Genomic DNA, 109,472 nt, shown 5'->3' with positions numbered 1-109,472 from the left:
TCGGTCGCCGAAGGCCGCCGTCGCCTCCTCGCTTATCGCCGTCGGGAGGAGCACGTTCGCCTCCGGGTCGTACAGCCGGACGCCGCTGTTCGGAAACTCGAGGATGTCGATGGCGGCGCGCGCGGCCACCGCGGCGATCTCCTCGCGGTCGTCGCCGCCGAACATCTCGCGGGTCGTCGCGTGGAGCCGGCGCAGCGTCCGCTCGACGTGTTTCTGATCGTCGATGTCGGCGTAGACGCTGTAGATGACGGTCTCGTCCGACTGCTTGACGGGGATCACGTGGAGGATGAAGTCGCGCATCCCGTCGGGGGTCCGGCGGCGCACTTCGAGCCGCGAGGGCTCGCCGCGGTCGAGCACCGCTTGCCGGTCGGGCGTGTCGGCGTCGTCCGGAATGATCGCCTCGCGGACCTCCTCGTACCCGCTGTCGGCGCCGTACCCGAACGTGTCTTCGAACGCGTCGTTCGCGGCGTCGAGGCGGCGCTCGCCCTCCCCGAGCGCGACGGTGCGCACCGCGGGGAGCGGGAGGTCGTGGAACAGCGCCGTCAGTCGGTCGCGCTCCCGGCGGAGCGCGGTCTCCGTCTCGATCTGCTCGATGGCGTTGGCCGCGTGGGACGCGAGCAGCTCCGCGAACTCCACGTCGCGGTCGTCGAACGCGGCGTAGCCGTTCGAGACCGCCTGTAACACCCCGTGGGAACCGATCGGGACGCTGATCGCCGACCGGATGTCGTCGGCGACCGGGTCCGCGACGTCCGAGCCCTCCCGCCGGTCGGCCCCGCCGGCGGTCCGCCCCGGGGAGGCGGGGTCCTCCAGTTCGTCCGGGTCGGCGGGGTCGACGCTGAGATTGTCGACCACCATCGTCTCCTGCTCGGCGACCGTGGTCCCGACGACGCCCTCGCCGACGTCGAACGTCCGGACCTCGTCCTCGGTGACGCTGTCGGAGAGGACGGCGGGGACGACCCGGTCGCCGCGGCGGCGGGCGGTGACGCAGCGGTCGAACTCCAAGATGTCCTCGGCCGCGTCGACCGTGCGGTCGAACACCGTCGCCACGTCGGTCACGGACGCCAGTTCGGCCGCGAACTCGTGGATCGCCGTGACCTTCGCGTTCACGTCGCGGAGGTCGCGCTCCGCGCGCCGCCGGCCGAGCGCGTTCGCGACGCTGTTGGCGAGCATCTCGTAGCGGTCCTTGCCGGCGCCCTTCTGAAGGTAGTCGGTGACGCCGGCGGAGATGGCCTCGCTCGCTATCTCCTCGCTCCCCTTCCCCGTGAACAGCACGAACGGGAGGCCGGGGTCGACCTCGCGGACCGCCTCGAGGAACGCCAGTCCGTCCTTGCCCGGCATGTCGAAGTCGCTGACGACGCAGTCGACGCGCTCGCTTCGGACCACGTCGAGCGCGGCCTCGGGGGACATCCTGGTGACCGTCTCGACGCCGTCTAAGAGGCGCTCCACGTGCGTGGCGGCGAGGTCCGCCACGCCCGGCTCGTCGTCCACGAACAGGACGCGGCTGTCGGCGGCCGTCGGTCCCGACGCGCCCGTGGCGGCCGCGTCGGCGTCCGTCGCCGGGTCGTCGGGACCGGAATCCATGTACATGTGTTACCCCACCGGTAATTTTAGCTTTCGCTCCGGCTACCGCTCCTGAAAATCGGAGGATACCCGTCTCGAACGGAGAGAAACGAGGGAGAGAGGGTGGAGGCGTCCTTACAGGAAGTCCTCGACGTGGTCGGCGACCTCCTCGGGGGTGTCGCCGACGGGGACGCCCGCGTCGTTGAGCGCGTCGATCTTCGACTGCGCCGTGCCCGTCCCGGAGCCGGAGACGATGGCGCCGGCGTGGCCCATGCGCTTGCCCGGCGGAGCGGTGCGACCGGCGATGAAGCCGGCGACCGGCGTGTCCATGTGCTCGCCGATGAACTTCGCCGCCTGCTCCTCGTCCTCCCCGCCGATCTCGCCGCACATCACGACGGCGTCGGTGTCGGGGTCGGCCTCGAACGCCTCGAGGGCGTCGACGAAGGAGGTGCCGATGATCGGGTCGCCGCCGATGCCGATGGCGGTCGACTGGCCGAGCCCGCGCTCGGTGAGGTTGTCGACGACCTGGTAGGTGAGCGTGCCCGAGCGGGAGACGAGCCCGACGTTGCCCTCGGAGAAGATGTTTCCGGGGAGGATGCCGAGTTTCGCCTCGCCGGGCGTGATGATCCCCGGACAGTTCGGGCCGATGAGGCGGGTGTCGGTCTCGCCGAGGCGCTTGTTCACCTTCGCCATGTCCTGGGTCGGGATGCCCTCGGTGATCGCGACCGCGAGGTCGAGGTCGGTGTCGAGCGACTCGAAGACCGCGTCCGCGGCGAACGCGGGCGGCACGAAGATCACGGAGGCGTCCGCGTCCTCGGCCTCGACGGCCTCGTCCACGGTGTCGTAAACCGGGACGCCGTGGACCTCCTGGCCGCCCTTGCCGGGCACCGCGCCGGCGACGACGTTGGTGCCGTACTCGATCATCTGTCCGGCGTGGAACTTGCCCTCCCCGCCGGTGATCCCCTGGACCACCACTCTGGTGTCGTCGTCGACGAAAATGCTCATTGGGTCACCTCCTCGGCGTTCGCGACAGCGCGCTGGACCGCGTCCTCCAGCGTCTTCTCGACCTCGACGAGGTCGGTGTTCAGAATCTCCATCCCCTCCTCGGCGTTCGTCCCGGCGAGCCGGACGACCACCTTCTTCGGGATCTCGTCGAACTGTTCGAGGGCCTCGTTGATCCCCTTCGCGACCTCGTCGCCGCGGGTGATCCCGCCGAAGATGTTGAACACGACCGCGTCGACGTTGTCGTCGGAGAACACCATGTCGAGCGCGTTCGCGACGCGCTCGGCCTTGGCGCCGCCGCCGATGTCGAGGAAGTTGGCGGGCGCGCCGCCGTAGTAGTCGACCAGGTCGAGTGTCGTCATCACGAGTCCGGCGCCGTTACCGATGATCCCGACGTTTCCGGAGAGGCGGACGTAGTCGAAGCCGTACTCGCCGGCCTTGCGTTCGAGGTCGTCCTCGTAGGACTCCTCGGCCATGTCGGCGAGGTCGGGCTGGCGGAACAGCGCGTCCTCGTCGATGTTCATCACGGCGTCGGCCGCGATCACGTCGCGGTCGCTCGTGATCATGACGGGGTTGACCTCGATCTCGGAGGCGTCGTTCTCCTCGTAGAGCTCGTACAGCGTCGAGAGGATCGACGCCACGTCGAGCGCCACGTCGGCGTCGACGCCGGCCTCGTAGACGACCTTCCGGGCCTGGTAGGGGTGGAGCCCGAACGCGGGGTCGACGTGCTCGCGCGCGATGGCGTCGGGGTTCTCCTCGGCGACCTCCTCGATGTTGACGCCGCCCTCGGTCGACACCATCAGGACCGGCTTGCCCTCGCCGCGGTCCATCGTGACGCCGACGTACAGCTCGTCGACGAAGTCGACGCCCGCCTCGACGAGGACCCGGTCGACCGTGTACCCCTTGAGGTCCATCCCGAGGATCTCGTCGGCGTACTGCTCGGCCTCCTCGCGGTCGGTCGCGATCTTGATCCCGCCGGCCTTGCCGCGGCCGCCCACGTGGACCTGCGCCTTGATCGCGGCCGGGTAGCCGATCTCGTCGACGGCGTCGAGCGCGTCCTCGACGCTCGTCGCGAGCCGGGAGTCCGGAACCGGGATCCCGGCGTCCGCGAAGAGAGACTTCGCTTGATACTCGTGAAGTTTCATCCGTGTGGGATCGGTACCGACACCGGCTTAAATGGTTCCGATTCGGCGCGAACCGCGGCGACCGCGGGACCGAGCGGACCGGTCGCGGCGGGGTCGGCGGACGACGCGCCTTTTTGCCTCGCGGGCGCCTGCGGTCCGCATGGACCCGGCCGAGTTCCTCGACGGCGGCGCGGTCAGCGTGTCGGACGAGACGTACGCGGTCTGCCGGACCGACCGGGGACACCCGGACGCGTTCGCGACGGTCCGCGCGGACGGCGAGACGACGGTCGTCATTGAAGAGGACGATGTCGACGCGGTCGACGCCGCTGCGGTCGAGCCCGGCTGGAGGCGCCTGACCTTCGAGATGGAGCTCCCCTTCGAGCTCGTCGGGTTCCTCGCGGCGGTCGCGACGGCGCTCGCCGAGGTCGACGTCTCGGTGTTCGTCGTCTCGTCGTACGCGACGGACCACGTGTTCGTCGGAGACGAGGACCTGCCGGCCGCCGTGCGGCGGCTGGAGGCCCTGGGCTGCGAAATCGTCGACTGACGGGGAGGAAACGGAGGGGCCTCTCGGGGGACGCTCGACCCGGTCAGTCCTCGTCGCCGAGGATGACGCGGTGGGTCATCGCCTCGGGGTCGAGGACCTCGTCGGCCTCCTCCTCGGTGAGGTAGCCGGCCTCGACGGCGGCCTCGCGGACGCTCTTGCCCTCCTTCAGGGCCGTCTTCGCGACCTTACTGGCCTTGTCGTAGCCGATCGCGGGGTTGAGCGCCGTCGCCAGCGCCATCGACTGCTCGACGCGCTCGCGGGCGAACTCCTCGTTGGCCTCCAGCTTCCCGACGAAGCGCTCGCCGAACGTCTCGGCGACGTTCGAAAGCAGCTCCGCGGATTCGAGGAAGTTGTGCGCGATGACGGGCTTGTAGAGGTTCAAGTCGATCTCGCCGCGCGCGGCGCCCGCGGAGACGGCGGCGTCGTTGCCGACGACCTGCTTGTGAACCTGGTTGACCGACTCGGCGACGACCGGGTTGATCTTCCCGGGCATGATCGAGGAGCCGGGCTGGTTCTCGGGCTGCTCGATCTCGCCCAGGCCGTTCCGCGGCCCGGAGGCGAGGAGCCGGAGGTCGTTGGCCATCTTGTTGAGGCTGCCGGCGATCGTCTTGAGCGCGCCGTGACCCTCCGCCATCGCGTCGTGGGCCGCCTGCGCCTCGAAGTGGTTCGCGGCCTCGCGGAACTCGGTCCCGGTCTCGTCGGAGATGTACTCCGCGGCGAGCTCCGGGAAGTCGGGGTGGGTGTTGAGCCCGGTGCCGACCGCCGTGCCGCCGAGGGCGAGCTCGCGGAGGTTCGACTGGACGCCCTCGGCGCGCTCGATGCCCTTCGCGACCTGCGTGCGGTAGCCGCCGAACTCCTGCCCGAGCCGGATCGGGGTGGCGTCCTGGAGGTGCGTCCGGCCGGTCTTGACGACGCCGTCGAACTCGGCCTCCTTCGACTCCAGCTCGGCGTGGAGCGTCTCCAGCGCCGGAACGAGGTCCTTCTCGACCGCCTCCAGGGCGGCGACGTGCATCGCCGTGGGGATCACGTCGTTCGACGACTGGCCGTAGTTGACGTGGTCGTTGGGGTGGACGACGCGGTCGCCGATCTCCGCGCCCGCGATCTCTGCGGCGCGGTTGGCGATCACCTCGTTGGCGTTCATGTTCGAGGAGGTGCCCGAGCCGGTCTGGAACACGTCGACCGGGAACTGGTCGTCGTGCTCGCCCGCGATCACCTCGTCGGCGGCGGCGACGATCGCCTCCGCGGTGTCGTCCTCGATGAGCCCGAGGTCGCGGTTGGCCTGCGCGGCCGCCTTCTTCACGACGCCGAGCGCGCGGATGAACCGTCGGCTCATGCCGATTCCCGAGACGGGGAAGTTCTCGACGGCGCGCTGGGTCTGTGCGCCCCAGTAGGCGTCCGCCGGCACCTGCATCTCGCCGAGGCTGTCCTCTTCCGTGCGGTAGTCGTCACCCATGCGCCGACCTTCCCGCGAGACGCTGTAAAAGGTACTGGAAGCCGGCAGCGCGCGGTATCGTGCGGGCTGCTACCGAGACAATTGCTACCGAGACACGGTGACGGAGCGAGGCGTTAACCCGAGCGAAAACGGCCGAAAATCGGCGCAAACGCTTCCGGCTTATATGTCGGTCCGTCCGCAACCGCCGGGCGCACATGAGCTCGAACGACTCAGCGATCGGAACGGCGCTCGACCGCGACACGGTCCGGTCGACGAGCAGGCTCCTGATCGGGGCGCTGGCGATAGTCGGCGTCCTCGCGGTCGTCACCCTGCTGCCCGGGGTCGACCGGCTCGTCCCGTTCGCGCCCGTGACGTTCGCCGCGGTCGCGACGGGGGCCGTCTCGCTCGCGGTCGCGGGCATCCTCCTGTACGCGGCGCCGAAGTTCGCGCTGCTGACGCGGCTGGCGCTGGGCGAACCGGAGTCGGAAGGTGACGCCCGGTCCGACCGGATCGTCGAGAACGCGGGCGGCGTCGTCCACTGGCTCGTCGTCTTCGGGGCCGTCCTCGTCGCGTACCGCGGGCTCGCGGGCGTCGCGGTCCCCGTCCTGGACGGCGCCGCGTGGGCGTACGACGCCGCGTTCCTGTTCGTCGCGCTCGTCCCCGTGGTGTTCCTCGTCGCCCGCCTGACGGTCACGGTCGACCCGCTGGCCGAACTGGTCGCCGACCGCGTCGCGGGGGAGGCGGACGCCGACGCCGAGTCGGGCGCGTCGGACGCGGCGTCGACCCCGACGACGGGCGGCGACGACGCGGAGGGCGGCGACGGCGGTCAGTAGGCGATGAGGACGACGGCGAGGACCGCGGCGCCGATGCCGGCGACGTCGCTGAGCGCCAGCGACTCGCCGAGTACGACGACCCCGAGGACCGCCGCGACGACGAAGTACAGCGCGGTGACCGTGGTCGCGATCCCCGCGGCGCCGGCCTGGAGCGCGGCGTAGTACGCGACCGCACCGACGCCGGAGGCGACGCCGGCGAGCGCCGCGATGCCCAGCGCGGTCGGGTCATTCCCCAGGACGGTCGACCCGCGGTAGAGGACGTACAGGGAGGCGACGCCGATCCCGACGGCGTAAGAGACGATCATCGCCGCCTCCGGCGCCATCGACCGCGTGGCGACGTCCGCGAGCACCGCCCAGCACCCCCACGCGACGGCGCCGATGAGGGCGAGGCCGACGACGGCGTTCACGGGTCCGCCCTCACTCGCTCCCGGCCGGGAGCAGCCCGGCCTCGGTGAGCTCGTCGTCGAGGGTCCCGTCGCCGTGTTCCGCGTACGCCTCGGGGGTGTACGTCTTGATCTCCAGGGCGTGGACGGACCGGGTCATGTGGTCGCCGACCGCGTCGTACACCAGCTGGTGCTGGTCGACGAGCGACTCGCCCTCGAAGGCGGGCGAGACGACGACGGCCGCGAAGTGGGCGTCCTCGTCCTCGTCGTCGTGGACCCGGGGCGCGGTCACGCTGGCGACCGCGTCCGGGAGGTGCTCCTCGATGAGGTCCGCGACGTCGTCGGGTGCGATGGTCATGGTCCCGCTCTGACGCGAACGGGCAAAAGTCGACCGGCCCGGTCCGACTACATCTGGGGCGAGAGAACGGCGTCGGGGCGGCGTCGGTCCCGGTCGAGGCGTCAGGCCCGGTCGAGCCTGGAGAGCCCGTGCCAGATGGCGTCCACGAGTCGCGTCTCGGGGTCGCCGCCGTCGTCGGCGGCCGCCCAGCCGCGCGAGACCGCGTCCTCCAGCACCGCGAGCGAGTGGTTCTCGAAGTTGTTCATGCCGCGGAACGACTCCAGGGCCTCGCGGGCGTCGTCGCCGAACTCCGCGCTCGGCTCGCCGTCGTAGAAGCCGAGGTCGGCGAGCGCCGACTGGACCGCGACCGCGGTCTCCCCGGAGAGCTCGCGGGTCTCGTCGGGGGCCTCGCGTTCGAGGAGGGTCACGTCGTATATCTTGAACACGCGCTCCAACTCGTCGATCGGTCGCTCGTGGTCGTCGACGCGCACGTCGACCCAGCGGTCGTTCTTCCCGTCGTAGCCCCCCTCGGGCTTGGCGACGTACAGCGCCGCGGACTGCTCGCCGCGCTTGTCGCCGCCGGCCTCGTTGCCCGCGTGGAGCGCGGCGATGAGCCGCTCCGGGAGGCCGCCGTCGGTCTCCTCGAACGCCTCCGCCATCGCGTCGAGGGTGTCGGCGTTCTCTAAGATGTTCCCCTGGACCGTGTAGTGGTCGCCCTGCCGGTCGCCGGCGTGGTCGTGACACTCGTCGCCGGTGAACGCGGCGGGCTCGTCGTCGGGGTCGACGCCGACGACGCCGACCTGTCGCGAGGGCGCCTCGTCGTCGGCGGCCGTGAGCCGGTCGATCGCTTCGGCCGGAGTGCGGCCCTCGCGGAGGAGGTCGAGCCCGTCGGGGCCGTAGGCGACGTTCGCGAAGCTCTGGGTGGCCACCGCGCCAGCGTCCGCGCTGACGAACGGGACGACGGCGCCGACGCCGACGAACTTCGACTGGACCGCGACGCCGACCGCGTCGGTCTCGGGGTCGCGGGCGGCGATCGAGAAGGTCGAGGGTCGAGGTGACATGCGGGACCGATCGACGGGCGCCGCCAGCATAAATCCGCCCGCCGCGCGGCAGGGTGCGACTGCGGCCGCCCCGATCGACCTCACTCCGCCGGTTCGGCCCCGCTCACCGGCGCGGCCCCGGTCACGCGGATCCGGTCGGCCTCCACGTCCTCGTAGGTCGCGCCCCACCCGCCGACGGTCCAGCGCGTTTCGCCGTCGTCGACGACCATGGAGGCGGTGCCCGTCAGCGCCATCACCGTGGGGGCGCTGTCCGCGTCTCCGTCGGCGTCAGAGAGGTGCTCGGCCTCGACGACCTCGCCGGAGAGGGTCACCGACCGGTCGCCGTCGGTCTCGCGCCCCTCGACCTCGACGTGGAGCGGCTCGTCGCCGCGGATCCGGTCGCGGTTCTCCAGCAGGAACTGCCGAATGTCGGCGTACCGCTTCGGGCCCGCCTCGTCGGCCTCGTACGCCACGGGCGAGGGGAGCCACATGAACAGCAGGGAGTGCCAGAAGAAGACGTAGGTGAACGAGCGGTTGCGGAGGATCAGCCCGTAGTCCTCGACCGCCGCGGGGTTGGGCGCGAACGCCGTGCGCCGGAGGTCGGAGGTGAGGACGAACGGGGCGGGCCGGGAGAGCCGGTGGGCGACGGTCACGGCGCCCTCGTAGTCGCCGTCGTCGAGCGGCTCGTCCCCGTCGCGGGCGAGGATCGTGACGTTGACCGTGACGCCGCGGTCGCGGGCGTCGGAGAGGTCGCCCCGGAGCGCCTCGAACTGGTCGCGGGTGAGCGTCGCGTGGACCTGCGTGTCGGCGTCGCGGACGAACGTGCGGGCCGCCTCCAGCACCGTGTCGAACCGCTTGACGATGCTGACCGTCTGGGTGTCGAGGGTCGGTCGCTCGTAGCGCTCCTCGATCTCCTCGGCCGCCGACTCGAACGCGCTCGCCCGGTCCGTGAGCCCGGCGACGATGGTCTCGGGGTCTGTCGCGCGCGCCTGGAACGTCTCCTGTTCGTACAGCTCCACGTACCCGAGGTCGTCGAGGTCGCGGAGCACGTCGTAGATCCGCGCGTCCGGCACGTCGCTGGCCTGCGCGACCTCGGTCGCGGACGCGGTGCCCAGCTCCAGCAGCGTGACGTACGCGTTCGCCTGATAATAAGAGAGATCGGCGGCCTGGAGCGTCTCCAGGAGTTCCTCGGTGTCCATGACGATCAATTAACTACTTCGGTGTATAAAAATCACCGAGTCCGAGACGCACGGGCCGCGAGGCCCCAGCGCCGACGCCCGACCGGCGGCGAGCCGCTCACGCCACGTCGGGGTACGGGACGGGGCCGTCGAGGAGGGGGTCGTCGGTCGCCTCCATCCACGACTCCAGCTCGTCGCGAAGCCGGTCGAGGGCGTCGGCGTGGTCGGGGTCCGGGTCGCTCGCCTCGGCCGCCGCCTCGAACGGCTTCTTGTCCGACGCGAGGTTCTCCGACTCCGCGGGGTCGGCTTCGAGGTCGTACAGCTCCTCCGTCGGGCGCTGCGGGACGTGGAACTCCTCGTGGACCTCGCGTCCCGAGGCCGTCGGCGCCACGTCCATCGGGACGAACACCCGCGGGAGCACGGAGAAGTTGCGGACGTACTTGTACCGCTCCGTCCGGACGACGCGGATCGGGTTGTACCGGTCGTGCCACGTCATCTCGGCGAAGACGCGGTCCCGGCCGTCGTGCGACTCTCCGCGGAGCAGCGGCGCGAACGACTCGCCGGAGACGTCCGTCGGCGGGTCGACGCCGAGCAGGTCCAGCATCGTCGGCGCGAAGTCGACGTTGGTGACGAGCGCGTCGTGGACCGCGCCGCCCTCGACGACGCCCGGCTGGTGGACGAGGAGCGCGGTCTCGATGCCGGGGTCGTAACAGGTGCCCTTCGCCCGCGGCATCGCGAGCCCGTGGTCCGTCGTGAAGACGAACACCGTCTCCTCGGCCAGCCCGTGGTCGGCGAGCGACTCGCGGTACCGCCCCACCGCGGGATCGAGCACCTCCGAGATCACCGAGCGGAGGTCGGCGACGTCCTCGCGGACGCCGGGCGCGTCCGGGAGGTACGGGAAGTCGTCGAGCGGGACCTCGTCGGGGTCGTACGCGTCGTACGTCTCGTCGGAGAGGTACTCCCGGCGGAAGGGGCGGTGCGGCTCCTCGATGCCGACGGAGACGAAGAAGGGCTCGTCGGCGTCCGCGCGCTCGGCGAGGAAGTCGTCGACGACATCGACGAGCCCGAGGGCGCGCTTGGTCCCGCTGTCGACGTACTCGTAGCCGAGCCGCTCGGGGTCGTCCGGGACCTCGTGCTGGAAGCCGAGCAGCGCCGTCTCGTAGCCCGCCTTTCGGAGGCGCTTCGGCAGCGTCTCCCACTCGTCGCCGAGCGCCCAGCCCATGTGCGCGAGCCCCATGACGCCGTTCTCGTGGGGGTAGTAGCCCGTCATCATGCTGGACCGGCTCGGCGAGCACTGCGGGGCCGAACAGAAGCTGTTCGCCAGCCGCGCGCCGTCGGCCGCGATCCGGTCGATGTTCGGCGTGTCGACGTCGGCCCCGTAGCAGCCGAGGTGTTGCCCCAGGTCGTGACAGTGAACGAGGACGAGATTCAGGCGGTTCGACGCGGCGGAAGCGGGGTCGGCTCCGTCCGTCATATCCCCCACTACCCCGCGATACGCCCATAAATAGCCGTGATCGCGTTCCGGGCCCGTTCAATTTCGGTTAGTAACTATACCGGTAATTAATAAGCAAATTTGAAGTAAGTGGGACCAAAGAATCCGGACGACATGTCCGATGATCGATCCTGTACTACGCGGCGGGACGTACTGAAGACGACCGGCACCGCGTCGGTGCTCGGGAGCGTTGCGCTCGCGGGCTGTTCGGGCGGTGGTGGCGGCGGCGACGGCGGCGACGGCTCCGACGGGTCGGACGGCTCCGACGGGGGCGACGGCGGGAGCGGGAGCGGCCTCGAGATCACGGGCGTCTGGTCGGGCGGCGAGCAGGAGTCGTTCAGCAAGGTGATGAGCTTCGTGGAGGAGGACACCGGGATGAGCATGGAGTACTTCCCGCGCGACACCGACAGCCTGCTCACCGGGACCCTCATGGACTACGAGTCCGGCGTCGCCTCCGCGGACATCGTCGTGATGCCCTCGCCGGCGCGGATCATCTCCGACGCGCAGAACGGCCACCTGGCGCCGGTCGGCGACGCCTGGAACGCGGACGACTTCGCGGTCGACCCCTCGCGGGTCACCGTCGACGGCGACGTGTACGCCGCGCCGTTCAAGATGGACCTCAAGCCGGGCTTCTGGTACCGGAAGTCGTTCTTCGAGGAGCACGGCCTCTCCGAGCCCGAGAGCTGGGACGAGTTCATGACGCTGCTCGACGACATCGCCGCCATCGACGGCGTCGACGCGCCCATCGCCTCCGGGAACGGCACCGGGTGGCCGCTCAGCGACATCACCGAGGGCTTCTTCATGCGGCAGGAGGACGGCGCCTCCCTCCAGCAGGGGCTCATCAGCGGAGACGCCTCCTTCACGGACGACCGGGTCGCGGCGGCGTTCGACGAGATCAAGATGCTCCACGACGAGGGGTACTTCAGTCAGACCCGCGACTTCGGCGTCCAGTACGAGTACTTCTGGGACAACAGCCTCCCGCTGTACTTCATGGGCTCGTTCACGCCGGCGCAGGACGCGGTCGAGGACCCCTCGGACCTCGGCGTGTTCCGGCTGCCCGGCGTCGACGGCATCTCCTCGTCGGTCAACTGGTTCACGGTACCGAAGTACTCGGACAACGTCGACGCCGCGCGCGACGCGCTGAGCTCGTTCGTCTCCGCCGAGGGCCAGCAGGTCTGGGTCGAGGAGGGCGGGTTCATCGCGTCCAACACGCAGGTCCCGGACGACGCCTACGAGATCCAGGTGATGGCGAACCTGCCCGACCTCGCCGACGAGGTGACGGTCGTGCCGGACCTCGACGACGCGCTCGGGAACCCGTTCCAGCAGGAGTTCTGGTCGGTCCTCAAGGGCCTGTGGGCCACGCCCGACACGCCGACCGAAGACATCGTCGGGCCGCTCGACGACGCCCACGAGGAGACCCTTAGCAACTGACGATGGAGTCGCCCTCGACCGCGGACGACCGAGGCGACCGGCGCGGGTCGCTGGCGCGGATGTTCGACCCCGAGGAGCTCCGCCGACGGAACCTCGTCTCGCTCGGCATGGACGTGCTCATCCTCGCGACGACCGGCCTCCTCGCGATCCTGTTCACGATGGGCCTCTGGCCGGCGGTCATCGGCGCGGTCCCGATGGCTGCGCTGCTGTACTTCGGCTGGGCCTCCTCGAAGGCCTTCTTCGTCGCGCAGGCGCTCGCCGTCGCGGTCGCGCTGCTCGGCACCGTGACCGGCGTGCTGCCGTACTGAAGCGCCCCCGCCTCGCGGCCGGCGCGTCTCGACGCGGACTCGGGTCGCCGCCGGGGCGACCGTATTTCTCGACCGTTCGTCAGAAGAGCGCCTCGCTCTCGTCGAGGACGCGCGCCGGGCCGCCGACCTCCCAGACGTCGGTGTCGATCCCGACCTCCGCGATCCGGCTCTCCACCTCGTCGGCGTGGTCCGCGGGCGTGTTGACGTACACCGACGCGCCGGTGTCCGTCGAGAAGTAGACGGGGACGCCCGACTCGCGCAGCTCGCGGACCGCGTTGAACACGGCGATCGTCTCGGGCTGCCAGTACACCCACCCCGCGGGGCCGGTCATCGTCGTGGCCGTCAGCGAGAGCGAGTCGTGCTCGGCGGTCTCGAAGATCCGCTCGAAGGAGCCAGCGCGGAGCGCGTCGGTCATCTCGACGAGCTGGTCCTGGACGTGCGCGGTCCGCGCCTGCATCATGTGGCTCGCGGCGGCCTCGCGGTGCGCCTCCTCCGTCTCCTTGTACGCGGGGACGTGGGCGGCGACGATCCGGAGGTCCTCCTCGGGGTCGAAGCCGTCGTCGCTCACGCCCACGTCGAGCCGGTGCGAGCGGCAGTCCTCGTCGTTGAGCCCGGCGTCGAGCCGCGAGTACGCGCCCGTCACCGAGCGCGCCGCCGAGGAGGAGCCGCGGCGGGCGACCGTCGAGACCTCGGGGAGCGTCATGTCGAGCCCGGCGGCCTCGGTCAGGGCGAGCGCGGCGGCCGCGAACCCGGACGACGAGGAGCCGAAGCCGATGTTCGACGGGAAGGAGTTCTCGCTCTCCAGCCGGACCGCGGCGTCGACCCCGGCCAGGTCGCGGACGTGGTCGACGACCATGTCGATGCGCTCGGCGGCGCGCCCGTCGACCGCCTCGCCGCCGATGACGTAGGTGTCCTCGCTCGCGTCGGGCTGCCACTCGACGGTGGTGGTCGTCGCGGTCGGGGCGGTACAGAGGCTGATGCTGTCGTGGTACGGGAGCCGCAGTTCCTCGTCGCGCATCCCGTGGTACTTGACGAGCCCCTGGATCGGGTGGGCTCGCGCGGTGGCCTTGCCGGTCATACCTCGGGAAGCGTCCGGCGGGGGATTAGTCGTTGCGATGGTCGCGTCGGAGCGTCGCCGCCCGCGTCTTTCGTCCCCGCGACGGCGACGAGATAGAGGGAACCCTTTTTGACGGGGCGGCGGGTACTCGGCGCCATGACCGAGTACACCGTCGAGTTCGTCGGCACCGGCGAGACGATCGAGGTGGCCGACACGGAGACGATCCTCAGCGCGTGCTTCGACGAGGGGATCGCTCAGGAGTACTCCTGCCGCGTCGGGATGTGTCTCGCCTGCTCGGCGGAGATCGTCGAGGGCGAGGTGACCCAGCCCGCGGCCCGCGGCCTCACCGACGAGGAGGCCGAGGAGTACGCGCTCACCTGTATGGCCCGCCCGCAGTCGGACCTGAAGCTCGACCGCGGGAAGTACCCGCCGAGCATCGAGGACGACGCGGCGACCGCCGCGGGAGAGGGCGACGGCGCGGCCGCGGACGACGACTGAGCCGGCTCGGCGGCGCCGGTCGCCGTCCGGTGATCGGTCCGCTACTTGTCGGTCAGCTACTCGTCGACGCGCTCGAAGCGGTGTCGCACCACGTCCGCGTCGTCGTCCCACTCGAAGCTGCCGCCGTGCGCGCGGACCATCCGCTCTTTGTACGCCTCAAGCGAGGGCGACCCCTCGCGCTTCGCGTCTTCGTCGGTCATGTCGCCGAGCGTGCGCTCGGTGACCTCCGTGAGTTCGAACGTCGCGCCGTCGACCTCGAAGGTGTCGCCCTCGTCGCCGTAGCGGTTCCCGCGGTGGAGCTGCGTCACGTCGCCGTCGAGCGCGCTCTGCTTCACGCGGTCGTTCGGCAGCAGGTCGGCCGGGTCGTTCTCGGACATGCGGATCGGTTCGGGCCGCGGCGGCTTATGATCGGCGGCGGTCGGCGCTCGACCCGCTCTCCGGGCCCGTGCGATCGGGGCGGCGTTACGGATATCGAAACGGTCGTCTCGGCGGTGCCCACGTCCGTGAATACCCGCGCTGCGGCCGGAGCCGAGGGATTCAAGATACTGCCGAGTCCCATCTCAGACGATGCGACAGGACCACCTCATCACCGCGACCCAGCTCTCGCGGGATGACATCGAGGCCGTGCTCGACCGGGCCCGAGCGGTCGCCGACGACCCCGCCGCCTACGCGGACCGGCACGCCGGTCGCGTGCTCGCGCTCTGCTTCTTCGAGCCCAGCACGCGGACGCGGATGAGCTTCGACAGCGCGGCGAAGCGCCTCGGGATGAACACCATCGACATGGGCGACGTCGACTCCTCGTCCGTCTCGAAGGGCGAGTCGCTGTCCGACACCGTCCGCGTCATCGAGGGGTACGCGGACGCACTCGTCCTGCGCCACCCCAGCGAGGGCGCCGCGACGCTGGCCGGCGAGCGCGTGGACGTGCCCGTCGTCAACGCCGGCGACGGCGCGGGTCAGCACCCCTCCCAGACGCTGCTCGATCTCCACACGATCCGCGAGGACCACGGGCTCGACGACCTCACCATCGGGATCATGGGCGACCTGAAGTACGGGCGGACGGTCCACTCGCTGGCGGCCGCGCTCACCGAGTTCGACGCCAACCAGCACTTCATCAGCCCCGAGTCGCTGCGGCTCCCGCGGTCGGTCCGGTTCGACCTCCACGAGACTGGCGCGCAGATCCGCGAGCACGAGGACTTAGCGCCCGTCCTCGACGAGCTGGACGTGCTGTACGTCACTCGGATCCAGAAGGAGCGGTTCCCGGACGAGAACGAGTACCACCGCGTCGCCGGCGAGTATCAGATCGACGCCGAGACGCTCGACGCGGCCGACGACGACCTCACCGTCATGCACCCGCTCCCGCGCGTCGACGAGATCGCGCCCGACGTCGACGAGACCGAGCACGCGCGCTACTTCGAGCAGGCGCACAACGGCATTCCCGTGCGGATGGCGCTGCTCGACACCCTCTTAGAGAACGCGAACCATGACGGTGACGAAGGACTGGAGGTGGACCGATGAGCGAGCACGAGCTCCGCGTCTCGAAGATCCGCGACGGCACCGTCATCGACCACGTCGAGGCCGGGCAGGCGCTGAACGTCCTCGCCATCCTCGGCATCGACGGCGCCGAGGGGTTCGGCGTCTCCGTCGGGATGAACGTTCCCTCCGACCGGCTCGGCCGCAAGGACATCGTGAAGGTCGAAGACCGGGAGCTGTCGCAGTCCGAGGTCGACGTCCTCTCGCTCATCGCGCCGGAGGCGACGATCAACATCGTCCGCGACTTCGAGGTGGTCGAGAAGAACCGCGTCACCCGTCCCGACGGCGTGACCGGGGTGCTCTCCTGTCCGAACCGCAACTGTATCACGAACGCCGGCGAACCGGTCGAGACGCGCTTCGACGTGGTCGCCGACGGCGTGCGCTGCGACTACTGCGCGACGATCCTGCGGTCCGACATCGCCGAGCACATCGACGTCTGAGACGCCGACGGGGGGTCGGCGTGCGGCCGTCTCTCACGCGCGCCCTCCGGTAAGTTTTAGCGCCCGCCGCACGAATCGTGTGACATGAGCAAGAAAGCCAAGCTCGTCCTCGTGCTGTCGCTCGTCGCGCTCGCGTACTTCCTCTTCGCCGGCGACAAGCAGCCCGTCGAAGTCGAGTAACGCCGCGGCGCCGCGCCCGCGCCCTCCGCGGACCGCATCGCCCCCGAACCGCACCGCTCGGCGGTCCGCCTCGCGCGTCGGCCGCCTCCCCGGCCGACCGCAGCGAGACCGTCCGTTTTTACCGACCAGCCACGTAGCCGCGGCCATGTACGGGGTCGTCACGCGCAACGCCGACGAGGTCGAGATGGAGCCATTCGACCTCGGGTTCTACGAGGTCAAAGACGTCACGGGCCGGGCGGCCGAGCCGCTGCCGAACGCCGTGAACATGGTGTCGTGTTTCGGCGACAACGCCGCCGCGAGCGAGAACGAGGACCTCGTCCCGGTGGACGAGCGCGGCGAGCCGGCGACCCGCGACCGCGAGTACTTCGACTGGGCGTACATCTGCCCAACGCACCCCGAGTACCGCGAGGGGCTGTTCGAAATAATCGCGGACTGCGCGGACGCGAACGGGGACGTGCGCCTCGACGACGTCGGGTTCCCCCGCGAGGGGTTCTGTCACTGCGACCGCTGCGAGCGCCTGTTCGCCGAGAGCGACCGCGACGACTTCGCCGACTGGCGCGCCGACGTGATCACCGAGTTCGTCGCCGAGGCGGCCGACCTCGTCCCCGGGCGGCTCCTGCTCACGCTGTACCCCGACCCCTACCCCGATCACCTCTACGAGCGCGCCGGCCTCGACCTCGACCGGCTCGCCGACCACGTCGACGAGTTCGTCGTCCCGCTGTACGACACCGAGTACGCGACGACCTACTGGCTGGAGACCATCGCCCGGGGGTTCCGCTCGCGGCTCGGCGGCGACTACGACCTCCACGGCGCGCCGCCGGAGACGCCGTTCTCGCTGGAGCTGTACGCCGTCGAGGTCGACGTCGACGACCTGATCCACGCCGCCGAGGTGGCCGAGACGTACGCGAAGGACGTGTTCTTCGGCTACGACGCGAACAACGCCGCCGCCGCGCTCCGACGGAAGGACGCCGACTCGCGCGACGGCGAGGTCCACCGGCCCGACTGACGGGGCGCGCCGGTCCGTCCGTCGCGGTCACGTAAGCGTGGGTTTAACTGCGCCCGCGGTCGACGGCTACTCGACCGGCCGCCGGCGTGCGACACATCCGGTCGTCTCGCGTTCGCGCGAGGCGGTCGCCTTTCAACGTCCGCGCCGTAGCGGCGGTCGCCCTACACCGCCGAGCCGCCGGCTCGTCGCTCGGACGGCCTCACCGGTCGACCTCGCCCATGATCGTGTCTAAGCTCCCCAGCGACGCGATCAGGTCCGGGATCGATTCGCCCTCGGCCATCTCGGGGAGCGCCTGGAGGTTCGAGAACGACGGGCCGCGGATCTTGAACCGGGCGGGCTCGTCCGTCCCGTCGGCGCGGATGTAGATCCCGAGTTCCCCCTTCGCGGCCTCGACCGCGCGGTAGACCTCCGTGTCGTCGTCCGGGCGGATCGTCCGCGGGACGTTCGCCTGGACGGTCCGTTCGCCCTCGGGCCAGTCTTCGAGCAGGTCGACGCACTGCTCGACGATCTTCGCGGACTCCTCGACCTCTCGCATCCGGACGAGCAGGCGGCTGTAGTTGTCGCAGCCGTCCTCGGTCACCACGTCCCAGTCGAGTTCGTCGTAGTAGCCGTACGGGTCGTCGCGGCGCAGGTCGTAGTCGACGCCCGAGCCCCGGAGGACTGGCCCGGTCGTCCCGTACTCCTTCGCGACCTCGGGCGGGAGCGTCCCGGTGTCGACCGTGCGGAGCTGGAGAATCTCGTTCCGCGTCAGGAGGTCGTGGTACTCCTCGATGCGGCGCGGGAGCCCGTCGAGGTACTCGCGGACGCCCCGGAGGAACTCCTCGCGGGGCTCGGGGAGGTCCCACGCGACGCCGCCGAGCCGGAAGTAGTTGAACATCAGCCGCTGGCCCGTCAGATCTTCGAGGATGTCTTGGACGCGCTCGCGCTCCTGAATGGCGTACATGAACGTCGCCGTGAAGTCGCCGATCACGTCGAGCGCGTACGCCCCCATCGCCAGCATGTGCGAGAGGACGCGACTGAGCTCCGCGGCCATGGTGCGGATCACCAGCGCGTACTCGGGCACCTCGATGTCCGCGAGGTCCTCGGCGACGCGCGCGTAGGCCCACTCGTTGAGCAGGCCGCCGCCGCCCCAGTCCCAGCGGTCCGGGTACGGCATGATCTGGTGGCGGTACGTGCCGGACTGCGCCATCTGTTCCTCACAGCGGTGGATGTAGCCGATGTCCGGCTCCACGCCGACCACGTCCTCGCCGTCCAGCGTCACCTGGAGGTGGAGCACGCCGTGGGTCGCCGGGTGATGCGGCCCGATGTTGAGGAGCATCGTGTCGCTCCCGGCCGCCGTCGAGGAGCCGGGCTCGATCGGCTCGTTCTCGGAGAGCGAGACGATCTGCGGCCGGTCCCTGTCGTAGTCCGCAGAGAGCGGGTGGCCCTGCCACGTCTCCGGCAGGAGGATCCGGCGCAGGTCGGGGTGGTCGTCGTACTCGACGCCGACGAGGTCGTACGCCTCGCGCTCGTGCCAGTCCGCCGTGCGGAACACCGGCGCCGCCGACTCCGAGACCGGCTCGTCGCCGTCGGCGGGGACCACGACGCTGAGCTCCCGCGTGGGGTCGTCGTACGACCGCAGGTGGTAGACCGACTCGTAGCGGCCCTCGTACTCCTGTGCCGTGACGCAGGCGAGGTGGTCGTACCCCGCCTCGGACCGCAGCGCGGAGAGGGCCTCCTGAACGTCGTCGGGCCGGATCCTCGCGGCGGGGGCGTTCAGGTGCTCCTCTCGCGCCGTAACCAGTTCGCGGATCGGCCCGAACGGGTCGTCCGTCCCGTCCTCGCCGTCGCGCAGCAGCTCAGTCGACATACCCGAAGTGAGGCGGGCGCGCGACCCGAGGCTTCTGCCGGCTCCATGCGGGTATTTATAAGATCGGCGGGGGCAGTGTCCCGCGTGAAGTACCTGCGCCTCGAACTCCGGTACCCGCCGGCCCTCATCCATCCGATACACCGGCTGGTCGACGAGTCGGACGCCGTCGAGCGGGACGTGCTCCTCCACGGCAGCCTCTTCGACGAGACGGCCGACACGTTCCTGTTCTACGTCGAGGGCGACATCGACGTGTACGCCGACGCGCTGCGGTCCGTCGACCGCATCCGGGAGTTCGAGATCACCCGGATCGACGAGGCGGGCTACTACGTCTTCCTCACGCAGCGACGCGACGCGGTCGACGAGGCGATGTTCGGGTCGCTCCGGCGGACCGGCGTCGTCGTCGTCCCGCCGATCGACTTCCGTCCGGACGGGGTCGCGAGGCTGACCGTCCTCGGGGACCAAGAGCCGCTTCGGGACGCGCTCGCCGGCCTCCCGGACCAGATCGACAGCGAGGTGCTCCGGATCGGGGAGTACGACTGGCGACAGCACCTCTTCGACCCGGAGCTGACGGACCGGCAGTTCGACGCGCTCGCGGCCGCCGTCGAGTGCGGCTACTACGAGTCACCGCGCGCGGCGTCCGTCGAGGACGTGGCCGACCGGATCGACGCCGCCCCGAGCACCGCGTCCGAGCACCTCCGGAAGGCCGAATCGGCGATGATGAAGTCGTTCATCGACCTCCGCGACGTGGCCTGACCGGCGGCGACGGCGAGGCGAGCGAGAGAGGGCGGGCGGGCGGACCCGAGTCGCGCCCGGTCGGCGCCGACTCAGTGGACGGTCCGATCGTCGCTCGTGTCGATCGATTCGACCGGGTCGGCGTTGCCGAACTCGGGCGCGGGGCCGTCGCCCGGCGCCGCCCACTCCACCGCGTTCCGAAGGACCTGCCGAACGTCCTCGTCGTGGTATATCGGGTACGTCTCGTGGCCGGGCCGGAAGTAGAACACCTTCCCGCTCCCGCGGCGGTAACAGCAGCCGGACCGGAACACTTCGCCGCCCTCGAACCAGGAGGTGAACACGAGCGTGTCGGGCGCAGGCACGTCGAACCGCTCGCCGTACATCTCGGTCTCCGCCAGTTCGACGTATTCGCCGATCCCCTCCGCGATGGGATGGCCCGGTTCGATCGTCCACAGGCGCTCGCGCTCGGCGGCCTCGCGCCACTTCAGCGAGCAACTGGTGCCCATCAGCCGCTTGAATATCTTCGAGTAGTGCGCGGAGTGGAGCGCGATCAGGCCCGTGCCGTCGAGGACGCGCTCGTGGACGCGGTCGACGACCGCGTCGCGCACCTCGTCGTGCGCGGCGTGGCCCCACCAGACGAGCACGTCGGTGTCGTCCAAGGCGGCCTCGGTGAGCCCGTGGTCCGGGCCCTCGTCAAGCGTCGCGGTGCGGACCTCGTGACCACCCTCGCGGAGCGCGTCCGCGACGACGGCGTGGATCCCGTCGGGGTACACCTCGGCGACGACGTCGCTCTCGCGCTCGTGTCGGTACTCGTTCCAGACCGTGACGCGTGCCATACGCCGGGTGGACGGCGGACCGACTTGAGCGATCGGCCTCGGCGGGGACCCGAAGGCACTTGTTTTCCGTCCGACAGAACGGGATATGGTCGGTCCCCGACAGTTGTACCGACGCGCCGACGAGTGGGCGCGCGGTCTCTCCAGGCTCCGCTACGCGCTCCTCACCGGCGCGTTCGCGACGGCGTCGGTCCTCGCGGTCGGCGTCCTCTTCGGCACCTCCATGACATTTCAGGCGGTCACGATGGGCGTCACCATGGCCGCGCTCTACTACGCGTTCGACATGAACGCGAGAGCCGACTGAACGACGGGAAACGGGTCAGGCGGTCGCTTCGACGTCCGCGAGCCGCTCGGCCAGGAACTCCGCGATGGAGACCTCCGCCTCCTCGACGAACCGCGCGAGCTCCTCGCCCCCGGGCGACTCGACGACGACGGTCGGGATCAGCTCGATCCCGTACTCCTCGACCAGTTCGCCCTCCTTGCCGTTCGGTCCCTTCGTCACCGGGAACGCCTCGATGCGGTCGTCCGGGACCCCGGCGGCCGCGAGCGCGGCGCCGAACTCCGGGAGCTGGCGCTGGCAGTCGCCGCACCAGTCGCCGCCCCACACCTTGAACACGTACTCCTCGGCCGCGAGCGCGTCGAGAACGGCGTCGTCGAACGCGTCCGCGTCGACGTCGGCGGGCGCGAGCGTTTCGAGTGTCATTGCCCGGGCGTACGTCGCGGAGGCACGTAAACGGCGCGTCGGTGGCAAGACGAGCCCTCGGCGGTTCGCGGCCGACAGCGATTGCCGCAGTCCGCGGGGCCTTTGGGTCGCGACCGCCTCGGTCCGGGTAATGGACGACGACATCCTGTCGACGCTCGGCTCGCCGCTGGTGCGGGTCGACGCGCCAGCGGGAACGACCGTGGCGGCGAAAGTCGAGTCCCGGAACCCGGGCGGCTCGGCGAAGGACCGCCCCGCGCTGTACATGATCGAGGCCGCCGAGTCGGCCGGCGAGATCGAGCCGGGCGACCGCATCGTCGAGCCCACCTCGGGCAACACCGGCATCGGGCTGGCGATGGCCGGCGCGGCGCGCGGCTACGACGTCACGCTCGTGATCCCGGAGGGGAAGTCGATCGAGCGCCGGCGGCTGATGAAGGCGTACGGCGCGACCGTCGAGCTCGTCGACGGCGACATCTCGGCCGCGAAGGAGCGCGCCGACGAGCTCGAATCGGAGCCGAACACCGTTCAGCTGCGGCAGTTCGAGAACCCCGCTAACCCCCGCGCGCACTACGAGACGACGGGGCCGGAGGTTCTCGATCAGGTGGGGGATCGCACCGTCGACGCCCTCGTCGCCGGGGTCGGCACCGGCGGCACCCTCTCCGGGATCGGCCGCCGACTGCGGGAGGCGTTCCCGGACGTGCGCATCGACGCCGTCGAGCCCGCGGACAACGCCGTGCTCTCGGGCGACCCGCCGGGCGACGACCGCTTCCAGGGGATGGGTCCGGGGTTCGTCGCGCCGAACCTCGACGTCGACCTGATCGACGAGGTACACACGGTCGAGCTCGCGGACGCGGAGGCCGAGTGTCGCCGGCTCGCCCGCGAGGAGGGGATCTTGGTTGGCCAGTCGTCCGGGGCCTCCAACCTCGCCGCGAAGGACGTCGCGGCCGAGCTCCGCGAGCGCGGCGCGTACGCCGGCGAGGAGCCGCTCGTCGTCACCGTCTTCTGGGACAGCGGCGAGCGCTACCTGACCGCGGGCACCTTCGACGAGTGACCGACCCCGGTGTTGATTAGCGTCCGGCCCGCAGATCGCCCGTGAACCCCCGCACCGAACCGAACGAGTCGTCCGAGGGCGGTCCGGTCGACCGCGATCCGGTCGACGGCGACTCGTCGAGCCCGTTCGGCGCCTCGGACCGCCGGTTCGACGGGCCCTGGCTGGCCGCGCTCGCGGCGACCGTCGCGGCGTGGACGCTGCTGTACGCGCTCGACTGGGCGTTCCTGACGCCCGAGACGCCGCTCGGTGCGACCGTCGACTTCGCGCACGGCTACCTCCTCGCGCCGCTGGCGACCGCGACGCTGCTGCTCGACTCGCTCTCGCTCGCGGAGCGTCGCGTCGTCGACCTCGGCGTCTTCAAGTGGATCTACGCGCTCGTCGCCCTGCCAGCGCCGCCGATCGCGGCCGTCTACTACGCGCACCGCGAGTGGCTGAAGCCCGCCGACGCGGACCTCCTCGGAGGGCCGTGATGCCGGCAGACGAGGCCGCCGCGGACGGCCCCGGCAGCGTCGCGTCGCTCGTCACCGCGCCGGAGGGCGGCGCGCCCCCCGTCCGCCGCGACGCCGTCGAGATCCGCCCGGACGGCGTCGAGGGCGACCGCTACCGCGGCGGCGACGGCCACTTCCAGCTCGACGCCTGCGCGGTCACCCTCGTCGCCGCGTCGGCGCTCGCCGCGGTCCGAGAGGCGACCGGCGTCGACCTCTGTGACGGCCGCCACCGCCGGAACGTCGTCGTCGACGGGGTCGATCCCGGGATGGACTCGTTCCTCGACGCGACCGTCGCCGTCGGCGACGCGCTCCTGCGGCCGACGCGGCGTCGGCCCCCGTGCGCGCACTTGGAGGAGGTCGCCGGCGAGGAAGGGATCGCGGCGGCGCTCCGGAACCGCGGCGGGCTCTGCTGTGAGGTGGTCGACCCCGGCCGCGTCGCCGTCGGCGACGCGGTTCGGATCCGCGAGGCGGACCCGCGGACCGCCGGCGCGGCCATCGCGGAGCGGCTGCGGGAGGGCTCGCCGGGCGAACACGAGTGAGGTTCGTGTCGGCTCGCGCGGCTGTGCGTGCGAAACACACCCACGCTTCGGATTTTACTCGTTCGCCCCCCGAGCGGTCGGTATGAACCGGACTCGTCGGTCGATGCTCGCCGGATTCGCGTCGGCCGGCGCCCTCGGTCTCGCCGGCTGCGTCGGCGGCGGCAGTGGAGGCGGCCCCGGCGGCGAGGGCTCTGACGGCGACGCGGCGAGCGACGGCGGCGGCCCGCCGCCGACCGTCGAGGCGGAGTACCACGTCGCCTACGAGGCGGACGCGCTAGTGTCGCGGTCCCTCGACGGCGGCGTGGGCAAGGACGGGATCCCCTCCGTCGACGACCCGTCTTTCCGCCCGATCGGTGAGGTGAACTTCGCGCGGGGCACGCCGGTGTTCGGCGTCGTCCGCGGCGGTGCGGCGAAAGCGTACCCCCGCCACCTGCTCGCGCATCACGAGATCGTCAACGACGTGGTCGGCGGCGAACCGGTCGCGGTCACGTACTGTCCGCTGACCGGGACGGCGCAGGGGTTCCGCCGGGGCGACACGACCTTCGGCGTCTCCGGGCGCCTCGTCAACTCGAACCTGATCATGTACGACCGGGGGACCGACAGCTGGTGGCCGCAGATGCTCGCCACGGGGATCGACGGCCCGCTGGCCGGGGAGACGCTCGACGAGTTCCGGGTCACGTGGACGGCGGCCGAGGCGTGGGCCGACCGCCACCCGGACTCGCTCGTCATGACCGACGAGACCGGGTACGTCCGCCGGTACGAGAGCGACCCCTACGGGACGTACGCCCCGCTCGGCGGCTACTACGCCCAGGAGCGGACCGCGTTCCCGCCGCTCGCGTCGCCGGAGGAGGGGCACCCGAAGTCGGTCGTCATCGGGGCGCGGACGGCGGCGGGCGCCGTCGCGTTCGACAAGGCGACGCTGCTCGCGGAGCGCACGCTGACGGGGAGGGTCGGCAGGAGCGACGCGCGCGTCGTCGCCGTCGCCGACCCGGGCCTCGCGACCGGCCACGTCTACCGCAACCCCGAGGGGCTCGCGGTCGAGCCGGACGGCGACGGGTACCGCGTCGGCGGCGAGGGCGGCGGGTTCGCCGCGGCCGACCTCCCGTTAGAGGAGGTCCTCGCGTTCGACGCCATGTGGTTCGCGTGGGCCGGGTTCTACCCCGACACCGCGTTCGTCGGCGAGCACACGGGGGCGGGAGATGGCCGCTGAGGCTTCCGCGTCGGCCGAGTCGCAGGGCGCGCGGGTCGCCGGACTGCTGCGCCGGACCGGGTTCGCGGTCCGCGCGGCGCTCGGTCGACGCGACGGCCGGGCGACGGCGCTGGCCGCGGCGGGCGGGTACCTCCTCGCGTACCTCGTCGGACTCGGCCACCTCGGGTTGCGCGAGGGAGCGGTCGCGGGCGACGCCGGGCGACCGATCCCGGCGGTCGACCTCGTTGTCGCGGGCGACCCGCTGGCGCTCGCGACGCGGCGGGTCGCGCCGTTCCAGTACGAGCCCGTGGCGCTGCTGTCCGCCGGCCCGGTCGAGTACCTCTTCTCGCCGGTCAACGCGGGCCTCGGCGCGGCGCTGGCCGCGCTCGTGGGAGTCACGCTCGCGGTCTCGGTCGTCGCCTGGCGGGGGCCCGCGGCCTGTCGGATCGGCGCCGGCGCGGGGGCGGTCGCGGGAGTCCCCGGGCTGCTCTCCGGGTTCGCCTGCTGCGGCCCGACGCTCCTGCTCGTGATCGGGGTCCAGGCCTCCGCCGGGCTGCTCGCCGCGCTGCGGTGGTTCCTCCCGGTCTCGGTGGCCGGGCTCTGCGCCACGCTGCTGTGGGTCGGCAGCCGAGTCGACCCGGCCGCCGTCGAGTGAGGCGACTCCGCCCGACTGCGGTTGAGTGAGGCGATTCCGCCCGACCGCGGTTGAGTGGGGCGACCCCGCCCGACCGTCGGCGGTCGCCGCCGTCGACGCGGGACGGCGGTCGAGGCCGTGGGCCCGCCGTCGCGTTCGCTGGAACCGAAAGCGTTGACGCGGCCCGGGCCGACCACCCGAGCGTGACTGTCGGATGAACTGGCGGTACCGCCACTCGGTGCTGACGCTGTGTATGCTCGCGTTCTTCGTGACGTACTTCGCCAGGCTGGCGATCAGCCCGGTCGTGCCCCTGATCATCGACGACTTCGGGGTGTCGAACACCGCGGTGGGGGTCGCGCTCTCCGGCATGTGGTTCGCCTACGGGCTCTCGCAGTTCCCGAGCGGCATCCTCGCAGACCGGTACGGCGAGCGCCGCGTGATCCTCGTCGCCGTCGGCGGGACGACCGCGACGAGCCTCCTGCTCGCCGTCGTGCCGGTCTTTCCCGCGTTCGTGCTGGCCGCGGTCCTACTCGGACTCGCGGCGGGGCTCCACTACGCGGTGGCGACCACGCTGCTCTCGCGGACGTTCGACGACCTCGGGACCGCGGTCGGGATCCACTCGCTCGGCGGGCCGCTCGCGGGGCTGGTCGCGCCGGTGGCCGCGACGTGGGTGGGGTTCCGCTACGGCTGGCGGCCCGGCGTCGCGCTGGCCGCGCTCGTCGGCGTCCCCATCTTCGTCCTGTTCGCGCGCCGCGTGCGCCCGACCGAGCCGCGGCGCCCGGACCAGCCGATGGCCGAGCGGCTCCGGCTCGCGCCGCTGCTCGAACTGGTCGGGCGCCGCGAGGTCCTCGTCCCGCTCGCGGTGGCGACGCTCGGCACGTACGTCGCGCAGGGCGTCATCTCGTTCCTCCCGACGTTCCTCGTCGAGCTCCGGGGGTACTCTCCCGCCTTCGCCGCCGGCGTCTTCTCGGCGTTCTTCGTCGTCCGCGCCGGCGCGCAGGTCGGGCTCGGGCGGCTCTCCGACCGGCTGGGCCGCGACGCGAGCATCGCCGCGGCCCTCCTCGGCGGGACGCTCGGCCTCGGCGCGCTGGTCGCGCTCCCCGACCTCCTGCGGCTCCCGACCGCGGTCGGGCTCCCGGCGCTCCCCGCGGTCGCGGGGCTCGGCGTCGCCGTCTTCCTCGCCGGCCTCGGGTCGAGCTTCTTCTCGGCCATCGACCCGCGGTTCATGGACGCGCTCGGCGACGCGGAGCGCGGCGCCGGGTTCGGCCTGATCCGGACCGTCTACACCGTCATCGGCTCGGCCGGCTCCGTCGGCGTCGGGCTCGTCGCAGACCTGCTCGGCTGGGCCGCGTCGTTCGCCGTCATCGCCGGCATGTCCGGGCTCGCGTTCCTCGTCATCTCCGCGAACGCGATCGTCGGCGGGGGGCGGTGAAACGGCCGGGCGCCGGCCGCAGGTACCTCGCGGTTGCCCCGGAGTTCGGCGGCGAAGCCGCGGCGGTCAGCCGACGTAGCGCCGCCTCGTCGTCCGCTCGCCGTCCGCGTCGTACACGGCGACGACCTCGCCCTCGTCGTCGAGCGCGGGCGCGCCGCGGCCGAGGTAGTGGTCGGAGTCGGTGTCCGCGCCCGCGCCGACGTGGACCGTCAGCGTCTCGTCGGGGCCGAGCGTCGCGCTCGGGAGGCCGTCCCGCTGGCCCCCGAGGTCGATGACGTAGCCGGTCAGGTCGACCGGTTCGTCGCCGAGGTTCCGGAGCGTCACGGACTCGTCGAGGGCGTCCCCGGCGCCGCCGCCGACCCCGCTGCCCGGGCCGGCGTCGACGGCGTCGATCACGAGCCCGTCCGGGGCCGCCTCGGCCGCGAACGCCGTCACGTCGGCGAGCGTGTAGCCCTCGGTCGGCGTCGGCTGCGGAAGGCTCGGCTCCCAGTCGTCCGGCGCGGCGTTCGGGTAGGCGGTCTCGTCGGCCTCGATCAGCCCGATCAGCGTCTCGGCGACGATGCGGCTGCCGACCGCACCGAGGCGCTCGCCGTCCTGCTGGTGTTCCGCCTCGGCGAGCACGTAGTACCACAGCGGCGAGTCGGGGTCCGCGCCGCGGCCGTGCGCCCGCAGGGTCTTCATCATCGGCGAGTTCTCGCCGAACGCCTCGTTGCGGATCGGGTCGTACCCCATCCGCGCGGCCACGTCCTGGCCCGACGGGATGCCGAGCGCCTTCCCGCGCCGCAGGTTCCGGACGGCGAGCGAGGAGTCGCCGGAGATGGGCAGGTCGAACAGCGTCGGCGCGAGGAGCGGCTCCGTCTTCCGCGCCGGCTGGTAGTCGCCGTCGCCGGTGTCCAACAGCCGCGACCAGTCGACGACGAGGTCGCTCGGGACGGGGCGGCCGCCGCGGAGGTTGCGACCGCCACCCGGGCCGGTGGGGAACAGCGGCACCTCGCCGACCTCGCCGTTGACGTCGAACGCGTTGGGGATCATGCTGTGCCCGAAGCGGTAGGCGGCGCCGCCGAACTCGACCGGGATGGCCGGCGTGCGTCCCGGCGGGAGGAAGAACTGCCGGCCGCGGTCCTCGATGTCGTCGAGGACGTACCGGTCGCAGATCCGCGGGAGAAAGTCGTGGCGCACGACCCACTGGTAGTGCCACCTGACGAGCCGCTGGGCGGCTTCGAGGACCGACTCGCCGTCCTCCACGAGGTCGGCGCCCGGGCCCCGGAGGTGGTCGACGACGCGGTTGTGGAAGTTCACGAACGCGAGCTGGAGCTGCGAGACGACGACGTTCTCGTCGTTGCGCGGGTCGCCGATCAGCGCGACCCCCTGCTCGTTGCGCTGGAGGTCGGTCCCGGGAAGCCCCGAGAGCCCGCCGCCGTCCGCGGCGTCCGGCGCGCCCGCCTCGCCGGTGAGCAGCTTGCGCTCGTCGGTCTCGTGGTCGTAGAGGAACGGCGCCGCCTCCGCGTTCGTCCGGTACATCGAGTCGAGGTCGAGCGCCGGCGTCCGGAAGTTCCGGAGCGCGGCCGGGTCGTTCCGACGGTCGATGTCGGAGGTCGGGTCGAACGTGATGTCGTGGTCGACGAACTGCCCGAAGATGCCGTAGCCCGCTGGCGTCTCGGCGTCGCCGACCGGATCGTCCGGCGACTCCATCATCGGCGCGTCGGCCTCGCCGCCGGTCCCGCCGAGCGTCCGGAGCAGGTCGTCGTCGCGCTCGTACGGGTCCAGCTCGGGGAACTGCGTGTGGAACCGGTGGCTCCTGATCGGGCCCGCGTCGGTACACGCGGCCTCGTTCATCCCGCGGTGTTCGGTCCCCCCGTGGATCGCGATGCGGTGCGCGTTCACCGTGAGGCGGAGGGCGTCCTCGTCTCCGTCGGGCCAATTTCGCCGCCGGACCGGCTCCTCGCTCCCCCCGCCGGCGGGGTTCCTGACGGTGAACGAGACCTCGTCGACGTCGACGCCCCCGTCCGGTTCGAGGACGAACCCCCCGTCGTCGTCGGTGGTCCAGTAGCCGATCCGGTCCCCGTCACCGCCCCGCCGTTCGCCGACCACGATCCGTCCCGCGAGCGGCCGGTCGTCCCCGTCGACGACGCGACAGCGTATCTTGCCAGTAGTACCCATGGTACGATAAACCAATCATCAGCGAGAAAAAATTTTCTAAATGAACTTTCAACTCGTTTAGCGGATCATGTTGCTGGTGGAAGCGTCGGGCGAGCGGCCGGACGGGGCGCGGTACCGCGTCGCGCGCGACCCGAACCTTCGAGTCGGCCCGCGACCAAGGCGAGGCGTGTACGACTACCACGCCCACACGAACTACTCGGACGGGGCGTTCCTGCGCTGGATGGTCGAGGCGGCCGCGGACGCCGGGCTCGACGGGATCGGCCTCGCCGACCACTGTAACGTCTCGCCGGACCCGACCGCGCGGCGGTACAAGCGCGCGTTCGGGTTCAACCTCGACCTGACCTACGAGCGGCGCCGGGAGGCGATCGAGGCGGTCCGCGACGAGGTCGACGTCGACGTGTTCGACGCTGCCGAGATGGACTACGACCCCGCCCACGAGGGGGCTATCGCCGAGTTCCTCGACGACGCGGGCTTCGACTACGCGGTCGGGAGCGTCCACGAACTCGACGGCGCGAACGTCCACACGCGGTCCCACTTCGCGGACAAGCCGGAGTCGGAGCGGCGCGAGCTAGTCGACCGCTACTTCGAGAAGCTGGTCGCGCTGATCGACTCGGAGCTGTTCGCGATCGCGGCGCACCCGGACCTGATCGAGCGCAACCCGCACCTCCGCGGGTTCGCGACCGAGGACCACTACGCCGCCGTCGCGAACGCTTTCCGGGACTCGCGGACCGTCCCCGAGATCAACGCCGGCCGGCTGCTCGACGACTACGGCGAGTTCCACCCGGCGCCCGCGTTCCTCGACCGCCTCGTCGACGCCGGCGTCGAGGTGACCGTCGGGACCGACAGCCACGCGCCGGACGAGATAGCGCCCCGGATTCGGGAGGTCGAGGCCGAACTCGACCGGCGCGGGCTGGAGCAGGTCCGGATCGATGCGGTCGCCGCAGACGCCTGAGGCGGCAGGTCGCGTCGGTGCGAGTCGACCCGAGAGAAATCAGCGATTCTCGCGCGCGTCCTCGACTGTACGCTTCGTCGGACAACGCAGCGCTTCGCGCTGCTGGCTCGATCCGGCTTACGCCGGGTCGAACAGCGCGAATCGGAGATTCGCTCGCCCGACGAAGCTACGCTTCGTCGAACAACGTCTCGCCCTCGACCATGTGCTCCTCGACGGTGTCCAGATCGAGCGTGAGACCGAGGCCCGGCTGCTCCGGCACCTCGATGTAGCCGTCCTCGATCACGTCCTCCTCGACGAGGTCTTCCCACCAGCCCAGCTCGTAGGAGTGGTACTCGATCGCGAGCGAGTTCGGGATGGAGGTGCCGACGTGGGCTGCCGCCATCGTCGCGATCGGCGAGGCGACGTTGTGCATCGCGACCGGGACGTAGTACTGGTTCGCCACGTCCGCGATCTTGCGGGTCTCGCGCATGCCGCCGACCTTCGGCAGGTCGGGCGCGACGATGTCGACCGCCTGGTTCTCGATGAGGCGGCGCAGCTCGGTGACGCGGTAGCGGTTCTCGCCGACCGTGATCGGCGTGGTCGTGCTCTTGGTGACCTCCTCCTGGACTTCGAGGTTCTCCGGCGGGACGGGGTCTTCGAGCCACCACACGTCGTAGTCCTCGATGGCGTCCGCGAGGCGCTTCGCGGAGCCGCCCGAGAACGTCCAGTGGCAGTCGAAGGAGACGTCGGCCTTGTCCTTCACGCGCTCGGTGACCTTCTCGACGATCTCCGCCTTGTGGCGGATCTCGCCGGGGCGGAGGTGGCGGTTCGCGCGGTCCTTCTCGAAGCCGCTCGGCACGTCGAGGTCGAACTTCAGCGCGTCGTAGCCCAGCTCGTCGACGACGCGCTCGGCCTCGTCCGCGCACGCCTCGGGGTCCGCCTCCTCCTCGGTGTGGCAGTCGCAGTAGACGCGCATCTGGTCGCGGTACTTCCCGCCGAGCAGCTGGTAGGCGGGCACGTCGAGGATCTTGCCGGCGAGGTCGTGGAGCGCGACCTCGATGCCCGAGATGGCCGTGACGGTGACGCCCTCGACGGAGCCCTCGCCGGACATCTTCTGGATGAGGTGCTCGTAGAGGCGGTCGATGTCGAGCGGGTTCTCGCCGACGACGAACGGCTTCATGCGCTCGATGAGCTCCGGGACGCCCGCGCCCCAGTACGCCTCGCCGGTGCCGACGACGCCCGCGTCGGTGTACACGCGGACGAGCGTCCACGGAAAGTTCCCGTCGACCATCGTCGTCTGAACGTCAGTGATCTCGACGTCGCGGCCGCCCCCGCGCGTCCCGGTGGTCCCCATCGTCTCGGCGGAGAGCTCTCGCATCGTGTACTCCGCGTTCGGGTCGTGGAGCGACTCGTAGTTTCGGCTCATACCGCGTGGGTTAATTCGGAACAGGGTAAACGTTTACCTTCGCCCGTCGTCCGCCCGAACAGGTGGCTTTTCATCCCCGTGCGCGCAATGGGACCCATGGTCGAAATTACTGATTCTCTCGCGTGTCTGTACACCGGACGGGTGGAGTCTCGCGGCGACGACTACGTCGTCACCGTCCCGGCCTCGGAGATCGAACACGGAAGCGTCAGCGTGGGCGAGACGTATCGGATCGCCGTCCTGGACCGCGCCGACTCGGCGGCGGAGTCGACGGACGACGCCGACGCCGCGTCCGTCCCGGAGCCGAACGGCGTGTCCGACGGGACGCCGTCCGACGACGGCCAGCGGCCCACCTCCCGAGGGGCTGCCGGGGCGGTCCAGCCGGACCCGCCCGTCTCGGAGGGGGAGGTACGGGACGTGACGATCGAGACGCTCGGCGACAAGGGCGACGGGATCGCGAAGATCGAACGCGGCTACGTCGTCATCGTCCCCGACGCGGAGCCCGGCGAGCAGCCGACCGTCGAGATCACGAGCGTCCGCGAGAACGTCTCGTTCGCGAACGTCGTCGACGAGTAGCGACCGACCGGGGTCACTTCGCCCCCCGGTCGTCGGGATGTATCCGTTCCGGGGGAGTCGCCCGCGAGAACAGCGACCGCAGGTTCGACGCCGAGAAGAACGAGGACGGCTCGTCCATGTGGACGCCGATCTCGCCGGACAGCGCCCGCAGCCCGACCCGCTGGATCGGTTCCGGGAGCGAGTAACACCGCCTGATCGCCTTCCCGAGCCGGATCTCCGTGGCCAGCTCCGCGCGCCACCCGGACTCGTAGTCTGCGAGCGTCGCCGGGTCCGCCGGGTCGATCGCCGCCGCGGCCACGTCGGCCGCGCGCATCCCGTAGAGGATGCCGCCGCCGGTGAACGGCTTCGTCTGCGCGGCGGCGTCGCCGATCAGGAAGCCGCGGTCGCTCGTCGTCCGCGACGGCGGTCCGACCGGGATCGCGCCCGAGCAGCGGCGGTCGGTCGTCGCGCCGTAGGCGTCCGTGAGCCGCTCGAACATCCCCGACACGTCCTCGCTCGGCGGCGCCGCCAGCCCGTACTCGACGCCAGCGTCGCCGCGGGGGATCCGCCACGCGAAGAACGTCGGCGCGGTGAGGTGGACGTCGACGTAGTCGCCCGCGTCCGCCGCGGGGTCGAACCCGAGGACGCCGTGGAGGAGTTCGTCCGGCTCCGGGAGGTCGAGCGCGCGCCGCACCCGCGAGGTGGGCCCGTCGCAGCCGGCGACTATCCGGGCCTCGACCCGCTCCACGTCGCCCGCGGGCGTCCGAACGTCCACGGCGACCCGGTCGGCCCGCTCTTCGACGCCGACGACCGTGTGGTCCTCCCGGACGTCGGCGCCCGCCTCGCGCGCGGCCTCGGCGAGGGTTCGGTCGAGCCCGACGCGGTCGATCACGTTGGAGACCGGCTCTCGCTTGTAGAACGGGTAGGACCGCGACCCCGGACCGCCGACGTGGAAGCGCGCCCCGTACACCCGGTTCTGGAGGAGGTCGTCGCGGGCGCCGTCGGGGGCGTACTCCCACACGTCGTCGGAGACGTGCCCCGAGCAGGCGAGCGGCTCGCCGACCGACCCCTTCTCGAAGGCGACGACGTCGCGGCCGGCCTCGGCCGCGCGTCGGGCGAACCGCGACCCCGGCGGGCCCGCGCCGACGACGACGAAGTCGTACATGGTCGGGTCGTGGTGACGGGGGTAGTTAAGCGCGACGCGCCGACCCGGCCGGTCCCGGCGGGGCGGGGACCGAGGGGTCGGAACGGCCGCCTACTCGGACGACTCCCGCGTTTCCAGCCACGAGAGCGCCGCGTCGAGTTCCGTCCGCGGCGGCGAGCAGGTGAAGCCCTCGCAGACGTACGCGGTCGGCTCGCCGTCGACCGCGTCGCGGTCCGCCCAGATCGGCGGGGCCTCGGCCATGCCGAGGCGGTCGAGCCACTCGTCGAGGCCCGCGTCGGTCGCGGGTCGCGGCGCGACCAGCGCGCCCGGGAGGTACCGCTCGCCGAGCGTCTCGCGCCAGTCGTCGGGGATCGCGTCGGCGGCGACGGTCACCTCGATCCCGCCGGTCTCGACCAGGTCGGCCGCCCGCACGAGTGAGGCGTGTTCCAGCGGGCTCCCGCGGATCCGGTCGGCGTGGGTCCGCACGACGCGCTCGGCGATCTCGCGGAACTCGCCGTCCGTCCGGAAGCCGTCGAGGAGGGCGAGCGTCTCGGCGGCGACGCCGAGGCTCGACGGCGTCGACCGGTCGGTGAACTCCTGCGGCCGCGCGATGAGGGGGCCGGCGTCGGCGGCCTCGTCGCCGGCGTCGCCGGAGCCGTTTCGCGCTTCGCCGTCGAGGTCGCGGGTGAAGTAGATCGTCCCGTCGTCGGCGTCGTGGAACTCGTCGACGAGCGCGTCGGCGAGGTCGAGGGCGAACCCGAGCGGCTCCGGGTCGCCGGTCGCCGCGTAGGTGTCGAGGGCGCCGCGCGCGAGGAACGCGTAGTCGTCGAGGTACCCCGGCCCGCGCACGTCGCCGGCGAGCCAGCGCCGGGCGAGCGCGCCGGTCTCGCGGTCGGCGTCGTAGAGGCGTTCCCGACAGAAGTCGAGCGCCTCGCGGGCGATCTCGGCGTACTCCTCGCCGAGGGCGTTCCCGGCCCGCGCGAACGCGGAGATCGCTCGCCCGTTCCACGAGGCCAGCACCTTCTCGTCGCGGGCGGGGCGCGGGCGCTCCTCGCGGGCGTCGAACAGCTCGGTGCGCGCTTCGATCAGGACCTCTCGGACCTCCTCGGGCGACAGGTCGCGGTCGGCGGCCAGCGCCTCGACGGACGCGGCGATCGTCGGGACGGTCGTGCCGCGCTCGAAGTTGCCGCCGGCCCGGATCCCGTACCGCTCCTTGGCGAGCGACGCGATCGGTTCGTCGAGGACGGCGTCGACCTCCTCGGGCGTCCACACGTAGAACGCGCCCTCGACGTCTCCCGCCCCCTCGTCGCCCCCGCGGCCCGCGGGGGGTCGGCTGCGCGCGTCGAGGGTGCTGAAGAAGCCGCCGCCCTCGTGCCGGAGCTCGCGGTTGAGGAACGCGAGCGACTCGCTCGCGACGCGGGCGTACGCCGGGTCGCCCGCGAGCCGGTAGCCGTCGAGGTAGACCATCGGCAGCTCGGCGTTGTCGTACAGCATCTTCTCGAAGTGAGGGACCGTCCACTCGCGGTCGACCGCGTAGCGGTGGAACCCGCCGCCGATCTGGTCGTACATGCCCCCGCGGGCCATCCCGTCGAGGGTGCCGGTCGCGGCCGACAGGAGCGCGTCGCGGCCGCGCCCGGCGTAGGCGCGCATGAGGAGGTCGATCCGGCCGGGCATCGGGAACTTCGCGCCGCCGCTCCCGAAGCCGCCGTGCTCCTCGTCGTAGCCGCGCAGCGCGGCCGCCGCGGCCGTGTCGAGCAAGTCCTCGCCCGCGGGCCGAGCGGCGTCCGCCCCGCTCGGATCGGCCGCGTCCGGCGTCGGCACCGACTCGAGCTCGTCGCGCGCGCTCTCGGCCCACTGGTCGGCGCGCCGCCGCATCTCCTCGCGCTGCTCCGGGTCGCTCCAGGAGTCGGCGATGCGTTCGCACAGATCGCGGAAGCCGGGCTGGTTCCGCCGCGGCTCGGGCGGGAAGTACGTCCCGACGTAGAACGGCTTCCCCTCCGGGGTACACCACGCCGACAGCGGCCACCCGCCGCCGCCCGTGACGAGCTGGCAGACGGTCATGAACGTGCTGTCGACGTCGGGGCGCTCCTCCCGGTCGACCTTGACCGGGACGAACGACTCGTTGACCACGCCCGCGACCGACTCGTCCTCGAAGCTCTCCTCGGCCATGACGTGACACCAGTGACACGAGGAGTAGCCGATGGAGACGAACACCGGAACGTCGTGCTCCTGAGCGCGCTCGAACGCCTCGTCGCCCCACGGCTGCCAGTTGACGGGGTTGTCGGCGTGCTGTTGGAGGTACGGGCTCGCCTCGCCGTCGAGGCGGTTCCGCTCGGTCGGCTGTGACATGGGCCCGATTCGGCCCGGCGGGGCAAAAGGCGTCCGCACCGGCGCGACTCCCGCTCCGAGCGCATTCCTATCCACGTCCGCGCATATATCGAGCCCGATAGAGAGTAAGGTTTACACTACCGTGCGGACACCCGTCGGGCATGACGGAGACCGTACTCGTGGTGGGGGGCGGCGGGCGCGAACACGCGATCGCCCGCGCCGTGGCCGACGACTGCGCGCTGTACGCCTGCGCCGGCGTTCGGAACCCGGGGATCCGACGGTTGGCGGACGGGTTCGAGGCGATCGACGAGACCGACGCCGAGGCGGTCGCCGACTACGCGACCGAGGTCGGCGCGGACGTCGCGGTCATCGGCCCGGAGTCTGCGCTGGAGGCGGGGGTCGCGGACGCGCTCGACGACGCCGGCGTGTACGCCTTCGGCCCGCGGGCCGCGGAGGCCCGGCTGGAGACCGACAAGGCGTACCAGCGGGAGTTCATGGAGGAGCACGCGATCCCGGGCTGTCCGGACTACGCGGTGTTCGACAACACGGAGGCGGCCTGCGAGTACATCGACGAGTACGACGGCGACCTCGCGGTCAAGCCCGCCGGGCTCACCGGCGGGAAGGGCGTGAAGGTGATCGGCGACCAGGTGACGAGCGAGGAGGCGAAGGCGTACCTCCGCGACTCCGACTACGACCGCGTGGTGCTGGAGGAGCGGCTCGTCGGCGAGGAGTTCACGATCCAGGCGTTCGTCGCCGACGGCGACCTGCGGACGACGCCGGCGGTCCAGGACCACAAGCGCGCCTACGAGGGCGACGAGGGTCCCAACACCGGCGGAATGGGCTCGTACTCCGACACGGGACCGTCGCTGCCGTTCATGCGCGAGGGCGACTACGAGGCCGCCGTCGAGGTGCTGGAGGCGGTCGTCGACGCGCTCCCCGAGTACAAGGGCGTCCTCTACGGCCAGTTCATGCTCACCGACGCGGGCCCGAAGGTCGTCGAGTTCAACGCGCGCTTCGGCGACCCGGAGGCGATGAACACGCTGCCCGTCCTCGACACGCCGTTCGTCGACGTGCTCGCCGCCGCGCGCGACGGCGAGCCGCTCCCGGAGCTCTCCTTCTCCGGCGAGGCGACCGTCTGCAAGTACGCGGTGCCGGACGGCTACCCGACCGACCCCGACGCGGGCGCTGAGATCGCGGTCGACGAAGAGAGCGCGGGCGACGCGCTCCTCTACTACGCCAGCGTCGACGAGCGCGACGGCCGCCTGTACACGACCACGTCGCGGGCGTTCGCCGTCGTCGGCCGCGGCGACTCCATCGCGGCCGCGGAGGCGCAGGCGGAGGACGCCCTGGCGGCCGCGGGCGACCGCGTCCGCATCCGCCACGACATCGGCACGGCCGACCTCGTTCAGCGCCGGATCGACCACATGGACGACCTCCGGAACTGACCGGGCGCGTCCCGACCGACGCCCCGGAGCGACCCTTTTATTCTCCCCGTCCGAACGGGACGACGTGACCGACGACGACGCGGCCGCGACGCGCGACGACACCGAGCCGGCACCCGGCGACCCGGACGCGAGGCCCGACGGCGCCGACGCGAGCCGGAGCGACCGCCTCGACCGATTCCCGACGCCGGGACCGCGCAACTCCCTGTGGTCGTGGCCGGACGCGAAGTCGCCGCTCGCGGTCGTCCGCAACTACGTCGTGATCGTCGTCGCGCGGATCTGTCCGAGCCTCCGGCTGAAGAACTGGCTGCTGCGGCGGATCGGCGTCACGGTCGGCGCCGGCGTCGCCTGGGGGCTGGAATCGACGCCCGACGTGTTCTGGCCCGAGCGGATCCGCGTCGGCGACGACGCCGTCATCGGGTACGACGCCACGCTGCTGTGCCACGAGTTCCTCCACGAGGAGTACCGCCTCGGCGACGTGGTCGTCGAGGACGAGGCGATGGTCGGCGCCGGGGCGATAGTGCTGCCCGGCGTCACCGTCGGCGAGGGGGCGCGCGTCGCCGCGAACTCGCTCGTCGCCGAGGACGTGCCGCCGGGCGCGACCGTCGCGGGCGTGCCGGCGGAGGTCGTTTCGCGGGCGGAGACGGCCGCGAGCGACGACTGAGCCGACCGTTGGTTAGGCCGCGTTATCGTCCGCGTCGGCGTCGTCGCCCTCGTCCGCGTCAGCGCCGTCGCCTTCGTGTGCGTCGGCCGCGTCGGCCGCCGACTCCTCGGCGTCGGTGATGTGCGCCTCGGTGCTCACGCGCGCCAGGTCGACGCCGACCTCCTCGGCGACGGCGTCGAGGACGGCCCGCTGTTCGGCCATCTCGTTTTCGAGCGTCTTGACGCGCTCCGCGGTGTCTTTCACCGTCTCCTGCGTCTCGTCGACCTCGTCGCGGAGCTCGCTGATCTTCTTGTAGGTGCGTTCCGCGCGGTCCGCGAGGGTCTGGATCTTCTTTGCGGTGTCCCCAAATCCCATATCGACGGGTCGGCCCGGCGATACGTGTGCTTTTCCGTTCGACGCGACGCCCACACCGACGGTGGACTTTTGCCCGACTCGCCCGTGGTACGGGTATGAGCGTCGACCGGATCCTGTTGACAAACGACGACGGCGTCGACGCCGCGGGGCTGCGCGCGCTCCACGACGCGCTCGCGACCGAGTACGCGGTGACGGTCGTCGCGCCGGCCGACGACCAGTCGTCCGTCGGTCGCCGCCTCTCCGACGACGTCGCGGTCGACGACCACGAACTGGGGTACGTCATCGACGGGACCCCCGTCGACTGCGTCGTCGCCGGCCTCGACGAACTCGTCCCGGAGGCGGACGCGGTCGTCGCGGGCTGTAACGAGGGGGCGAACCTCGGCGCCTACACGCTCGGCCGGTCGGGGACCGTCTCCGCGGCGGTCGAGGCCGCGTTCTTCGACGTGCCCGCGGTCGCGACCTCGATGTACGTGCCCGGCGGCGACGACTGGTGGAAGCGGGAGTTCGCGGCCGAGGACTTCGCGCACGCGGCCCGGGCGACGCGGTACCTCGTCGACGAGGCGGTCGACGCCGGCGTGTTCGAGCGCGCGGACTACCTCAACGTGAACGCGCCCATCGCGGACGAGGACCGCGCGCCGCTGCGGGTCACGACGCCCTCGACGTGGTACGGGATGCGCGCGGAGCGGAACGGGGACGGCCGGGTCGGGTTCTCGGACCCGATCTGGGGCCGGATGAACGACGGCGACGTGCCGGACCCCGTGGGGACCGATCGGCGCGCCGTCGTCGACGGCGAGGTGTCGGTCTCGCCGCTCTCCGTGCCGCACGCCGCGGCGCCGAACGCCGGGCTCGACGACCTCGTCGACGCCTACGAATCGGCGGTCCGGTCCTGACGCGCGAGGCGCGCGAGCTATTCGCCGTCGCCGGTGCTGACGGTCACCTTCGCCTCGCTCAGCACGCGGTCGCCCATCTCGTAGCCGGGCTCGTACACCTCGTGGATCGTCCCCTCGGGGCGGTCGCTGTCGACGCGGAGCATCACCTGGTGGCGCGCCGGGTCGACCTCCTCGCCCGGCTCCGGCTCGATGGGTTCGACCCCCTCGTCGGCGAGCACGTCGTCGAACTTCTCCAGCGTCGACTCCACGCCGGGGCGGAGGTCGCTCCCCTCGTCCTGGTCGAGCGCGCGGAGGAGGTCGTTCCGGACGGGCGCGATCCGCTCGACGAGCGCCTCGGAGGCGCGCTCGCGGATCTCCTCCTGCTTCCGTTTCGCGCGCTCCTTGTAGTTGCTGAAGTCCGCCTTCACGCGGGCGAGCTTGCTCGTCAGCTCATCGACCTCCTCGTCGCGCTCGCGCAGCGCCTCGCGGGTCTCGGCGAGGTCGGCCTCCAGCGCCGCCACCTCGCGCGCGAGCGCCTCGTCGTGCTCGGCGACGGCCGCGGCGAGCGCCTCGTCGTCGTGACGGGCGTCGCCGTCGGCCGACTCGGCGGCCGCTTCCTCGGCGGTCGCCTCCGCCGTGCCGTTCGTCCGCGCCGCGTCGCCCGCCTCGTCCTCGGCGGACTCGGCGTCGACGGCGTCGTCGTCGCTCATACCCGATCGAAGTCGGTCGGCGGGGATAAGCGTTCAGAAGCGCGACGCCCCCGCTCCGGCGGCAGGGGAAGGGCCTACCGCCGAGCCGACAGCGCCGTGACGACGCCGTTCGTCCAGCCGAACCCGTACTGGGGTTCGTACTCGCCCAGGTCGGTCGTCTCCCCGACGGTGCGCACGTCGTACTTTTCCGCCATGCGGCCGGTCTCCTCGAACGACCGCCGCGCGAGGCCGACCCAGCGGTCCGCTATCTCGTCGGCCAGGTCGTCGTGTCCGTACCGCCGCAGCCCGGTGACGGCCATCCAGTGGAGCGGGGCCCAGCCGCTGGGCGCGTCCCACTGCTCGCCCGTGGCCTCGAGCGTCGTCACGAGGCCGCCGGGGCGGAGGAAGTCCTCACGCAGCCGGTCGGCGACCGCGGCCGCCCGGTCGTCGGTCGCGGCGCCGGTGAAGAGCGGCGCGACGGCGGCGAGCGTGAGGCGGTCCGACGGCCGGCCGTCGACCCACGAGTGGTCGACGTAGAACCCTGCGTCCGGGTCCCAGCAGTACCGGTTGATCGCCGTCCGTCGGTCGGCGGCGAGGTCGGCGTACCGCTCGCCGGCCTCGGCCCGCCCGACCTTCGGGAGCCACTCCGCGAGGGCGGACTCCATGCCGAAGAGGACGGCGTTGAGGTCGACCGGCACCAGCTCGGTCGTCCGGATCGTGGTGAGGTCGTCCGCCGCGAGCCACCGGGAGCTGAAGTCCCAGCCCGACTCGCAGGCGGCCCGGACGTCGCGGAACAGGTCGGGCCGGTCGTCGACCGGGACCCGCTCGGCGAGCCGCCGGTCCTCGTGGTACGACTCCGGGCGCGGGCGGGCGCGGTCGTCCCAGTACCGGTTGAGGACGGTCCCGTCCGCGAGCCCGACGACGCGGCGGTGCGCCGCGGGACCGCTCTCCCGGGCGACCCGGTCGGCCCCGTCCATCCAGAACCCGTGTTCCGTCCGGAGCGCCTCGACGTGGGGCGCGACCGCGTCGAACCCCTCCGCGCGCTCCAGCACGCGCAGCATGCGGTAGAACAGCGGGACCTGCGACCGGCTGTCGTAGTACGCCCGGTTGCCGAGGGGGACGAAGCCGAAGCGGTCGATCAGGGAGGCGATGTTCCCGACCATGCCGGCGATCAGGTCGGTCCGGTCGGCGGCCGCCAGCCCCTCCGCGGTGAAGTAGCTGTCCCAGTAGTACATCTCCCGAAAGCGACCGCCCGGGACGACGTGCGGGTTCGGGATCGGGACGACCGTCGAGCCGGCCGCGTCGTCCTCGAACGTCCGGGTCAGGGCGCCCCACAGCGACGAGACGTGGTCCTCCATCGACCGCGACGCGGTGAGGTCCGGCGCGGCGGCGACCGGTTCCGGCAGCCGGAAGTGGTCCTCGACGAACGACGCCAGTTCGAAGTCGGGCCGGTCGCGCGCGGACAGGTACCGTTCGAGAACCAGGTCGGGGGAGACGCGCGGCTCCGCGTCGACGAACCGCTTGTCGTCCTCGAAGAGGTCGCGACCCTGGACGGCGCGGAAGAGCTCGCCGGAGATCTGCGGAAAATTGGTGTAGTCGAAGAGACCGGAACTCATCTCCCCCACGTAGTGAAAGGATTGCTAAGTAATTATTGAATTAGCCGGACAGAGAACTGATACCCCGTCCCTTCGGCGGTCCCCATATCCATGGTCTATGATTAATTATAAGTGTAATAAATGAATACGGGCGGGTAGTCGATGACCCGCATTAGCATGCGATCGGTGAGCAAGTACTTCGACGGGGGTGACACGGTCGCGAACTACAAGCTGGACATGGAGGTGGACGACGGGGAGTTCGTGGTGTTCCTCGGGCCGTCCGGCTGCGGAAAGACGACCGCCCTCCGGATGATCGCGGGGTTAGAGGACCCGTCGGAGGGAGAGATCTACTTCGACGACGACCGGGTCGACGGGACCCCGCCCGCCGATCGCAACGTCGCGATGGTGTTCCAGAACTACGCGCTGTACCCCCACATGACCGTTCGGGAGAACATCGAGTACCCGCTGAAGGTCAGGGGCGTGCCGCCGGAGGAGCGGGACGAGCGGGTCGCGCGGGTCGCGGAGCTGCTTCACATCGAAGACCAGATGGAGAGCGACCCCGGCGAGATATCCGGCGGGCAGCGCCAGCGGACCTCGCTCGCGCGGGCCATCGTCCGCGAGCCGTCGGTGTTCCTCCTCGACGAGCCGCTCAGTAACCTCGACGCGAAGCTCCGCTTGGAGATGCGCTCCGAGCTCAAGCGGATCCAGAACGAGCTCGGGATCACGACGGTGTACGTGACTCACAACCAGGAGGAGGCGATGAGCATGGGCGACAAGATCGTCGTGTTGAACGACGGGACGATCCGGCAGGTCGCCGACCCCGAGGAGCTGTACGAGCGGCCGCGGACCACCTGGGTCGCGAAGTTCATCGGGTCGCCGCCGATGAACCTCTTCGAGGGCGAGAACCGCGGCGGAACGGTCCAGCTCTCCGGGGGCAACGCCCTCCCGATGCCGGCGGAGACGTCGTCGCAGACCGTCTCCGTCGGCGTCCGGCCCGAGGACATCGACGTGTCGGCCGCGGCGCCCGACACGGACTGGACGGTGCCGGGCACGGTGAAGACGGTCGAACCGCTCGGGGAGTACGTGTTGGTCAACGTCGAGGTGGGCGGCTCCGTGGTGAACGTGAAGGTCCCGACGACGGACGCGGTGGCCGGAGACGACATCCACCTCACGTTCGACCCGAGCGACGCGTACCTCTACGACGGGGACGGGGAACTGGTGGCCTGATACCATGTCCGTCGAATCGTACCTGGAGGACCGCTTCGACCGCGACGTGGACGGGGAGAAGCTCACCGCGATCCTCGTGTTCATGCTCCCCGGGCTCACGCTGTTCGGCATCTTCTCCGTCGGGCCGATGCTGTACTCGGCGGTGGGGAGCTTCTTCACCTGGGACGGGTTCACGATCGGGCAGTTCGCCGGGTTCGAGACGTGGATCGCGACGTTCAACGACGACGCGATCATCAACTGGGACAACCTCCTCGCGCTCCAGTACCCGATGGGGGCGCTGCCGCAGAACATCATCTGGATGGTTGTCCACGTCCCGCTGAGCACGCTGCTCGGCCTCGGGCTCGCGCTGCTTTTCGCCGACCTGCGCGGGCGGAGCATCCTGCGCTCGATGGTGTTCCTCGCGTTCACGACGCCGACGGTCGTTATCGGGCTCGTCCTCCTGTTCGTCTACGACCCGCAGGCCGGCATCTTCAACGGGCTGCTCCGGTCGATCGGCCTGGAGTCGGTGGTCCGGAACTGGGTCCAGGAGCCGCAGATCGCGATCTACGCGCTGATCGCCGGCGGCGTCTGGGTCCAGACCGGGTTCAGCATGCTGTTGTACAGCTCCGCGCTCGCGGGGATCGACCCCGCGCTGCTGGAGTCCGCCCGCATCGACGGCGCGGGGCGGTTCCGGCGGTTCAAGGACATCATCTGGCCGCTCGTCAAGCCCGTGACGGCGGTCGTGGTGATCATGAGCATGATCTGGGTGATCCGGATCTTCGCCGTCGTCTACGCGGCCGGGGGGCCCTCGGGCGGTCCGGGCGGGGTGTTCTCCGTCCTCGGCTTGGAGGTGTACCAGGCGGCGTTCTCCGTCCCGATCGAGTACAGCAAGGCGATGGTCGTCGCGCTCATCGAACTGGTGATCGCCCTCCCGATGGCGTGGTACATCGCGTCAATGGACTGATCCACGATGACTGACACACACAACTCGGACGATCCGACCGACGCCGGCGACGAACCGGAGTCCGCCGCCGACAGCGACCCGAAGACCGACGGCGGGCGCGTGTACCACGAGCCGCCGGAGACCGCACCGATCGCCGACCGACCCCTCCCCGAACGGGTCCGCGCGGCGGTCCCGAGCGGGCCGCGCGCGCTGCGGTACGCGGTCGCCATCGGCGTCGCGCTCCTGTGGCTCGTCCCGCTCGTCGGGCTGTTCATGGCCTCCGTCCGCCCGCTCGACCAGATCATCCAGGGCTGGTGGAACTTCGAGACGTTCACCGTCACCTTCGAGAACTACGCCCGCGCGTGGACGTTCCAGTCCGGGCCGATGCGGCAGGCGATGCTGAACACCGCGATCGTCACGGTGCCGTCCGTCCTCGCCGTGACGCTGCTCGGGACGATGGTGGCGTACCCGTTCGCCCGCTTCGACTTCCCGGTGAAGAAGTGGCTGTTCTTCCTGCTCATCGTGGTCATGGCGGCGCCGCCGGAGCTGGTGGCGATGGGCAACTACAACACCCTGCGGACGACCGGCCTGTTCGACACGTACATGGGGCTCATCCTGGTCCACATCGGCTGGGGGATGGGGTGGGTCGTCATGTTCCTCCGGAACTTCCTGCTGGGGCTCCCCGAGGAGCTGGAGGAGGCCGCCCGGATCGACGGCGCGTCGCGGTACCAGATATTCAAGTCGATCGTGTTGCCCTACTCCGCCCCGGCGCTCGTCTCGGTGGCGGTGATCCAGTTCACGTGGGTGTGGAACTCCTTCTTCTTCCCCCTCGTGTTCATGCGGTCCCGCGAGAACCAGCTCGCGCCGCAGGTGCTGCCGCTGATGAAGGGACGCCTCCAGATCGACTGGGGGCTCGTCGCCGCCGGCTCGGTGCTGACGATGATCGTCCCCATCGTCCTGTTCGTCACGCTCCAGCGGTACTACAAGCAGGGGATGGTGGCCGCGGTCGCCGACTGATCCGGCGTCGCCGCTCCGTTTTCCGTCGCCGGACGAACGCGCTCTCTCCGCCGCGGTCTCAGTCGTCCGGGTCCTCGCCGCGCGCTCGCTTGTACATCGCGAGGGCCGCCTCGCGCCGCTCCGAGTGGTCGACGATCGGCGACGGGTACTCCGGCGCGGCGTTCGCGCGCTGGGTGGGCGACAGCTCGTGCCACTCGTGGATCAGGTCGGCGTCGAGCCCGCGGAGCTCCGGGACGTACTCCGTGATGTACTCCGCGTCGGGGTCGTAGCGCTCGCCCTGCGTCATCGGGTTGAAGATGCGGAAGTACGGCTGCGCGTCGGTCCCGGTGGAAGCCGCCCACTGCCACCCGCCGTTGTCGTTGGCGGTGTCGTGGTCGGCGAGGTGCTCGCGGAAGTGGTCGTAGCCGTGCCGCCAGTCCGCGAGGAGGTCCTTCGTGAGGAAGGAGGCGACGATCATCCGCACCCGGTTGTGCATGAACGCCTCCTCGCGCAGCTGGCGCATCCCGGCGTCGACGATGGGGTACCCCGTCTCGCCGCGCTTCCACGCGGCGATCTCCTCGGGGTCGTCGCGCCACTCGATCCCCTCCTCGTACTCCTTGTAGTTCTCGGAGACGACCTCCGGGTTGTGGAAGAGGACCTGCGTGTAGAACTCCCGCCAGGCCAACTGCTGTTGGAACTCCTCGACCTGCTCCGGGGCGTCCTCGGGCCGCGAGTCGGACTCCGCCTCGGCCATCGCTGCCTCCGTGGCCGCGTACGCCTCGCGGACGCCGATCTCGCCGTACTTGAAGAACGCGGAGAGCCGCGAGGTCGCCTCCCGGGCCGGGTAGTCGCGCTCGGCCTCGTAGGCGAACACGGCCTCGTCGAGGAAGTCGTCGAGGCGCTCCCGGGCCGCTTCCGTTCCCGCGGGCCCGACCGTCGCGTCCGGTTCCGCGAAGCCGAGGTCCGCGGGCGTCGGGAGGTCGCCGACCGCCGCGCCGAGCGTCGCCGCCTCGCCGCCGTCGGCGACCGCGCCCGACGCGTCCGCCCCGTCGACGGCGTCGGCCGCGGCCGCGAGCCGATCGGTATCGGCCAGATCCGCCTCGGTCGGCGCCGGCGCCGGGTCCTCTTTCGCGCGGTCGGTCCACTTCTTCCAGTAGTAGCTGTACACGGAGTAGGGGTCGCCGGCGTTCGTCCGGATCGCGTCCGGGTCGTGGAGGACCGCGTCGTGGTGGGCCTCGCGCGCCACGTCGACCGCGTCGAGCGCGCGTCGCACCCCGGCGTCGCGTTCGCGGGCGAGCCCGGAGTAGTCGCGGTTCCAGACGACGCGCTCGGCGTCGAGCGCCGCCGCGAGCCGCGGGAGGATGGCCTCGGGGTCGCCGCGCGCGACGAGCAGGTCGCTCCCGCGCTCGCGGTAGTCGTCGCGCAGCGCGGCCAGCCCGTCGAGCAGGCGGCGCACGCGCACGTCGCTCGCGTGGTCGAGGACGGACGGATCGAAGACGAACACGGGCGCGGCGGGACCGCGGTCGGAGTCGTCGCCGGCCCCGCTCGCGGCCGCGAGCCCGACGTTGTCGGCGGCTCTGAGGTCCCGTCGGTGCCAGAACAGCTCCATGGGATCGACACGGGCGCGTCCACCGTGAAACCACCGGGAGCGGCGCGGGGGTCTCGGCCGGCAGCGGGCGGCGCTCCGGTCGCGCCGCGGTCAGAGTTCCAGCCGCCCCGGAACGCTCACCCGGTCGAGCAGGAAGTAGCCGACCGTGAGCGAGAGGACGAGGACGCCGAGCGCCGCGGCCGCGAGCAGCGCCTCGTCGCCCCCGCCGTAGTCCTCGAGCCGGAAGCTGATCACGCGCCGGGAGACGGCGATGATCGCGGCGCTGACGACGATCCGGAGGACCGGCTGGCCGCGCGCGTAGGCCACGAGCGTCCGGTGGACCTCGACGATGATCAGGAGGAGGAGGAGGACGCTGTCGAGGAGCGCGACCACCTCGGCCGGGTCGGTGAAGTTCCCCGCGACGAGGAGCCGGTACAGCGAGACGAACAGGTCGAACACGCCGATGAGGAACAACAGCAGGAGGAAGTACGCCGCGCCGAGGACGAGCCACTCCATCGCCCGGGCGGCGGGGTCCGCGGCGTCGTCGAGGTCGAGCGCCATCGACGGAACGCTCGACGGCCGCGGGGAAGTCAGTTTGGGTCAGGCGTCCGCGTCGGTGCCCGTCAGCGATTCGAGCAGGCGGACGGCGGGCGCCTTCGCCAGCGGGTCGTTCCCGTTGCCGCAGTGGGGCGACTGGACGCAGGCCGGGCAGCCGCCCTCGCAGTCGCAGGTGTCGATGAGCCGCGCCGTCCGGGTCATCAGCTCCTCGATCCGGCGGTGCCCGCGGCGCGTGAGCCCCACGCCGCCCGGGTAGCCGTCATAGACGAACACCGCCGGCCCCTCGGTGTGGGGGTGGTGCGGCGTCGAGATGCCGCCGACGTCGGCGCGGTCACAGAGCAGGTGGAACGGGAACAGCGAGATGATCCCGTGTTCGGCCGCGTGGATCCCGCCGTTGAACGCGTACTCGCCGCCCGGGATCGGTTCGTCGCCGTCGCCGGGCGCCTCGCCGCCGTCGGCGCTGACCTCGGGGTCGCCCGCGTTCTCGCCGTCGAGCGCGTCGCCGAGCCGCCGCATCTCGCGCTCGACGTCCCGGGGCACCGGGAAGTACAGCGCCTTCGTCCGCAGCGTCGTCTCCGGGAGGTCGAGCGTCGACTCGCCGAGCGACTCGCCCGTGGCGGCGTCCTTCCGGACGAACCCCGTAATCTGCTCGGTCACCGTCACGTCGGCGAAGCGGACCGGCACGTCCTCGCGCGCAGAGAGCGCGCGCTCGTCGAGGTCCTCGTTCACGACGATGTCCTTGTCCGACCGCACCTGCGTGTAGTAGTCCGCCCACGACTGCTGGAGCTCCGCCACGTCGCGGTCGAGGTCGAGGTCGACCACCTCGTAGGTGCGGCCCTGCTGGTGGTAGATGGCGCCGGGGTGGGCGTCGCGGAGCGCGTCGGCGAACCCGAGCGTGGCGACCGTCTCGCCGCTCGACCGCTCGATCAGCGATGTCTCGCGCTCCTCGGCGGTGCGGAGGTTCACGGACTGCTGCGGGCTCGACCCCCCGGCGTGGACCCAGCGCGTCCCCTTGGCGGCCTCGCGACGGTTCAGGACGCCCTCGTCGGTGAGGTCGGCCACCACGCCCGGGAACGAGTCGCCGAAGAACCGCTCGTCCCCGGGCGAGAGCCAGTTCTCGTCGGCCGCGCAGGCGACGTGGCCGGGCATGAGCTGGCCGTTCTCCGGGTCGCAGATCGCGTCCTCGGGCGGCGCGTCGAAGAAGTCGCTCGGGTTCCGCATCAGGTACTGGTCGAGCTGGTCCTCGCCGCCGACCATCACCACGAGGGCAGGGTCGTCGCCGCGGCCGGCCCGGCCCGCGCGCTGGTGGGCCGACATCCGCGTGCCGGGGTAGCCGTCGAGGACGACCGCGTCGAGCCCGCCCACGTCGACGCCGAGTTCGAGGGCGCTCGTCGACCAGACCCCGCGCAGGTCGCCGGCGTGGAGGTCGGCCTCTATCTCCCGGCGCCGGTCGTCGGTGAGCGCAGCCTGGTACGCGCCGACCTTCCCGGCGAGGTCGCGCTCGCCCCGCTCCCGGAGGTCGCTCGCGCTGTCGGTCGCGTACTGCTCCGCGGTCTGTCGCGCCCGCGTGAACGCCAGGGTCTGCGCGCCCGCCGTCACGAGGTCGACGAACAGCCGCTTCGACTCGGTGTGGCTCGACTTCCGCCGGCCGCTCCCGCGCTCCTGCCAGTCGTCGTCGTACTCCGGCGGGTTCCACAGCACCCAGTCGCGCGGCCCCCGCCCGGAGGTGTCCTCGTCGACGAGGGCGATCCCCTCGGGGTCGCGGCCGGTGACCGTCGCGACGTGGTCCACGGGGTTGTTGATCGTCGCCGAGCAGCAGACGAACTGCGGCGACGAGCCGAACCGCTCGCAGGTCCGCGCGAGCCGGCGGAGCGTCAGCGCGACCTGCGAGCCGAACACGCCGCGGTAGCTGTGGACCTCGTCGATGACGACGTACTCCAGCGACGAGAAGAACCAGTCCCAGAGGCGCCCGGCGTACGGCAGCAGCGCGTAGTGGAGCATGTCCGGGTTCGAGAGGAGGACGGTCGGGCGGCGGTCGCGCACGTCCCGCTTCTCCGACCGCGAGAGCCGCCCGGTGTAGGAGTCGACCGAGACGCGGCTGCCGAAGCCGAGGTCGGCCGCGAGGTCCGACAGCGACTCCTCCTGGTCGGCGATCAGCGCGTTCTGCGGGCCGAGGTAGAGCGTCCGGCCGCCGTGGTCCATCGCCGCCTCGAAGGCGGGCACGGTGTACGCGAGCGACTTGCCGCTGGCCGTCTCGGTCGCGAGGACGACGTCGTCGCCGTCTCGGACCGCGCCGATCGCGTCGGCCTGGTGGCGGTAGAGCCGGTCGATCCCGCGGTCCGCGAGCGCGTCGGCGAGCCGGGGTTCGAGGTCCACGTCGCCGAACTCGGGCTCGCGCGCCGGGAGCCGCCGGTGGTCGGCGATCTGTCCCTCGTAGAATGGGCGGTCCCGCAGCCACTCGATGGCGTCGTCCACGGTTACGGTACCCTGGGGTCGGCGGGGCCTAACGGTTGCGGTGACGGCGGTCCGGAGGGCGGGCCGCGCGGTCGCCTCGCCTCAGTCGTCGGCCGGAGAGCGTCCGGGGCCGCCGTCACGGGGCGAGAGGTCGACCGCCGGCTCGGTGGGCCCCTGGCGGGCGAGCGGCGGCCAGCGGACCTCGGTCGCGATCGGTTCGTCGAGGTCGAGCTCCATCCGGAGGTCGCCGCGCCGCTCGGCGACCTCGAAGCCGACCGTCCGGTAGACGCTCCGCGCGACGCGGTTCCCGGTCTCGACGTGGAGTTCGAGCCCCTCGCGGCCGGCCGCGGCGGCGTTGGCGATCACGTGCCGACACAGCTCCGTCCCGACGCCGCGGTCCTGCGCGGCGGGGTGGACGAAGACCGCGAGCTCGGGCACCGCGGCGTCGGTCGGCGTGTACATCGCGTGGCCGAGCAGCTCGCCGTCCCGCTCCGCGACGACGTTGTTGGCCTCGCTGAGCATCGTCTCGACCCAGTCGGCGCAGCGCCGCCGGCTCACGGGCGGGAGCCCCTGCGCGCGGTGGGCGCGGTCGAACGCGTCGTACATCTCGGCGAGGAACGGCTCGTCGGCGTCTCTCGCCGGCCGGATCGTCCAGCGCGTGCCCTCCTTGTCGACGAACCGCGGACAGCGCGGGGGGCAGTGGGGCGTCCCCTCGCACTCGCTGCCGTCCCAGCCGTCGCAGGCGACGCTCGCGGTGTCGGGGTTCATGCTTCCCCGTTGGCGGCGCGTCGGGTTATACCGGGCCGACGACTTTCATATCGTGGGAACGGGTGACGAGGGGAGACGGACCGGTCGCGGATCGCCTGCCGTGGCGGTGCTACTCCCGGATCAGCACGATCCCTTCGCGGAACACCGCGTGGTTCGGGAGGACGTGCTCCTCACCGTCCGTCTCGATGTGGGTGACGAAGAGGTCAACCTCTTGGACGACGCCGCGCTCGCCGGCGACACGCACCTCGTCGCCGATGCCGTACGGCTGGCGGAGGAGGAGGAAGACGCCGGCCGCGGCCGAGGCGACCAGGTCCTTCGTCGCGAGCGCGGCGAACAGCACGAGCGCGAACGCGTACGCCGCGAGCAGCACGATGAGCGCGAGCGTCTGGACGCCGACCTGGCCGAGCGCGATGAGCGTCGCGACGTACACGACGCTGTACTTCACGAGCGTCGGGAGCACGCCGAGCTCGGGGAGCTTGATTCCACGGAGGCGCTCGGCGACGAGCAGCTCCGCCTTGTCGCCGACGACGATGCCGACGATGAACACGACCACCGCGACGAACAGTCGCGGGAGGAACGCGGCGACCCCCGACCAGAACTGTTCGAGGTAGTTCACGTCCGCCACGGTCAGGGCGACGATGACGGTGACGGCGAGGATGAAGTAGCTCGACAGCTGCGCCAGGATCCGCACCGTCGAGGTGTCGAACTCGCGGGCGGTCCGCTCGAAGGCGGTCCCCTCGATCACTTCCGGGACGCCGGCGCGGCGGAGCAGTCGGCGGTTGATCACGCCGGTGAGGTACGCCAACACGAGCCCGAGCGCGAGCACTCCGAGCGCCAGCCAGATCCGGTACGGGACGTTCGCGACGAACTCGGGGACGGAGACCTGGGCCGCTGACATCGCTCAGTACTCCTCCGGATCGATCTCCAAGACGAGTTCGCCGGCCTTGAACGCCCGGACGAGCCCGTCCGACTCGGAGAGGACGATGGCGGTCGCGTTGGTGTCGCGGGTGATCGCGCCGCCCGCCATGTGGCGCGCGCCGAGCCCCTTCGGGATGTCGACGCCCTCGGCCGCGGGTTCGAGGTAGCGGTACGCCGAGACGATCTTCCCGGAGTCGGAGACGACGAACGCGCCGTCCAGCCGCGAGAACTCCTTGAGCATGACGTTCACGATGGGGTCGCCGACGTGGACGTGGCTCTTCTCGAAGGGGTTGTACGACAGCGGGCGGGACTTGTTCATCACCTTCCCCGCGTCGCCGACGACGAACAGCGCGCCGACCGGCTTGCCCTTCTGCCCCTTCTTGCCGAGTTCGATCGCGACCTCGAACACGTCGCGGATGACGCTCGGCTCCGCCCGGGAGTTGGCGAACAGGTCGTAGATGCCGGTGTGGACCCCCTCGTCGACGGTGACGCGGACGACCGCGTCCGAGCCGCCGTCGAACACCGACGCGACGCAGGCCACCTCGTCGCCCTCCGCGAGGAGGTCCGCGTCCATGGCGCCCTCGATGCCGAACCGGATCCGGTCTTTGACGTTGTCGAAGGGGAGCGGCAGCTCGACGAACGTCTCGGCGTCGACGTCGTTGTCGGGCGCGACGACGACGACCTCGGTCCCGTCGTCCGCGAACGGCTCGTAGAAGGAACTCGTCGGCGAGAACAGCAGGACCGCGTCCACATCGGCGACGAGGTCCGCCAGGTGGTCGGTGAGCGAGGCCATTACCACGCCTGACACGAGGAATCCGTATAGTCGTTGCGTCGTGCGCGCGTCTGACGCGAGCCCGCGCTCGGCGTTCGGCCCTCCCGAGTCGAGTCCGCCGCCAGCGTCAGCGCTCGGACGCCGTTCGACGGCGTTTTAGGTCTCTGTCCGCGGTGGCACACGTGGAACCCAACGCCGTCCGAGACTCGTGGACGAACCGGGCGGGCGAATACTCACCGCGCTACTACGCGCACTACGGGCCGAACGAGACGAGCGAGCGGATCCGCGAGGCGCTGACCGCGCGCCTCGATCGCGACGCGGCCGTCCTCGAACTGGGGTGCGGGCCGGGGCGGCACCTCGATCACCTCGCCGCCCACGGGTTCGACGACCTCTCGGGCGTCGACATCAACGCCGACGCGTTCGACGCGATGCGGGAGACCTACCCCGACCTGGCCGCCGACGGGACGTTCCACTGCGGCGCGATAGAGGACCTTGTCGGCGAGTTCGACGACGGCGCGTTCGACGCCGTGTACTCGGTCGAGACGCTCCAACACCTCCACCCCGACGTCGAGTGGGTCTTCGATGAGATCGCGCGGATCACCGACGAGGTCCTCGTCACGGCCGAGATCGAGGAGCCGGTGAGGGGAGCGGAGGCGGCCGATCCGGACGTGAACTACGTCGACGACGAGACGCCGCTGTACTACCGGGACTGGGGCGAGGTGTTCACCTCGCTGGGGCTGGTCGAGGTCGACGTGGTCCGCGGCGACAGGGACACAACGCGGACCTTCCGCGTGACCGACTGACTCGCGCCCTCGGCGGTCCGATCGGTGCGGCTCGCGCGGCGGTTCGGCGAACGCGACGAGCCGCCCTCCCGCGCGACTTTTACCCGCGAGCCGACTACCCCGACCACATGGCGACTCGCGAGGCGCTCTGGGGGTACCGGAACCGGTTCGGCGACGCCTTCGGGCGCACTTACTTCCGGCGCTTCGGCCCCGGCGTCGTCTCCAGCCTTGGGATCGGGACGTACCTCGGCGAGCCGACGCCCGCGGTCGACGACGCCGCCCGCGAGTCGATCGGACTGGCCCTCCGCTCGGGGGTGAACCACGTCGACACCGCGGCCAACTACCGCTGCGGCCGCGCCGAGCGCGTCGTCGGCGAGGCCCTCCGCGGGGCGCCCGTCGACCGGGAGTCGGTCGTCGTCGCGACGAAGGGCGGCTTCCTCCCGTTCGACGGCGAGCGCCCCGCGGACCCGAGCGCCTACGTCCGCGAGCGCTTCGTCGAGCCGGGGATCGTCGACCCGGGCGACCTCGCGAACGGCGCGCACGCGATGACGCCGGCGTACCTGGAGTGGTCGCTGGACCGCTCGCTCGACCGGCTCGGCCTCGACTCCGTCGACTGCTTCTACGTCCACAACCCCGAGACGCAACTCGCCGTGCGCTCGCGGTCCGAGGTGTACGACGCGCTCGAAGCCGCCTTCGAGGCCCTCGAACGCCGGCGCGCCGCGGGCGACGTCGGCGCGTACGGCGTCGCGTCGTGGAGCGCCTTCCGCGTGCCGCAGGGGGCCGACGACTACCTCTCGCTCGCCGAGGTGCTCGCCCGCGCCGAGGCCGCCGGCGAGGCGGTCGGCCCAGACGACGACCACGGGTTCGCGGCGGTCCAGCTGCCGTTCAACGTCGCGATGGCCGACGCGTTCACCCGGCGGAACCAGCCCGCGCCGCCCGGCGCCGACACGGAGGGGCCGGTCTCGACGCTCACGTTCGCTCACGAGGCCGGGCTCTCGGTGGTGACGAGCGCGAGTCTCGGGCAGGGCGACCTCGCGGTCGAGGGCGCGATCCCGGCGGACGTGGACGCGACGCTCGCGGGGGAGACGCCCGCCCAGCGCGCGCTCAACTTCGCGCGGAGCGCGCCGGGCGTCACCGCCTCGCTCGTCGGCACGACCGACCCCGAGCACGTCCGCGAGAACGTCGCGGCCGGCACCTTCGACCCGCTCGGCGCGTCGGCGTTCGACGCCGTCTTCGAGTGAGGCGGGGCGCGCGGGCGGGTCCGGCGGCTGTCGCGCGCCACAAGACGTTTGTTCCGACCGGCGCAACCGGGTCGTATGTCCCCCACGCGACGAGCCCTCCTGAGTAGCGCCGCCCTCGGCGCGGTCGGCGCGCTGGCCGGCTGCTTCGGCGGCGACCCGGCGGACGACTCCGACCCCGTCGCGCGGTCGTCGCCCGTCTCCGGAACCGACACGGACCCGACCGTGCTGAAGGTGCGGAACGACTGGCAGGAGCCCGCTCTCGTCGAGGCCGGAAGCGGCGGCGAGGTCGGAACCGACGGCGGCGTCGCGGCGGACGACGACGCGAGCGACGGCGGCGACGCGAGCGACGGCGGCGACGCGAGCGACGGCGGCGACGCGAGCGACGGCGGCGACGCGAGCGACGGCGGCGACGCGAGCGACGGCGGCGACGCGAGCGACGGCGGCGACGCGAGCGACGGCGGCGACGCGAGCGACGGCGGCGACGCGAGCGACGGCGGCGACGCGAGCGACGGCGGCGACGCCGACGGCCCCACCCGAGTCGGGAGGGAGCTCGTGACGACGGCCGGGCGGGCCGCCCGGATCCGGGCCGCGCCGGGCGTCGACGAGGCCGACCGCGAGCGGGTCCGCGCGTTCCTCGACGAGACCGACTACGACGCGGAGACGGTGTACGTGACGCCGGCCGGCGTCCGCTCCTGCCAGCGGCTGGAGATCCACTCGGTGTCGTGGCGGCCGGGGCGGGTCGAGTACGAGTACTGCCGCGAGCTCAGGCCGCCCGACGCGGCGTGCGAGGCCGACACCAGGGTCACGCTGGCGCTGCTGTTCCGGCTCCCGGCCGCGCTCGACGAGCGGATCCGCGGCTCGGGCTCCAGCGGGCGGTCGCCGTGCCGGACGACGGACACCGAGTACGCGGTGATCGAGGGGAACGCGACCGTGCCCGGGAACGCCACGGCCACCGACGAGTGGGGTGACTTCTGATGCCCCGACGGCTCACCCGCCGCGACGCGCTCGCCGCCGCCGGCGGGGCCGCGCTCGGCTCGCTCGCCGGCTGCCTCGGCGGCGGGGGCGAATCCCGGTTCTGGGACGACCCGCCGTCGCTCGACGTCGAGGCCGTCCCGCGGGAGTTCGACGGGCCGTTCCCCGAGCGTCCGCGGCTCGTTCCCGTCGACGTCGAGCCCGCGGTCGCGGCCGCGTTCGCGGACCGCGTCGACCGCCTCCTCTCGCCGATCCCCGAGCCGCTGACGGCGGAGACGCTCCCCAACGGCGAGTTCCGCGAGCAGATCGCGACCGAGCGGACGGCGGCCCGCGAGGCGCTGCCGGGCGGACCGACGTCGCTGACGCCGCTGGAGGCGGCCGAGCGGTACGCGACGGCGCGCGAGCACGCCGCGACCGCCGTCGGCACGTGGGCGGCCGTGACCGTCGAAGGCGACCCGACCGCGGTGGCGCCGGACCTCGGAACGGTGCGCCGCCGCGCGTCCGAGACGCTGCGGGAACTCCCCGGTCCGGCCGCGGACCCGCTCGCGGCCGCCGCGGTGTACGGGCCGATGGAGCGGTGGTACGACGTGGCGCGCCGACGGACGCTCGTCGGCGGCGGCGTGGGTCCCGCCGACCGCGCGAACCCGCTTCGGACGGGGGACGCGATCGGCGACGTCGAGCGCGTCCAGGCGCACGTGGAAGCGGGGCGCTACCTCCGCGACCGGTACGCGGCGTCGCTCGGCGACCCGGCGTCCGTGGCCGAGCCGCTCCGCCGCGAGATGAATCGGATCGGCCGCGCGGTCGGCGACCGGCTCCGCGAGCTCCACGGCGAGGGCGTCGAGGACCTCCGACGCAATCCGGGCACCGAGGCGTTCGTCGACGAGCGGGCGGTCGAACGCGGCGCGCCGAGCGACGCCCTGCTGTCGAGCGCCGTCTACCGGAGCTTCGACGGCATGTGGTTCGACCCGGTCGCGTTCGGCGACTACGAGCCCGACAACCCGGCGACGGGGCTGACCCGGACCGCGCTCGCGTGGACGCGGCTCCGCGCGCTCGACGCCGTGGCGTCGCGGGTCGAGGAGGGGGACGCGATGTTCCCCGACGAGCCGACGGCGATCGGCGACGCGCGCGAGGGGGCGGTCGAGTCGGCGTCGTCGCTCGCCGGGAGCGAGAACCCGCTCGCTCGGTGGCTGGCGACCGAGTTCCTCGCGCTGTTCGACGAGCCCGACGGCGCCCTCGCGGCGGCCGACCGGACCGCCCGGTCGACGGTCGAGGCGTACACGCGGTACCGGTGGATCGAGATCGTGACGGGCGAGGCGCTGGCGGTGGCGGCGTCGGTCGCGGACTCGTTCGGCTCCTGAACGGCGGCGGGCGGGGAGAGAAAGTGACGGTGGGGGCGGGGACTCGGACGGCGGGTCGGCGTCGCGGGCGCGGCAGCCTCAGCGGAGTTCCTTGTAGCGCGCGCCGCACTCCGGACAGATCCGGACCGAGAACACCTCGTCGGGGTCGTTCTCCTTCTTCATGACCTGGTCGCAGTCGGCGCAGTTGAGCCGCTCGTAGGTGTCCTTGACGAGGTCCCCGTCGCGGAGCCCCTTGCGCGTGGATTTCATACCCGGGGTTTGTCGCCGGGGCGCATAAAAACCCTGTACGACATCGGTCTGACGACTTCGGCGAAACCGCCCGCGGGCGGAGCGGTACGGGCTCCCCCGCCGCGACCGGGGTTCCGCGGTGTCCGACCAGGCGCTTTCGCAACGCTTGTGTCCGGGCGCGCGGAATCGCCGCCGTGTCACGGACCAGGCTGTTCGGTTCGCTCTGCGCGCTGGTCTTCCTCGTCAACTTCGCCCGGGTCGTGTTCGCGCCCCTCGTGGGCGAGTTCATCGACGCGTTCGGGATCCGCGAGGGGACCGCCGGGCTCATCGTCACGCTCGCGTGGCTCGGCTCGGCCGCCCCGCGGCTCCCCGCCGGCTGGGCGCTCACCCGGTTCACGCGGCGCCGCGTGATCGTCGTCTCCGGCGCGATGCTGACCGCCGGCGCGCTCGGCGTCGCGCTCGCGCCGACCGTGCTCGCGCTCATGGTCGCCGCCTTCGCGGTCGGCCTGGCCTCCGGCGTCTACTTCGTCGCCGCCAACCCGTTCATCTCGGAGCTGTTCCCCCAGCGCGTCGGTCGCGTGATGGGCGTCCACGGCATGGCCAGCCAGCTCTCCGCCGTCATCGCCGCGCCCGCGGTCACCGTCGCGCTGTGGTACGACTGGCGCTACGCCTTCTACGCGCTCGCGCTCGCCGCGGCCGCCAGCACGCTGCTGTTCGTCGCGCTCGCGAAGCGGACCGACCTCCCGGACGCGGGCGCCGGCGACACCGACTTCCTCGCGGCCGCCCGCGGCGAGTGGAAGCTGATCGCCGCGGGCGTCGTGCTGATGGGCCTCACCAGCTTCGTCTGGCAGGGCCTGTTCAACTTCTACGAGCTGTACATGATAGACAAGGGGCTCCCCCGGGCGACGGCCCGGAACCTCCTGACCGTCATCTTCGCCGCCGGCGTCCCCGCCTTCCTCGTCTCGGGCGACCTCGCGGACCGGCTCCCGCACGTCCCCTACCTGCTCGGCATCGTCGCCTCGTTCGTGGGGGGCGTGGTCCTCGTCGTCGTCGCCGAGGGGCTGGCGGCGGTGATCGCCGCGAGCGTCGTCGTCGGCTTCGCCATCCACATGCTGTTCCCGGCCGGCGACACGTACCTGCTGGCGTCGCTGCCGGACGAGTCGCGCGCGTCGGCGTACGCGATGTTCTCGGCCGGGATGATGTCCACGCAGGCGGCGGGCTCGTGGGTCGTCGGCGAGGCCATCGAGGCGGGCGCGGGCTACGACGCCGTTTTCCTCGCGCTCGCCGGCGGGCTGGCGCTCCTGGTCGCCGGGTACGCGGCCCTCTACCGCCTCGGGCGCGTCCCGGGCGGAGCAGCGGGTTCGACGCGAGCGACCTGACGCAGCGGCGCGGCGGCGTCGGCGACGGGACCGGAGCGCGGAGCCCGTTCGGAGCGGCCGAACGGGTCGGGGGTACCGCACCTGTTTTGGGCGTCGCTCCCGTGTGATCGGTAAATGGAGTACGTTCAGGAGCGCGTGACGACCCTCCACGCGTTGACCGACCACCGGCCCGACGCCCCGACGGACCGCGCGGCGGTCGTCGTGCCGATGACCGAGCGCGAGTACGGGACGCTCGCGGCCGAGCGCGTGCTCTCGACGCTGGAGACCGTCGACCCCGCCCGGGTAATCGTCCCGCTGCGGGCGTCGGCCGACCGCGCCGGGCCGTTCGCCGACTGGCTCGACGGCTTCGACCTCGACGTCGAGACGCTGTGGTGCGACGGCCCGCGGCTCGCGTCGCTGCTGGAGGCGCGCGGCCTCGACGGCGACCGCGGCAAGGGCCGCGACGTGTGGCTCGCCCTCGGCCGCGCGCTCGACGAGGAGTTCGTCGTCGTCCACGACGCCGACACCAAGACCTACTCGCCCGCGTTCGTCAACCGCCTGCTGTTCCCGCTGGGGCGCGGCTACGCCTTCTCGAAGGGGTACTACGCCCGCGTCGAGGACGGATCGCTGTACGGGCGGCTGTTCAGGCTGTTCTTCCGGCCGCTGGTCCGCGCGCTCGGCGACGCCGCGCCCGGGCGAGAGCCGGCCGTGCTGGAGTACCTCTCGGCGTTCCGCTACGCGCTCGCCGGCGAGTTCGCGGCGACGAGCGACCTCGTCTCGCGGCTCCGCGTCCAGCGCGGCTGGGGGCTGGAGGTCGGGACCCTCGGCGAGGCGTTCGGCCACGCCGGCTTCGCGGACAGCGCGCAGGTCGACCTCGGCCGCTACGAGCACGACCACCGCTCCGTCGAGGGGCCGACCGGGCTCGCCGACATGAGCCGCGCGGTCGGCGAGGCGACGCTGCGCGCGGTCGAGGACGCGGGCGTCGACGTCGACTACGAGGGCCTCGCCGACCGGTACCGCGACGCGGCGGCGACGCTGGTCGACGGCTACGCCGCCGACGCCGCGTTCAACGGCCTCTCGTACGACGCCGACGACGAGCGCTCGCAGGTGGCGACCTACGCCGAGGCGCTCGGCGAGCCCGGCCCCGACACGCGGCTCCCCGCGTGGCAGGACGCGCCGGTCGACCCCGACGAGGTCCGAGAGGCCGCCGAGGCGGACCTGGACGCGGTCCGCGGCGATGGCGCGGGGAGCGGCGGGACCGACGCCGTCGGCGGCTCGGCGACCGACGACGGACACGCGGAGCCCGCGCCGGGGGAGGACTGACGATGGCGGACGCGAGCGGGCCGAGCGTCGCCGCGCGCGACGACCTCGCGGGCGTCGTCGACCTGTTCGGCTGGCTCACCCGGGCGGAGCTGTCGCGGGCGCTCTCCGAGCTGGCGTTCAAACAGCGGGCCGAGGTCGACGAGGGGGCCATCGACGCCGCCATCGACCTCGCGGTGGCCGAGTACGCGCTCGTGCCGGCGCCGAGCGGCGCGCTCTCCGGGGGCGGCGCGGACGACATCGCGAACGGCGACGGGGGGGCAGGCGAGGAGGGGAACGACGAGTCGACCGCGCTCGCGGTCGGGCCGGCCGCGTTCCCGACGCTCCCGGCGGGCGCCGAGGACCTCCCGCACATCCTCGACGTGCCGGACCGCGAGGTCGACCGCGAGGCGCTCGCGGACGCGGTGCTCGAACGGCTGCGGGAGGAGGCGGTCGAGGCGATAAACGCGGGCGACGACGACCGCCTGGAGACGCTCGCGGACGTGACCTACGACGTTGAGGCGTGGGCGCCGGTCGACGTGGACCCGGTCCGGACGCGGATCCTCGCCGAGGTCGACGACGGGGCGTGAGCCGGCGGGCGTCGCGGTCGCCTCACCCCGAGAACTCGGACTCGCTCACGCGGACGACGACGGTCTCCTCGACGTCGCGCAGGTCGTACTCCGGCGTCTCGCCCTGTCGCCGGCGGACGAAGAGCGGTTCGACCGGGCGCCCGTCGACGAGCCCGAACACCTTCAGGCGCTGGTCGGTCTCCTCGGGCGGCACCTCGCCGTCGCGGACCTCGCGGGCGAGGTCGCGGGAGAGCCACTCGTCGGTCGCGACGGACGGCTCTAAGACGAGCGCCTCCGCGACGAAGCGGGCGAGATACCAGTCGAGGTCGTTGAGCAGCGAGACGGCGGCGCCGAGGCTCACGGTGTCGACGGCGACGCTGTTCTCGAACGGCTCCTCGATGTCGTAGGTGGCGAGCGCGTCGCGAGCCTTCTCGCGGGAGAGCAGCTCGTAGGAGAGCTCCACGTCGGGATCGCCGAGGAGACACACCCGCGTCATGCCCGGGGTTCGGATCGGGCGGCGCAAATCCGTTGCGGTCGGCGACGCTACCAGGGGATCCGCTCGCGGTCCTTCCAGAGGTGCCCCGCGGGGCTCCCCGGCGCGAACCGCGCGAGCCAGACCGGCGTCTCCGCGCCCTTCGACGGGGGTCTCGGGGCCTCGTCGCCGCCCATGTCCGTCCGGACCCACCCCGGCGAGACGGCGTTCGCGATGAGGCCCCGGTCGCCGTACTCCCCGTCGAGGTACGCGGTGAGCCCGCCGACGCCGACCTTCGAGAGCCGGTACGCCGGATAGCCGCCGCCCATCTGCCCCTCGGTGAACTGCCCCAGCCCCGACGAGAGGCTCACGACGCGACCGCCGGTTCCGTCCAGCAGCAGCGGCAGGGCGTGCTTGGTCAGGACGACCGGGCCGCGGAGGTTGACGGCCGTCGTGCGGTCGAAGTCCGAGACGTCCATCTCGTGGAGCGGTCCGGAGCGGGGGAACACGCCCGCGTTGTTCACGAGGACGTCGAGCGATCCCGCCTCGCGCTCGATCCGGTCGACCGCGGCGCTGACCTCGTCGTCGTCGGTCACGTCCAGCCGGACCGCGCGCTGGTCCGCCGCGGTCACGTCGTCGGGGTCGCGCGCGCCGGCGTAGACGGTCGCGCCCAAGTCGGCTAATTCCGCGGCGATCTCGGCGCCGATCCCGCGCGTCGCGCCCGTGACGAGGGCCACGTCGTCGGTCAGGTCGGCCTTGAGGTCGACGTCGGTCGGGGTGTCGGCCATGGCGATCGCTACGGCACCTCGCCTGTAGAAACCCCGGGCCGATCGCCGCCAGTCGCCCTCAGAACGTCGAGACGTCGCCCTCGATGACGCTGCGGGTAACGTCCGTCACGTCGGCCAGCTCGCGGTCGACGATAGTGAGCACGTCGTCCTCGATGTCGCCAAGCGCGACCCCGTCCTCGGTGACGATCTGCGCGTCGGCGACGTGCGGCTCGTCGATCGGCCGGCCGATCTGCGAGAGGAGTCGGACCTGGAGGTCGCGGATGCCGTCGACCTCGCTCGTGACCGACTCGGCGATGCGGGTGGAGAGCAGGTTGTATATCTTCCCGATGTGGTTGACGGGGTTCTTCCCGGAGGTCGCCTCCATCGACATCGGGCGGTTCGGGGTGATGAGCCCATTGGCGCGGTTCCCGCGACCGACCGAGCCGTCGTCGCCCTGCTCGGCGGAGGTGCCGGTGACGGTGAGGTAGACGGAGCCCTCGTCGTAGTCGTCGGCGGTGTTGACGTCGACGTTGACCTCGCGGTCGGTGTACTCGCGCGCGAGGTCGTCGACGTACTCGCGGACGGACGCGACCGCGTCGTCGTACTCGTCGAGCCCGTCGACGTAGGCGTCGACCATCGCGGCGGCGACGGTGATGTCGATCCGGTCGCCCTCGCGTTTGCCCATGATCTTCACGTCGGGGCCGAGTTCGGGGTGGTCGTCGTGGTATGTCGTGTTGAGCGCGCGCTCGGCCTCGTGGACGATGGTCTCCGTCTCGGTGAGCGGCGCGTGGCCGACGCCGAAGGAGGTGTCGTTGGCCATCGGGACCTCCTGGGTCTCCTCGCCGAAGACGTCCTGGAGGTCGCCAGACCCCTCGCCGAGCTTCACGTCGACGACCACGTCGGTGCCGTACTCCAGCTCCGGGATCGCCTCGGCGAGGTAGTCGCGTGCGGCCGCGAGCGCGGTCGAGTCGACGGGCAGCTGCTCGCCGTCGTACTCCTTCGTGGCGCGGCCGACGATGAGGATGTAGATGGGCTCGACGACCTCGCCGCCGCCGAACGCGGGGGCCGCGCGGCCGGCGACGAGCTGCGTCTCGTCGGTGTTGTAGTGGAGGACTTTGCCGACGCGGTCGAGGTAGAGCTGCGAGAGCGCCCGCGAGACCGACTCCGCGACGCCGTCGCAGATCGAGTCGGGGTGACCGATCCCCTTTCGCTCGACGATCTCGACCTCCTGGTCCTCGACCGCCTGCCGGTCGAGGCGGCTGACCTGTATGTTCCGGTCCATTACCGCCGGATACTCCGTCGGCGGCAGTATAACTTGCGGAAACCACCCGGCATAGGGTAATGCTCCTTGGTTATGGCTCGGCAGATGTTGCGGCCACGTCCCGGCCGGCGCCGTCAGCGGACCGCCGCGTACGCCTCGGCCATCACGTCGAGGGCTTCGCGCAGCTCCGCCTCGTCGGTCGCGTACGAGATCCGCGCGTGGCCGGCGCCGCCCTCGCCGAACGCCTCGCCGGGGACGACGACCACGCCGCGGTCGATACACTCGTCGACGAACCCCTCGGGGACGCGGGGCATCGCGTAGAACGCGCCCTGCGGCGTCGGGCAGTCGATGCCGATGTCCTCGAAGCCGTCGAGGAGGACGTCGCGGCGGCGCTCGAAGGAGGCGGTCATCTCGTCGACCACGCCGCGGTCGCCGCGCAGCGCGGCCTCGGCGGCGTACTGGGCCGGCGCCGAGGCGCACGCCTGCGCGTACTGGTGGACGCGCAGCATGCGCTCGACGCGCTCGTCGGACCCGTACACCCAGCCGAGCCGCCAGCCCGTCATCGAGAACAGCTTCGAGGCGGAGTTGACGACCACGACGTTGTCGGTCTCGGCGAACTCAATCGGCGAGTAGTGCTCGCCGTCGAAGACGGTGTACTCGTACACCTCGTCGGAGATACAGAGCACGTCGTGCTCGTCCGCGATGCGCGCGAACTCCCGCACGTCCGCCTCGGAGGAGACCGCGCCCGTGGGGTTGCCGGGGGAGTTGACGACGAACGCCGCGGTGTCGTCGGTGATCGCGTCCTCGACGGCCGCCGGGTCGATCGTGAGGTCGTCGCGGAGCGGCACGGGGACCGGCTCGCCGCCGGCCAGCTTCGTCAGGGCGTCGTAGGAGACGAACCCGGGGTCCGGGATCAGCACCTCGTCGCCGGCGTCGACGTGCGCTTCGAGCGCGACGTGGAGCGCCTCGCTGCCGCCCGCGGTCGCGATGACGTTGCCCGGGTCGAGGTCGATCCCCTGGTCGGCGCGGTGCTTCTCGGCGATTGCCTCCCGCAGCGACGGAGTCCCCTTGTTCTCGGTGTAGGCGTCCGCCTTCCCGGACTCGATGGCGTCGACCGCGGCCCGCCGGGCGTGGTCCGGCGTCGGGAAGTCGGGCTGGCCCAGCCCGAGGTTGATCGCGTCGTCGCCGGCCGCCTCGAACACCTCGCGGATCCCGCTTATCGAGATCCGCTCGACCCTGTCGGAGAACGTCGTCATGTCAGTGTGGGCGCGCCGCCGAGAGTTAGTTCTTGCCACGTCGCCCGAGCCCCGGCCCCGACTCGACGCCGTCGAGTCACCAGCGCCGACGCTTCCAGACGGGGCGGCGCTCACCCCGGCGGGCGTCGTCGCGGACCCGGCCGTCCGCGTCGGTCGGCAGCGCGAACCGACCCTCCAGGACGTCCGGCACCTCCTCGGGGCGGGCGCGCAACAGCGCGTCGTGGACCGCGCGGAGCCGGAGCATCGGCCGTCCCGGCCCCATCGGCACCTTGATCGACTCGATCAGCCCTCGGTCGACCAGCGCCTGCCGGTCGCCGGTGAACTCCTGTGCCGGGGCGATCCCGACGCCGTCGGTCCCCACCCACGTCCGCAGGTCGCGGAAGAGGTGGTCGTGTCGCGCCGCGAGCGCGACGAGGAGCGTCCGGTCGGTGATCTCCGTCGTCCGCCCGAACTCGCCGGGGTCGAGCGACGCGAGCAGCGCCTCCAGGTCGTCGGCGAAGCGGTCGTCGAGGACCGCGCGCGACTCGTCGAGCAGCCGGGACCGCGAGGGCATCTCGACCGTCTCGGGGGTCGCCGCGTCGAAGCGCGACTCGGCCGTCGCGCGGGCGCCGTCGACCGCCGCGGCGTCGGCCTCAAGCGCGGCGGACCCAGCCCGGGCCGTCGTCGTCGCGAGCGTCCGGTCCCCGCCGGGGCCGACGACGGCGTCGGTGCGGTCCGGACTCGCGAACAGCGTTCCGCCCGTTCCGTGGCCGAGCGGGTCCCCGGTCCGGACCCGTATCTCGTCGGTCTCGACCGCCTCGGCGACGGCGCTCCCGAGGACGAGGGCGCGCGAGAGCGCGTCGACGACGCCCGGCCGGCACGCGACCCGCCACGGGGGGCCCGAGGAGCGCTCGCGAGCGGCCAGCACGGACGGGAGGAGCCGGATCGGCACGCCGACCGCGACGACCGCGGACCGGCCGGTCAGCGCAGCCTCGACCGCCTCGGCGAGCGGGTCGTCGGGGCGCGGGAGCACGTCCGACACCTCGGCTCCGTCGCCGGCGCCGTCGCCCGCCGGTTCGGACACGTCGCTCGCGGGGTCGGCCTCGGTCCCGGTCTCGGCGTCGTCGCCGGTCACACACGTCGTCACTGCCGCGATCCGAAAGAGCGTTGCGCCGGTAAGCGCGGGCGTCGGGAGGAGGAAGGGGTCGCCGCGCCGGCATCAGGGCGCCCGCCCGAACACGAGGTAGCCCGTGTGCCCCACGCCCGCGGTGGAGGGGCGAGAGCCGCGGTCGGAGAAGTCCATCTCGCGCTGGATCGTCTCCAGCGTCTCGACCTCGTCGAAGCCGGCCTCGCGCGCAGCGAGGGCCGCCTCGCGGGTGCCCTCGACGAACGGCGAGTAGACGGCGAGGCGGCCGCCGGGCGCGAGCAGGTCGTCCGCGCGCTCGACGACCGCCGGAGCGTCGCCCGTGTCGAGCGTGAGGGCGTCGAACGGCTCGCCGTCGGCGAGCGCGTCCAGCTCGTCCGTGAGGTCGCCGGTCCGGACCTCGACGCGGTCGGCAACGCCCGCCGTCCGCATGTTGTCGCGGGCGACCTCGGCGAACTCGGCGTCCACCTCGTAGGTGGTCACGTCCGCGCCGGCTCGGCCGAGGTACGCGGCGAGGATGCCGGTCCCGGTGCCGGCGTCGAGGACGCGGTCGCCGCCGGACGCGCCGGTGTGGCCCATCACGAGGCCCACGTCGCGCGGCATCATCGGCGCGCCGGTCCGTTCGAGGTGGTTGAACAGGTCGGGGCCGCGGAGCGCGCGGACCTCGAAGACGGTGCCGAGGTGGGTCTCGACCTCGTCGCCGGCCGCGACGTCCTCGGGGACCTCGATCACGCCGAGGTCGGTGCCGAACTCCTCGCCCGGCTCCAGCAGGTACTCGCGGTCCTCGTGGACGAGCAGGTACGCGGCGTCCGTCACTGCAGGTCCGAGATCGCTCGCGCGGGCTCGCCGTTGGCCGCCTCCAGCGCCTCGCGGGCGGCCTCCTTCGAGACGCCAGCCTGCTGGGCGACCAGCTTCACGTCCTCCTCGGGGATGCCGTCGTCGCCGTCGTCCGCGTCGTCGAGCGCCGGGTCGTCGCCGCCCTCGACGGCCGTCGCGCCGCCCGCGCCGGCGTCGGCGACCTGGTCGGGCGAGCCGACGATCTGGTAGGTCTCCTGGCCCTGGGCGTCCATCTTGGTCACCTGGGCGCCGTCGAAGACGAGGTCGTCGCCGTCGGCCGTCTCGATGACGACCCGCTCGGCGTCGAGCTCCTCGACGTCGATCCCCATCTGTTTCATCATCTGTTTCATCTTGCGCGGGTTCATGCCGCCGCCTCCGAACATGCCACCCGATTCGGCCGGACGACACAAAAAGGGTGTCGACACGGGCCGAAGCGGCGACGTGCCGCGGGAGCGCGGTCGCGGCGAGGCCGGCGGAACGCCGCCCGCCCGAACCCGGCGAACCGGACCGAGACGGCTGGGTTGATACGTGTCGCGCGCGAGGCGGTGGTATGTACCTCGCGGACCACACCTGGCCGGAGCTGGGCGACGCGCTCGACCCCGGCTCCGTCGCGCTCGTCCCGCTCGGCTCGACCGAACAGCACGGCCCCCACCTCCCGCTCGCGACCGACCACCTGATCGCCGAGGCGCTCGCGACGGCGGCCGCCGACCGCTCGGACGCGTTCCGAACGCCGACGATCAACGTCGGCGTCAGCCCGCACCACCGGCAGTTCCCGGGGACGATGTGGGTCGACCCGCCGGAGTTCCGGGACTACGTCGAGTCGTTCTCGCGGAACCTCGCGTACCACGGGATCGACCGCGTGGTGTTCGTCAACGCCCACGGCGGCAACGTCCAGCACCTCCGCGAGGTCGGGCGCCGGCTCCACGAGGACGAGGTCGCCTACGCCGTCGAGTGGATGTGGGACGAGTCGATCCCGGATCTGGTCGACGACCTGTTCGAGCACAACGGCCCCCACGCCGGACCGAAGGAGACGGCGATGATCACCCACATCGCGCCCGACCTCGTCCGCGAGGACCGGCTCGAAGACGCCCGCGACGACGGCCTCGTCGACCTCGCGAGCGCGGAGACGACGGTCCACGGCGCCCGCACCTTCTACGACGCGGTCGACAACTCCGCGAACGGCGCGTTCGGCGACCCGACCGACGTGACGCCCGAGAAGGCGGAGCGCCTGTTCGAGGCGGCCGCGGACCAGCTCGTCCAGCTGGCGGACTGGATCGGCGAGCGCGACGAGAGCGAGCTGTTCCCGGAGCCGCGCGTCGAAGGGGAGACGGCCTAAGCGCCGTCGGGCTCCCGGTCGCTCCCGTCGCCGAGGATCTCGTCCAGCGCGGCGTCGGCCGCTTCGCGGCGGCCGTCGAGGACCGCGAACGCCTCGCCGCGCCGGCGTTCGAGCCAGCGGAGCAGCCGCGCCGCCCAGTCGAGCTTCCGCGCCTTCATCGGGTCGACCGCCGGGTCGTCGAAGTCCCAGCCGGGGAAGACCAGCTCGCCGGCCCCGACGTGGTCGGCGAGGAACGCGGCCCGGTCGCCGTCGGTGAATCCGCCGGGGTTTCGGACCGGGCCGACGGGGGCCGCCTGCGTCGTCGCCAGCGTCCACTCGTCGGCGAAGCGCGGGAGCCACTCGCGGACGGCGGGGACGTTGTCGCCGTGCGCGTGGGCGGCGACGGAGACGCCCTCGCGGGTCAGCGACGCCGCGGTCTCGGGGTTCTTGTCGAGGTCGGTCACCATACAGTCGACGTCGACGCCGCGGTCGGCGAGCACGTCGGCCGCCGCGGAGGCGGCGACGACGACGTCGGCGTCGCGGGCGAGCGCGACCTCGTCGGCGAGGCACGGCGCCGCGCCAGCGACGGCGACCGTCTCCCCCTCCCAGTCGCCCAGGCGGGCGAGCGGGAACGGCGTCGCGAGGTCGGCGGCGAGGTCCCGGGCTCGCTCGTCGGCGGCCCGGTCGAACCCGAAGTCGGCGAGGATCGCCTCGTAGACGGGTTCGAAGGTCGCGAAGTTCACGGACGGGTCACTCCGCGTGCGGGATCCCGTCTCCGCGCTGACCGGCGCCGCCGCTCGCCGGTCGAATTATGGTATGGGCCGGAGTGGCACAGAGTACCCCTACCCGCGTGCCCCTCCGGCGTCCGGTCGATCGGTTGTCTACACGAGGGCATAAACTTTCTCTTAACTGACGTTGGCGGCGATTCCGTCGAGCGCGGCGTCGAGCGCGTCGGAGACGCCGGAAACCGACTCTCTGACCGATTCGATCGCGTCCGGGGTCCCGATCAGGAGGCCGCGGCGACGGTCCGGGAGGGCGTCGCCGGGAGATCCGCCGTTCGCGCGGTCGCCGGTCCCGCCGTCGGTCGTCGGGGGAGTCGTCGGGACGCCGGCCCGGTTCGGATCGCCGAGCGCGAACGCCGCGGCGCTCGCGTCGCCGCCGACGGTCGCGGCGCGCAGGGCGCCGACCGCGGCGTCGCCGAGCCCGTCGAGCTCGTAGGTGCGGACGACCGCGGCCTCGGCGGCGTCGCGCTCGCCGTCGGCCGCCCGCGGCGCGCCGATCCGGTCGAGGTGGCGCCCCGCCTCCCGGACCGTCGTCACGTCGAGCTCCGTGACCGCGACGGCGTCGTCGCCTCCGCCGGCGTAGCGGTCGCGGGCGAACTCGGCGCCGACCAGGGCGGCGTCGCGCGTCTCGGCCACGTCGTGCGTTCGGATCACGTGGGCGCCGCGCTCGACGGCCATCGACGTGGCGGCGAGCGAGACCGGGAGCGCCTCCTCGGTGCTCCGGCCGGCGATCGTCTTGAGGAAGCTCTTGCGGTTGATCGAGACGAGCAGGGGGCGGCCGTAGCCGCGGAACTCGCGCAGTCGGTGGAACGTCTCGCGGTCGTCCTCGTGGGTCTTCGCCTCGGACCAGCCGCCGAACGCAGGGTCGATGATCGTCTTGTCGGTGAGGCCGTTCATCGACAGCGCCTCGTAGATGTCGTCCACGTCCTCGATGGCGCCCGGGCGTTCCAGGTCCGGCGGCGAGGCCATCTTCGAGACCGCCACGTCGTGTTCGCGGCAGACGCGGGGCATCTCCGGGTCGGCGAACCCGCAGATGTCGTTGACCATGTCGAAGCCGCGCGAGAGCGCCTCGTCGGCGACCTCGTGGTAGCGCGTCTCGATCGACCAGACGGCGTCTCCCGAGGTCGATTCGAGCGTCTCGACGGCGGTGTCGAGCCGATCCAACTCCTGTTCGGCCGAGAGCACGTCGAGGTCCTTGTTGGCCGATTCGAGGCCCACGTCGACGATGTCGGCGCCCTCGCCGATCAGCTCCTCGTCGACGTACGCGGCGGCCTCGCCCGGGTCGTCGTACACGCTGGGGTCGTACGGCGACTCCTCCGAGACGTTGAGCACGCCCATGATCCGGGGCGGGTGGTCGTCGCCGATCCCGAGTCCCGCGGCGTCCACGTTTCGCATACGATCACCACGGGCGCGAGCGACATAAACGGGGGGAATAAGCGGGGGAGACGAGGTGAGAAACGGGCGGAGTGCGGGGACGGACCGACGGGCGAAGACGCGCCGCCGAAGGAACCGAGAATCCGTCCGCAGACGCCTCGATACGTGTCAGTGTGGGACATGAGGGCAGCCGTCGGATACGTCTTAATGCCGTTCGTCACCTATCCGAGATATGTACACGAAAACGGAGGACCGGCTGCTCGGTCTCGCCTCGGCCGCTCTCCTCGCGACGATAGGCGCGGAACTGCTCGGGAGTCAACTGCTCGTCACGGTCGGCGTGGGTGTCTTCGCCCTCGCCGTCGTGGCGCTTTTCGCGGTCATGAGCGTCGTGCTCGCGGTGGCCGTCGCCCGGACCACGGACCTGAACATGCTCGACGCGGCGGCGGCCGACCGACCCCGCTGAGACGCCCTCACAGGTCGAACGCCAGCGAGTCCCCCACTGACACGCCGTGCCGGTCGGTCCACTCGTACGGGACCTCCAGCACGTACTGCCCGGAGCCGGGATACCGCTGTTGCTCGCCGTCCTCGTTCGGACCCGGCTCCGGCGCGTTGTGGATCTCGACGATGTTCCGGTCGCCGTCGACGTAGACGATGTCGATGCCGAAGTCCATCTCGCGCATCACGTAGGTGAGAGAATCTTTGGGGGCGTCGTAGACGAACAGCATGCCGCCGTCTTCGGGCAGCGACTCGGCGTCGCTGAGCCCGAGGAAGCGCTTCTGACGAGTGTCAGCGAGCGCGGCCGTCACCGACCCGCGCTCCGCTCCGTCGGTCCCCTCGACGGTCACGGTCGTCGTCTCGTAGTCGGCGTAGGTGCCGGTGGGCCACGCGGACCCGTCTTCCCCGTCTCCGCTCTCGTCGTCCGAACCGCCGTCGCCAGTCGATTCGTTCCCCCCGTCCGCGTCGCCGCCGCTCGCTCCGTCGCTCTCGCCGGGCGCGTCGCCCCCGCCCAGACAGCCCGCCGCGGCGCCGAGGGTCCCTGCCGCGGATAGTCCGAGGAGTCGCCGCCGTCTCATGGTCGGAAGGAGGGCGGCCGGGGATATAAGCGACCGCGTCGGCGGCGAACGCGTGCGGACGTCGCGGCCCCGGCGCGGTACAGCGACCGCCCGCGTGCCGGGAAGGACGCGCTTTTATCGCCGCCGGAGCGTAGCGTGAACATGGCGAAAGTGAGCATCGGCCTCCGCGGGTGGCGCTTCGAGGAGGACGAGATATTCAGCGACGACGAGGAGCTGAAGCCCCTCGACGAGATCCCGGAGGACCCGCGGGAGCGGCTCCTGCGGCTCGCCAGCCTCGTCGAGGAGCCCTGCGACGTCTGCTACCTCGACTACGGCGAGGCGGAGGTCCACCGCTGTAACGAGGCGGAGATCGTGTACGGCGAGCCGGAGGGCGAGGTCCTGCTCTGCCCCGAACACGAGCCCGACCTGCTCTACTGGTTCCGCGAGGAGGGCGGCAGCGAGCACAAGGGGTCGGTCGAGTTCGCCGACCGCTTCCACGAGTGGGTCGCCGCCGGCAACGAGGCCCCCGAGGGGTACGGCTCCGTCGAGCACGTCGAGGAGGACCCCGACGGGCTCCCGGACCTGCCCGACCAGCAGGAGGTCCAAGAGCGGATCGAAGAGGGGTTCGAGGGCGAGCGGATCGACATCCTCGAACTCGCCCGCGGCGAGGAGACCGACCGCGAGGAACTGACCGAGGAGGAGCTGGCGGAGTCCGACCTCGACCTCTCCACCGACTACCCGTCGGACCGATGAGCGGCGACGAGCGAGCGCCGGCCACGGAAGAAGACGAGGGGGCGGCGGACCCGACCGACGCCGAACCGTCCGACTCGACGGACGGCGCGGGGGCCCGACAGAAGCCCGTGGTCGTCGTCGTCGAGCCCGAGACGCCGGGCAACGTCGGGACCATCGCGCGGGCGATGAAGAACTTCGGCCTCACCGACCTCAAGCTGGTCGACCCGCCGGAACTGCGGGAGGACGGCGAGGCGTACGGCTTCGCCGGCCACGCCCGCGAGGACGTGCTGCCGAACGCGGACGAGGTCACCTTCGACGAGGTCGTCGCGAACTACCACACGGTCGGGACGACGGCGATAACCGGCGAAGACGACCGCAGCCACGAGCGCTTCCCGTTCAAGACGCCCGTCGAGCTCCGCGAGTCCCTGAAGACGGTCGACGCGCCCACCGCCATCGTCTTCGGCCGCGAGGGGCGCGGGCTCAACAACGAGGAGCTCTCGCGGCTCGACGAGGTGTGTTCGATCCCGGCCGACGACGACTACCCCGTCCTCAACCTCGGGCAGGCCGCGACCGTCCTGCTGTACGAGCTGCGCGACCTCACGGTCGGCGAGACGCAGCTGCCCGACACCGAGGTCACCCGCGCGCCCGAGGCCGACGTGGAGCGCTTCCACGGGTTCTTCGAGGACTTCCTCGCGGCGACGGGACAGCGCGACCACGTCCGCGAGAAGAACGCGCTGCTGATGCGCCGGCTGCTCGGCCGCGCGCACCCGACGGAACGCGAGATCCACACCCTGCTCGGCACCTTCCGCAAGGCAAACACGAAGCTGGAGCACGCGGACCACCTCGCGGCGAAGTACGACGAGCCGCCGTACCCGCGGGAGAAGTAGCCGTGTCCGACTCCGTCCTCGACGAGGACCTGCTGGCCGGCGTCCGCGACGTGTCGCCGCTCATCCTCGGGGTCGCGCCGTTCGCGCTCGTGGCCGGCATCGCCGCCGTCGACGCGGGGCTCGGCCTCGCCGAGGCGGTCGGAATGTCGGTGATCGTGTTCGCCGGCGCCTCCCAGCTGGCGGCGCTGGACCTGCTCGGCGAGAACGCGCCGCTCGCGGTCGTCGTCGGCACGGCCGTCGTGATCAACCTCCGGATGCTGATGTACTCGGCGTCCATCGCGCCGCACTTCGCCGACTACGGGCGCCGCCTCCGGGCGGGGCTCGCGTACCTCCTCACCGACCAGGCGTACGCGCTCTCGGTGGCCGAGTTCGGCGAGAACCCCGACCGGAGCCGGTGGCGCTACTACCTCGGTGCCGCCGCCTCGCTGTGGGTCGTCTGGCAGATCGGCACCGTCGCGGGCGTCGTCCTCGGCGCCGGCGTCCCCGACGCGTGGGGGCTCACCTTCGCGGTGCCGCTCGTGTTCCTGGCGCTCCTCGTCCCGGCGATGAAGGACCGCCCGACCACCGTCGCGGGCGTCGCCGGCGGCGCGGTCGCGGTCGTCGCGGCCGGGCTCCCGCTCAACCTGGGGCTGCTCGTCGGCGCGCTGTGCGGGATCGGCGCGGGGCTCGCAACGGAGGTCGCGGGCCAGTGACCGGCGGGCTCGGCGCGGTCGTCGCCTCCCCGCGGGCGTGGGCCGCCATCGTCGTCATCGGCGCGATCACCTACGGGATCCGGCTCTCCTTCATCCACCTGTTCGGCCGGATCGACGGGGTCCCGACGCGCGTCCAGCGGCCGCTCCGGTACGTCCCGCCCGCGGTCCTCGCGGCGCTCGTCCTCCCGGACCTGGTGACGCTGCGCCCGTCGGTGGCCGCGACACTCCTCGACGAGCGGCTGATCGCCGGTGCCGTCGCCGGCGCCGTGGCGTGGCGGACCGAGAACGTCTTCGCGACCATCGCGACCGGGATGGGGACGCTGTGGCTGTTCCGGTTCGTCGTGTTCGGCTGAGGCTCCCGAGGCGCGCTCGGTGCGGTCATGTCGCCCTCGCAACGGCGTGAGCGCCCGCTGTCGCCGACCGGGACACAGTTCCGTCAGCGCTCGCGCTCCGTCGCTCGCTCGGCGGAGGGCTCCCGGGAGGCCGAGTCGCCGCGGTCGACGGGGCGGTCGAACCGCGAGCCGCCCTCGTCGGCCTCGCGCTCGCGGGCGGCGGCGATCCGCTGGGCGGCGTCGGCGAGCGAGTCGAGCGCCGCGAACACCCGGTACGAGAGGTACGGACCCACCGAGAGCACCGCGACGGCGATGACCCCGAGCAGGATCTGTCCGACAATCATCAGGGAGTAGACGAGTACGAACAGGCTCACGGCGCCTAGAACCGTGCCGGCACGGGTGCGGAGGGCCTCGGAGGGAGAGAGCGGGTCGTGCGACATGGCCGGGACTACCGGCGTGAGACACTTAAAAATAAACGGGGTCGGCGGACGCGGCGCCGATCAGTCGTCGGCCGGGGCCGCGGAGTCGCCGGCGGAGACGCCGGTGCCGGGGCCGATGTCGATGCCGAGCTCCTCGAGCTTCTCGTCGGGGACGACCCCGTCGACCCAGTCGCGGGTCTCGTAGTACTCGGCCTTCAGCTGGTCGAGTTCGACGAGTTCGCCCTCGCTGGCGCCCGTACCCGGAATGGCGTCCGGGTGGCCCTCGATGAACCGGTTCGGAAGCGTGTCGTCCGCGCCGTCGAAGCCGGCGAGGTTGTTGTAGTAGCGTTCGAGGTTGTAGACGCGCTCGCCGGCCTCGAACAGCTCGTCCTCCGTGACGTCGCGGCCGGTGACGCCGTTGTACTGGAGGACGTACTCCTCGATCCCCTCCGCGAACGCGCTGAACTTACAGATGTCGAACGAGTCCGACACCGCGTGGAGGTCCTGGAAGGTGGCGGTGAGCTCGCCTTTGCCCTCCCACTCGTACGGGTCGACCTTCTCCGGGATCCCGAGGATCTCGGCGGCCGGCGTGTAGCCACGCAGGTGGCAGGCGCCGCGGTTGGAGGTCGCGTACGCGATCCCCATGCCCTTCATACAGCGCGGGTCGTAGGCGGCCATCGTCTGTCCCTTGACGGAGAGCTTGTTGCCGTGCGCGTCCTTCGCGTCGGCGACGCGCTCGGGGCCCTCCGCGAGGAGGTCGCCGAGGTCCGACGAGCGGTGGCCGATCTCGTCGATGAGGTCGATCATCGTCTCGGAGTCGCCCCAGTCGAGGTGGCCGACGCCGTCGAGTTTGCCCTCCTCGCTCATCTCCATCGCCATCGCCATCATGTTGCCGGCCTCGATGGTGTCGATGCCGAGGTCGTTACAGCGCTGGAGCATGACCGCGATCTCGTCGCGGTCGGAGTGCCCCGAGTTCGGGCCGAGCGCCCACGCGGACTCGTACTCGTACGACTCCGTGCGGACGTTCATGTCCTGGCCCTTGTGCGTGACGTTGACCTCGACCTCCTTCTTACACGCGACCGGGCAGGAGTGACAGGTCGGCTCGTCGACGAGGATGTTCTCGCGGACGTTCTCGCCGGAGACGCGCTCCGCCTCGATGTCGACGCCCTCCGCGTCGTGGTACGCCTCGGTCGAGGTGTACTTCGCGTTCTTCGACGGGAGTCCGTCCATCTCCTCGGTCGCGTTCATCAGGACGTTGGTCCCGTACATCGAGAGCCCGCCCTCGTTGGGCGCGGTCACGTCGGACTCGCGGATGACCTCCATCGCCTGCTGGTACCCCTCCTGGAACGTCTCGGGGTCGGCGGGCTTGGGCATGTCCGTGCCCGACTTCACGACGACCGCCTTCACCTTCTTCGCGCCCATCACGGCGCCGGTGCCGCCGCGGCCCGAGGCGCGGTCGTCCTCGTTGATGACGCAGCCGTAGCGCACCTGGTTCTCGCCGCCCTGTCCGATCGCCATCACCGAGACGTCGCGGCCGACCTTCCCCTCGACCTCCTCGCCGATCTGGTCGATCGTGTCGTGGACGCCCTGCCCCCAGAGGTGCGAGGCGTCGCGTACCTCCACGTCGCCGTCCTCGACGAACAGGTAGACGGGCTCGTCGCTCTCGCCGTCGAGCAGGATGCCGTCGAGCCCGGCCCACTTGAGCCGCGCCCCGGACCAGCCGCCGTGGTGCGAGTCGGTGACCGTCCCCGTCAGCGGGGACTTCGTCACCAGCGCGATCCGGCCGCTCATCACGGTCTGGGTGCCCGTCAGCGGCCCGGTCATGAACGCCAGTCGGTTCTCCGGTCCCAGCGGGTCCACGTCAGGCCCCTTGTCGAAGACGTACTTGACGCCGAGCCCGCGCGCGCCGATGTACTTCTTCGCGTCGTCGTCGTCGATCCCGCGGTAGCTGACCTCGCCACCGCCGAGATCGACCTGTGCCACACGGTCTCTGTAGCCGCCCATTTCAGTCATGTAATGCTCGTTCATTATAGACGGACCACAGCGTGTTAGGTGTTCACCTCCGGACGCAACCGGAACCAGTTACCAAAGGGGAGGCGTCGGCGGCACGGCGCTTATGAATGGACCGCGCGTTCCTCGCGCGAATACTCGCCGACGGCGGCGGGATGCGAACGGTTCTCACGTTGCCGCGACCGCGTGGTGCGAACGAGCGGTTTCGGTCGGCGTCCCGCGTCAGACGCCGAATATCGCGAAGCCGCAGGTCATAATTGCCGGCGAGACGAAGCGCGAGCGTGACCGACCGAGGGGGAGAGACGACCGGACGCCGTCAGGGAAGGGTCGCGCGCCGTCTGAGAGCGACCGGGCGCGACCGAGCGAGGACCTTCGGGATCGCGTTCGTCGTGCTCGTCGCGTCCGTGGTTCCGGTGCCCGGGTCGTCGGGCGGCGGGGAGAGCGCGCTCGGCGGCGCCCTCGACGCCCTGCCCGCCGGGGTCGGACTCACCGACCCGTTTCACCTCGTCGGCTACGCGGTCCTCGCCGCGCTGCTCGTACCGGTGGCGCGCGGAAATCGGTTCGGACCGCTCCTCGCGGCCGGCGGCGCGGTCGCGTTCGGCTTCGGGATCGAACTCGTCCAGGCGCCGATCCCGTGGCGGTCGTTCGCGTGGCGCGACGCCGCGGTCAACGCGGTCGGCGCGGCCGTCGGAGCGACGGTCGCGGCGGCTCGCACTCGCGTGTCATGGTCGACGAGCGACCGCGACGGCGGGCGCTGAGCCCGCCCGCGTTCAGCGTCCCGGCGGGCCGGCCCGACCGCGACCGCGGCGGCGCACGGTCGCCGTCACGTCGGCGTTCAGCCGCGAGCGCTCGAAGTAGATCTGGTCGAACTCGCTCGACTCGTACTCCGCGTACAGGTCGAGCGGGACCTCCTCGCCGTCGTCCGCGTCCTCGACCGTGTCCGCGAGGTCGGCGTCGTCGACGCGCACCATCAGGGTCGCCTCCTCGTCGTCGAAGACGACCTTCTCCGCGTCGAGGTGCTCGCCGTCGGGCGCCCAGACGGCGACGGTGTCCTCGGCGACGGAGTCGACGTCGTCGGGCGCGTCGTACTGCGTGACCACCTTGCCGTTCCCGTCGACGGTGACGGCGGCGTCGGGGAGGTCGCGGTCGACGCGCTGCATCCGGCCCTCGACGGTCGGCGCGATCGTTTCCCGCGGTTCGAGGTAGTCGACGACCGTCGTCGCCTGTAGCTCGCCCGTGTCCACGACCACGGGCTTGTCTTCGAGCGGGTAGCCGCTGCCGCCGTTCGCGATGAAGCTGTTGACGGCCACCTCGTATGTCTCGTCGGGGTCGAGCGGCTCGCCGCCGACGTACACGTCCCGGATCTGCTCGTCGGCGTCGTCGTGGGGCACCCACTCGAAGCGCAGGCCGCTCGTCTGCTGGGAGATCTCCTCGCCGAACTGCTGTCCGGTGTCGCTCTCCAGCGTGACGACCTGGCTCTCCAGCGTCTCGACGAGCTCCTCGCCCGTGAGCTCCAGTGAGATGACCGTGTTCGGGAACGGCAACGTGTTGAAGATGTCCCCGCCGGTGATCTCGCCGGGCCCGTACACCGAGTCCGAGCGGATACCGCCCGCGTTCGTGATCGCGGCGTCGGCGTCGACGCGCTCGCGCATCGCGTCGGTGATCAGGTTCCCGTAGCCGGTCTCGCGGTGGTAGTTCGCGCCGAACGTGGCGTTGAGCGGCGTCTCGGTCTCCACGACCGGCGAGTCGAGGCTGACCTCCGCGCGATAGTCGTTGATGATGCTCGACGCGGTGGGATCCTTCTCGATGTCCTCTGTGACCTCGATCAGCTCCCCGTTCCACGCGGTGACCTCGCCGCCCTCGATCGTCAGTTCGATCTCGCTGAGGTACGCCGCGCGGGCCCGTGCCTCGGAGACGATCGACCCGTCGACCTCCTGGGGCGGGTAGAGCTGCTCGTCGTCGCCGACGACGATCACGTCGATGTCGTCGTCCGCGTCGGCCTCCGCGAGATCCTCGGCGTCGCCGATGCCTGTGTGCGCGAGGGCGACGACGGCGTCGACGCCCTTCTCTTCCTTGAGCCGCTTCGCCTCGGCGGGGCCGGTCTCGGTGTAGTCCTCGATGGTGATGCCCTCCGCCGCGAAGTCGATGTTCGTCTTCCCGGTCGTCGCGCCCTGGTCGGCGAGGCCGATGATCCCGACGCTGACGCCGCCGCGCTCGACGACCCGGTACGACTCCGTCCCGTCGAACGCCTCGCCCGTCTCGCTGTCGACGAGGTTCGTCGCGAGCCACGGGAACTCGGAGTCGGCCGTCACGTCCGAGATGGGGTCGAGCCCGTAGTCGAACTCGTGGTTGCCGATCACGTCCGCGTCCGGGCCGACCTCGTTGAGCACGTCCACCGGCGCGCGCCACTGCGAGATCGGGCTCAGCGCGTGCGGCCCCACCTCGTCGCCGCCGCCGACCACGACGACGGGGCCGTCGGCCGCCGCCCGCCGCTGCTCGATGAGCGTCACCAGCCGCGGGAAGTTCCCGTCTTGCGCCGCCGCCGTCTGGATGTCGTTGTACGACAGGACGGTGAGCGTCGTCGCTCCCTCGCCGTCCGCGGCCGCCGCCGAGCCGGAGACGAGCGACCCGCCGAGTACGATTCCACCCGCTCGCAGTACGTCACGCCGTCCGTAGTCACGGTCCCGTGACATCGAATTCTTCCACTTAGGGATGTTTATAAAATCTTTCTATGAAATAATATATATTTATCAGTTCGACACGTTTGAGAATTCTTCGCAAACGTTCGTCTCCGGGCGGCGGGCGCGGGATCGACCCACGTCGTCTGACTCGCGGCCGACCGCGACCGCGGCGACGTGACTGATCCCGATGAGAACGCGACATGGGCTGCGATACGGACGCGACGTGGCCCGCGATGACGACACCGCTTTACGCGCGCGACCGCTTCTCCCGGCAATGAGCCAGCCGAGCCCCGACGCGTACGAGCAGGGGCGCGGGATGGACGCGCACAACGCCGTGATGCGCGACATCCGCGCCGAGCGCTCGGAGACGTACGACCCGACGGAGCCGACCCGGGTGTGGATCGACGAGGACAACACGCCCGACGGCGTGGTGAACTCCCTCACGATCATCCTGAACACCGGCGGCTGCCGGTGGGCCCGCGCCGGCGGCTGTACGATGTGCGGCTACGTCGCCGAGTCGGTCGAGGGCGGCAGCGTCGCCCACGAGGACCTGATGACGCAGATCGACGCCTGCCTCGACCACGAGGCCGAGGAAGCGGACGAGCCCGCGGAGCTGATCAAGATCTACACCTCCGGCTCCTTCCTCGACGAGCGCGAGGTGCCGGCCGAGACCCGGCGTGCCATCGCCGAGACGTTCGCCGACCGCGACCGGATCGTCGTCGAGTCGCTGCCGGACTTCGTCGAGCGCGAGAAGATCGCCGACTTCGCGGACCACGGCATCGCGACCGACGTGGCGGTCGGGTTAGAGACCGCGACCGACCGCGTCCGCCACGACTGCGTGAACAAGTACTTCGACTTCGCCGACTTCGAGGCCGCCTGCGCCGAGGCCGCCGCCGCGGACGCCGAGTTCGACGCCGACGTGGGGGTCAAGGCGTATCTCCTCATGAAGCCGCCCTTCCTCGCGGAGCCCGAGGCGGCCGCCGACATGATCGACTCGATCCGGCGGTGCGCCGACGTGGACGGCTGTCACACCGTCTCGATGAACCCGACGAACGTCCAGCGCTACACGATGGTCGACGAGCTGTTCTTCGAGGGGGGCTACCGGCCGCCGTGGCTCTGGTCGGTCGCGCACGTGCTCGAAGCGACCGCGGACGTCGACGCCATCGTCGTCTCCGACCCGGTCGGTCACGGCTCCGAGCGCGGCGCGCACAACTGCGGCGAGTGCGACGACCGCGTCCAGACCGCGATCAAGGACTTCGACAGGCGGCAGGACCCGAGCGTCTTCGAGCAGGTGTCCTGCGAGTGCGAGGCCACCTGGGAGTACGTGATGGCCGAGGAGACGAGCTACAACATGCCCCTGGCGCGGTAGCCCGCGACGGAGGCGCGGTCCGGGGCGAGGCGTACCCCCGAGGCGTACCTCCGAGGCGGGCGACGGAACGCCCCGGAATGATGATGACAGTCGCTGATCAGTTATTTTCTAATTAGTGAAATGTACGATCTATTATCTTCGAAAATGCGTACAGTCACGCTTGTCACTCCCGATCATACTGAACGATCAGGTCGAACAAGACCCTTATAGCTCCAGGCCCTACCGAACACCATGAACGCAGACGCCAGCGGTTCCCCGCCCTCCCGCGGGAAGTCGGTCCTCTTCTGTCCGGAGTGTCGCTTCGAAAGTGCCCTGTCGGACGGGTGGCTCGTCGTCAGCGACGGCGACGAGCGCACGATCGTCTGTCCGGAGTGTGGCCACGTCGCCGACCACCGGGCGGAGCGGGCCGCGCCGACGCCGCAGCACGCGGACTGAGGGTATCGTACCGCCGACCGAACTCCGTTGTCGCCTCCCTCCGATCGAGATTTCTCTCGTCAGGGCGCCCGCTCGGCGAGCACGGGAATCTCGGACAGCTTCTCCGCGTCGAGCGCGTCCCGGTCGACGCCGTCGGGGCGCGCGTACGGCGTGTCGGTCCGGACCGTTCGCTCGGGCGTCACGACGAGGTCGAGCGGCACGTCGTGGGCGTCGGGCTCCGGGAGGTCGGCGTCCGGGCCCACGGCCGACTCGGGGCCGTCGAGCACGGAGCACTCGTGAACGGTCGTCGCGACCGTCGTGTCCGCGTCGGCCGCGCCGAGCTCGCGGAGGACCGCCCACTCCAGGTCGCTGTACCCCTCGCCCTTGCCGATCCGAGCGCCGTCGGCGGTGACGCCGACGGAGCCGGCGACGATCAGGTCGACGTGCGCGACGTCCTCGGGCGCGGTCGGCGTCCCGTACTCGCCGATCCCCGAGACGGTCGTCGCGTCGTCGATCTCCGCCGGCGGGACCTCGGCGGGGTCGAGCCGGAGGAACGGGTCCGGGTCGCGGAGCCGGGGCTGCGCGACGTAGACGGTCTTGCCGGCGCGGAGCGCGGCTCGGCGAACCGGGAGCTGCGGCGCGTCGGGGTTGGCCTTCAGCGTCGCGGCCGCCTCCCACGCCTCGGTTTCCGCGATCCGCTCAGCCGCGGCGTCGGCGCCGGCGAAGTTCGGGATCCGGTCGTGCGGCGGGAACGGGAAGCGCGCGTGGTCGCCGGCGTCGAAGGCGTCCCACACCGCCTCGCGGACGGCCTGTTTGTCCATGCCGGAAGGACGCTCGGCCGAGACAAGTAAGCCCCGAACGCCGACCGGACTTTCGGTGCCGACGGGCGGGGTGGGGTCCGTCGGACCGGGAGGTGGGGGATTGCCCGGACCGGGAGGCGGGGGGTCGCTCGGCCCGGGGGAGCGGGGGTCAGTCGTCGTCGGCGGGCGACCGGTTGCCGGCTCGAACCGTGCGGGTCGCCGCCACGCCCTTCCGGTTCGCGTCGAACTCGGAGAGCACGTACACCAGGCCGGCGAGCGTCACCACGCCGATCGGGAGCAGCACCAGCGGCGTGATCCGGGTGGCGCCCCACACGGTCAGCAACACCGCGGCCACGATCAGCACCGTCGTGGCGTAGTAGATCTGGGTGCGGACGTGATCGATGTGATCGGCGCCGGTGAACGTCGACGAGAGGATCGTCGTGTCGGAGATTGGCGAGCAGTAGTCGCCGAAGATGGCACCGCTGAACACGGTCCCGATCGCGACGGGGAGCAGCGCCGGCGTCGCGCCGCCGACGCTCCACGCCAGCGGGACCGCGATCGGAGTGACTATCGCCATCGTCCCCCAGGAGGTGCCGGTCGAGAACGCGATGAACGCGGACGCCAGCAACACGACGACCGGGAGCAGCGTCGGCGACACGAACTCCTCCGCGATGTTGGTGACGAAGACGCCGGTGCCCAGCGCGGTGGTGACGGTCCCGATCGTCCACGCCATCACGAGGATCGTGAGCGCGGTCAGCATCATTCCGAAGCCGTCGATCACGGTCTCCATCGCCTCGTCGAGGTTGGCGACCCCGCTCGCGATGCCGATGACGAGCGCGACGGCCACCATCATGAACGTCCCCCAGAGGAGCGCGTCGACGAACGCGGCGTTGCCGGCGATCTCGAACGGCCCCGCGCCGGGCTCTGACGCCTCGAGTCCGGTGTAGAACCCGCCGCCGACCACGGTCACCATCAGCGCGAGGGTCGGGAGCACGAAGTACCGGAGCTGCGGCGAGTCGGTCAGCACGTCGCCGAGACTGTCCTCGGCGCTTTGCATCGGGATGGCCCCGTCGCGCAGGACCTTCCCCTCCGTCGCCGAGCGGTGCTCGGCGTCGAGCATCTCGCCGAAGTCCCGCTTGGAGAAGACGATTATCCCGACCATCACGACCGCCAACAGGCAGTACATGTTGAACGGGACGCTCTGGAGGAACAGCGCGAAGGCGCTGGGCACCTGACCGGCGTCGACGGAGACGCCCGCCGCCTCGTAGCCGTCGCGGATCATGCTCAGCTGGTACGCGACCCAGCTCGAGATACCGAACGTCGCGACCGGCGCGGCGGTCGAGTCGATCATGTACGCGAGCTTCTCCCGGGAGATGCTCACCTCGTCGGATATCTCCCGCATCGTGGTGCCGACGATCGCCGTGTTCGAGTAGTCGTCGAAGAACCAGATCATGCCGAAGATCCACGTCGCCGCGCCGACCTTGCGTTGGGAGTCGAGCCTGGAGGTCACCGCGTTCGCGAGGGCGTTCGCCCCGCCGAGCCGCCAGATGAGCGCGACGCCGGCCCCGAGGAACAGCACGATCAGCATGATCTTCGCGTTGAACGTGCTCTCGCCGATCGAGGAGACGAGCCAGTCCAGCGTCTGGACCACGCCGTGGTTCGTCGTGTAGATCGCGGCCCCGGACCAGATCCCCAAGAACAGCGAGAGGACCGGTTTGCGCGTCACCATCGCGAGCACGATCGCCAAGAGCGGCGGCACGAGGGAGACGGCGCCGAACGTCTCGGCTCCCGTCATACGCCTCCCCCCGATCGATTACGGCCCGACGAGGGGGACGAGCGGCCCACCGCCGACGACCGGAATCCTCGTCGCACGTGCTCGGAGGCGCCGGTACAGGCGTTCACCGGATTCGTCGAACCGATGCGACGGTCACGAGCCCTCGTCTGGAGAACCATGTTACACACACCCACACCGACTCGGGGTATATAAAACCCATGGTAGTTTCATATTTCGGACCGTAAGTTTCCGAAATGTGGGCATTCAATTCCCGTTCCGACTGTTTCGCTTCTCGAACGACGAGACGGTCGCGGGCGTGTCTCCCGAAGGACGACCCGTCTCGTGCCGGCGGCGCCCGTTCGCTCTCAGTCGCGACGCGTCAGAGACCGACGACGCGCCTTTTAACCCGTTCAGGCGCGCATCGTCGGGTATGTTCGAAGACCGGCCGGACCGCGACGCCGAGGTCGTCCTCGTTGGGCGCTCGAACGTCGGCAAGTCCACGCTGATGCGCGAGCTGACGGGCCACGACTTCTCGACCGGCGGCAAGCCCGGCGTCACCCGCCAGCCGAACCACTTCGACTGGGCCAGCGAGAGCTTCATGTTCACGGACCTCCCCGGCTTCGGCTTCATGTCCGGTGTCGAGGAGGAACACCGCGAGCAGATCAAGACAGAAATCGTCCGCTACCTGGAGGACAACGCCGACTCGATCCTCGCGGGGGTCGTCGTGATGGACGGCAAGGCGGCGGTCGACATCATCGACCGGCACGCCGAGCGCGGGAACGTCCCCCACGACGTGGAGATGTACGGCTTCTTAGAGGACGTGGGCGTCGAGCCCATCGTCGCCGTCAACAAGACCGACAAGATCGACGACCTCGACGAGCGGCTCGACGAGATCTGCGACCGGCTCGGGCTGTTCCCGCCGTGGCAGCAGTGGTCCGACCGCGTGGCGCCGATCTGCGCGAAGCGCGGCGACATCGAGGCGTTAGAGGAGTGTCTCAGGACGCGCTTCCACGAGCACAACCGCGACGACCTGCTGAAGTTCGTCTCGTAAGTTGTCGTTCGCGAAGGTGGATTCGGTCGCTCCGTGCGTTCGTGGGTATTTATCGCTGGACCTGTGAAATCCTCAGCAGGTGATCTCTTCTTTGAGACGTACTGGATACAGAGTGTGAGTGGTTCAGACGAAAAAGCAGGTGTCACCGAGTCACGCGACACCCGGGTGATCCTCGACCGCTTTGATTGCTCCGGCGGCCGGTCGGCTTCAGAGCCACCGGATCCGTCCGAAAGCATTTATCGATCTGAAAGAGCGTCGATATATGAAGCGACGGGCCCTCCTGACCTCTCTCGGCTGCGTCGGGACCGCTCCCCTCGCAGGTTGTCTCGCCGACCAATCTGTGAATCTATCCAGCACGCCAGCCCCGAATCGTGTCGTTGGGGAATGGTGGGACGCCGTCAGGAACCGCGACGCCGAGCGGTTCCGCGACCTGTATCACCCCGACTCGCCGGAACGTGACGCATCCTACTGGACCAACGAAGACTGGTGGGAGTCGTTTCCGCCGGACGTTCTAGCGTCAAGCACTATCGAGGAGCGTACCCTCGTAGCGGAATCCGACACCGAAGCAACTGTTCTCGACGAGTTCGCCACTCCTGCTGAAGATGACGACCGCCAACCGGCAGGGCTCACCCACAAACTCCGACCGGAAGACGGCGACTGGCGGCTGTGGACGCACGAATCTCGGGAGTACATCTATCCCGGTGACGCGCCTGCCGAGCGACCAGCGGACGACCTGCCCGATGACTGTCCTACATCAACGCTCGCGGACTACGGCCCGCCCGACGAACTCTCCCGTGAGGCGGTCGGAACGTTTGCGATCGAGTATCACGAAGCCTACGTACTCACTGAGATGTTTTCGCCCACTCACGAGGACGACTCGGTCAGCGGGAGTGTGACCTCCATCGACAGCCACGAGTACGGATACGTAGTTACCGTCGGGTGGAGTGGCGCCGATTACAGAGATGTTCCCGAGATAGAAGCCAAACCGACGACCGACCCGCCCGACTTTGATATCCCGTCGATCGAAACCCTGAGCAGCAAACTACTGCGAGAGTTCGCCAGAGAAGCCGCCGAGCGGAATGAGAGAGTAGAATCCAACGGCGCTCCACACTCGGATCTGGAGCCGGTGCGCCACGAGTTCGAGTCGCTCCCAGGTACCGAAGACGGCCGATTTATCAGCGTTGACAGCACTCCAGTCACCATTCAGTTCGATATTCGCAGGACGCATGGGAATTATTTGTCGATGTCTACCCGCTACTACGTAGACTCACACGTCGTCCGACAAAGCGACGAGCACAGGGCCAGCGACGAGGACACGGACCCGAGGCAATTCACCCTGCTCGAATGTCAACCGTAGGCGGGGTTCTAAAGCCCATTACGGCTGTAATAACAGAACTGCCGACGAGCTGATCGCTCGTAGTACGGTAAAATACTACCGTACGGATTCACTGTATCTCGCACACCGATCCTATCGATTCCTATGGGTTTCAACAGAGCCTCGCGCCACCGCGGATCCGTTTATAACCACGCAACCTCGTCGGTCGACCGACTCGGAGCCCTTCAGAACTCGAAGCCGACCGCGTCGTCGCTCGGTCGGAGCGGGCTCTTCGGATACGGCGGCTCGGCGTCGGGGTCGTTGTAGGCCCGCGGCGCCACGTCGTTCGGGGCGTCGGGGTAACACAGCGCGGCGAGCGTCTGGATCGCGGTGCGGCCGCTCGCGAGTTCGAACTGCCCGCCGCCGTACAGCTGGATCCCCTCCTCCTCGCAGTAGGCGATCGTCTCGAACAGCGATTCGAGCGTGCCGAACCGAGAGGGCTTAATGTTACACCAGCCGGGCTCGACCGGGAGGGATTCGAGGCTCTCGACGCCGTCGATCGGGTAGTCGAACGAGAGCCGGTCCGCCTGCGGCTGGACGAGCGCGCTCGTCGCGGGCGTGAACGCCGGGTCCTCCACGACCGCGGCCGGGAACGCCGCGAACACGTCGCGGTACAGCTCCGGGTCGGGCTCGACGTCCACCTCGGTGCCCTCGTACCAGCCCTTCAGGTCGAGGACGCGCACGGCGTCGGTCTCACGCAGCGTCTCGAAGGCCGCCTCCGGCCACTCCGGTGTGGGGTCGAGCTTGAACTCCAACTCCGGGTCTCGCGCGAGCAGCGCCTCGACGCGGTCGGTCGACGGCGGGTCGCCGAGCCGCGTCGAGACGACGAAGCGGACCGGTTCGGGGTCGACACCGAGGCGCTCACCGAGCGATTCCCCGTGCTGTCGGAGGGCCAAGTCGAGCGCCGCGCTCTCGACCGCCCACCGGCGGTAGTTGCGGGAGATCTCGTTTGCGGGCTCGTGGCCGTGGGAGAGGTCGATCTCGTCGAGCCGGTCCGACAGTTCGTCGATGGTCCACTCCCCCTCGATGTCGATCGGGTCGGTCCCGGCGAGGGCGTCGTGGTCGGCCGTCTCGTAGGTCACGTCCTCTCCCCTGCCGACGACGCCGTCGCCGGAGAGCCGGTACTCCGTCGTCGTCCGCTCGAAGCCGCTCGTCGTGTTCGCCGTGTGGCGTCGCCGCGAGACCGACTCGATCGTGACCGTCAGGTCCGCGATCCGCTCGTAGTGGCTCATACCCTCGTGGAGGTCGGCTGTCCACTTAAATCGGTGAGCGCGGGCGGGCCCGACGCTCCCCTACTGCGACGACGACCCGGAGTCGCTCGCGCGGCCTCGCAGCGTCGCGATACGCGTGCCGAGCGTCCAGAACAGCGGGATCACGGTGAGGACGACCGCGCCGGCGGCCGCGACCTGGAGGACGGTCGTCGTGAACCACGGCGCGCCGTCGGCGTACGGCAGCGAGGTGTGGGTCACCTCGCCGATCACGGGGACGAAGTAGTCCATCAGCAGGTCGACCGTGTACCACGCGGTCGCGACCGCGACCGCCTTGAGCGGGAAGTCGGTGATCCTGTGGAGGACGAACGCCTGGACCACCATCGCGAGGTGGCTGAAGAACAGGAAGGCGTACAGCGCCGGGCCGTTGACCGCGAGGAACTCCGGCCAGAAGACGACGAGGACGTACGGAGTCCACAGGCCGAGCTTGACGTTCCCGAAGAACGCCAGCGCGGCGAGCGTGTCGCTCGACCGGCCGAGCGCCCACGCGCCGAGCGCGAGCGCGATGAGCAGCGTCGCGCCGGGGCTGTCCGGGATGAAGAGCCACATCTCGGTCGGGAGGGCGCGGAACTGGAACCGGTAGTACCAGAAGCCGAACGCGGTGCCGACGAGGTTGATGGCGACGATGACCCACGCGAACCGGAAGGCGACGTCCTCCAGCCGTTTCGGGAGCGGCGCGACCCACCGCGGGAGCGACTCGCGGTCCGGCGGGTCACGGCCGAGCGCGCCGACGATGTCCATACCGCCGGCTCGGACCGGGCGGGCAAAGCCGTGGCGGTCGCGGCGGGCGCGACCGGCGCCCCCGACCGATGTCGCGGGACCAATGCGAGCGCGATACGAGCGCGCCGCGAGCCCCCGTCGGACCCCGCCCGCGACGAAAAGGGCTATGGGCGCCCGGCGGGAAGGCGGGGGTATGCGCCCGCGAACGCTGCTCGCGCTGCTCCTCGTCGTCCCCCTCGTGGACGCGCTGTTCCTGATCGTGGTCGCGACGCGGCTCGGGTGGCCGGTGACGGTCGCCCTAGTCGTGTTGACGGCCGTCCTCGGGATGCTCCTGCTGCGCGCCGAGGGGCGCGCGACCCTCGCGCGCCTTCAACGGAAGGTCGCGCAGGGGAAGCCGCCGACCGACGAACTGCTCGACGGCGGGCTGCTCATCGCCGCGGGCGCGTTCCTGCTCACGCCCGGGCTCGTCACCGACGCGGTCGGCTTCCTGCTCGCGCTCCCGCTCTCCCGGGTGCCGATCCGCGTGGCCCTGAAGAAGTACGTCGTCGTCCCGTACATCGAACGCGAGACGGACGGCTTCCTCTCGGGCAACGTCTACATCGGCGGCTTCCCCGACGACGGCGAGGGGGGCTTCACGATGGGCGGCGGATTCCCCGGCGGCGGCCCGGACGGGTTCGACGGCGGCGACGCTGGCAACGGAGATGTCGGCGCGAACGCCGACCGCGGCGGCGCGTCGGCGGACGACGACGACGTCGTCGACGTGGATTTCACCGTCGAAGAGGAGGAGCGGACGGGAACCGACTGACGGCGCGGGCGTCGAGACGCACCGTGAAACCGCCACACGGCGGGGGGCTTGCGAAAGGAAACCCTTAAAATCCTACCCGCGCAACGACTGAATGCGCCCACCTGGGCCAATAGCTCAGTCAGGTTGAGCGCTCGGCTGATAACCGGGAGGTCCACGGTTCAAATCCGTGTTGGCCCACCTTAATTGAATTCGGGCTCCGCCCGAATGAATTGGTGGGCTGGGACTCCCCAGCCACCCAATTTCGTCGTTCCAACTCCCTAGAGGCACCGCTAGCGTGTCTTGTCCGGGATAGAATTAAGCCGGTAGTCACCACCGTCCCCCGATCTGCGTTAGCCGAGGTGGTGTCGGCATGATGTTGCTCCGATCTCACAGTAGCCGGAGCAACTGCCTTCGCTGCGACGCCCACGTGCCCGCGGACTTCCGCCGCGTTCACGGCGACGAGGACGACCGCGCGCACCGCTGTCCCGAGTGTGACTCGTGGGTGCGGATCTGCGAGGGAAGCGCGGCCGGGAAAGACGTCGACACACCCGACCCGCAGACGAGCCCCGCCCGCAACGCGGGCGAGCCGTGGGACGGAGGGCTGTCCGCGGCGGTCGCGATGCTCGCGGTCGTCGGCTTGTGTTGCGGTGCGTGGCCGGTCGCCGCCGACGCCTTGGAGGCGCCCGAGTGGGTCGGCCTCGGGATCGCGACGATCGGCGCCGTGGTCGCTGCGGTGAACTTGGTGGTGGTGTTCGCGTGAGCCGCGCGAGCGGTCCCGTCTCGTCGAAGCGAGCGGGCGAGAACGCCGAGGCGGCGGTCCTCGAAGCGGTCGACGGGCTGGCGTACGTCCCCGACACCGAACACGTCGACGCTCGCGCCGAGACACTCGTCGTTCCGTCGCAGTCGCTTCCGTTCGTCGGTATCTGCCTGCTCGAAGTCGGCTCGCTCGTCGAGATCAAGAGCGCGATCCCCCGGCTCGCGAGCGGTCGCCGGGGTCGGTTCTACCTCCGGCGGGAGCAGCACGAGCTACTCCGCGACGCCGGCGGGAGCTACCTCTTCGCGGTGTGCGAGCCGCGACCCGGCCGCGAGCCGGTCGCGATGAAGGTCGTACCCGCGACCGTCGTCGACGACGCGATCACCGCGTGGCGCTCCGGCGGAAACGATCGGCCCGAGTGTTCGCAGGTCGCGTGGTCGCGGATCTTCCATCCGAACGAGGTGGAGCCGTGAGTACCGCCGCCTACGGGCTCCGGCGCCCCGCGGCCCGCTGGGAAGCGGACCGGAAGTACGCGGCGTGTCCGCGCTGTCAGGAGGAGGTGACCGACACGCTTGGGTCGCCGGCGATCGCGACGCTCCGGCTCGCGAACCAGAATCCGGCCCGGGTCGACGGCGACTCAGTCAACGCCCGCGGGTACACCTGTGACGCGTGCCGGTATGTCCTCGCGATCGCGCCCGAGGCCGCGATCGTCGACGTCGACGATCCGACCGACGAGTCTGACCGGTCGCCGTGGGTCCGGCTCGGTGCGGTGTTCGTCGACGGCACGAAGCGGCCGATCGTGGTCCCCCGTCGCGAGGTGAGTTCGCGATGAAGGCCGTCGAGACGGCCCCGCACGAGTACATGGCAAATTACGTGTACTCCGGGCTCGGGGCGTGGTTCGGCGCCGCGCGGCTCGTCGACGCGACCGGGAGCCGGCGCGGGAGCTTCACGCTCGACGGCGAGAAATGGCGCGTTACCCTTTCGTATCAAGAGTCCGGGCTCGCGCCGCCCGACGGCGGCGAGACGCCGGACGGGACGCGCGTTGACTTCGACACGCTCCGGGAGTTCCGGCTGAACGCGGTCGCCGACGACGAGGTCGGCGAGCGGAAGGTGAAGGCCCTGATTCAACCCCGCTGGCGCGGGCTCGAATCCACCGAGGGGAAGTCGGTCGCCCGGCCGATGTGGGATCTCGGCGACGCGGTGAACGTTCGGGTGAACGCGTCGAACGTCGAGTTCGACCGGGTGGAGTCGGTCATCCAGCGAGCTGCGGGCGCGGTGACGCTCGACCCGATGTACTTCGAGAGCCGGAACGACGAGTACAGCGTCGTGATCGACGCGGCGCGATACGTCCGACTCGACCGGGACGTGTGCGGCGCGATCCACTCCCGAGAGGGGCCGCTCGCGCGGATGGGCCACCTCCTCGAAAGCGATCGCTCGGGGTACCGGAAGCTCGTTCAGGATGACACGGAGCGAGCCGGCTACTACCACACGGTGACGCTCGGGCCGAAGCGGATCCGCGAGGCGTTTCCGGACCACCGGATCCCGAAGGAGTTCAAGCACTACTACGCGCGAAACGCCGAGTCGCTGCCGGACGAACACCCGCTCGCGCACCCGAAGCTCGAAGCGTCCTATCAGTCGAGCCGATGGGACGAGACGCTCCGGCCGGTCGACCACGACGAGATCGCCGACGAGCTCGAAGAGGCGATCCTCGCGACGCTGAACGAGTCGGGGCTTCCCACGCAGCCGCTCGACGACGACGGGCCAGGCGGCGGTCGCACGTTCGTCGAAGATGCGTACTTCGAGGCGGAGACCGTCGACCGGTCGCGGGTGCTCCCGCTGAACTTAGAGCGCGTCGAGAGCGACCAGCGGAACGTGGTCGTTCGCCAGCTCGCGGACGGACTCTCGCCGGTCGAGTGGGACTCGCTGAAGACGCTCGTCGCGGACGGTGGCGACGTGTCGCCGGCGGAGATCGCGGACGAACACGACTGGCACCCGGACAGCGTACGCCGGGGGCTCCGGCGGATCGAGGAGATGGTCGTTCGCGAGCAGGGGTCGGTGGCGTTGCGGTCCCATCACGTCGCCGAGCAGGTCCTTGAGGCGCTCGACGCGGCACGTGAGGGCGTGCGGAAGGCGATGGGGACCGCGGCGAACGCGGTTCAGAACGCCGAGCGTGCGTCCCTCGACGAGCGCACGGACGAACTGATCGCGTTCTGCCAAGCGAACGGGATCCACATCGACGAGCGCGAGGCGCACCTCCGGGTGCGGATGGGGAACCTCGCCGACGAGTCCTGGTCGGAGCTTGTGACGCGGCTCAAGCGGTACTGGGTCGGTGCGGGTCGCGACCCGGAGCGGCTGAAAGAGGCGGTCTCGCACTACCGTGACGCATCTGATCCGAAGATCCGGCCGGTGCGGAGTGCGTGGGGGAAGGGTCAGACGCTCCGGTAGCGCGGCCCCTCGTGAGTGGCAACACTACCCTGACCCTCTTTTTGCGGCCGTTTTCGCCTCGATCGACCCCTCCGACCGGGGAGTTCGCGACGATCTCGACCGCAACACAAGCGCGATCTCGGTCTCGACGAGCTGCTCGTCGACGCCGAACCGACACCGGGGGGTCGGTTGGCGGTTAGGGGTGTGGCTAAGGCCACACAGCTAAGGTACCACCTCTGTTTCTACACGCGCAGATTCTCAGAGTGATCCGCGTTCAACTCCGAGGAGTACCATGTTTCTTGAAAAATAACGGTCCCCAACAGTCAACAAGGCCCGTCGTTACTGTTAGAGATATGAGCGTTAAGATTGAACATTCAACTGATGCTAAGTCCCAATTTGAGAACATAGGAATTGATGCTCCTGATGGAGTTTCCATCGTCCCTGTTGGCCGAGAAACCGTCGACTCTGAATCAGTAATTGTCTTGCCAGACGATTCAGATACAGTTAGGAAATTAATCGAACAGACGGGCGTTGAGTTTGTAGACTACACCAAGTCCGAAGACTCGTCTACGCTTGTACTCCATTCGGAAGAGCTAATCCTGCCGGCTATTATTTTCACGTATACAACAGTTCGGGACAATTGGGATCAAATAAAATATGTCTTGGAGAAGATCTCTAGTCACTATTCAACCCAATACGAATCTGAGGTTGAATTCACTGTTGAACAAGAGAGGGCAGACGGGACTACCACACGTTTAACCTATCAAGGTCCAGCTGATGCGCTTGATGAGGAGCTTTCAGATGAGATAGAAAAGATAATTGAAGAAGATTCAGATGATGAATGAACGTGTCAAACGCTTTGCTGGACGATATACTGAGGTAGTAGAGGATTGCGAACGATTTACTAGCTTACCCAGAAGTGAAAATCATCAGAGGGAATCAATCAAGAAATTGTCGAATCTCTACGCAGAATCCTTAGACGTTCACAATCAGATGATATATGAGGAGGATGAGGATGCTGCCAATCAAAACCTAATGTTCCGTTGTATGATAAATAGTCTTCGTCACGAATTAAAGATGTGGATTGATCTTAATAAGAAAAGTTGGGATAAAGCATGGGATGCCCTCGTTGATTCACAGACTTTCGCGAAAAGCGCTATATCGGCACATGAAACCCACGACAAATGTAATGTAAGAGAATATATAGAAAAACTTGAGAAAATTGAAGAAACTGTATTTCCAAGTCAAAATTTTAACAGCCCTGAGATATACGTAGAGAAGTTCACATGTACCATCTGTGAAGACGACTATAGTGACTGCGATCACATCGCTGGAAATCCGTACTGGGGTCGATTTTGCCAACGCCAAGCGGAGAACATAATGGGGATGAGAGGAGCCGCACTCGTAGATAATCCGAAGGACAAGAAGGCGAGACTCCAAGACCATGTTACAGATGATGGTATGATACGAGATCAAATGACATGGGAAAAAAGAGAGATGACAGAAGAAGAGAAAGAAAAGTACGAAGGTCAAACTGAGGATCACTTCGTATTCCGAGCTACTCTAATGACTGCCGACGACACTCCTACCGATTTTAGAAACTATTTCCCGGAGTGATGGATCTCACTCAGAAGGCCGGGATGAGAGTAAATTTCTAGCTGGGATCTGCGCTTCTTCTGAGTGAGACCGATAATGTGTCTTACCGGGATTAGTCCAGTTCGTGATCTCTAAGTCCCGAGCGCGAACCGTGCGCGACGACATGACTGTTATCTCTCTCCCTTCCGCTCGGTACCACACAAGCGCGTAGCCGCCATCAGCGTCCGCGAGCGTCTCGTGCTGGTCCTACCAGAACTTGAACGTCGGTCGGACGCCGTTGACCATCGACCCCTTCACATCCCACGGGCGGCCGTCCTCGTCGCTCGCGTCGAACTTGAGCCCGTCCACGACCGGATAGTCGAGCGTGAGCGGGTAGCGATCCGTCGCCCACAGCTCGACGAGCTTCCCGTACCGACCGACGATCGCCGGGTCGTAGCTCACGACGACCCTCGTTTGGGTTGCGGTTGGTCGCCGCGCCGATCGGCGTCGACGAACGAATTTCGACCGAACCCCGGCCGCGCGGCCCCCCGCGGATTCGGACCCCCCGCCGCGATCGCACGCGTATAAACAGAGGTATGCGCCGGGGCGGGCGGGTGAATGAACGAGCGAACCGCCGCCGCGTCTATCGATTCACGCGACGGCATCGTTCACTACCTCGCCGTACTCACCGTTCCTGTATTCAGCCATCCGGTCGGAGACCCACGCCGCGGAGTACCCGACGAGGTCGCCCGCGTCGGCGTACGTCATCCCGTGATTCTCGACCGCGCGGATCGCCTTGCTGATCGCTTCCTCGCGCCGAACCGAGTCGGCGTCGACGCTCTCACTCTCGCCGTCCTCGTCGACGAGCTCGATCGCGAACTCGCTCGGCTCGTGTTCCGGGTAGTTCGCGGCCGTGTCGGTCAGGCCCTTGTAGTCGCTGCCCTCCTCCCAGTCGTCCTTGCCGCCCTCGCTCTCCAAGAGGCGAGCGCGACCGGGGTCGGACCGCGAGGGCTTCTCGATCGCGAGCGACGCGACCCGACGGATCGACTTCGCGGTTTTCGTGCGCGTGTGCCCGACGAGCAGCACGCTCCCGCGCTTCGGGTGCGGCCCGTGTTTGGACTCCTTCTTGCGGATGAAGAGCAGCGAGTCCGAGAACTGCTCGGCCGCTTTGTTGCCCGAGCCGAACCCGGAGAGTTCCTGCGCGATCTCGTCGAGGCCAGCCAGCACTGGCCCCTCGATCTCCGCCATCGCTTCGAGCATCTCCCGATCGGAGCGCACCACGCGGTCGAAGCCGTCCCACGACGTGTTGCCGATGAGCGCGCCGCCGGTCCGGATCCGCCACGCCATCGCCACGTCGAGCGTCGTCGCGGTCTTGCCCGAGCCGGGCGCCCCGAACACGAGTCCGATCGCGCCCTCGTGTGCGAGCTCCCCGGCGGCTTCGCGATACAGGTCGCCTCCCTCGCGCTCTTGCCCGGTGAGCCCGGTCGCGCTCTTCATCTGCGAGACCGAGCCGTGTCGCACCGCCTCGTCGATCGTCTCGGTCGCAGCGTTGGAGATGATGAGCTGTCCGATCCGCGTCTCCTCGATCGGCTCGTCGAGCAGCCCGTCGTAGTAGTTGAGGATCGCGAGCGTCCGGCGATCGTCGACGAGCCCGGCGTACCCGCGGACGTGTTCGCCGGGATCCTCGCCGCGGAGCGCGCTCGCGAGTTCCGCCGCCGCGTACGCGCCAGTCTTATCGGACATGGTACCCCCGAGTATGGACCCAATTCAATAGCCGTGCGATCGCCTCGGAAGTCCATCCAGCGCCGTTGATGAACGCGACTATGAAAATCAGGGCAGACACGCTATCGATCGGTGTTCCGGCTGCGCCCTGATTCCATATCTGTAGGGCACCGAAGGCAACACCGAAGTGCGCTCCAGTAACGAGATAGACCATCTCGTCGGAGTCGTCACCGGGGCCGTATGGATCGGATCGCGCCGGCTGACTACGCATCTTCCACCTCCAGCGCCTCGGTCTCGTCGAGCAGCTCGAAGCCGATCGTATCTTCGTGTCCGTTCCGCTCGGTGTCGATGTCGTCTCCCTTCATACTCTGTGGTTTGAGATCGTCCGGTAGTTCCTCGTCGAGAATCGCCGAGACGGTCGCGCTCTCGTCGTCGAACGACGGCGTGAGCGTCGGATCGAGGATCGCCTCTTGGTCCTTGAGCCGACGCTTGTCGAGCGTCCGGGCGATCGACCGGAGCCTGCGCTTGAGGCGCCGTGCCTCCTGCGCGTCCGGCTCGAACTCCTCGCGGAGCTCGGCGACCGCTTCGAGCGCGTCGACGACCTGAACGTTCCCCGCGAGCTCCGATCCGGCGACCGACTCACGCCAGTTCGCGACGGCAACGTTCTCGTCGGCCCGGTACTCGCGACACTCGTAGACGCGCTTCGCAACGGGCCACTCGAAGAGGCTCCCGGCGTGTACGTCCATGTCCGCGAACTGGTCCTCGCTGAGCTCGTAGACGGCGCCGCCGGTGTCGTCGCTCGCCTCGAACGCGACGAGATAGATCCCCTCTTCCTCGGGGAGCAAGTCGACGACGTACCCCCCGGCGATGTACCCGCCGATCGCGATGGCGACCGCGGCGGTCATGACGACGCCGGCGCCGTCGACTTCCCACGGGTACGGGTACCGGCCGCTCTCCGCGCCAGCGATGAACAGCAACACAAGCCCACCGGCGAGAATCGGCCGCTCGCGGGCTGCGGCGACCGGATTCATAGCAACCTCTCGACGGATTTCTCTTCATCTTCGCGGCGATTCTTCACGACGCGGAAAGTGAGACCGGCGCCGCCGATGCCCGACAGGAGAATGAGGATCTGGGCTCGCTCGTAGCTGATCGGCGGGCGGTCGGGCGTCGTCTGTCCCGTCGAGACGTACGCGAATCGGTTGTTCGCGATGCTGCCCGGCGTGGTCATGGTGACGGCCGCCTGCCCGGCGCGGAGCGGGACCGAGACGAACACCTCGGTCTGCCCCTCGGGAAGCCGATGCTGGTAGATGCGGCCGGAGCCGGAGCCCTCGCCGAACTGGACCGCCTCGGTGAGCGTCATTCGCGTCGACTCGTCGGTTTCGAATAGCAGCGTGAAGCCGCCGCGATCGCGGTCATAACTCCACTCGACGAGCCGGGTGTCGGCGTCGATCTCCTGCGCGAACGTCTCGGGCTCGCCGACGTCGACGGACGTGTTCGTCTCTAAGCCGGGACCGCCGTCGTCCTGCGCGGCGGCGCCGCCGACCGCAACACAAGCCGCGAGGCTCACCGCAACACAAAAAATCAGGATACGGCGCATGATTAGACCCCCGGAATCGCCGACCGGATCGTGTTCTCGACGAACCCCCACGCGAGTCCGATCGGGTCGTAGCCGAGGGCCACCATGACGATCCCGATGAACACGGCTGCCGTGCCGACCTTCAGTATCGGCTCGACGACGAACGACAGGATCGACAGATACGGCGCGAGAGGGTTGATCATCAGTTGTTACCTCCCTGTCCGAAGAGCGCGTACGCGACTCCGGCGGCGCCGACGACAGCCGCGATGAGTCCCACGTCGGGAGATCCATCACCGAACCATCCGGCGCCGGCGCCGCCAGCGCCCTGCGATTCCTCGTACTTATCGATGAGCTCCTGATTCTGCTGTTCGAGCTGGTTCCACTCTTCCTGCGTGATGTAGTTCGAATCGGTCTGCGGCTCCGACGACTCGAACGACGCGCTCGACGTCTGCTCGCCGGTCTGCTCGTTGACGATCGAATCTACCGTGAACTGCCTAGAGAGGTTCAGCGTCTCGTACTGGGTCTGGTCAACACCGGAAACGTACTCGACCGAATCGACCTCGGTGATGTTGGTCTCCAGCTCCCCGCTGGCGTCGTATGAATAAGTCCCGTCGCCGTTGTCGGTCCAATCGGCGGCGGGGACCGACACGGTCTCGCCGGCGGTCGTCGTCACGTTCAGAACCGTCCCGTCGTACGGCTGTGCGGTGAGGGTGATCGTCCCGCCGTCGACGCCGGTCTGGTAGGCGTCCCACGTTCCCGAGAGTTGACTCACGTCGGCCGTGAGGTAGACGTCCCCGGCGAAGGTGCTCGGGTCGTATGTCGCCCCCGATTCGATCGGCCCGTCCGACTCGTCGGTGAGGCCGATCGTCCCCGAGAGGGTCGCACCGGTTTCGGAGATCGTGATCGTGACCTCGCGCTCGGAGTCGATCGGGATGTTCAGCGCCGCGAGGTCCGCGATCGCCTGTGCCTGAGATTCTTCTTCGGGGAGCATCGCCGCCCGCTCGCGAGGCGTGATGAGCTCGGAGATCTCGATGCTACCAGACTGAACATCGCCGTAGACGTTCGTGACCCACGTCGAGATGCCGTTTCGGACATTCGTGAAGACCGTACCCATTTCATTCCAAACAGGTGACCACACATCGTAATCGAGGTACGTAACCGATCCCGAGGTAGTTTGCCATTCCCAAGCACCGACAGGAATATTCCAGAACCCGCTCGCTTCCTGAACATTTTGGGTAGGATCCCACATCTGTTCACCAGACCCATTAGAATCTAAAACGTCGAAATCGATAGACAGTAAACCGATCGTACTACCATCAGGCAAGTTGTAGGTAGTCTCTGAAGCCGCGATGTTACTAGCGATGTTAGTATCATCAGAGAAGTGGGGGGTAGTGGTCACATCCGTTAGACCAATATCGGGGTGCGAAGACAGGGTGCTTAGGATCGACTCCCACTCACGAACAGACTCATTCCAAGACTTGAGCGGATTCTTACGAACAGTCGTCTCGTAGTTGTCGATTGCCGTGGACGCGGCATCAAGAACAGCCGACTCAGAGGAGCCAGCATTCAGTTCCTCAATCGCGGCGATCTTCGCATCGGTGTAGGCGTTGTGTTCGACGCCGTCGAGGATGTTCTGGTTGTCGATGATGGTACTCGCGTTCGTAGACTTGCGCGTTCGGGCAGCCTGATAGATCTGCTGTTCAAGTGCGTCGGAAGTCAGGCCCTCAGGGGGTACGTCAGAGCCCAGAATCTCGAACTCGCGCAGCGCCCACCCGAGCGCGACCGGCGGACTCACGGCGGCGAGCATCGCGGTCTTGCCGACGCTTCCCCAGTCGATCGCCGCCGCCGGTCGCGCGGTAGAGCCGAGCGCGCCGACGCCCGCAGCGGCGCCGACGCCGACCGCCGTCGTTCGCAGCAGTCCCCGACGAGTGAGCCGGGACGAATCTGGTTGTGTTGCGGTCATGTGTCAGTCCTCACGAAACCCGACGATATAGACGGCGAGCAGCAGGACCACGACGATCCCGACCGTTCCCGTCTCACCACCGAGCCCGACTCCGGCGCCACCGCCGGTGCCGACTGTCCCCCAGTTGACCGTGTCGATGAGGGAAGAGTCCCCGCCCGTCGACGCGGTGATGTGGATCGAGTCGTAGGTCTCGCGGTCGGAGTCGGAGAGCGTCGCGTTCGCGGACTCAGTCGTGTTCTCGGCGACCGAGAGCGTCGTCTCTTCGAGTACGGTCCCGTTCCCGGGCGTCTCGGTCCCGTTGAGCCCTTCGAACGTGACGTTCACGGTTACCGGGCCGCTGCCGTTCATGTCGTCGATGCCGACAACGTCGACGTAGACGGAATCGGTGTCGTTGGTCACCTCGATCGAGTCGTTGACGAGCTCGCCCGAGCCGTCCTGTCCGGTGACCCCGCCCGCGGCGAGACCGAGCCCGGCGATCGCGACGATCGCGACGGCGAGGGCCGCGATTGTGTTGCGGTTCATCAGTCGCCTCCGTCCCCGCGAATCCGGTCGACGACGTCCGGAACGTCGTAGAACCCGGCGTGATCGGCGAGCGTGATGACGCCGGCGACGGCGACAGCACCGTAGACGACCGTCGCGGCGGTCGGCGAACCGACCGCGGTCCCGAGCTCGGCGACGGCGTTGTAGTCGAAGAACTCCAGCAACCCCCAGTTGATCGAGCCGATCGAGGTGAGGATCCAGATTACTCCCGCGATCGTGTCCTCCCCGTCCCAGATGGAACTCATAGCATCCACCCCAGAGCGAACTGCCCGGTCGTAACCGCGATCACGTACAGGAGGCCCCACAGATCGGAACTCTGGAAGAAGCTGCCGACCGTGTCAGGCAGCGCGACGAACGCGATCGGAAGGACGAGCGTCCCGATGGCCGCGAACATGTACCAGCCCTGTAGCCCCTGAATATCGTCCGAGAGGGACTGAAACTCGGTGTTGTCGTTGGTGATGATGACCCCGACGATCGACGCGTAGCCGAGAATCCACGCGGTCGAGAGCCCGATCCCGCCAAGCGTGAACTGTGTGGCGGTAAAATCCACGTCGAAGAGTTGGAACGATGCGATACCGACGAGCATGAACGCCGAGGCGAGCCCCGCCACAACGAGGGCGGCGTCGACGGCGTCGAATTCCATTTTCGCCATGCGAGCGGCCGGGCCACGGTAATCCCCATATACTCCCGCATTCAGTACGGTCTACGGCCGTCACGTGCCACCTTGAGGTATCTTTAAGTGAACCACCGTGCCCGCGACGGTCGATGGGATTCAAAAGTCTCGTTGACCGCGACGGCAGCGGAACCGTAACGATCGACAAACAGCACCTCGAACTCGACGGATTAGTCGCAGAGGACGGCTCGATCAAGGAGGCCGACGCTCACACGCAGCGTGTCGGTGAGCGCGCGTACTTGGTACGCTTCCCGGAGGACGGTGAAGTGCCGACGCTGCTAGAACTCGTGGGGCGAGCGTGAAACCTCGTGGAAGGGGGTTCTCGACGCGACCCCGTGGGGTCCGACGTGGATGTATTCACGATCCCCGATCTATGTACTTCGCTCGGCGCGATCGGCCCGCGAGGTACATAGAAATCGGTTGGGTTGTGGGTGGTGGCCGCGGTGATCGTGGTCGATCTGTGGGTACCACTTCAACAGGGACCGGTCCAGTCACTCCAGAACGACGGGATCGCGACCCCCGTACATACAGCGTGGTATAAATGAGCCGTCGAACTAGCCTCAAGATCACAGACGAACGCGAACGGCAGCTCGAAAAGGCGAGCGAGATCGTGGCGAGCGGTCCCGACGACGACCCGCCGATGAGCGTCGTGATCGACGCCGCGCTCGCACACCTGATTCAGTCGGAAGAGAACATTCGCGACGCTCGCGATGCAATGGATCCAGTAGCGATCCAGCAGATCAACACTGACGTACTGGCTTTACGATATAGGACTCAGATAAAAACCCGGTGGAGATAAATTCGACTTGCTTGCTCAGTTGAAGTCGTATGTCCGCTCGAAGATTGCGTTTCCACTTGGGTCGTGAATTACTCGAACGACAGCCTCGCCACCCGGGAAGTTGGAACTACTCGATATTTCTCTCTGTTCACCAGTCTGCCAAGTCCCTCCACCAATGGACTCATTCACTCTCTCACCGTCAACAGAGAGCACTAAGTCACCTCCTTCAAGAGATTGCCCGCCAGTCTTGGTTATATTGATCGTGTTCGAGGTATTACTATCAATTGTAAACGTTGCTTGAGGCGCGGTGTCACCTAACTGGTCACCGAGTCCGAGGACGAACGTCCCGATGACGGCCGCCAGGATGACGGTAATTGCGACCATGAGTATAACACCGATGACAGGACTGACCGCCCTATCCTCTGTGTTGGATTGGTTCCTTGGTTTCATTGTTTGAACCCAGCGGCCACCGACGAACGGGATATCTGACGCCTAGGCATCGTCGTCGATGCCTGATCCGACCAGATACTCGTTCAGATCGGTTGCTGGTTACCGTAGATAAGATGGACCTGCCTTATGTACTTACTGGCACGAATATCAGGGGAGAAAATTAGATGAATAGGCCGGAAGTAGTCGACTCAGATACACGACACACGGAACCCACGACTAAATAGCTCTCACGGAATTAGCGCGATGGCGTGTATCCGGATCCATTTCGAAGGTCCACGATTGGCGTCGCATCCGAGAGTACGCCGACCGGTACCCGCAGTCGACCGCCGTAACCAATCATTTGTACACCGCCCGTGAGAGAGGGGTATGGAGCAGTTGACGTGTTACGACTGCGGGGAGACGTACCCGTTCGGAGACGCGACCCGCTGTCGCTGCGGCGAGCCGCTCTGGTTCGAGACCGACGCGGCGGCGTTCGACTGGCCCGACGCGAGCGACGGTTCGCTCGGTCGAGACACGCTCTGGCGATACGAGTCCGTGCTCCCCGCGACGACGCAGACCGGGTTCGCCGCCGCCGCGGGCGGGACGCCGCTGTTCCGTGCGCCGTCGATCGAATCGACGGGCGGCCCTCGGGTCCACCTCAAGGTGGAGGGCGTCAATCCGACGGGGAGCTTCAAGGACCGCGGCACGGCCGTCGGGGTCAGTCGGGTCGACGGCCCGGTCGGGACGGTCTCGCACGGCAACATGGCGCTGAGCGTCGCCGCCCACGCCGCCGCGGCGGACCGGGAGGCCGTCATCCTCGTGGCCGAGGACACCCCCGACGCCCGGCTCGCGATGATCGCCCAACACGACCCGCACCTGTTCCGGGTCCACGGTGAGTACGGGCGGCTCTACCACGACACCCTCGAACACGACCTCGGCGCCGCGTTCCTCAACTCGGACGCCCCGCTCCGAGTGGCCGGACAGAAGACCGTCGCGTACGAGATCTGCGAGGCGTTCGCGCCCGACGCCCCCGACGCGATCGTCTTACCGGTCAGCAGCGGCGGGCAGGCGAGCGGTGTCTGGAAGGCGCTCCGGGAACTGAACGCGGCGGGGCTACTCGCGACGACGCCGCGGATCTACCTCGCGCAGGCCGCGCGCTGCGACCCGATCGCGCAGGCGTACCGGCGCGGGGCGTCGCGCGTCGAGCCGGTCACGGGAGAGCCGACGGCGGCCGTCTCGATCAACAACGCAGATCCGCCGAGCGGGAACCGGGCGCTGGCCGCCGTCGCGGAGACGGACGGCGGCGTCGTCTCCGTCCCCGAGGAGGCGATGCTCGCCGAGAGAGACCGCCTCGCGGCCGACGCCGGCGTTTCGGTCGAGCCGTCGTGCGCCGTGGCCACGGCCGCCGTGCGGGACCTCGCCGCGGCCGGCGAGTTCGGTCCCGACGACGACGTCGCCGTGATACTGACCGGGTCGGGGTACAAGTACGGGGAGAGCGACCCCGACATCTCGTCGGTTCGGGAGGTCGACCGGGCGGACGTCCCGAGCGCGGTCCGCGACGCGGTGTCGTAACTCGTCGGGTGTCGATCTCCCCCTCGCCGGCGTTTCGTCGGTGGTATCGGCGAGGTCCCTGCCACCTCTGAGTACGCGCTGTCGAGCAGCAGCGCTCGGTCGGGGTGACCGCGACGTCGACGACGGAGGGAGCGTGACAGGCGCGAGCCGTGGATGGCCGGTGAAAGCCACGGCAGGAGGTCGGGCCCACGCCGCGGCTCTCGTTTCGGAATCCCGGAACGATCCCGACCACAGGGGTTTACACGCAGTTCTCCGTCGGCCGAGGCATGAATCCGTTCGACCGCGGGGGCAGCTGTGCGAACGGCCACTACTTCGCGTCGCCGAAGCAAGCCGGTGACGGGACGTACTACTGCCCGAAGTGTAACGTCAAGAACGTCGCGCCGGGCACGGACGGCGTCGAGGACGGCGGGCGCTGCCGGAGGGGGCACTACTTCGAAGAGCCGACACAGTTGGGCCACGGCGCGTTCGGCTGCCCGGCCTGCGAGTCGACCGACATCGAGCCGGCGACCGAGCCGTTCGACGACGGCGGCGTCTGCGAGAACGGCCACGAGTTCCGCGTGCCCGACCGGACCAACGCCGGGGTCGCACGGTGTCGCGAGTGCGGCACCCGCGAACTGGAACCCAACTGACCGCTCGACGGGAGGCACGGCGGCGCTGAGGGCCACTACGCTTATGCGAACCGAGTGAGTCGGTACCAACGATCATGAAGAAGCTGATCAACGACCCGGACGGCGTCGTCGACGAGATGCTGGACGGGATGACGGCGGCGTATCCCGACCGCCTGCGACGCCTGCCGGACACGCAGGTGCTCGTCCGCGACGACGGGCCGGTCGAGGGGAAGGTGGCGCTGGTGACCGGGGGCGGCAGCGGCCACGAGCCGACCCACGCGGGGTACGTCGGCGACGGCATGCTCGACGGGGCGGCCGCGGGCGACGTGTTCTCCTCGCCGACGGCCGACGAGTTCGAGGAACTGATCGGCGCCTGCGACGCGGGCGACGGCGTCCTCGCGATCATCAAGAACTACGAGGGCGACGTGATGAACTTCGAGACCGCCATCGAGCTCGCGGAGATGGAGGGCGTCGAGGTCGAGAGCGTCGTGGTGAACGACGACGTGGCGGTCGAGGACTCGCTGTACACCTCCGGGCGCCGCGGCGTCTGCGGGACGATCCTCGTCCACAAGGCCGCCGGCGCGAAGGCCGCGCAGGGCGCCGACCTGAGCGAGGTCAAGCGCGTCGCCGAAAAGGTGGTCGACAACGTCGGCACGATGGGCACCGCGCTCACCTCCTGTGTCACCCCGGAGAAGGGCGAGCCCACCTTCGACCTGGGCGACGACGAGATCGAACTCGGCATCGGGATCCACGGCGAGCCGGGGACGGAGCGCACGGACGTGATGTCGGCCGACGAGATCACCGAGCACCTGACTGAGGCGGTCCTCGACGACCTCGACCTCGACGAGGGACAGGAAGTGCTCACGATCGTCAACGGGATGGGCGCCACCCCGCAGATGGAACTGTTCGTCGTCAATCGCCGGCTCCAAGAGCTGCTCGGCGAGCGCGGCCTGGAGACGTACGACGCGTGGGTCGGCGACTACATGACCTCGCTGGACATGGCGGGCGCGTCGATCACGGTGTGCGCGGTCGACGACGAACTGAAGGAGCTGTTCGACGCGCCGGCCGACACCCCGGCGCTGACGAAGAAATGAGCGACGACGGGGCGGCGGTCGTCGCGGCCGTCGAGGCCGTCGCCGAGCGCATCGAGGCCGAGCGCGACCACCTCACCCAGCTGGACTCCGCCATCGGCGACGCCGACCACGGCGGAAACATGGCGCGCGGGTGGGCCGAGGCGGCCGACGCCGCGCGCGACCTCGACGACCCGGACGCCGAGACCGTCGCGAAGACGGTCGGCAAGACGCTGATGAGCGAGGTCGGCGGCGCCTCCGGCCCGCTGTTCGGCGGGTCGCTCGTGTTCGCGGCGGGCGAGCTCGACGGCGGGATCACCCCCGAAACGGCGGTCGCGTTCGCCGAGACGTACCTGGAGAAGGTCGAGGACCGCGGCGACGCGCGCGTCGGCGACCAGACGATGGTGGACGCGCTGACGCCCGCCGTCCACACGTTCAAGAAGTCGATCGAAGTCGACGATCTCCCGCCCATCGAGGCGCTCGCGAAGGCGGTCGACGCCGCCGAGCGCGGCGTCGCGTTCACCGTCCCGATCCGGGCGCGGAAGGGCCGCGCCTCCTACCTCGGCTGGCGCTCGGTCGGGCACCAGGACCCGGGCGCGACGAGCACCCTGTTCATCCTCGAAGAGCTGCTCGCGGTGGCCGCCGACCGGCTCGGCGTCGAGGTTCCGGAGCCCGACGCCGCCTCGCCGACGATCCCGGACGAGGACCCCGACGACGCGGGGGGCTCGGAGGACGACTGATGGTCGGGATCGTCGTCGTCTCGCACAGCGAGCGCGCCGCGGCGGGGATCGCCGAGATCGCCGCCGAGATGGCGGGCGACACCAGGATCGAGCCGGTCGGCGGCGACGGGAAGGGCGGGATCGGCACCGTCCCCGACGCGATCGAGGCGGCGATCGACGCCGCGGCCGGTTCCGAGGACGGGAGCGACGCGGTCGGGGGCGAGGAGGACGAAGGCGACGCGGACGGCGTCGTCGTCCTCGTCGACCTGGGCAGCGCGGTGATGAACGCGGACGTCGCCGTCGAGCTGAGCGACGCGGAGGCCGTCATCGCGGACGCGCCCGTCCTCGAAGGCGCCGTCAACGCGGCGGTCGCTGCGACGGATCCCTCGGCCACGGTCAACTCCGTGCGCGAGCAGGCGGAGGCCGCCCGGGACATCGAGAAGCTGTAGGGGCGGCGCCGCCTCGTTTTTCGGAGTCGCCTACGCGTCGCGGTCGTCGATCCCCAGCACGTCCAGCACCTCGCCGCGCGTCTCGCAGGCGAGCGCCTCGTTCGCGAGCGACGCCGCGGCGTCGGCGTCGACCTCGCGGACGCGCGCCTTCACCTCGGGCACCGTCACCGCGCTCATGCTGAGCTCGTCGAAGCCGAGCCCGACGAGCAGTTCCGTCAGCGCCGGGTCGCCGGCCATCTCGCCGCACATCCCGACCCAGATGTCGCTCCCCTCGGCGGCCGCCGTCGTGCGGTCGAGCGCGCGCAGCACCGCCGGGTGGAGCGGGTCGTGATAGTCGGCGACGGCGTCGTTGCCGCGGTCGGCCGCCATCACGTACTGAGCGAGGTCGTTCGTCCCGACGCTCAGGAAGTCGAGTCGGTCGGCGAGCGCGTCCGCGAGGAACGCCGCGGCCGGCGTCTCGACCATCGCGCCCAGTTCGGGCACCGCGTGGGCGACGCCCTCGCTCGCGAGGTCGGCCGCGACCGACTCGACCGCGTCGACCGCGCGCTCGACCTCCTCGACGCGCGTGACGAGCGGGAACATGACGGCGAGCCCGTCGCCATCCTCGGTCGCCGCGGCGCGCAGCAGCGCGCGGAGCTGCGTCTCGAAGAGGGCCGCGTGCTCGTCGAGCGACAGCCGGACCCCGCGCCGCCCGAGGAACGGGTTCTCCTCGTCGGAAAGGTCGAGGTACGGAATCGGTTTGTCGCCGCCCACGTCGAGCGTCCGGACCACGACGCGGTCGTCGGGGAACGCCGACAGCGCGGCCGTCACGGCCTCGTACTGCTCGTCCTCGGTCGGCGGCGACTCGCGGTCGACGAAGAGGAACTCCGTCCGGAACAGCCCGACCCCGTCCGCGCCGCGCTCGGCGGCCGGCGCCAGCTCGGCCTCGCCGCCCACGTTCGCGGCGACCTCGACCGGCCGGCCGTCGGCCGTCTCGACGCGTTCGAGGATCGCGTCCGGACCGAACTCCCGAACCGCGTCGCGGCGGGCCTCGTCGGGGTCGACGACGACCTCGCCGGCCTCGCCGTCGACGAGGACCGTCTCCCCGTCGCCGATCGATTCGAGGCTCTCGCCGACGCCGACGACCGCGGGGACCGCGAGCGACCGCGCGATGATCGCGGCGTGGGAGGTACGACCACCCTCGACCGTCGCGATCCCGGCGACCGCGTCGGGGTCGAGCGCGGCGGTGTCGCTCGGCGTGAGCCGCTCCGCGAGCAGGACCGTCCCGTCAGGGAGGGCCGCGAGGTCCGTGGCGGCCGACGCCTCCGCGTCTCCGGCGAGGAGCGCGCGGAGCAGCCGGTCGCGGACGTCGCGCAGGTCGTCGGCGCGCTCGGCCATCCGGCCCTCCATCCCCTCGAACTGCGCGACGGCCTCGTCGAACCGGTCCGCGACGGCGTGTTCCGCGGGCGTCCCCCCGCGGATCGCGGCCTCGACGTCCTCGACTATCGTCGGGTCGTCGAGGAACCCCTCGTGGGCCTCGAACACCGCGGCCTCCTCCTCGCCGACGCGCTCGGCCGTCCGGTCGCGGGCGCCCCGGAGATCTCTCCGCACGGCGTCGCGGGCAGCCTCGTACCTGTCGAGTTCCGCCTCGGCGTCGACGGCGTCCGGGTCCGGGCGGTCGGGGAGCGACAGGTCGGCCTCGGGCCGGTACCAGCGCGCCGTCCCGACTCCCGTACGCGGCGTGCTGCCGACGCCGGCGAGCGTCCTCACGGGGCGTCCTCCGCGTCGCCGCCGTCCGTCTCCTCCTCCGCCTCCTCGACCGGACTCGTGAGCAGGACGCAGACGGCGTCGAGCGCCGCCTCGGCGTCGGGCCCCTCGGCGACGACGCGGACCGACTCGCCGTGTTCGACGTTCAGGCCGCTGACGGAGAGCATGCTGTCGGCGCGGACGAGGCCGTCGTCGCCGTCGTCGGCGCGACCGATCGACACGTCGGCGTCGAATCGGTTCGCCGTCTGTACCAGCTTCGAGGCGGGGCGCGCGTGGAGGCCGGCCTCGGGTTCGACCGTGACGGTCCGTTCCATGGGTCCGGTTGGACCCCGGCGGGTAATAGCTGATCGGGGCGGCGGGTGGGCCGGCGGCGCGGGGCGACTACGGCGCCGCCTGCTTCGTCGAGACCAGTTCGATCACGTCGCGGTGGGAGAGCTCGCGGTCGGTCCCGACCTGCCGGCCGCTCCGGCAGTCGGTGCCGTGGAGGAGCCCCTCGCCGATGTCGGAGTGGATGTGGTACGCGAAGTCCTCGGTCGTGGCGCCCTCGGGGAGGATGAAGCAGTCGCGGAAGACCCCCTTCTCGTCTTTACTCCCGTTGGCGGAGCCGGGGAAGACCGCGATACAGCCCAGCACGTCGAAGACGGCCGCTTCGAGCGCGCCCTGAACGCCCGTGCCGTCGTACTCGCCGACGAAGTCGGCGATCTGATCGAGGCCGGCCGCCTGCTCGCCGGAGACGTCGCCGACGATCTCGAACTCGTCCTCGCCGGGCGTGTAGTCGACGACGCCCGCCTCGTCGGCGTTCTTCAGCGCCTTCTCGGCGTGGGCGCTCGCGGGGACGAAGGAGAGGTGGTCGTAGTCGGGGTCCGAGGTGATCGCCTCCCAGTTCGCCTGCGCCTCGGGGGTGTCCATCTTGTTGGCGGCGATCACCATCGGCTTCGTCCGCTTGCGGATTTCGCGGGCCAGTTCGATCCGGTCCGTCTCGTCCCACGTCTCCGGATCGAGTTCGAGCCCCTGCGCGAGGATGGTCCGCTTCATCCGGTCTTTGTCCGTGCCGAACGCGGACATCTGCTCGGCGAGCTCCTCCTCGACGGCGGCGTCGGCGCCCTGGTACCGCGTCTCGTACTTCTCGAGGCCCTTCTCTAACACGTCGAGGTACCACGCGTCGAGCTCCTCCTCCAAGAAGTCGATGTCCTCGCGGGGGTCGTGGCCCTCCGTCGCCTCGCCCTCGATGTCGGTCTTCCCCGAGAAGTCGACGACGTGGATCAGCACGTCGGTCTCGTTGAGATCGCTGAGGAACTGGTTGCCGAGCCCGCGCCCCTCGTGGGCGCCCGGGACGAGCCCGGCCACGTCGACGAGCTTCACGGGGACGAACCGCGTCCCCTCGCGGCAGACGCCGACGCTCGGCGTACACGTCTCGTCGAACTCGGGGGCGGCGCAGTCGACGCGGACGTACGCCTCGCCGACGGTCGGGTCGATGGTGGTGAACGGGTACGCGCCCTCCGGCACGTCGTTCATGGTCGCGGCGTTGAAGAACGTCGACTTCCCCACCGAGGGCTTGCCGACGAGACCGATCCGGTAACTCATTACCGCCAGTCCGCGATCCGCGGTGAAAAGCGATGCGAGACGCGCCGTGGCGTGGGACGCGATGACGAGGGGCCGCGGCGTGCGAAGCGGTGAGGAGTGGCCGCGGCGTGCGAAGCGGTGAGGAGTGGCCGCGGCGTGCGAAGCGGTGAGGAGCGAGCGGCAAAGCGGGCCCCGTCAGGCGTCGCCGTCGGACTGGCCCGGTTCCCCGAGCGCCTCGATGGGGAGGACGTTCTGGAGCGCGGCGTGCGCGTCGTCGGCGCTCTCGAACGTATCTTGGTTGACGTCGGCGAGGAGGTCGCCGAGGTCGGCGTCGCCGTCCGCGAACAGCACGGTGGTGCCGGCGAACGCCTCGGCGAGCGCGTCTCGCTCGGCGGGGTACGCGTGGTCTTCGAGCGTCGGTTCGAGCCGGGAGAGGGTGATCTCGTCGGACATACCGTCCCCTCGACGGGACGGAGCATAAACGCGCGCCCCGTCGCGGCCGGGGCGGGGGCGACGGCGAGAAACCGGCAAGAACCGCAAAAGGTTATCCGTCGTCGGCGATATGAGTCATGTGAACATGCCCCTATACGACCGGATCCTGGTCCCGACCGACGGCTCCTCGGAGGGGGAGCTGGCGGTGTGCCACGCGCTCGACCTCGCCGCGGTCCACGGGGCCTCGGTCCGCGCCATCTACGTGGTCGACACCGCGCGGTACGCCGGGATGCCGATGGAGACGACCTGGGAGGGCGTCGGCGACCTGCTGTACGACGACGGGGAGGCGGCGCTCGAAACGGTCCGCGAACTGGCCGCCGACCGCGACGTGGACGTGGAGACGGCGGTCGTCGAGGGGTCGCCCAGCCGCGAGATCATCACCCACGCCGAGGAGGCGGGCTGTGACCTCGTCGTGATGGGAACCCACGGCCGCGGCGGCATCGACCGGCTGCTCCTCGGCAGCGTCGCGGAGAAGGTCGTGCGGGGCTCGTCGGTCCCGGTGTTGACGGTCCGGATCGGCGACGGGGAGGAGCCGCCGAGCGCCGCCGAGTCGGCGACGGCGGGCGAGACGGCCGGGACCGACGCCGAGGGGCCGGTCTCGGACGCGACGGAGACCGGATAGGGAGGAGGCTCGGGCCTCGTCGCCCGCCTCACTCCGCGTCGCGGAGGTGTTCGCAGTCGCCCGCGTGGACGCGCCGCCGCCCCTCGTCGGTATCGATCACGAGCGCGCCCGGCTCGGCGACGTCGACGGCGGTGCCCTCCACGACGCCGTCGGCGGCCTCGACGCGGACCCGCCGCCCGAGCGTGCTCGCCCGCTCGCGCCACGCCGGGAGGACGCCGTCGAGCGCCCCGGGCGACGCGGTGAGTTCCGCGTAGCGTTCGAGCAGCGTCGCGGCGAACCGCCGCCGGTCGACCGGGTCGCCGCGCTCGGTCGACAGCGACGTCGCGCCCGCGGGCAGCGTCTCGGGTTCGAGGTTGGCGTTGACGCCGACGCCGACGACGAGCCAGCCCACGCGGTCGGCCTCCCCCTCCATCTCCGTGAGGATCCCCGCCAGCTTCCGGCCGCCGCGGCCGCCGGGGTCCGACGCGACGGCGCTTCCCTCGTTCGCCTCGTCGCCGACCAGCACGTCGTTCGGCCACTTGATCCGCGCGTCGACGCCGGCCTGCCGGGCGGCGTCGGTCGTCGCGACCGCGGCCGCGAGGGTGAAGAGCGGCGCCCGCGCGGTCGGCACGTCGGGGCGGGTCAGGACCGACAGCCAGACGCCGCCGCTCGGCGCCACCCACTCGCGGTCGAGGCGCCCCCGGCTCCCCGTCTGCTCGTCGGCGACCACCGCCACGTCCGTGGCGCCCTCTCCCGCGAGCTCGCGGGCCCGCTCGTTCGTCGACCCGACCCGGTCGTGGTACTCAACCGAGTAAGGGGCGTCGAGCCCGAACGCGATGCCCGGCCCGGAGTAGCCCGGGTCGTCGGGCGCGACGTATCCGTCCGGCGTCGACTCGACCGCGAACCCCTCCTCGCGGAGCCCCTCGACCGCCTTCCAGACGGCCGCCCTGGAGACGTCGAGCGACTCGGCGAGGGGGGGCCCGGAGACCGGGCCGTCGTCCGTCGCGAGGGCGTCGAGCAGCGCGCGCCGCGTGTCCATGCGTCCCGATCCGGCGGCCGCGCCGAAAGCCGTTCCGGGTCCCGAACGCCGCGTCGGGTCCCCGACGCTTTGTGTCCGGCGCGCGAAGGCCCTCCGATGACCGACGTGGACCGCGACGGCGCCGACCGAACGGAGGCGGGGACCGAGACCGTGTCGCTCGTCGTCGTCGACGGCGACGAGCGCGTCGACCTCGACGTGGAGCGCGGGCGGAACCTCCGCCGAGTCCTGCTCGACGCCGGGCTGTCGCCGTACGCGGCCGCGACCCGCCGCCTCAACTGCGGCGGGCGGGGGCTGTGCGCCACCTGCGGCGTCCGCGTCCGGGACGGGCCGCCGGCCGACCACTGGCACGACCGGCTCGCCGACCGGTTCGGCTACCCCCGGCTCTCCTGTCAGATCGCGGTCGACCGCCCGATGACGGTGTCGCTCGTCGACAAGCGCGTCTGGGGCGGGCGGCGGTCCGAGACGGGTGACGGAGAGTCTGACCGGAACTGACGCCGGACCCCACACCTCGTTTCCGGTGAAACGGCGAACGGTACCGCGTCGCACGGGCCGCCCGTCGAGGGGTTCCTGAGGGCCGTCGCGGGCGTTTCGCTCGGTCGTCGGGGACGTTCCGACCGCCGTCGCGGCACAAAAGCCAAGTCCGCTG

Annotated in this window: 117 protein-coding genes, 1 tRNA gene and 1 pseudogene (1 of these 119 running past the window's edge); 59 read left to right on the top strand and 60 right to left on the bottom strand. The window is 70.3% G+C overall.

Annotation, left to right across the window (positions count from 1 at the left end; genetic code table 11):
• From DVK05_RS14900 to sucC, 3 genes are all read right to left on the bottom strand, one after another.
• Window positions 1-1,581 carry the 5' portion of a GAF domain-containing protein gene (locus DVK05_RS14900; protein ID WP_121564604.1) on the bottom strand. 936 nt of this gene lie to the left of the window's left edge, so only the first 1,581 of its 2,517 coding nucleotides appear in the window; it begins with the start codon at window positions 1,579-1,581; its stop codon lies off the left edge, out of view.
• A 114-nt stretch (window positions 1,582-1,695) separates the two neighbouring features.
• On the bottom strand, window positions 1,696-2,565 hold the full coding sequence (gene sucD, locus DVK05_RS14895; RefSeq protein ID WP_121564602.1) for a succinate--CoA ligase subunit alpha: 870 nt from the start codon (window positions 2,563-2,565) through the stop codon (window positions 1,696-1,698).
• A complete protein-coding gene (gene sucC / locus DVK05_RS14890) occupies window positions 2,562-3,707 on the bottom strand; it encodes an ADP-forming succinate--CoA ligase subunit beta (RefSeq protein ID WP_121564600.1) in 1,146 nt (381 codons plus the stop codon). Before sucC ends, sucD begins: the two co-directional genes overlap by 4 nt.
• 139 nt (window positions 3,708-3,846) lie before the next feature.
• On the opposite strand from sucC, the gene DVK05_RS14885 reads away from it, so the two are divergent.
• Window positions 3,847-4,230 carry an ACT domain-containing protein gene (locus DVK05_RS14885; protein ID WP_121564598.1) on the top strand — a complete coding sequence of 128 codons (384 nt, stop codon included), beginning with the start codon at window positions 3,847-3,849 and terminating at the stop codon, window positions 4,228-4,230.
• Between the two features lie 43 nt (window positions 4,231-4,273).
• On the opposite strand, the gene DVK05_RS14880 is transcribed toward DVK05_RS14885, so the two are convergent.
• Window positions 4,274-5,683, bottom strand: a complete 1,410-nt coding sequence (locus DVK05_RS14880) for a class II fumarate hydratase (protein ID WP_121564596.1) — start codon at window positions 5,681-5,683, stop codon at window positions 4,274-4,276.
• 194 nt (window positions 5,684-5,877) lie between these two features.
• Between DVK05_RS14880 and DVK05_RS14875 the strand changes: the two genes are divergently transcribed.
• Window positions 5,878-6,495, top strand: coding sequence for a hypothetical protein (locus DVK05_RS14875; RefSeq protein ID WP_233559437.1), 618 nt, complete (start codon window positions 5,878-5,880; stop codon window positions 6,493-6,495).
• Here the strand turns inward: DVK05_RS14875 and DVK05_RS14870 are convergent.
• From DVK05_RS14870 to DVK05_RS14850, 5 genes are all read right to left on the bottom strand, one after another.
• Window positions 6,489-6,902: an EamA family transporter gene (locus tag DVK05_RS14870; RefSeq protein ID WP_121564594.1), complete on the bottom strand. Its 414-nt coding sequence runs from the start codon at window positions 6,900-6,902 to the stop codon at window positions 6,489-6,491. The two genes, DVK05_RS14875 and DVK05_RS14870, sit on opposite strands and share 7 nt — an antisense overlap.
• Before the next feature lie 10 nt (window positions 6,903-6,912).
• Complete coding sequence (locus tag DVK05_RS14865; protein ID WP_121564592.1) at window positions 6,913-7,236, bottom strand: BolA family protein; 324 nt, start codon at window positions 7,234-7,236, stop codon at window positions 6,913-6,915.
• Window positions 7,237-7,337: 101 nt separating this feature from the next.
• The gene (locus DVK05_RS14860) at window positions 7,338-8,276 is read right to left on the bottom strand and encodes a DUF1028 domain-containing protein (protein WP_121564590.1); all 939 of its coding nucleotides are present in this window, start codon (window positions 8,274-8,276) and stop codon (window positions 7,338-7,340) included.
• 80 nt (window positions 8,277-8,356) lie between these two features.
• Complete coding sequence (locus tag DVK05_RS14855; RefSeq protein ID WP_121564588.1) at window positions 8,357-9,454, bottom strand: TrmB family transcriptional regulator; 1,098 nt, start codon at window positions 9,452-9,454, stop codon at window positions 8,357-8,359.
• A 97-nt stretch (window positions 9,455-9,551) separates the two neighbouring features.
• Window positions 9,552-10,907, bottom strand: coding sequence for a sulfatase (locus tag DVK05_RS14850; RefSeq protein WP_121564586.1), 1,356 nt, complete (start codon window positions 10,905-10,907; stop codon window positions 9,552-9,554).
• A gap of 195 nt (window positions 10,908-11,102) precedes the next feature.
• On the opposite strand from DVK05_RS14850, the gene DVK05_RS14845 reads away from it, so the two are divergent.
• Both DVK05_RS14845 and DVK05_RS14840 read left to right on the top strand, forming a co-directional pair.
• Window positions 11,103-12,356 (top strand): ABC transporter substrate-binding protein, encoded by a 1,254-nt coding sequence (locus DVK05_RS14845; protein WP_121564584.1) that lies wholly within the window; start codon window positions 11,103-11,105, stop codon window positions 12,354-12,356.
• Between the two features lie 2 nt (window positions 12,357-12,358).
• Window positions 12,359-12,664: a hypothetical protein gene (locus tag DVK05_RS14840; protein WP_121564582.1), complete on the top strand. Its 306-nt coding sequence runs from the start codon at window positions 12,359-12,361 to the stop codon at window positions 12,662-12,664.
• A 79-nt stretch (window positions 12,665-12,743) separates the two neighbouring features.
• Here DVK05_RS14840 and mvaD read toward each other — a convergent pair whose 3' ends face one another.
• The gene (gene mvaD / locus DVK05_RS14835) at window positions 12,744-13,742 is read right to left on the bottom strand and encodes a phosphomevalonate decarboxylase MvaD (protein WP_121564580.1); all 999 of its coding nucleotides are present in this window, start codon (window positions 13,740-13,742) and stop codon (window positions 12,744-12,746) included.
• 135 nt (window positions 13,743-13,877) lie between these two features.
• Here mvaD and DVK05_RS14830 point away from each other — a divergent pair, with 135 nt between their 5' ends.
• On the top strand, window positions 13,878-14,219 hold the full coding sequence (locus DVK05_RS14830) for a 2Fe-2S iron-sulfur cluster-binding protein (protein WP_053771363.1): 342 nt from the start codon (window positions 13,878-13,880) through the stop codon (window positions 14,217-14,219).
• 56 nt (window positions 14,220-14,275) lie between these two features.
• On the opposite strand, the gene DVK05_RS14825 is transcribed toward DVK05_RS14830, so the two are convergent.
• Window positions 14,276-14,596: an ASCH domain-containing protein gene (locus tag DVK05_RS14825; RefSeq protein WP_121564578.1), complete on the bottom strand. Its 321-nt coding sequence runs from the start codon at window positions 14,594-14,596 to the stop codon at window positions 14,276-14,278.
• Between the two features lie 190 nt (window positions 14,597-14,786).
• Between DVK05_RS14825 and pyrB the strand changes: the two genes are divergently transcribed.
• The 3 genes from pyrB (at window position 14,787) to DVK05_RS14810 (ending at window position 17,375) form a co-directional block, all read left to right on the top strand.
• Entirely contained in the window at window positions 14,787-15,734 is a 948-nt protein-coding gene (gene pyrB, locus DVK05_RS14820) for an aspartate carbamoyltransferase (protein WP_121564575.1), read from the top strand.
• Window positions 15,731-16,189 carry an aspartate carbamoyltransferase regulatory subunit gene (pyrI, locus tag DVK05_RS14815; protein ID WP_053771366.1) on the top strand — a complete coding sequence of 153 codons (459 nt, stop codon included), beginning with the start codon at window positions 15,731-15,733 and terminating at the stop codon, window positions 16,187-16,189. The genes pyrB and pyrI overlap by 4 nt, the downstream gene beginning before the upstream one ends.
• A gap of 325 nt (window positions 16,190-16,514) precedes the next feature.
• Window positions 16,515-17,375: a hypothetical protein gene (locus DVK05_RS14810; protein ID WP_121564573.1), complete on the top strand. Its 861-nt coding sequence runs from the start codon at window positions 16,515-16,517 to the stop codon at window positions 17,373-17,375.
• Window positions 17,376-17,574: 199 nt separating this feature from the next.
• Here DVK05_RS14810 and DVK05_RS14805 read toward each other — a convergent pair whose 3' ends face one another.
• Window positions 17,575-19,224, bottom strand: coding sequence for an NADH-quinone oxidoreductase subunit D (locus tag DVK05_RS14805; RefSeq protein ID WP_121564572.1), 1,650 nt, complete (start codon window positions 19,222-19,224; stop codon window positions 17,575-17,577).
• Window positions 19,225-19,308: 84 nt separating this feature from the next.
• Here DVK05_RS14805 and DVK05_RS14800 point away from each other — a divergent pair, with 84 nt between their 5' ends.
• Complete coding sequence (locus tag DVK05_RS14800) at window positions 19,309-19,977, top strand: helix-turn-helix domain-containing protein (RefSeq protein ID WP_121564570.1); 669 nt, start codon at window positions 19,309-19,311, stop codon at window positions 19,975-19,977.
• Between the two features lie 71 nt (window positions 19,978-20,048).
• Here DVK05_RS14800 and DVK05_RS14795 read toward each other — a convergent pair whose 3' ends face one another.
• On the bottom strand, window positions 20,049-20,792 hold the full coding sequence (locus DVK05_RS14795; RefSeq protein WP_121564568.1) for a ThuA domain-containing protein: 744 nt from the start codon (window positions 20,790-20,792) through the stop codon (window positions 20,049-20,051).
• A gap of 85 nt (window positions 20,793-20,877) precedes the next feature.
• Between DVK05_RS14795 and DVK05_RS14790 the strand changes: the two genes are divergently transcribed.
• Window positions 20,878-21,093 (top strand): hypothetical protein, encoded by a 216-nt coding sequence (locus DVK05_RS14790; protein WP_121564566.1) that lies wholly within the window; start codon window positions 20,878-20,880, stop codon window positions 21,091-21,093.
• A 15-nt stretch (window positions 21,094-21,108) separates the two neighbouring features.
• Here DVK05_RS14790 and DVK05_RS14785 read toward each other — a convergent pair whose 3' ends face one another.
• A complete protein-coding gene (locus DVK05_RS14785; protein ID WP_121564564.1) occupies window positions 21,109-21,492 on the bottom strand; it encodes a thioredoxin domain-containing protein in 384 nt (127 codons plus the stop codon).
• 130 nt (window positions 21,493-21,622) lie between these two features.
• On the opposite strand from DVK05_RS14785, the gene DVK05_RS14780 reads away from it, so the two are divergent.
• The 6 genes from DVK05_RS14780 to DVK05_RS14755 all read left to right on the top strand — a co-directional run bounded on the left by DVK05_RS14780 (window position 21,623) and on the right by DVK05_RS14755 (window position 26,822).
• Window positions 21,623-22,540: a PLP-dependent cysteine synthase family protein gene (locus DVK05_RS14780; RefSeq protein ID WP_121564562.1), complete on the top strand. Its 918-nt coding sequence runs from the start codon at window positions 21,623-21,625 to the stop codon at window positions 22,538-22,540.
• A gap of 41 nt (window positions 22,541-22,581) precedes the next feature.
• On the top strand, window positions 22,582-23,010 hold the full coding sequence (locus DVK05_RS14775) for a hypothetical protein (protein ID WP_233559434.1): 429 nt from the start codon (window positions 22,582-22,584) through the stop codon (window positions 23,008-23,010).
• Entirely contained in the window at window positions 23,010-23,567 is a 558-nt protein-coding gene (locus DVK05_RS14770; protein WP_121564560.1) for an MOSC domain-containing protein, read from the top strand. Before DVK05_RS14775 ends, DVK05_RS14770 begins: the two co-directional genes overlap by 1 nt.
• An 82-nt stretch (window positions 23,568-23,649) precedes the next feature.
• Window positions 23,650-24,777, top strand: coding sequence for a DUF3179 domain-containing protein (locus DVK05_RS14765; protein ID WP_121564558.1), 1,128 nt, complete (start codon window positions 23,650-23,652; stop codon window positions 24,775-24,777).
• A complete protein-coding gene (locus DVK05_RS14760; protein ID WP_121564556.1) occupies window positions 24,767-25,411 on the top strand; it encodes a hypothetical protein in 645 nt (214 codons plus the stop codon). The genes DVK05_RS14765 and DVK05_RS14760 overlap by 11 nt, the downstream gene beginning before the upstream one ends.
• A gap of 193 nt (window positions 25,412-25,604) precedes the next feature.
• A complete protein-coding gene (locus DVK05_RS14755) occupies window positions 25,605-26,822 on the top strand; it encodes an MFS transporter (protein WP_121564554.1) in 1,218 nt (405 codons plus the stop codon).
• Between the two features lie 66 nt (window positions 26,823-26,888).
• Here the strand turns inward: DVK05_RS14755 and DVK05_RS14750 are convergent, their stop codons facing one another.
• Window positions 26,889-28,982, bottom strand: coding sequence for a peroxidase family protein (locus tag DVK05_RS14750; RefSeq protein ID WP_121564552.1), 2,094 nt, complete (start codon window positions 28,980-28,982; stop codon window positions 26,889-26,891).
• 166 nt (window positions 28,983-29,148) lie between these two features.
• Between DVK05_RS14750 and DVK05_RS14745 the strand changes: the two genes are divergently transcribed.
• Window positions 29,149-29,934 carry a PHP domain-containing protein gene (locus tag DVK05_RS14745; RefSeq protein ID WP_121564728.1) on the top strand — a complete coding sequence of 262 codons (786 nt, stop codon included), beginning with the start codon at window positions 29,149-29,151 and terminating at the stop codon, window positions 29,932-29,934.
• A gap of 166 nt (window positions 29,935-30,100) precedes the next feature.
• On the opposite strand, the gene DVK05_RS14740 is transcribed toward DVK05_RS14745, so the two are convergent.
• Complete coding sequence (locus DVK05_RS14740) at window positions 30,101-31,339, bottom strand: mandelate racemase/muconate lactonizing enzyme family protein (protein ID WP_121564550.1); 1,239 nt, start codon at window positions 31,337-31,339, stop codon at window positions 30,101-30,103.
• Window positions 31,340-31,435: 96 nt separating this feature from the next.
• Here DVK05_RS14740 and DVK05_RS14735 point away from each other — a divergent pair, with 96 nt between their 5' ends.
• Window positions 31,436-31,912, top strand: a complete 477-nt coding sequence (locus tag DVK05_RS14735; protein WP_121564548.1) for a TRAM domain-containing protein — start codon at window positions 31,436-31,438, stop codon at window positions 31,910-31,912.
• Between the two features lie 13 nt (window positions 31,913-31,925).
• Here DVK05_RS14735 and DVK05_RS14730 read toward each other — a convergent pair whose 3' ends face one another.
• Complete coding sequence (locus DVK05_RS14730) at window positions 31,926-33,056, bottom strand: geranylgeranyl reductase family protein (RefSeq protein WP_121564546.1); 1,131 nt, start codon at window positions 33,054-33,056, stop codon at window positions 31,926-31,928.
• Window positions 33,057-33,146: 90 nt separating this feature from the next.
• Entirely contained in the window at window positions 33,147-35,384 is a 2,238-nt protein-coding gene (locus DVK05_RS14725; RefSeq protein WP_121564543.1) for a thioredoxin domain-containing protein, read from the bottom strand.
• Window positions 35,385-35,524: 140 nt separating this feature from the next.
• Between DVK05_RS14725 and purD the strand changes: the two genes are divergently transcribed.
• Entirely contained in the window at window positions 35,525-36,808 is a 1,284-nt protein-coding gene (gene purD, locus DVK05_RS14720) for a phosphoribosylamine--glycine ligase (RefSeq protein ID WP_121564542.1), read from the top strand.
• A gap of 64 nt (window positions 36,809-36,872) precedes the next feature.
• Window positions 36,873-37,469, top strand: coding sequence for a DapH/DapD/GlmU-related protein (locus tag DVK05_RS14715; RefSeq protein WP_121564540.1), 597 nt, complete (start codon window positions 36,873-36,875; stop codon window positions 37,467-37,469).
• Window positions 37,470-37,481: 12 nt separating this feature from the next.
• Here DVK05_RS14715 and DVK05_RS14710 read toward each other — a convergent pair whose 3' ends face one another.
• Entirely contained in the window at window positions 37,482-37,823 is a 342-nt protein-coding gene (locus DVK05_RS14710) for a DUF5798 family protein (RefSeq protein WP_121564538.1), read from the bottom strand.
• 95 nt (window positions 37,824-37,918) lie between these two features.
• Between DVK05_RS14710 and surE the strand changes: the two genes are divergently transcribed.
• Entirely contained in the window at window positions 37,919-38,713 is a 795-nt protein-coding gene (surE, locus tag DVK05_RS14705) for a 5'/3'-nucleotidase SurE (RefSeq protein WP_121564537.1), read from the top strand.
• Between the two features lie 17 nt (window positions 38,714-38,730).
• Here surE and DVK05_RS14700 read toward each other — a convergent pair whose 3' ends face one another.
• Both DVK05_RS14700 and DVK05_RS14695 read right to left on the bottom strand, forming a co-directional pair.
• Window positions 38,731-39,402 carry a nucleotide exchange factor GrpE gene (locus DVK05_RS14700; protein ID WP_121564535.1) on the bottom strand — a complete coding sequence of 224 codons (672 nt, stop codon included), beginning with the start codon at window positions 39,400-39,402 and terminating at the stop codon, window positions 38,731-38,733.
• 74 nt (window positions 39,403-39,476) lie between these two features.
• The gene (locus DVK05_RS14695) at window positions 39,477-40,997 is read right to left on the bottom strand and encodes a trehalase family glycosidase (RefSeq protein ID WP_121564533.1); all 1,521 of its coding nucleotides are present in this window, start codon (window positions 40,995-40,997) and stop codon (window positions 39,477-39,479) included.
• A gap of 156 nt (window positions 40,998-41,153) precedes the next feature.
• Here DVK05_RS14695 and DVK05_RS14690 point away from each other — a divergent pair, with 156 nt between their 5' ends.
• The 3 genes from DVK05_RS14690 to DVK05_RS14680 are packed head-to-tail and all read left to right on the top strand — an operon-like array spanning window position 41,154 to window position 44,142.
• The gene (locus DVK05_RS14690; RefSeq protein ID WP_121564531.1) at window positions 41,154-42,203 is read left to right on the top strand and encodes an ABC transporter ATP-binding protein; all 1,050 of its coding nucleotides are present in this window, start codon (window positions 41,154-41,156) and stop codon (window positions 42,201-42,203) included.
• A 4-nt stretch (window positions 42,204-42,207) separates the two neighbouring features.
• Window positions 42,208-43,146, top strand: a complete 939-nt coding sequence (locus tag DVK05_RS14685; protein WP_121564529.1) for a carbohydrate ABC transporter permease — start codon at window positions 42,208-42,210, stop codon at window positions 43,144-43,146.
• Window positions 43,147-43,152: 6 nt separating this feature from the next.
• The gene (locus tag DVK05_RS14680) at window positions 43,153-44,142 is read left to right on the top strand and encodes a carbohydrate ABC transporter permease (protein WP_121564527.1); all 990 of its coding nucleotides are present in this window, start codon (window positions 43,153-43,155) and stop codon (window positions 44,140-44,142) included.
• 58 nt (window positions 44,143-44,200) lie between these two features.
• On the opposite strand, the gene DVK05_RS14675 is transcribed toward DVK05_RS14680, so the two are convergent.
• The 6 genes from DVK05_RS14675 to dacZ form a co-directional block, all read right to left on the bottom strand.
• Window positions 44,201-45,730 carry a deoxyribodipyrimidine photo-lyase gene (locus tag DVK05_RS14675; RefSeq protein WP_121564525.1) on the bottom strand — a complete coding sequence of 510 codons (1,530 nt, stop codon included), beginning with the start codon at window positions 45,728-45,730 and terminating at the stop codon, window positions 44,201-44,203.
• A gap of 90 nt (window positions 45,731-45,820) precedes the next feature.
• Window positions 45,821-46,270, bottom strand: coding sequence for a phosphate-starvation-inducible PsiE family protein (locus tag DVK05_RS14670; protein WP_121564523.1), 450 nt, complete (start codon window positions 46,268-46,270; stop codon window positions 45,821-45,823).
• A 39-nt stretch (window positions 46,271-46,309) separates the two neighbouring features.
• Window positions 46,310-48,742 (bottom strand): DEAD/DEAH box helicase, encoded by a 2,433-nt coding sequence (locus DVK05_RS14665; protein ID WP_121564521.1) that lies wholly within the window; start codon window positions 48,740-48,742, stop codon window positions 46,310-46,312.
• Window positions 48,743-48,823: 81 nt separating this feature from the next.
• Window positions 48,824-49,489, bottom strand: coding sequence for a GNAT family N-acetyltransferase (locus DVK05_RS14660; RefSeq protein ID WP_121564519.1), 666 nt, complete (start codon window positions 49,487-49,489; stop codon window positions 48,824-48,826).
• A gap of 109 nt (window positions 49,490-49,598) precedes the next feature.
• Window positions 49,599-50,387, bottom strand: coding sequence for a mechanosensitive ion channel domain-containing protein (locus DVK05_RS14655; protein WP_121564517.1), 789 nt, complete (start codon window positions 50,385-50,387; stop codon window positions 49,599-49,601).
• A 3-nt stretch (window positions 50,388-50,390) separates the two neighbouring features.
• Window positions 50,391-51,200: a diadenylate cyclase DacZ gene (dacZ, locus tag DVK05_RS14650; RefSeq protein WP_121564515.1), complete on the bottom strand. Its 810-nt coding sequence runs from the start codon at window positions 51,198-51,200 to the stop codon at window positions 50,391-50,393.
• Window positions 51,201-51,361: 161 nt separating this feature from the next.
• Here dacZ and DVK05_RS14645 point away from each other — a divergent pair, with 161 nt between their 5' ends.
• From DVK05_RS14645 to DVK05_RS14630, 4 genes and pseudogenes are all read left to right on the top strand, one after another.
• A complete protein-coding gene (locus tag DVK05_RS14645) occupies window positions 51,362-51,982 on the top strand; it encodes a class I SAM-dependent methyltransferase (protein ID WP_121564513.1) in 621 nt (206 codons plus the stop codon).
• A 107-nt stretch (window positions 51,983-52,089) separates the two neighbouring features.
• A complete protein-coding gene (locus tag DVK05_RS14640) occupies window positions 52,090-53,202 on the top strand; it encodes an aldo/keto reductase (RefSeq protein ID WP_121564511.1) in 1,113 nt (370 codons plus the stop codon).
• A gap of 528 nt (window positions 53,203-53,730) precedes the next feature.
• Window positions 53,731-54,177, top strand: a pseudogene (locus tag DVK05_RS17785) (hypothetical protein); the annotation flags it as partial.
• Entirely contained in the window at window positions 54,177-55,532 is a 1,356-nt protein-coding gene (locus tag DVK05_RS14630) for a hypothetical protein (protein WP_121564509.1), read from the top strand. The pseudogene DVK05_RS17785 and the gene DVK05_RS14630, both read left to right, overlap by 1 nt.
• A 78-nt stretch (window positions 55,533-55,610) precedes the next feature.
• Here the strand turns inward: DVK05_RS14630 and DVK05_RS17410 are convergent, their stop codons facing one another.
• A complete protein-coding gene (locus DVK05_RS17410) occupies window positions 55,611-55,781 on the bottom strand; it encodes an HVO_0758 family zinc finger protein (protein WP_199712340.1) in 171 nt (56 codons plus the stop codon).
• 173 nt (window positions 55,782-55,954) lie between these two features.
• On the opposite strand from DVK05_RS17410, the gene DVK05_RS14625 reads away from it, so the two are divergent.
• The 3 genes from DVK05_RS14625 to DVK05_RS14615 all read left to right on the top strand — a co-directional run bounded on the left by DVK05_RS14625 (window position 55,955) and on the right by DVK05_RS14615 (window position 59,007).
• Window positions 55,955-57,139 carry an MFS transporter gene (locus DVK05_RS14625; protein WP_121564507.1) on the top strand — a complete coding sequence of 395 codons (1,185 nt, stop codon included), beginning with the start codon at window positions 55,955-55,957 and terminating at the stop codon, window positions 57,137-57,139.
• A 114-nt stretch (window positions 57,140-57,253) separates the two neighbouring features.
• Window positions 57,254-58,441 carry a glycosyl transferase family 2 gene (locus DVK05_RS14620; protein ID WP_121564505.1) on the top strand — a complete coding sequence of 396 codons (1,188 nt, stop codon included), beginning with the start codon at window positions 57,254-57,256 and terminating at the stop codon, window positions 58,439-58,441.
• 2 nt (window positions 58,442-58,443) lie between these two features.
• Window positions 58,444-59,007, top strand: a complete 564-nt coding sequence (locus DVK05_RS14615) for a hypothetical protein (RefSeq protein ID WP_121564503.1) — start codon at window positions 58,444-58,446, stop codon at window positions 59,005-59,007.
• A 22-nt stretch (window positions 59,008-59,029) separates the two neighbouring features.
• Here the strand turns inward: DVK05_RS14615 and DVK05_RS14610 are convergent, their stop codons facing one another.
• From DVK05_RS14610 to DVK05_RS14580, 7 genes are all read right to left on the bottom strand, one after another.
• Window positions 59,030-59,482: a DUF5804 family protein gene (locus tag DVK05_RS14610; protein ID WP_121564500.1), complete on the bottom strand. Its 453-nt coding sequence runs from the start codon at window positions 59,480-59,482 to the stop codon at window positions 59,030-59,032.
• A gap of 47 nt (window positions 59,483-59,529) precedes the next feature.
• Entirely contained in the window at window positions 59,530-60,246 is a 717-nt protein-coding gene (locus DVK05_RS14605; protein ID WP_121564498.1) for an SDR family NAD(P)-dependent oxidoreductase, read from the bottom strand.
• A 58-nt stretch (window positions 60,247-60,304) separates the two neighbouring features.
• Window positions 60,305-61,507, bottom strand: a complete 1,203-nt coding sequence (locus tag DVK05_RS14600; RefSeq protein WP_121564496.1) for a methionine adenosyltransferase — start codon at window positions 61,505-61,507, stop codon at window positions 60,305-60,307.
• Window positions 61,508-61,620: 113 nt separating this feature from the next.
• Window positions 61,621-62,742, bottom strand: coding sequence for a pyridoxal phosphate-dependent aminotransferase (locus DVK05_RS14595; protein WP_121564494.1), 1,122 nt, complete (start codon window positions 62,740-62,742; stop codon window positions 61,621-61,623).
• Window positions 62,743-62,818: 76 nt separating this feature from the next.
• Window positions 62,819-63,856, bottom strand: a complete 1,038-nt coding sequence (locus tag DVK05_RS14590) for a DUF5821 family protein (protein WP_121564492.1) — start codon at window positions 63,854-63,856, stop codon at window positions 62,819-62,821.
• Window positions 63,857-63,940: 84 nt separating this feature from the next.
• On the bottom strand, window positions 63,941-64,681 hold the full coding sequence (locus DVK05_RS14585; protein WP_121564490.1) for a tRNA (adenine-N1)-methyltransferase: 741 nt from the start codon (window positions 64,679-64,681) through the stop codon (window positions 63,941-63,943).
• Window positions 64,678-65,085: a nascent polypeptide-associated complex protein gene (locus tag DVK05_RS14580; RefSeq protein WP_121564488.1), complete on the bottom strand. Its 408-nt coding sequence runs from the start codon at window positions 65,083-65,085 to the stop codon at window positions 64,678-64,680. The genes DVK05_RS14585 and DVK05_RS14580 overlap by 4 nt, the downstream gene beginning before the upstream one ends.
• Before the next feature lie 167 nt (window positions 65,086-65,252).
• On the opposite strand from DVK05_RS14580, the gene DVK05_RS14575 reads away from it, so the two are divergent.
• Window positions 65,253-66,038 carry a creatininase family protein gene (locus DVK05_RS14575; protein WP_121564486.1) on the top strand — a complete coding sequence of 262 codons (786 nt, stop codon included), beginning with the start codon at window positions 65,253-65,255 and terminating at the stop codon, window positions 66,036-66,038.
• On the opposite strand, the gene DVK05_RS14570 is transcribed toward DVK05_RS14575, so the two are convergent.
• Window positions 66,035-66,760, bottom strand: coding sequence for a 6-hydroxymethylpterin diphosphokinase MptE-like protein (locus DVK05_RS14570; RefSeq protein WP_121564484.1), 726 nt, complete (start codon window positions 66,758-66,760; stop codon window positions 66,035-66,037). The two genes, DVK05_RS14575 and DVK05_RS14570, sit on opposite strands and share 4 nt — an antisense overlap.
• A 162-nt stretch (window positions 66,761-66,922) precedes the next feature.
• Window positions 66,923-68,194 (bottom strand): dihydropteroate synthase, encoded by a 1,272-nt coding sequence (folP, locus tag DVK05_RS14565; RefSeq protein WP_199712339.1) that lies wholly within the window; start codon window positions 68,192-68,194, stop codon window positions 66,923-66,925.
• Window positions 68,195-68,405: 211 nt separating this feature from the next.
• On the opposite strand from folP, the gene DVK05_RS14560 reads away from it, so the two are divergent.
• On the top strand, window positions 68,406-68,636 hold the full coding sequence (locus tag DVK05_RS14560) for a hypothetical protein (protein ID WP_121564482.1): 231 nt from the start codon (window positions 68,406-68,408) through the stop codon (window positions 68,634-68,636).
• Between the two features lie 7 nt (window positions 68,637-68,643).
• Here DVK05_RS14560 and DVK05_RS14555 read toward each other — a convergent pair whose 3' ends face one another.
• Window positions 68,644-69,246, bottom strand: a complete 603-nt coding sequence (locus tag DVK05_RS14555) for a DUF192 domain-containing protein (RefSeq protein WP_121564480.1) — start codon at window positions 69,244-69,246, stop codon at window positions 68,644-68,646.
• A gap of 141 nt (window positions 69,247-69,387) precedes the next feature.
• Here DVK05_RS14555 and DVK05_RS14550 point away from each other — a divergent pair, with 141 nt between their 5' ends.
• From DVK05_RS14550 to DVK05_RS14535, 4 genes are read left to right on the top strand one after another with little or no spacing between them, the layout of a single operon-like run.
• A complete protein-coding gene (locus DVK05_RS14550) occupies window positions 69,388-69,978 on the top strand; it encodes a hypothetical protein (protein WP_121564478.1) in 591 nt (196 codons plus the stop codon).
• Window positions 69,975-70,844, top strand: coding sequence for an RNA methyltransferase (locus DVK05_RS14545; RefSeq protein ID WP_121564476.1), 870 nt, complete (start codon window positions 69,975-69,977; stop codon window positions 70,842-70,844). The genes DVK05_RS14550 and DVK05_RS14545 overlap by 4 nt, the downstream gene beginning before the upstream one ends.
• Before the next feature lie 2 nt (window positions 70,845-70,846).
• Window positions 70,847-71,536 (top strand): AzlC family ABC transporter permease, encoded by a 690-nt coding sequence (locus DVK05_RS14540; RefSeq protein ID WP_121564474.1) that lies wholly within the window; start codon window positions 70,847-70,849, stop codon window positions 71,534-71,536.
• Window positions 71,533-71,889, top strand: a complete 357-nt coding sequence (locus DVK05_RS14535) for an AzlD domain-containing protein (protein WP_121564472.1) — start codon at window positions 71,533-71,535, stop codon at window positions 71,887-71,889. Before DVK05_RS14540 ends, DVK05_RS14535 begins: the two co-directional genes overlap by 4 nt.
• Before the next feature lie 83 nt (window positions 71,890-71,972).
• Here DVK05_RS14535 and DVK05_RS14530 read toward each other — a convergent pair whose 3' ends face one another.
• Window positions 71,973-72,308: a hypothetical protein gene (locus tag DVK05_RS14530; protein WP_121564470.1), complete on the bottom strand. Its 336-nt coding sequence runs from the start codon at window positions 72,306-72,308 to the stop codon at window positions 71,973-71,975.
• 60 nt (window positions 72,309-72,368) lie between these two features.
• Window positions 72,369-74,300: an aldehyde ferredoxin oxidoreductase family protein gene (locus tag DVK05_RS14525; RefSeq protein WP_121564468.1), complete on the bottom strand. Its 1,932-nt coding sequence runs from the start codon at window positions 74,298-74,300 to the stop codon at window positions 72,369-72,371.
• 410 nt (window positions 74,301-74,710) lie between these two features.
• Here DVK05_RS14525 and DVK05_RS14520 point away from each other — a divergent pair, with 410 nt between their 5' ends.
• Window positions 74,711-75,055, top strand: a complete 345-nt coding sequence (locus DVK05_RS14520; RefSeq protein ID WP_233559432.1) for a hypothetical protein — start codon at window positions 74,711-74,713, stop codon at window positions 75,053-75,055.
• A 12-nt stretch (window positions 75,056-75,067) separates the two neighbouring features.
• Here the strand turns inward: DVK05_RS14520 and DVK05_RS14515 are convergent, their stop codons facing one another.
• Entirely contained in the window at window positions 75,068-76,990 is a 1,923-nt protein-coding gene (locus DVK05_RS14515; protein ID WP_121564466.1) for a bifunctional UDP-sugar hydrolase/5'-nucleotidase, read from the bottom strand.
• Between the two features lie 262 nt (window positions 76,991-77,252).
• On the opposite strand from DVK05_RS14515, the gene DVK05_RS14510 reads away from it, so the two are divergent.
• Together DVK05_RS14510 and DVK05_RS14505 are read left to right on the top strand one after the other, a co-directional pair.
• Window positions 77,253-78,347, top strand: a complete 1,095-nt coding sequence (locus DVK05_RS14510; RefSeq protein ID WP_121564464.1) for an archaeosine biosynthesis radical SAM protein RaSEA — start codon at window positions 77,253-77,255, stop codon at window positions 78,345-78,347.
• Between the two features lie 231 nt (window positions 78,348-78,578).
• Window positions 78,579-78,782, top strand: coding sequence for a hypothetical protein (locus tag DVK05_RS14505; protein ID WP_121564462.1), 204 nt, complete (start codon window positions 78,579-78,581; stop codon window positions 78,780-78,782).
• A 59-nt stretch (window positions 78,783-78,841) separates the two neighbouring features.
• On the opposite strand, the gene DVK05_RS14500 is transcribed toward DVK05_RS14505, so the two are convergent.
• A complete protein-coding gene (locus DVK05_RS14500) occupies window positions 78,842-79,582 on the bottom strand; it encodes a 5-formyltetrahydrofolate cyclo-ligase (RefSeq protein ID WP_121564460.1) in 741 nt (246 codons plus the stop codon).
• Window positions 79,583-79,730: 148 nt separating this feature from the next.
• Window positions 79,731-81,356, bottom strand: a complete 1,626-nt coding sequence (locus DVK05_RS14495) for a Na+/H+ antiporter NhaC family protein (RefSeq protein ID WP_121564458.1) — start codon at window positions 81,354-81,356, stop codon at window positions 79,731-79,733.
• A gap of 409 nt (window positions 81,357-81,765) precedes the next feature.
• On the opposite strand from DVK05_RS14495, the gene engB reads away from it, so the two are divergent.
• A complete protein-coding gene (engB, locus tag DVK05_RS14490; protein ID WP_121564456.1) occupies window positions 81,766-82,386 on the top strand; it encodes a GTP-binding protein EngB in 621 nt (206 codons plus the stop codon).
• 262 nt (window positions 82,387-82,648) lie between these two features.
• Window positions 82,649-83,743 carry a nuclear transport factor 2 family protein gene (locus DVK05_RS14485; RefSeq protein ID WP_121564454.1) on the top strand — a complete coding sequence of 365 codons (1,095 nt, stop codon included), beginning with the start codon at window positions 82,649-82,651 and terminating at the stop codon, window positions 83,741-83,743.
• A 203-nt stretch (window positions 83,744-83,946) separates the two neighbouring features.
• Here the strand turns inward: DVK05_RS14485 and DVK05_RS14480 are convergent, their stop codons facing one another.
• Window positions 83,947-84,993, bottom strand: a complete 1,047-nt coding sequence (locus DVK05_RS14480) for a hypothetical protein (RefSeq protein ID WP_121564452.1) — start codon at window positions 84,991-84,993, stop codon at window positions 83,947-83,949.
• A gap of 60 nt (window positions 84,994-85,053) precedes the next feature.
• Window positions 85,054-85,770, bottom strand: a complete 717-nt coding sequence (locus DVK05_RS14475) for a DUF1405 domain-containing protein (protein WP_121564450.1) — start codon at window positions 85,768-85,770, stop codon at window positions 85,054-85,056.
• 172 nt (window positions 85,771-85,942) lie between these two features.
• Between DVK05_RS14475 and DVK05_RS14470 the strand changes: the two genes are divergently transcribed.
• The 8 genes from DVK05_RS14470 to DVK05_RS16980 all read left to right on the top strand — a co-directional run bounded on the left by DVK05_RS14470 (window position 85,943) and on the right by DVK05_RS16980 (window position 91,328).
• Window positions 85,943-86,554, top strand: a complete 612-nt coding sequence (locus DVK05_RS14470) for an FxsA family protein (RefSeq protein WP_121564449.1) — start codon at window positions 85,943-85,945, stop codon at window positions 86,552-86,554.
• 103 nt (window positions 86,555-86,657) lie between these two features.
• Window positions 86,658-86,731 (top strand) — tRNA-Ile (locus DVK05_RS14465).
• A gap of 175 nt (window positions 86,732-86,906) precedes the next feature.
• A complete protein-coding gene (locus tag DVK05_RS17580) occupies window positions 86,907-87,293 on the top strand; it encodes a hypothetical protein (protein WP_233559431.1) in 387 nt (128 codons plus the stop codon).
• On the top strand, window positions 87,290-87,760 hold the full coding sequence (locus tag DVK05_RS14455; protein WP_121564447.1) for a hypothetical protein: 471 nt from the start codon (window positions 87,290-87,292) through the stop codon (window positions 87,758-87,760). The genes DVK05_RS17580 and DVK05_RS14455 overlap by 4 nt, the downstream gene beginning before the upstream one ends.
• A complete protein-coding gene (locus DVK05_RS14450) occupies window positions 87,757-88,119 on the top strand; it encodes a hypothetical protein (RefSeq protein WP_121564445.1) in 363 nt (120 codons plus the stop codon). The genes DVK05_RS14455 and DVK05_RS14450 overlap by 4 nt, the downstream gene beginning before the upstream one ends.
• The gene (locus DVK05_RS14445) at window positions 88,116-89,732 is read left to right on the top strand and encodes a hypothetical protein (protein WP_121564443.1); all 1,617 of its coding nucleotides are present in this window, start codon (window positions 88,116-88,118) and stop codon (window positions 89,730-89,732) included. The genes DVK05_RS14450 and DVK05_RS14445 overlap by 4 nt, the downstream gene beginning before the upstream one ends.
• Window positions 89,733-90,064: 332 nt before the next feature.
• Window positions 90,065-90,556, top strand: coding sequence for a hypothetical protein (locus tag DVK05_RS16985; protein ID WP_147437799.1), 492 nt, complete (start codon window positions 90,065-90,067; stop codon window positions 90,554-90,556).
• Window positions 90,557-90,704: 148 nt separating this feature from the next.
• Complete coding sequence (locus DVK05_RS16980) at window positions 90,705-91,328, top strand: hypothetical protein (RefSeq protein WP_147437797.1); 624 nt, start codon at window positions 90,705-90,707, stop codon at window positions 91,326-91,328.
• Between the two features lie 225 nt (window positions 91,329-91,553).
• Here DVK05_RS16980 and DVK05_RS17575 read toward each other — a convergent pair whose 3' ends face one another.
• From DVK05_RS17575 to DVK05_RS14400, 9 genes are all read right to left on the bottom strand, one after another.
• Window positions 91,554-91,748, bottom strand: a complete 195-nt coding sequence (locus tag DVK05_RS17575; RefSeq protein ID WP_233559429.1) for a hypothetical protein — start codon at window positions 91,746-91,748, stop codon at window positions 91,554-91,556.
• A gap of 189 nt (window positions 91,749-91,937) precedes the next feature.
• Window positions 91,938-93,029: a hypothetical protein gene (locus tag DVK05_RS14435; protein WP_121564441.1), complete on the bottom strand. Its 1,092-nt coding sequence runs from the start codon at window positions 93,027-93,029 to the stop codon at window positions 91,938-91,940.
• Between the two features lie 242 nt (window positions 93,030-93,271).
• Window positions 93,272-94,039 carry a hypothetical protein gene (locus tag DVK05_RS14430; RefSeq protein WP_233559428.1) on the bottom strand — a complete coding sequence of 256 codons (768 nt, stop codon included), beginning with the start codon at window positions 94,037-94,039 and terminating at the stop codon, window positions 93,272-93,274.
• Window positions 94,036-94,605 (bottom strand): hypothetical protein, encoded by a 570-nt coding sequence (locus DVK05_RS14425; protein ID WP_233559427.1) that lies wholly within the window; start codon window positions 94,603-94,605, stop codon window positions 94,036-94,038. Before DVK05_RS14425 ends, DVK05_RS14430 begins: the two co-directional genes overlap by 4 nt.
• A 2-nt stretch (window positions 94,606-94,607) precedes the next feature.
• The gene (locus DVK05_RS14420; RefSeq protein ID WP_121564437.1) at window positions 94,608-94,787 is read right to left on the bottom strand and encodes a hypothetical protein; all 180 of its coding nucleotides are present in this window, start codon (window positions 94,785-94,787) and stop codon (window positions 94,608-94,610) included.
• Window positions 94,787-96,547, bottom strand: coding sequence for a hypothetical protein (locus tag DVK05_RS14415; RefSeq protein WP_199712338.1), 1,761 nt, complete (start codon window positions 96,545-96,547; stop codon window positions 94,787-94,789). The genes DVK05_RS14420 and DVK05_RS14415 overlap by 1 nt, the downstream gene beginning before the upstream one ends.
• A gap of 3 nt (window positions 96,548-96,550) precedes the next feature.
• On the bottom strand, window positions 96,551-97,069 hold the full coding sequence (locus DVK05_RS14410) for a hypothetical protein (protein ID WP_121564435.1): 519 nt from the start codon (window positions 97,067-97,069) through the stop codon (window positions 96,551-96,553).
• Complete coding sequence (locus DVK05_RS14405; RefSeq protein WP_121564433.1) at window positions 97,069-97,332, bottom strand: DUF378 domain-containing protein; 264 nt, start codon at window positions 97,330-97,332, stop codon at window positions 97,069-97,071. Before DVK05_RS14405 ends, DVK05_RS14410 begins: the two co-directional genes overlap by 1 nt.
• On the bottom strand, window positions 97,329-97,730 hold the full coding sequence (locus tag DVK05_RS14400; protein ID WP_121564718.1) for a hypothetical protein: 402 nt from the start codon (window positions 97,728-97,730) through the stop codon (window positions 97,329-97,331). Before DVK05_RS14400 ends, DVK05_RS14405 begins: the two co-directional genes overlap by 4 nt.
• A gap of 122 nt (window positions 97,731-97,852) precedes the next feature.
• On the opposite strand from DVK05_RS14400, the gene DVK05_RS14395 reads away from it, so the two are divergent.
• Both DVK05_RS14395 and DVK05_RS14390 read left to right on the top strand, forming a co-directional pair.
• Entirely contained in the window at window positions 97,853-98,062 is a 210-nt protein-coding gene (locus DVK05_RS14395) for a hypothetical protein (protein WP_006113927.1), read from the top strand.
• A 239-nt stretch (window positions 98,063-98,301) separates the two neighbouring features.
• Entirely contained in the window at window positions 98,302-98,559 is a 258-nt protein-coding gene (locus DVK05_RS14390) for a hypothetical protein (protein ID WP_121564431.1), read from the top strand.
• Window positions 98,560-98,574: 15 nt separating this feature from the next.
• Here DVK05_RS14390 and DVK05_RS14385 read toward each other — a convergent pair whose 3' ends face one another.
• Window positions 98,575-98,988, bottom strand: coding sequence for a type IV pilin (locus tag DVK05_RS14385; RefSeq protein WP_121564429.1), 414 nt, complete (start codon window positions 98,986-98,988; stop codon window positions 98,575-98,577).
• A gap of 366 nt (window positions 98,989-99,354) precedes the next feature.
• On the opposite strand from DVK05_RS14385, the gene DVK05_RS14380 reads away from it, so the two are divergent.
• The 5 genes from DVK05_RS14380 to DVK05_RS14360 all read left to right on the top strand — a co-directional run bounded on the left by DVK05_RS14380 (window position 99,355) and on the right by DVK05_RS14360 (window position 103,385).
• The gene (locus DVK05_RS14380) at window positions 99,355-100,539 is read left to right on the top strand and encodes a pyridoxal-phosphate dependent enzyme (protein WP_121564427.1); all 1,185 of its coding nucleotides are present in this window, start codon (window positions 99,355-99,357) and stop codon (window positions 100,537-100,539) included.
• 266 nt (window positions 100,540-100,805) lie between these two features.
• Window positions 100,806-101,168, top strand: coding sequence for a hypothetical protein (locus DVK05_RS14375; RefSeq protein WP_121564424.1), 363 nt, complete (start codon window positions 100,806-100,808; stop codon window positions 101,166-101,168).
• 74 nt (window positions 101,169-101,242) lie between these two features.
• Window positions 101,243-102,241, top strand: coding sequence for a dihydroxyacetone kinase subunit DhaK (gene dhaK, locus DVK05_RS14370; RefSeq protein WP_121564422.1), 999 nt, complete (start codon window positions 101,243-101,245; stop codon window positions 102,239-102,241).
• Window positions 102,238-102,957 carry a dihydroxyacetone kinase subunit DhaL gene (gene dhaL / locus DVK05_RS14365; RefSeq protein ID WP_121564420.1) on the top strand — a complete coding sequence of 240 codons (720 nt, stop codon included), beginning with the start codon at window positions 102,238-102,240 and terminating at the stop codon, window positions 102,955-102,957. The genes dhaK and dhaL overlap by 4 nt, the downstream gene beginning before the upstream one ends.
• Complete coding sequence (locus DVK05_RS14360) at window positions 102,957-103,385, top strand: PTS mannose transporter subunit IID (RefSeq protein WP_121564418.1); 429 nt, start codon at window positions 102,957-102,959, stop codon at window positions 103,383-103,385. The genes dhaL and DVK05_RS14360 overlap by 1 nt, the downstream gene beginning before the upstream one ends.
• Window positions 103,386-103,415: 30 nt before the next feature.
• Here DVK05_RS14360 and ptsP read toward each other — a convergent pair whose 3' ends face one another.
• The 4 genes from ptsP to DVK05_RS14340 form a co-directional block, all read right to left on the bottom strand.
• Window positions 103,416-105,134 carry a phosphoenolpyruvate--protein phosphotransferase gene (gene ptsP, locus DVK05_RS14355; protein ID WP_121564416.1) on the bottom strand — a complete coding sequence of 573 codons (1,719 nt, stop codon included), beginning with the start codon at window positions 105,132-105,134 and terminating at the stop codon, window positions 103,416-103,418.
• Window positions 105,131-105,445, bottom strand: a complete 315-nt coding sequence (locus DVK05_RS14350) for an HPr family phosphocarrier protein (RefSeq protein WP_121564414.1) — start codon at window positions 105,443-105,445, stop codon at window positions 105,131-105,133. Before DVK05_RS14350 ends, ptsP begins: the two co-directional genes overlap by 4 nt.
• Window positions 105,446-105,512: 67 nt before the next feature.
• Window positions 105,513-106,715 (bottom strand): redox-regulated ATPase YchF, encoded by a 1,203-nt coding sequence (locus DVK05_RS14345; protein WP_121564412.1) that lies wholly within the window; start codon window positions 106,713-106,715, stop codon window positions 105,513-105,515.
• A gap of 174 nt (window positions 106,716-106,889) precedes the next feature.
• Window positions 106,890-107,147: a hypothetical protein gene (locus tag DVK05_RS14340; RefSeq protein WP_121564410.1), complete on the bottom strand. Its 258-nt coding sequence runs from the start codon at window positions 107,145-107,147 to the stop codon at window positions 106,890-106,892.
• A 124-nt stretch (window positions 107,148-107,271) separates the two neighbouring features.
• Between DVK05_RS14340 and DVK05_RS14335 the strand changes: the two genes are divergently transcribed.
• Window positions 107,272-107,808, top strand: coding sequence for a universal stress protein (locus DVK05_RS14335; RefSeq protein ID WP_121564716.1), 537 nt, complete (start codon window positions 107,272-107,274; stop codon window positions 107,806-107,808).
• 28 nt (window positions 107,809-107,836) lie between these two features.
• Here DVK05_RS14335 and DVK05_RS14330 read toward each other — a convergent pair whose 3' ends face one another.
• Entirely contained in the window at window positions 107,837-108,826 is a 990-nt protein-coding gene (locus tag DVK05_RS14330; protein ID WP_121564408.1) for a biotin--[acetyl-CoA-carboxylase] ligase, read from the bottom strand.
• A 96-nt stretch (window positions 108,827-108,922) separates the two neighbouring features.
• Between DVK05_RS14330 and DVK05_RS14325 the strand changes: the two genes are divergently transcribed.
• Window positions 108,923-109,318 (top strand): 2Fe-2S iron-sulfur cluster-binding protein, encoded by a 396-nt coding sequence (locus tag DVK05_RS14325; protein ID WP_121564406.1) that lies wholly within the window; start codon window positions 108,923-108,925, stop codon window positions 109,316-109,318.
• Window positions 109,319-109,472: the final 154 nt, after the last annotated feature.

The sequence above is a fragment of the Halorubrum sp. Atlit-8R genome, from assembly GCF_003666025.1.
Lineage (GTDB): Archaea > Halobacteriota > Halobacteria > Halobacteriales > Haloferacaceae > Halorubrum > Halorubrum salinarum.
This window is presented reverse-complemented; position numbering and strand designations above follow the sequence as displayed.

Coding starts and splice junctions, on each gene's coding strand:
- dacZ (WP_121564515.1), bottom strand. CDS start 51,200: ATGGCCTCGCTCACCGACCACCTGGCGGACCTCGTCGCCGATGTGGAC.
- DVK05_RS14430 (WP_233559428.1), bottom strand. CDS start 94,039: ATGAATCCGGTCGCCGCAGCCCGCGAGCGGCCGATTCTCGCCGGTGGG.
- DVK05_RS14885 (WP_121564598.1), top strand. CDS start 3,847: ATGGACCCGGCCGAGTTCCTCGACGGCGGCGCGGTCAGCGTGTCGGAC.
- DVK05_RS14525 (WP_121564468.1), bottom strand. CDS start 74,300: ATGACTGAAATGGGCGGCTACAGAGACCGTGTGGCACAGGTCGATCTC.
- DVK05_RS14380 (WP_121564427.1), top strand. CDS start 99,355: ATGGAGCAGTTGACGTGTTACGACTGCGGGGAGACGTACCCGTTCGGA.
- DVK05_RS14710 (WP_121564538.1), bottom strand. CDS start 37,823: ATGGGATTTGGGGACACCGCAAAGAAGATCCAGACCCTCGCGGACCGC.
- DVK05_RS14660 (WP_121564519.1), bottom strand. CDS start 49,489: ATGAACCCCGACACCGCGAGCGTCGCCTGCGACGGCTGGGACGGCAGC.
- DVK05_RS14400 (WP_121564718.1), bottom strand. CDS start 97,730: ATGGAATTCGACGCCGTCGACGCCGCCCTCGTTGTGGCGGGGCTCGCC.
- DVK05_RS14405 (WP_121564433.1), bottom strand. CDS start 97,332: ATGAGTTCCATCTGGGACGGGGAGGACACGATCGCGGGAGTAATCTGG.
- DVK05_RS14325 (WP_121564406.1), top strand. CDS start 108,923: ATGACCGACGTGGACCGCGACGGCGCCGACCGAACGGAGGCGGGGACC.
- DVK05_RS14555 (WP_121564480.1), bottom strand. CDS start 69,246: ATGAGACGGCGGCGACTCCTCGGACTATCCGCGGCAGGGACCCTCGGC.
- DVK05_RS14855 (WP_121564588.1), bottom strand. CDS start 9,454: ATGGACACCGAGGAACTCCTGGAGACGCTCCAGGCCGCCGATCTCTCT.
- DVK05_RS14445 (WP_121564443.1), top strand. CDS start 88,116: ATGAAGGCCGTCGAGACGGCCCCGCACGAGTACATGGCAAATTACGTG.
- DVK05_RS14385 (WP_121564429.1), bottom strand. CDS start 98,988: ATGAAACCAAGGAACCAATCCAACACAGAGGATAGGGCGGTCAGTCCT.
- DVK05_RS14620 (WP_121564505.1), top strand. CDS start 57,254: ATGGAGTACGTTCAGGAGCGCGTGACGACCCTCCACGCGTTGACCGAC.
- surE (WP_121564537.1), top strand. CDS start 37,919: ATGAGCGTCGACCGGATCCTGTTGACAAACGACGACGGCGTCGACGCC.
- DVK05_RS14740 (WP_121564550.1), bottom strand. CDS start 31,339: ATGAGCCGAAACTACGAGTCGCTCCACGACCCGAACGCGGAGTACACG.
- DVK05_RS14605 (WP_121564498.1), bottom strand. CDS start 60,246: ATGGCCGACACCCCGACCGACGTCGACCTCAAGGCCGACCTGACCGAC.
- DVK05_RS14410 (WP_121564435.1), bottom strand. CDS start 97,069: ATGAACCGCAACACAATCGCGGCCCTCGCCGTCGCGATCGTCGCGATC.
- DVK05_RS14425 (WP_233559427.1), bottom strand. CDS start 94,605: ATGCGCCGTATCCTGATTTTTTGTGTTGCGGTGAGCCTCGCGGCTTGT.
- DVK05_RS14530 (WP_121564470.1), bottom strand. CDS start 72,308: ATGTCGCACGACCCGCTCTCTCCCTCCGAGGCCCTCCGCACCCGTGCC.
- DVK05_RS14630 (WP_121564509.1), top strand. CDS start 54,177: ATGCCCCGACGGCTCACCCGCCGCGACGCGCTCGCCGCCGCCGGCGGG.
- DVK05_RS14670 (WP_121564523.1), bottom strand. CDS start 46,270: ATGGCGCTCGACCTCGACGACGCCGCGGACCCCGCCGCCCGGGCGATG.
- DVK05_RS14545 (WP_121564476.1), top strand. CDS start 69,975: ATGAGCGGCGACGAGCGAGCGCCGGCCACGGAAGAAGACGAGGGGGCG.
- DVK05_RS14600 (WP_121564496.1), bottom strand. CDS start 61,507: ATGGACCGGAACATACAGGTCAGCCGCCTCGACCGGCAGGCGGTCGAG.
- DVK05_RS14580 (WP_121564488.1), bottom strand. CDS start 65,085: ATGTTCGGAGGCGGCGGCATGAACCCGCGCAAGATGAAACAGATGATG.
- DVK05_RS14700 (WP_121564535.1), bottom strand. CDS start 39,402: ATGAGCGACGACGACGCCGTCGACGCCGAGTCCGCCGAGGACGAGGCG.
- DVK05_RS14655 (WP_121564517.1), bottom strand. CDS start 50,387: ATGTCAGCGGCCCAGGTCTCCGTCCCCGAGTTCGTCGCGAACGTCCCG.
- DVK05_RS14575 (WP_121564486.1), top strand. CDS start 65,253: ATGTACCTCGCGGACCACACCTGGCCGGAGCTGGGCGACGCGCTCGAC.
- sucC (WP_121564600.1), bottom strand. CDS start 3,707: ATGAAACTTCACGAGTATCAAGCGAAGTCTCTCTTCGCGGACGCCGGG.
- DVK05_RS14595 (WP_121564494.1), bottom strand. CDS start 62,742: ATGACGACGTTCTCCGACAGGGTCGAGCGGATCTCGATAAGCGGGATC.
- DVK05_RS14750 (WP_121564552.1), bottom strand. CDS start 28,982: ATGGGTACTACTGGCAAGATACGCTGTCGCGTCGTCGACGGGGACGAC.
- DVK05_RS14810 (WP_121564573.1), top strand. CDS start 16,515: ATGTACGGGGTCGTCACGCGCAACGCCGACGAGGTCGAGATGGAGCCA.
- DVK05_RS14765 (WP_121564558.1), top strand. CDS start 23,650: ATGAACCGGACTCGTCGGTCGATGCTCGCCGGATTCGCGTCGGCCGGC.
- pyrB (WP_121564575.1), top strand. CDS start 14,787: ATGCGACAGGACCACCTCATCACCGCGACCCAGCTCTCGCGGGATGAC.
- DVK05_RS14480 (WP_121564452.1), bottom strand. CDS start 84,993: ATGAGCCACTACGAGCGGATCGCGGACCTGACGGTCACGATCGAGTCG.
- DVK05_RS14695 (WP_121564533.1), bottom strand. CDS start 40,997: ATGAGTTCCGGTCTCTTCGACTACACCAATTTTCCGCAGATCTCCGGC.
- DVK05_RS14505 (WP_121564462.1), top strand. CDS start 78,579: ATGAACGCAGACGCCAGCGGTTCCCCGCCCTCCCGCGGGAAGTCGGTC.
- DVK05_RS14510 (WP_121564464.1), top strand. CDS start 77,253: ATGAGCCAGCCGAGCCCCGACGCGTACGAGCAGGGGCGCGGGATGGAC.
- DVK05_RS14785 (WP_121564564.1), bottom strand. CDS start 21,492: ATGACACTCGAAACGCTCGCGCCCGCCGACGTCGACGCGGACGCGTTC.
- DVK05_RS14640 (WP_121564511.1), top strand. CDS start 52,090: ATGGCGACTCGCGAGGCGCTCTGGGGGTACCGGAACCGGTTCGGCGAC.
- DVK05_RS14345 (WP_121564412.1), bottom strand. CDS start 106,715: ATGAGTTACCGGATCGGTCTCGTCGGCAAGCCCTCGGTGGGGAAGTCG.
- DVK05_RS14680 (WP_121564527.1), top strand. CDS start 43,153: ATGACTGACACACACAACTCGGACGATCCGACCGACGCCGGCGACGAA.
- DVK05_RS14865 (WP_121564592.1), bottom strand. CDS start 7,236: ATGACCATCGCACCCGACGACGTCGCGGACCTCATCGAGGAGCACCTC.
- DVK05_RS14790 (WP_121564566.1), top strand. CDS start 20,878: ATGGTCGGTCCCCGACAGTTGTACCGACGCGCCGACGAGTGGGCGCGC.
- DVK05_RS14780 (WP_121564562.1), top strand. CDS start 21,623: ATGGACGACGACATCCTGTCGACGCTCGGCTCGCCGCTGGTGCGGGTC.
- mvaD (WP_121564580.1), bottom strand. CDS start 13,742: ATGACCGGCAAGGCCACCGCGCGAGCCCACCCGATCCAGGGGCTCGTC.
- DVK05_RS14420 (WP_121564437.1), bottom strand. CDS start 94,787: ATGATCAACCCTCTCGCGCCGTATCTGTCGATCCTGTCGTTCGTCGTC.
- DVK05_RS14795 (WP_121564568.1), bottom strand. CDS start 20,792: ATGGCACGCGTCACGGTCTGGAACGAGTACCGACACGAGCGCGAGAGC.
- DVK05_RS14850 (WP_121564586.1), bottom strand. CDS start 10,907: ATGACGGACGGAGCCGACCCCGCTTCCGCCGCGTCGAACCGCCTGAAT.
- sucD (WP_121564602.1), bottom strand. CDS start 2,565: ATGAGCATTTTCGTCGACGACGACACCAGAGTGGTGGTCCAGGGGATC.
- DVK05_RS14615 (WP_121564503.1), top strand. CDS start 58,444: ATGGCGGACGCGAGCGGGCCGAGCGTCGCCGCGCGCGACGACCTCGCG.
- DVK05_RS14475 (WP_121564450.1), bottom strand. CDS start 85,770: ATGGACATCGTCGGCGCGCTCGGCCGTGACCCGCCGGACCGCGAGTCG.
- DVK05_RS14335 (WP_121564716.1), top strand. CDS start 107,272: ATGCCCCTATACGACCGGATCCTGGTCCCGACCGACGGCTCCTCGGAG.
- DVK05_RS14340 (WP_121564410.1), bottom strand. CDS start 107,147: ATGTCCGACGAGATCACCCTCTCCCGGCTCGAACCGACGCTCGAAGAC.
- DVK05_RS14830 (WP_053771363.1), top strand. CDS start 13,878: ATGACCGAGTACACCGTCGAGTTCGTCGGCACCGGCGAGACGATCGAG.
- folP (WP_199712339.1), bottom strand. CDS start 68,194: ATGCGAAACGTGGACGCCGCGGGACTCGGGATCGGCGACGACCACCCG.
- DVK05_RS14395 (WP_006113927.1), top strand. CDS start 97,853: ATGGGATTCAAAAGTCTCGTTGACCGCGACGGCAGCGGAACCGTAACG.
- DVK05_RS14860 (WP_121564590.1), bottom strand. CDS start 8,276: ATGTCACCTCGACCCTCGACCTTCTCGATCGCCGCCCGCGACCCCGAG.
- DVK05_RS14760 (WP_121564556.1), top strand. CDS start 24,767: ATGGCCGCTGAGGCTTCCGCGTCGGCCGAGTCGCAGGGCGCGCGGGTC.
- DVK05_RS14485 (WP_121564454.1), top strand. CDS start 82,649: ATGAAGCGACGGGCCCTCCTGACCTCTCTCGGCTGCGTCGGGACCGCT.
- DVK05_RS14495 (WP_121564458.1), bottom strand. CDS start 81,356: ATGACGGGAGCCGAGACGTTCGGCGCCGTCTCCCTCGTGCCGCCGCTC.
- dhaL (WP_121564420.1), top strand. CDS start 102,238: ATGAGCGACGACGGGGCGGCGGTCGTCGCGGCCGTCGAGGCCGTCGCC.
- dhaK (WP_121564422.1), top strand. CDS start 101,243: ATGAAGAAGCTGATCAACGACCCGGACGGCGTCGTCGACGAGATGCTG.
- DVK05_RS14360 (WP_121564418.1), top strand. CDS start 102,957: ATGGTCGGGATCGTCGTCGTCTCGCACAGCGAGCGCGCCGCGGCGGGG.
- DVK05_RS14770 (WP_121564560.1), top strand. CDS start 23,010: ATGCCGGCAGACGAGGCCGCCGCGGACGGCCCCGGCAGCGTCGCGTCG.
- DVK05_RS14500 (WP_121564460.1), bottom strand. CDS start 79,582: ATGGACAAACAGGCCGTCCGCGAGGCGGTGTGGGACGCCTTCGACGCC.
- DVK05_RS14725 (WP_121564543.1), bottom strand. CDS start 35,384: ATGTCACAGCCGACCGAGCGGAACCGCCTCGACGGCGAGGCGAGCCCG.
- DVK05_RS16980 (WP_147437797.1), top strand. CDS start 90,705: ATGATATATGAGGAGGATGAGGATGCTGCCAATCAAAACCTAATGTTC.
- DVK05_RS14805 (WP_121564572.1), bottom strand. CDS start 19,224: ATGTCGACTGAGCTGCTGCGCGACGGCGAGGACGGGACGGACGACCCG.
- DVK05_RS14375 (WP_121564424.1), top strand. CDS start 100,806: ATGAATCCGTTCGACCGCGGGGGCAGCTGTGCGAACGGCCACTACTTC.
- DVK05_RS14755 (WP_121564554.1), top strand. CDS start 25,605: ATGAACTGGCGGTACCGCCACTCGGTGCTGACGCTGTGTATGCTCGCG.
- DVK05_RS14690 (WP_121564531.1), top strand. CDS start 41,154: ATGCGATCGGTGAGCAAGTACTTCGACGGGGGTGACACGGTCGCGAAC.
- DVK05_RS14685 (WP_121564529.1), top strand. CDS start 42,208: ATGTCCGTCGAATCGTACCTGGAGGACCGCTTCGACCGCGACGTGGAC.
- purD (WP_121564542.1), top strand. CDS start 35,525: ATGACGGAGACCGTACTCGTGGTGGGGGGCGGCGGGCGCGAACACGCG.
- DVK05_RS14415 (WP_199712338.1), bottom strand. CDS start 96,547: ATGACCGCAACACAACCAGATTCGTCCCGGCTCACTCGTCGGGGACTG.
- DVK05_RS14330 (WP_121564408.1), bottom strand. CDS start 108,826: ATGGACACGCGGCGCGCGCTGCTCGACGCCCTCGCGACGGACGACGGC.
- DVK05_RS14730 (WP_121564546.1), bottom strand. CDS start 33,056: ATGTACGACTTCGTCGTCGTCGGCGCGGGCCCGCCGGGGTCGCGGTTC.
- DVK05_RS14560 (WP_121564482.1), top strand. CDS start 68,406: ATGTACACGAAAACGGAGGACCGGCTGCTCGGTCTCGCCTCGGCCGCT.
- DVK05_RS14550 (WP_121564478.1), top strand. CDS start 69,388: ATGGCGAAAGTGAGCATCGGCCTCCGCGGGTGGCGCTTCGAGGAGGAC.
- DVK05_RS14875 (WP_233559437.1), top strand. CDS start 5,878: ATGAGCTCGAACGACTCAGCGATCGGAACGGCGCTCGACCGCGACACG.
- DVK05_RS17410 (WP_199712340.1), bottom strand. CDS start 55,781: ATGAAATCCACGCGCAAGGGGCTCCGCGACGGGGACCTCGTCAAGGAC.
- DVK05_RS14735 (WP_121564548.1), top strand. CDS start 31,436: ATGGTCGAAATTACTGATTCTCTCGCGTGTCTGTACACCGGACGGGTG.
- DVK05_RS14675 (WP_121564525.1), bottom strand. CDS start 45,730: ATGGAGCTGTTCTGGCACCGACGGGACCTCAGAGCCGCCGACAACGTC.
- DVK05_RS14825 (WP_121564578.1), bottom strand. CDS start 14,596: ATGTCCGAGAACGACCCGGCCGACCTGCTGCCGAACGACCGCGTGAAG.
- DVK05_RS14610 (WP_121564500.1), bottom strand. CDS start 59,482: ATGACGCGGGTGTGTCTCCTCGGCGATCCCGACGTGGAGCTCTCCTAC.
- engB (WP_121564456.1), top strand. CDS start 81,766: ATGTTCGAAGACCGGCCGGACCGCGACGCCGAGGTCGTCCTCGTTGGG.
- DVK05_RS14435 (WP_121564441.1), bottom strand. CDS start 93,029: ATGTCCGATAAGACTGGCGCGTACGCGGCGGCGGAACTCGCGAGCGCG.
- DVK05_RS14515 (WP_121564466.1), bottom strand. CDS start 76,990: ATGTCACGGGACCGTGACTACGGACGGCGTGACGTACTGCGAGCGGGT.
- DVK05_RS16985 (WP_147437799.1), top strand. CDS start 90,065: ATGAGCGTTAAGATTGAACATTCAACTGATGCTAAGTCCCAATTTGAG.
- DVK05_RS14840 (WP_121564582.1), top strand. CDS start 12,359: ATGGAGTCGCCCTCGACCGCGGACGACCGAGGCGACCGGCGCGGGTCG.
- DVK05_RS14390 (WP_121564431.1), top strand. CDS start 98,302: ATGAGCCGTCGAACTAGCCTCAAGATCACAGACGAACGCGAACGGCAG.
- DVK05_RS14880 (WP_121564596.1), bottom strand. CDS start 5,683: ATGGGTGACGACTACCGCACGGAAGAGGACAGCCTCGGCGAGATGCAG.
- pyrI (WP_053771366.1), top strand. CDS start 15,731: ATGAGCGAGCACGAGCTCCGCGTCTCGAAGATCCGCGACGGCACCGTC.
- DVK05_RS14470 (WP_121564449.1), top strand. CDS start 85,943: ATGCGCCCGCGAACGCTGCTCGCGCTGCTCCTCGTCGTCCCCCTCGTG.
- DVK05_RS14350 (WP_121564414.1), bottom strand. CDS start 105,445: ATGGAACGGACCGTCACGGTCGAACCCGAGGCCGGCCTCCACGCGCGC.
- DVK05_RS17580 (WP_233559431.1), top strand. CDS start 86,907: ATGTTGCTCCGATCTCACAGTAGCCGGAGCAACTGCCTTCGCTGCGAC.